The following is a 109,733-nucleotide window of genomic DNA, read 5'->3' on the forward strand; positions in this document are numbered from 1 at the left end:
CCGTGGCTGGATCCGAGGTTCCGGTACGGTCAGGGCCATGTCGGCAGTGGCCAGTTTCAGCTCCCTCAAGGCGACGGACGTCGCTGAGTTCACCCGCGACCCGGCGGCCGTGCTGGAGAAGCGCGGCACGCCCCTCGAGGTGTCCTTCGACTGGTCCGCCTACGTGATCCTGCCGGTCCTGGAGCTGCTCGGCGACCGCGGCATCACGCTGCACACGTCGCAGTACGACCGGCTGCTGGACGAGGTGCCCGAGGACGACGGGCAGTTCACGGTGCTGCTGACCCCGCAGCACCGTGAGTTCCTGCCGCGCCTGGACCCGGACACGTTCGGCGACGCCGAGTTCCGCGACCGGTTCGCCGAGGACCGCCTCGAGCTCGACGAGGCCGAGGCGGGCGCGGCGGGCCGGGACGTGATCGTCCTGCTGCACGACTGCGTCGCCGAGGTCGCCGACGACGAGGTCATCGTCATCAGGATCGGCTGACGGTCACGCCAGCTTCGGCAGGACCTTCTCGGCGGTGGCGCGCTCGACCTTGAGGTTGCCGCTGTCCGTGCTCGCCGACGTGGCGTACACGTCGACGACCTTGCCGGCGGCGTACACGTACAGGTGCCCGGCCAGCGAGTAGGCGGACTCGCCGATCCCGTCGACCTGGTCGGCGTCCTTGTTCTGCACGTCGAACTGCTCGCGCGTCTCGATGTTGACCGTCACGTCGAGCTGGCCGGCGCTGAGCTGCCACTGGCAGTAGCGGGCGCCGGAGCTGGCGCCGCCCTCGTTGCTCATGAGGGTCACCGTCTTGCCGGTGAGGGTCTTGACCTCGGCCTTCGCCAGCAGCGTGCAGATGTCGGGTAACCCGGCCGGGCCGGCGCTCTTCGTCGCGGCGGGAGCGCCGGCGGCACCGCCGGTGGTCGCGGCGGCTCCGGGGGTGGGGGTGTCGTCGGCACCCTTGAGCACGCCGCACCCGGCGAGGCTCAGTGCACCGGTCAGCAGTGCGGTGGCGGCAAGGACGGGGCGGCGCGGCATGACGGCTCCTCGGGGGCGATGTGACCTGGTGATCTCCACCTTGAAGGGTCAACGATCACTCCGCCCGCGCAGCGACGCCACCTGGCACATTTCCGGGATCGCCGGCGCGATAGGGGCTACACCGCCCGGACCGGCGGATGGACGGTGAAGTCGAACCCGACCGAGTCCTCCCCGGCGATCGTGACCCCGCCGGCGTCGAATGTGGCGATGTACGTCCGGGTGCACGGCTCGCCGGTGTGGCACACCCGCAGCTCGAACGTGCCCGGGTCGCGCCAGCCGCCGGTGGTGGCGATCGGGTGCGTCCCGCCGTCGGACATGGTCAGCGTCGCGCGGTGCCACCGGCCGGGTTCGCACCGGAACCGGTGCTCGCCGTGCTCGTCGTCCAGCTCGACGAGCCAGCCGTGCGCTGCCCGTACCACCGCGAAACCGAGAATCCGGGTGGGCTGGTCGATGGGTGGCCGGCCGCCACGCTGCGGCGGGGCAAGGGGGTCGGCGACCCGGAACCGGCGGCCGGGCAGCTCCGGGCCCGGTTCGGCGGTGTCGGTGAGCGCTGGCAGCCGCAGCCCCTCCAGGCGCGGCCGCGGCGCCGGCGCGGCGTCCAGCAGGTGCGTCCACACCGCGTCCAGGACGGCCTGCATGTCGGCGGTGCCGGCGGTGATCGCGAGCACCGACGCCTGGGCCGGCATGACGATGACGAACTGGCCGAACGCGCCGTCGCCGCGGTACGCACCGTGCCGGCACCGCCAGAACTGGAAGCCGTAGCCCTGCTGCCAGTCCGGTGACTCGTTCGTGTCCGCCGTCGGCACCTGGAAGGCGGTCGCCGCGTCGACCCAGTCCGCCGGCACCAGCTGCCGGCCCTGCCAGCGACCGCCGCACCGGTGCACCTCGCCGAACCGTGCCACGTCGGCGGTCCGCAGGCGCAGCCCCCAGCCACCGAGGTCGATCCCTCGCGGGCAGCTGTCCCACTCGGCCGGGCCGAACCCGAGCGGCTCGAACAGCCGCGGCCTCAGGTAGTCCAGCAGCGTCTCGCCGGTGCGCCGCTGCATGATGGCGGACAGCGCGTAGGTGGCGCCGCTGTTGTAGACGAACCGGGTGCCGGGCTCGTGCGCGACGGGCACGCCGAGGAACCCGCGGACCCAGTCGCCGTCCGGGTCCTGGGCCATCAGCGGGGCGGCGTCGGTGTCGTGGCCGGTGGTCATCGTCAGCAGGTGCCGCACCCGCATCCCGCGCAGGTCCTTTTGCTGATCGCCGACGGACAGGAGGTCAGCGACGTGATCGTCCACGGACAGCAGCCCGTCGGCGACGGCCAGCCCGACGGCGGTGGAGGTGAAGCTCTTGCTCAGCGAGTACAGGGTCTGCGGCTCGTCTGGCTCGTACGGATGCCAATGGCCTTCCGCGACCGTCTCGCCGTGGCGCAGCAGCACGAACCCGTGCACGCCCAGCTTCTCTGCCGCGGCTACGAACCCGTCCATCGTCGCACTCTACGATGACGCCGGTGCGAAGGGTGACCCTGCAACGGGACGACGTGACGATCTCGGCGCTCGCCGGCGGCTCCGGCCCACCGGTGGTGCTGCTGCACGGCCTGGCCGGCAGCGCGAACGAGCTCGTGCCGACCGCCACCGCCCTGCTCGACTCGCACACGGTCGTGGTCCCCGATCAGCGCGGACACGGGCGCTCCACCCGCCATCCCACTGACGTGTCGCGGCGCGCCTATGTCGACGACGTGATCGCCGTCCTGGACGCGTTCACCGCTGCGCCGGCGGTGCTGGTGGGCCAGTCGATGGGCGCGCACACCGCGATGCTCGTCGCCGCCCGGCATCCGTCGCGGGTGCGTGGCCTGGTCATGCTGGAGGGCGGGGTCGGCGGCGACGACGGTGACTACCCGAGCCGGCTCGAGGCGTGGTTCGCGTCGTGGCCGGTGCCGTTCCCGTCCCGGGAGGCCGCGGTCGAGTTCCTCGGCGGGCGGTCCCTGGCCCAGGCATGGGCCGCGGACCTGGAGGAGCGCGACGGCGGGCTGTGGCCCCGCTTCGACGGGACCGTGATGACGGCGGCGATCCGGGGCGTCGCGGACGTCGCGCGGTGGGACGACTGGGCCGCGGTGCGGGCGCCCACGCTGCTGGTCCGGGGCTCCGACGGCACCGGCCCCCCGGGTGAGGTGGAGCGGATGGTGGCGCTGCGGCCCGGCACCGCGCACGTGGTCGTGCCGGACGCGGGGCACGACGTGCACCTGGACCAGCCCGACGCCTGGCTGGCCGTGCTGCGGCGCTTTCTGGACGGCCGGAACCCGTAGGAACGTGGCAGGCGGGCCGCTGTCGCGGTCCCCGCGACACCCATAGCGTCGCGGCATGTCCATCTTGGGGCCCGTGCTCATCGGGCTGCTCTACGCGGCGCTCAACTCGTTCATCCCTTCGCGGCACCGCCGGCCGTTCAACGCGCTGATGGTGGCGGGCGCCGGCGCGGCGTACCTCAGCGGCGGCGCCTTCGGGCCGCTCGAGCTGGCGTTCACGAGCGTGATGACGGTCGTCGCGTTCCGGGGGCTGTCGTCGTGGCGGTGGATCGGCGTCGGCTGGCTGCTGCACACCGCCTGGGACGTGGCGCACCACCTGCGGGGCGAGCCGCTGCTGCCGTTCGCGCACGACTCGTCGTTCGGCTGCGCGATCTGCGACCCGGTCATCGCATTGTGGTGCTTCGCCGGCGGCCCGTCCGTGGCGGACGTCGCCCGCCGATGGTTCAGACGGGACGGCGCCGAGCGGATCCCCGAGCCGCGATGAACCCTGAGCCTACTGAGTCTGGAACCGCGGTCGACCGTTCGTCGCCAGGTTCGGGAGCGGCGATCACAGGGGCCTGGCGTGCACGGTGATGCGGGTGAACGAGCCGACATTGATGTGGTCGCCGTCGGCGAGCGGGACCGGCAGCTCGGGCTGGATGGGGTCGGCGGCGTCGTTGACGAACGTGCAGTTGGCGGAGCGGAGGTCGACCACCGCCCAGCCGCCGCCCGGCTGCGCGACGAGCAGCGCGTGCAGGTGCGACACGGCGATGTCCTCGGGCGGGCCGGCCAGGTCGATGTCGGGGTAGCTGCCGCGGGACCGGCTGCGCCGGCCGATGAGGACCTGCTCGCCGGTGAGCGCGAACCGGCGCTCGGGGCAGAACCGCGGGTAGGAGATCGTGGGGTCGGGACCGTTCCAGGCCTCGACCCGGTCGAAGTGGGCCCGGTCGGCGGAGACCACCACGTGCCAGCCCACGGCGGCGGCGGTGCCGTTCGTCGCGGTGCTGTTCGACCCGGTGGCGTCCAGCCCCCGCCCGGACGTGGCCGCGTCCGACGTGGCCGTCCCGGCGCCGCTCGGGGTGGCCGCGCGCACGGGCTCGGAGGCGAGGACGGCCTCCAGCGCGGCGTCGGGCGGGGCGGCCAGCGCGTCGAAGCCGTCGACCTCGCAGAACCGCCCGGTCATCGGCGTCGCGCACTCCGGGCACACGGTGATCCGGACCGACGCCGGCTGGACGGCCGGCGGCGCCTGCCCGGAGGGCGCCGCCGTCATGGCGGCGCCACAGACGTCGCAGTAGTCGGTGGTCTCCGACTCGTGGCCCTTCGGGCAGGCGGCCATCGGGCTCTCCTTCAGTTCGGGCGCACGCGCGTCGTCTTGCGGGAACCGAGCGCCGCGATCTCGGCGTCGATGTCGACGTCCTTGTTCTCGGAGCGGCGTTTGAGCTGCACGGTCCCGGTCCGGGCATCCTGCACCTCGACGACCCGGGCGAGCAGCTGCACGGTGTCGGACCGGCCGGCCTCGGTCGCGAGCTGCACGGCACGGCCCAGCCGGGCGGTCGCGGTGACGGTGTCGCCGGCCTCGCGGGCGGCGAGCCCCTCCTGGATCGCGGAGGCGAGCTCGGCGGCGCCGGTGTAGTGCGCGACCCGCTTGTTGAGCCGGGTCGACTTGGCCTCCTCGTCGGTCCACACGGCCCGCACGAGGCCCTTGGCGAGGACCTCCTCGCCGCGCACGACGCTGACCCGGGCGGCCAGCTTCTCCTCGCCGACGGCGCCGACGGTGTCCGGGTCGAGTTCGACGGCCAGGTGGTAGTCGCGGCTCTCGGCGCCCCAGGCGCCGGTCGGGTAGTCGCCGACGCGGGCGCTGACGTCGGTGCGCCGGTCGGTGAGGTCGAGGATCTCGGGATGGACCTGCTTCACGAAGCGGATCCGGGCACCGGCCGGGGTCCAGAGGCGCAGGGCGACACCGGCGACGGTCTTGCCCATCGCGGCCTCGATCATGGACCGGAAGTCCTCCTCGAGGCCGGCCGGGTCCTTCATGCCGTCGGCGGTGCCGAGCAGCGCGTCGGCGACCTTGATGAGCTCGGCGGCGCTCCAGTTCTGGCCGACGCCGCGGCTGTCGCAGACGAACACGCCGGTGCACTGGTCCAGCACGGCCTGGAAGGTGCGGGCGGACTCGCCGTTGCGCCCGTCGGTGAGCAGGATCGCGTGGCGGATCTCGGCCGGGTTGGCCAGGAACAGCTCGCGGGCGAGGGTGAGCCAGGTGCCGATCTGGGTGCCGCCGCCGGCCTTCAGGTGCCGGATCGCCTGCCGCGCGGCGTAGCGGGTGTCGTCGTTGGCGACCGCGAGGGTCTGCACGTCCGGATACACCATCTGGGCCCAGTCGGTGCCGGCGACGACCGCGAACGCGACGCCGTCGCGCAGGGTGTCGACGGCGACCGCCGCGGCCTTGCGGGCCTGGACGAGCCGCTCGCCGCTCATCGACCCGGAGCAGTCGATCATGATGACCTCGGCGGCGGGTGCCCCGGCCCGTGCGGTGCCGCCGGCGCCCGCCCCGGCGGTGATGGTGATGACCGCGTCGGCGACGGAGGCGCCCTCGGGCAGGTACTCGTTCTGGAAGACTTCCGCTACGACACCGCTGGACTCGTCGGTCATGGCTGCGGCGCTCCTTTCGATGGGTCGAACGGGACGGCCGCGACGGCGATGTTGTCGGCCCCGCCGGCGGCGCGGGCGAAGTTCGTCAGCCGCCGCACGAGCTCAGCCGCGTCGCCGGTGCCTTCGATGGCGTCGGTCCAGGTGGGGTACCGGGTGAGCCCGTCGCTGGTGAGCAGGAGCACCCCGGCGGTGGTGGGGCGCAGGGTGGTGAGGTGCGGGTCGCCGCCGGGTGCGTCGGCGCCGAGCCACCGGGTCAGCGCCGCCGCCTGCGCGGACAGCCGCAGCGCGTCGGCGTCGACCCCGGCCGCGGTCAGCTGCCCGGCCAGGGAGTCGTCGACGGTGAGGCAGCGGGCGCCGTCGCCGTCCAGCCAGTACGCCCGGCTGTCGCCGACCCACCCGACGGTGCACTGCCCGTCCTCGACGACCGCGGCGAGAAACGTGCAGGCCGGTGCGTCGTAGGCCGTGGCCGACCCGGCGAGCTTCGCGACCGCGGCCGACGCGGACCGGTACGCCCCGGTGATGTCGCCGCCGCCGACGAGCACCTCGATCGCCTCGACGGCGGCGGTGGTCGCGGCGGCGTCGGAGTCCGGTGCGCTGGACACGCCGTCGCAGACGACAACGGCGCGCCGCCCGCCGGTGACGCCGATCGCGTAGGCGTCCTCGTTGCGCCGCTTGCGCAGCCCCCGGTCGGTGACGGCGGCGACGCCGGGCAGGTCGTGCTCGGCGTGCTCGCAGCCGGCGTCGCGGCGCAGCCCGCAGCCGTCGCAGTACCCGTCGGCGCCGGCCGTCGCCCCGCACGCCCCGCACGGTCCGGGCGCCGCCTTCGACGAGCGCCACTCGCCCGTGGCCGAAGCGGCCGGCGTGGCCGGCTCGACGAACGCCTCGACCGGCGGGGAGAGCGGACCGGCGGACGGCTGCAGCGTGAACTGCTCGGCCGGGGCGGCCAGGTCGGCGCCGCAGGACTCGCAGTAGTGGTCACCGTCCACGGTGGACGCCGCGCAGGACGGGCAGGCGGCCGTCACAGCCAGGTCCTCGGCCGGACCCGGTTCGCCTCGTCGACCAGGTCGATGCGGGTCTGCCGGTCCGGTGCGACCTTCGCCAGGACCCGGAAGGCGCGTTCCAGGCCGGTCCGCAGGTCCCGCTCCGCCAGCCGGTGGGTCAGCACCGTCGCCGAGCCCGCGTTGCCCGCCCGGACCCAGTCCAGCGCGATGCGCAGCGTCTCGACGGTGAGCCGGGCCCGGCGTTCGGCGTCCAGGCCGAGGCGTTCGACCCGGCCGGAGACGTCGAGCAGGTCGGCCTCCGCGAGGCTGGCCGGCGGCGCGGCGAGCCGGGCCCGGACCGCGGCCACCTGCGCGGGGACGCTGTGGCTGGAGCTGTCGGGCACCGCGTCGAGGGTCGCGACCGCGCCGGGCAGGTCGTCGCGGGCGGCGAGGATCCGGGCGACGCCGAACGCGGCGCTGACGAACGACCGGTCGGTGCGCCAGACCGCCGAGTAGAGCCGCAGGGCGGTGTCGCTGTCGCCGGCCGCCTCCGCGGCGGCGGCGACGGCGAGCTGTGGGGCAAGCTCGCCGGGCAGCGCCCCGTAGACGGCCTCGAACGCCGCCCTGGCCTCGTCGGGCCGGCCGGCGGCGAGGGCGGCCATGCCGCGATACCAGTCGACGCGCCAGTCGGGTTCGGCGACCGCGGCCAGGTCGGCGGCGGCGCCGTCGAGGTCACCGGCGGCGATGCGGGCCCGGATGACCGCGAGGGCGACCTCGACGCCGTCCGCGCCGACGGAGCTCAGTGCCTGCTGCAGCACCGCCGGGTCGGCCGTCTGCATCGTCGCGAGCAGCGCCGCGCCCGGGTCGGCGGGGTCGACGGTCGGCACCGGCAGCGCCGCGACCACCTCGGCGCCGGCGGGGCGGGCCGGGCCGGCGATCGCCCGGGCGCCGTTGACCTTCCCGCTCTCGGCGGTGATGACGCCGGCCGTGGTGCCGAACGCGGTGCGTTCGCCGGTGAACTGGCTCGACACGCTCGGCCGGGGCTGGCCGTCGGCGGCGCTGAGGATCTGCCGGAGCACGCCGGTGAGCTGCTCGGCCATCTCGGCGGCGGAGACGAACCGGCGGGCCGGGTCGGGGTCGGTGGCACGCAGCAGCAGCCGGTGGTAGGACTCCTCGCGGGCCAGCAGCGGCACCGTCGAGGGGTCCGGGAGGTGGTCGACGAACGTGGTGGTGAACCCGCGGAAGTCGAAGCTGAGCACGGCCATCGACCGGGCCACGGTGTAGAGGTCCGAGGCGACGGACGGCCCGGCCGTGGCGACCTCCGGCGCCTGATAGCCGACGGTCCCCCACACGGCGCTGACGTCGTCGTCGACCCGCCGCACGGCGCCCAGGTCGACGAGCTTCACCCGCTGGTCGGTGTGCAGCGCGTTGTCGGGTTTGAAGTCGCAGTACAGCAGCTCCCGCTCGTGCAGGTAGCCCAGCGCCGGCAGGATCTCCAGGGCGTAGGCGATGACCTGCGGCAGCGGCAGCGACTGGCGGACCCCGCCGCTGACCGGCCGGGCGAGGAAGATGTCGCGCAGCGACAGGCCGCCGACGTACTCCATGACGATGTAACCGACCCGGTCGCCGCTGCGCGGGTCGGGGTGCGACACGAAGTCGTAGATCTTCACGATCGACGGGTGGTCGACCTCGACCAGGAACCGCCGTTCGGTGATCGCGGCGGCGGTGGCGTCGGCGTCACCGGAGTCGATGAGGCCCTTGAGGACGACCCAGCGGTCGCTGACCTCGTCGCCGACGTTGCGGTCGCGGGCCAGGTAGATCCAGCCGAGCCCGCCGTAGGCGATGGCGCCGAGGACCTCGTAGCGGCCGGCGACCACGGCGCCGGGCGGCAGCGACGGACGGAAGCTGTACTGGGTCCGGCAGTTCGTGCAGAATCCCTCGACCAGGCCGGGCCGGCCGTCGCGGGACCGGCCGACGGGCTGGTCGCATTTACCGCAGACCCGGCGGTGCTCCGGGACCTGCGGGTCGGGCAGGACCGCCCCCGCCGGGTCGCGGCGCGGCAGTGCCGGCAGCGCGACCAGCGGCGCGGCGCCCCTGCCCCGGCCGGTGGTGCGGGCGGAGGAAGAGGTGCGGCCGGACACCGACGGCGTCGAAGCCTCGGTGGCGGGCGGGGCTGCGGCGGCGCCGGCCTGCTTGTGGCCGCACTCGTCGCAGTACCCGTCCTCGTCGTACGTGCCCGGGCAGCCGGCACGCGTGCACTGACTCATGTCGCACTCCCTTCGACGGCGCCGGACAGCGCCTGCTGGTACGCGAAGACGGCCCTGGTCGCCGCCCGCAGGTCACACGGTGCCGCCCACAACAGGTCGCGGGCGGCACGGTACCGCTCGGTCAGGGCGGGCTCCTCGACGCGGTCGAGCCGGACCGCCTTCGCCCGGTACGCCTCCAGCCGGCCTCGCAGTTCCTCGCGCCGGTCCAGCAGGCCGGTGGCCGCCGCGACCCGGTCCTCGGCGGCCGTGACGGCGGCGGTGAGGTCGCGGTCGAGTGCGGTGATGCGCCGGTCGAGGGCCGGCCAGCCGGCGAGGTCGAGCGCGTCGGTGGCGCGGACCAGGTCGGCGACCGCGGCCTGCCAGCGGCCGTGGACGTCGGCGGTCTCGGGCAGGCCCGGGTCGGCGATCTTCGCGACGGCGGCGTCCCGGGCCCGGTGCGCCCGCTGCTCCGCGGCGGCCAGCGCGTCCAGGAGCAGGTCGAGGCGGGTGAGGCGGGCCGGGAGCGCGGTGCGCAGCGCGGCCAGCTCGGACAGCTGCCGCACCGTGCGGGTCAGCTCCTCGCGCAGCGCCGTCCAGGCCGTCTCGTCGACGGTGAGGGGATCGGGCACGGCTTGGGCGTACACCTGCTGCAGCCGCTGCTGGAGGGGTCCGGTGGTCGGCGTGTGGTCGGCGCCGAGGCGGTGGTGCGCGGCGACGGCGGCCTCCAGCGCGGTGTCCAGCTCGATGAGCCGCTCGGTGAGCGCCGCCCTGGCCGCCCCGATCCGGTCGAGGACGTCGACGGTCGCGGCGCACTGCCGCTCCAGCTCCGCGATGAACGCGGCCGGCGACAGGTCCGGCAGGCCGTCGACCGGGTCGGCCGGCACCCGCGCCGCGAGGATGCGGGCGGCGTCGGCGTCGCGGGTCCGGCCGGTGAGGTCGCGCAGCCGGTCCAGGACGTCGCGGGCGGCGACGAACCCGGCCCACAGCCGCCCGAGGTCGACGCCGGACCACAGCTGGGCCGTGGCGCCGCGCAGGTCGACACCGCGCAGCAGCGCCTGTGCCGGGTGGACGTCCACCGCGTACAGCGCCGCCGCGAGCCGGTCGTGCGCGGCCGCCAGGTCGGCGACCGCGCGGTCGGTGTCCGCTTTCATCAGCCGGTCAGTCCAGGTACTTCGCGGGCGGCGGCGGGGGGGCCGAGCCGAGCCATCTGCTATAGATCTCCGTCCACTTGCCGCTGGAGCGGACCCGTTCCAGGACGCCGTTGACGAACCGGACCAGGTCCTGCGCGTCGAGGCGCATCGCGACGGCGGAGGGCTCGTCACTGACGGGCTTGCCGACGACCTCGGTGGAGGGGTCCTGCGCGGCCAGGCCGATCAGCAGCACGTCCACCGTGGACACCGCGTCGACCTGCCCCTGCTGCAGCAGCACCAGGCAGTCCAGGGTGCTGTCGGTGGCGACCGGGACCGGCTTCGACGGCTGCTTCATGATCGTGACGATGCTGGTGCTGCCCCGGGTCGCGCACACCTTGCGACCGGCGAGGTCTTCGAAGTCGTCGATGCCGGAGCCCTTGTTGACCAGCAGCCGCTGAGCGGAGGTCAGGTACTCGGTGGAGAACGCGACCTGCTGGCGCCGCTCGCAGGTGGAGGTCATCGTGCGGATGACCATGTCGACCTCACCGCGCTCCAGGACCGGGATCCGGTCGGCGGTGGTGATCGCCCGCCACTGGATGGCGTCGGGGTTGCCCAGCAGCGCCCGGGCGATCTCCTTGGCGAGGTCGATCTCGAAGCCGACGACCTCGCCGGTCCTCGGGTCGCGGTAACTCGTCAGGTACGCGTTCTGGTCGATGCCGACGATGAGCCGACCCCGCTCGACGATCTTCGCCATGGTGGAACCGGCGGGCATCTTCCCGGGTGCGGGCAGCGTCGCCGGCGGCCGGAGGCTGGCGCGGACGTCGCACGCCGGCGGTGACGTCGACGGCGGGGCCGGCGACTGCGCGGGGTCCTGCACGTTGAGGGGGCGGGGCACCGCGGCGGCGGCCGTGCTGTCCACGGCCGGGGTCGCCGGGTCCTTCCCGCAGCCCGCCAGCACGAACACCACGGCGAGGGTGGCGACGATCTTTCTCATCGGTACTCCGCGATCCGCTGGTTCAGGCCGAACGCGGCGGCCGCCGCGACGGCAAGGGCGTGCAGCGCGACCGCGACGTCGGCGCCGGCACACCGGGCCCCGGCGCCGGCCGCGGCCCGGTCGAACCGCCGCCCGCCGCCGGCGATCCCCTCGGCCAGGGCCGCGTCGAGGCGGCCGGCGGCGCTCGCCGCGCTGGCGTCACCGTCGGTGGCGAGCTTGACCGCCTCGGCGTGCTGGCTGCCGTCGTCGAGGCCGCGGACCTTCTGGTGGACCGTCAGCCACTCCGCGGCGTGCTGCTGGGCCTGCTGCACGGCCGAGCGCGCCGCGTCGTCGGGTGCCTCATCGTGCGCCCGCTGCAGCAGCCCGCCCTTGCCGTCCTTGCCGGCGAGCCGCTCCATCATGACCTTGAAGTCGTCCTCGAACGCCTTGCCGTCGCCGCGGGCGATGAGCGTCAGCCCCTCGTCGGCGCGGGCCTGCAGGGCCGTGATCCGCGCCTCGGCGAGCAGCCCGACCTGCTCGGACCCGCCGTCGCGGCCGTCGCTGATGTGCCCGGCCGCGCCGCTGGCGGCGACCGCCAGCCAGCCGAACGCGACGAGCGCCGCGACGGTCGCCAGGACCATGCCCCGGTTGAGCCGCCGGTTCGTCAGCCGGATCAGGTACCGCTGGGTCAGCACCAGCACACCGAGCAGCGCCAGCCCGAGCAGGGTCACCGTCCACGGCCACCGGGCCACGGCCCGCTGCGCGTCGGACAGGCGGGTCGCCTCGGCCCGGAACAGCTCCTGCGCCGCCGGCAGGATCGTCTGGCGCATCAGCGCCGACGCCTCCCGCAGGTAGGCCCCGCCGAGCGGGATGCCCTGCCGGTTATAGGTGCGGGCCGACTCGACCAGGCCGGTGTAGACGGGGATCTGCCGGACGAGGACGCCGAGCGCCGCGGCGCTGCGCCCCTCCGCGCTGTGCAGCGCCACGGTCAGCGCGGACGAGGCCCTGGCGATGTCGTCCAGGTAGCGTTTCCGCAGCTGCGCGGGCTCGACGCCGTTGCCGAGGAAGGCGGTGGCCGCGGTCGCGTCGGCGTCGGACAGCGACCGGTAGATGTCCTGCGCCTGGAGGCTGAGCGGTCCGCTGCGGTCGGTCACGTCGCTGACCAGCCCGACGCTGGCCCGCATGGTGAGCACCCCGGCCAGACCGAAGGCGAGGCCGAGCACGACCACGACGGCCGTCAGCGTGGTGAGACGGCCCGGGCTCGTGGCGGCCCGGCGGATGAGTCGACGCCACGCGATAGCCAAGAAACATCTCCCCGTCTCGATGATGCCCCGAACATATCCGGCGGCGTCAACCATCTGACAGCCACGCCGTGCGAAGTCCCGGCTTCGTGCCAAAGACCACCGCGTGACGGAACCGGTGGCCTGGGATCTTGCCTGCTGTGTCCCATGTCACTTCGCCGCTTCCTCCTGGTCGTCGCGGCAGCGTCCGCCGTCACGGTGACCGGCTGCACGCCTACGCCGTCGCCTTCGTCCTCCAGCGCCACCCCCGTCTCCTCCGATGCGTCCACCGAGGCCGAGCCGCCCGTCGACCCGTCCGTCGATCCGTCCGAGGCCGAGGCCGCCGACCCCGCCGCCGCGCCGGCCCGCAAGGCCCTCACCGCGAACGCGGCCGACGTGCGCGCTACCGGCGAGGACCGGTTCACCTTCTACGGCAGCCGCGTCGACCCCACCGGCGGCGGCGCGCACGTGCGGTACACCCGCACCTACCGTGGGCTGCGCGTCTACGGCGGCGACATCGTCGTGCACACCGGGCCTGGCGGGGCGTACCGGGGCGCCTCCAACAGCCTCGTCACGCCGTTGCAGGTCGACATCGCGCCGAAGGTCTCCGCGACCGACGCCACGGCCGCAGCGAAAACGCACTTCACCGCGAAGGCCGGCAAGGTCGCCGGCGTCGGCGTCCCCCAGCTGATCGTCGACGCCTCCACCGGCGTCGGGAGGCTCGCCTGGGAGAACGTCGTCGAGGGTGTCGCCAGGGACGGGCAGACCCCGTCGCGGCTGCACGTGCTCACCGACGCGCACACCGGCGGGCTCATCGGCTCGTGGGACGAGGTCGAGACGGTCGCCGGCACCGGCAACAGCATGTACAGCGGCAAGGTCGCCGTCGACACCCAGAAGTTCGGCACGTCGTTCCGGCTGACGGACACCACGCACGGCCGCGGCACCGTCTGCGACATGCAGCACCGCGAGTCGGGCAGCTGCAAGACGTTCGCCGACGCCGACAACGTCTGGGGCGACGGCAAACCGGGCGACCCGGCGACGGCCGCCGTCGACGCGGCCTACGGCGCCGCGGTCACCTTCGACTACTTCGCAGGCGTCCACGGCCGGCGCGGCGTCAACGACAACGGTCGCGGCGTGACGTCCCGGGTGCACTTCGGCGAGGCGTACGAGAACGCGTTCTGGGACAAGGGCCAGATGACCTACGGCGACGGCCGGGACAACACCCACCCGCTCATCCAGCTCGACATCGCCGGCCACGAGATGAGCCACGGCATCACCGAGAAGAGCGTCTCCGGCGGCCTCACCTACGAGGGCGAGTCCGGCGGGCTCAACGAGGCGACCAGCGACATCTTCGGCACGATGGTCGAGTTCGCCGCGAACAACCCCGCCGACCCCGGCGACTACCAGCTCGGCGAGAAGGTGGACATCAACGGCAACGGCACGCCGCTGCGCTACATGTACAACCCCACCCTGGACGGCGAGTCGCACGGCTGCTGGTCGGCCACCACCGCCGGGATCGACGTGCACTACTCCTCGGGGGTGGGCAACCACTTCTTCTTCAACCTCGCCGAGGGCACCGGCAAGACCGCGTTCGGCACGTCACCGGTCTGCGGCAACGCCGCCGGCGTCGCCGGCATCGGCCGGGCCAGGGCGGAGAAGATCTGGTACCGGGCCCTGGACGTGTACTTCACCTCCAACACCACCTACGTCAACCCGGCCAACCTGGGCAACACCGCCCGGGCCTACACCCTGCGGGCGGCCGCCGACCTCTACGGCAGCTGCGGCGCGGAGTACAAGGCGGTCCAGCAGGCGTGGACGGCGGTGAACGTGGCCGGCACCGACGCCGCGTGCGCATAGGATCAGCTCTCGTACGTGCCGTCGAGCGCTGGAGGCTGGCTGATGGGTCCACTCGTAAGGGTCGAGGACGTCGGGGACGGCGTGATCCTGCTCGACGCGCGATGGACCCCTCAGCCGCCGACCGCGCTGGAGCGGTACCGGGTCGCGCACCTGCCCGGCGCCCGGTTCGTCGACCTCCACACCGACCTCGCCGCCCCACCCGGCGCCGGTGGGCGGCACCCGCTGCCGACCGCGGCGGCGTTCCAGGCCGCGATGCGCCGCCTCGGGGTCAGCGACGACTCGAGCGTGGTGGTGTACGACGACCGGGACGCCTCCGTCGCCGGCCGCCTGTGGTGGATGCTGCGGCACTGGGGGCACCGCGACGTGCGGGTCCTGGACGGCGGCATCGCCGCGTGGACCCGCGCCGGGCGGCCGGTCGAGGCCGGCGAGCCGGTGCCGGTGCCGGTGCCGCCCGGCGACTTCACCGCCGGCGAGCCCCGCGACGACCTGCTGACGGCCGCGGAGGTGCCGGCGTTCGTCGAGGGCGGGATCCTGCTCGACGCCCGGCTCGGGCCCCGCTTCCGCGGCGAGGTCGAGCCGCTCGACCCGGTCGCCGGGCACATCCCGGGCGCGGTGTCGGCGCCGACGTTCGACAACAGCGACGCCGACGGGCGGTTCCTGCCGCCGGCCCAGCTGCGGGAGCGGTTCGCCGCGCTCGGCGTCACCGCCGACCGGCCGGTCGCGGCCTACTGCGGCTCCGGGGTGACCGCCGTGCACGAGATCATCGCCCTGGAGCTGGCCGGCTTCACGCCGCGGCTGTACGCGGGATCCTGGAGCGACTGGATCACCGACCCGGACCGCCCGGTGGCCACCGGCCCCTGACCGGCCACCGCGTTCAGGCGTTGGACCGGCGTTCGCGCACGGCCGCCACGACCTTGGCGACCTGGGCGTCGAAAGCGTCCAGCTGCTCCGCCTCGGCGGCGCTCGCGACGAAGGCGCGCCGGTCGCAGGCGGTGCCCCCGCGCCAGATCCGCTGGATCGCGCGGGTCGCGGTGATGTCGGTCAACGGGTCGCCGGACACGAGGACCAGGTCCGCGCGGTGCCCGACCGCGATGCGTCCCCGGTCGGGGAGGCCGAACACGCGGGCCGGTTCGGTGGTGGCCGCGGCCAGCGCCTGCGCCGGGCTGATGCCGCACCGGACCAGGAGCTCCAGCTCCCGGTGCAGGCTGGCCCCGAACACGGTCCCCGGGTTCGGGGCGTCGGTGCCCGCCAGCAGCGTGACCCCGGCGGCGGCCAGGCGCCGCACGGTGTCCTCGGCCCGCGAGTACGGCGGCATCCTCCGGCCGCTCCAGCCCGGGGCGCCCGAGGTCAACCGGCGGATCCAGGCCTCCCCGAGCGCCTCGGCGAGCCGCGGGTCCGCTGCCACCGCCGCGCCACCCGGTTCACCGAGCGTGTTCTCGATGGTGGCAAGCGTCGGACCGACCGCGATGCCGGCCGCGGCCATGCGCTCGACCAGGGCCTGGTCCAGCTCGCCGGCCGCGGGGACGTGGGCCACCACGTCGACGCCGGCGGACACGACCTCCTCGACCCCGGCCGTCGAGCTCACGTGCGCGACGACGACCAGGCCACGGTCGTGCGCGGCGGTCACCAGTGCCGTGATGGTGCCGGGGTCCAGCGCCGGCCACAGGCCGCCGACCCCGGAAATGATCTTCAGATAGTCGGAGCCCTCCGCGATCCGGTCCGCGACGAACCGCTCGGCCTGGCCGGCGGCGGTCACCGTCGGGATCGGGGCGTACATCATCGACGGGTGCCCGCCGGGTGCGGTGGCGCCGACCCCCGAGGAACGCACGTCGGCCACGTCGGGGCGGGCGCCGGCCTCCTCCTTGGCCCGGGCCACCAGGTCGGGTTTGCTGAACATGTCGAGCACGGTGGTGACACCGAACGTCAGCGACTGCGCAAGGGCGCCGGGCACGAGGTGCACGTGCGCGTCGATCAGACCGGGAAGCACCGTCCCGCCACCCGCGTCGATCACCTCGTCGCCGTCCTGGGCGATCGGGGCCGCCGAGCACCCCGTGATCACCCCGTCGGCGAACCGGACCGAGGTCCAGTCCCGCGACGTGGTCCCGTCGAACACCTTCGCGTTCACGATCGTTGTTGCCATGGCCACGGTGTCCTCAGAGCTCACGAGTCGAAGCCCAGGCCGAGGCGGTCCAGGGTGCGCAGCCACAGGTTGCGGCGGCCCTCATCGCGGTCGGCGCGGGCGATCGACCAGCGGGTCAGCTGGATCACGCCGGAGCGCAACGGCTCCGGCGGGAACGGCACCGGCCTGGTGCGCACCATCCGCAGCCTGGTCAGCGGGGTCGGCTCGCCGGCCAGCAGGTCCAGCATCACCTGCGCGCCGAAGCGGGTCGCGCCGACGCCGAGGCCGGTGAACCCGGCGGTGTAGGCGAGGCGGCCGGCGTAACCCGTGCCGAAGAACGCGCAGAACCGGGAGCAGGTGTCCACCACCCCGCCCCACGCGTGGGTGAACCGGACGCCGTCCAGCTGCGGGAACGTCTCGAAGAAGTGCGCCGCGAGCTTGTCGAAGGTGGATGGGCGCTGGTCGTAGGTGGGGCGGATGCCGCCGCCGTTGTAGTACACCGCGTCGTAGCCACCCCACAGGATGCGGTTGTCGTCGGTGAGCCGGTAGTAGTGGAACTGGTTGGCGCTGTCGCCGATGCCCTGCCGGTTGACCCAGCCGATGTCGGCCCGTTGCGCCTCGGTGAGGGGCTCGGTCATGAGGGCGTAGTCGTACACCGGGACGATGAACGGCCGGACCCGGCGCAGCGGCGAGCGGAACGCGCCGGTGCCGAGCGCGACCCTGGCCGCGGTCACCGTGCCGTGCGGGGTGCGCAACCGCAGCCCGCCGCTGCTGTCCTTCACCACGCCGAGCACCCTGGTGCCCTCGTGGAAGCGCACGCCGAGTGCGGCGCACGCCTCGGCGAGGCCCCCGGCCAGGCGGGCCGGGTCGAGCATCGCGGTGCCGTCGCGGTCCCAGACGCCGGCCTCGTAGGTGGCGGCGCGCACCTCCGCCCGGATCGCGTCCCGGTCGAGGAACTCCACCCGCCGGCCCATCCGCCGTGAGGTTTCGAGGCCCTCGCGGAGCCCGTCGACCTGCCACGGTTCGGTCGCCACCGACAGCTCGCCGGTGCGTTCGAAGCCGCAGTCGATCCCGTGCCGCAGCAGCGTCGACTCGATCCCGTCGAGGTTGGCCCGGCCCAGCTCCTCCAGGGTCTCGATCTCGTCCGGGAACCGTTCGACGCCGTTGGCCAGGCCGTGGGTGAGGCTGGCCGCGCAGAAGCCGCCGTTGCGCCCGGTGGCCGCCCAGCCGATCCGCCGGCCCTCCAGGACGACGACGTCGAGCGCCGGGTCGCGCTCCTTCGCCAGCAGCGCCGTCCACAGCCCGCTGAACCCACCGCCGACCACCGCCAGTCCGCGGTCGTCGCCCCCCGCAGCGGCGGGTGCGGGTCGGGGAGCGCCCGGTCCAGCCAGAACGGGGTGCTCACGGCGTCGCGCAGCGCGGGATGACCCATTGCCGCACTCTACGGGTCACGCGCCCGGCCCCGGGCGTCGATACACTGAGCGCGTGGCCACGGACGACCTGCTGTTCGTCGTGCTCGACGGTGCCGGCGGCTGCCTCGTCGCCCTCGACGAGCCGACCCTGGCCGGGCCGGTGTCCCGGACCGGGCGCGGCGGCGTCATCCACCTCGTCCCCTCCGGGCGGCCGGTGCTGCGCCCCGACCCGCCGGGCAACGCCGGGCTGCGCGCGCTGACCGGCGCCGGGACCGTCGCCGTCGCCGGGGCGACCGTCGCGCTGTCCGCACTGCTGACGCCGTTCGTCGGTGCCCCGATCGGGGTGGCCGGCCTGGCGCTGTGCGGCGCCGGATACCGCAGCGGCCGGTCGGCGCTCGACCGGCGCTGGGGCGACCGGCACCGCATGCTGCGCCGGTCCGCCGAGGCGGAGGTGTTCGCCGGGGCGTTCAGCGCCGCGCAGACGATTCTCATGCTGTGGCCGCGGCTGCGGGACCTGGTCCAGGTGCCGACGCCGAGCCGGGAGCTGGCCGGGTCGCTGTGGACCCTGGCCGGCCTGCTGCACGACCGGGCCGACCTCGAGGAGCAGGTCGCCGAGCTGTCCCGGGCCGCGGCCCGGCTGCCGGTCGGCTCCCGGGCCGCAGCGCCGCTGCGCGACGAGCTGGCGGCGCGGCAGGCCCTGCTCCGGGCGTCCCTCACCGAGCTCGCCGGCGCGGTGGACGCCCGGGTGTCCGCGCTGGAGATCCTGGCCGGGGAGTGCGTCGACCTGGTCCGGGACGAGCGGGCGGTGGTGGCCGCGGTCGAGGCGATCCGCAGCGCGGACCGTTCGCTGGGCCTGGTCGTCCCGCCCGTCGTCACTCCCCCGGATGAGACCGGCGAGCTGGCGTCGCAGACCCGTTCGATCGTGGCGGCGTACCGGGAGCTGACGGGCCTCACCCGGCGCTGAGCGGTCCCTTCCGTGCAAGGGCCATCCGTCCACAATGGAGTGCGCCGTCCGCACGGTGTGGGGGCGGCCTTTCGGCGGTGCCGCGGGCGACGCTGCGTCGCCTAACCTTCACGCCGTGTCGCCCGACGAGGACTCGCCGCCGCCCACACCCCCGCCCGCCGATCCGCCGCCGCCCGCCGATCCGCCGCCGCCCGCCGATCCGCCGCCGGGTCCACCGGCGGATCCGCCCCCGGCAGCGCCTGTGGGTGGTGGGCGCACGGGTCGTGTCGCGCGGTGGACGGCGATCGCCAGCACGGCGGCGGTCGTGCTGGCCGGGCCCGCCGCGTGCGTGCAGGTCCTCGGGGTCAACGTGGCGCAGGTCGTCGGCTGGTTCGGCGGGCCGGTGCCGTCGCCGTCGGTCACCGGGCAGTCGGCGACCCCCGGGCCGGGGCCCGTCACCCCATCGCCGAGCGAGTCCGGCGCCTCTGCGTCACCGTCGCCCTCACCCTCCCTCTCGGTCGTGCCGACCGGCCCGCCGCCACCCCCGCCGCCGTCGCCGACACCGACGAGAAGCCCTTCGCCCGTCGCGTTCACCTTCGACGCGCGGAGCACCGTCGACCAGTGCGACAACCTCGCCGGGCACGGTGACGCGCCGAAGACCGGACGGGTGCTCATCTTCGTGCGGTACCAGCGCGACACAGTCTGGTTCTACGAGCAGCCCGTCATCTTCGGCCCGGACCACACCTGGACCAGCAGCCGGGTGGTGACCGGCGGCGACGACGACGGCGGCACCGAGTTCCGCTACGCCGCGGTCGCCGTCTCCGACCAGACCGCCGACACCCTGTCGAAGATCACCGGCTCGCCGTATCCGACGGCGTCCCTGCCGGGCACGATCATCCGCCAGAGCGAGGCGGTCGTACGTACCCGCGACAAGGGCATCTGTTAGGCGGGCACCGACTCGGCGACCTGCGGGCGGGTCCGGCGGGCCCAGGCGACGACCGGCGGGACGAGCGTGCCGAGGACCGCGAACACGGCGCCCAGCAGCAGCCAGCCCGGCGCGCCCCAGCCGACCGCCAGGCTGGTCACCACGAACGGCGCGAGCATCTGCCCCAGCTGCATGCCCATCGAGTAGGCGCCCTGATACTGACCGTGCGCGTCGGACGGGGCCAGCCCGAACGAGATGCCCCACCCGGCGGCGGAGTGCCACAGCTCGCCGGTGACGTGCGCGAGTGCGCCGAGGACCAGTAGCGCGACCGTCACCGGCATGCTGGTGCCACCGCTCACCGCGAACAGGGCGCAGCCGGCGAACAGCGCCAGCCCGGCCCGCCGCGAGGCCCGGGCGGCGCCGGACAGCGACTCCGTGCCGCGGGCGGCCCGGACCTGGAACAGCACCACCGCCGTGGTGTTGACCAGGAACAGCACCGCGATCAGCCAGCGCGGCGCGTCGGTGCGGTGCGCGATCCACAGCGGCAGCGCCACCTCGAACAGCCCGAAGTGCGTCGCCATCAGCCCGTCGAGGACCACGAACGCCAGGAACGGCCGGTCCCGCAGCGCGACCAGCCGGGGCCCCGCCTCCCGGGCAGGCGCGGCCGGCACCGGGGCCAGCCCGCGCAGCACCAGCGCCGCGGCCGCATAGGTGACCGCGTCGAGCAGGATCAGGGTGAGGTACGCCGGCCGCGTGTCGATCGCCAGCCCGACGCCCGCGACGGCGGAACCGGCGGCGATCCCGACGTTGGTGACGGAGCGCAGGTAGGCCCGGGTGTGCACGCGCCGGTCCGCCGGGACCGCGCCGGCGATGACGGCTCCCCTGGCCGCCCGCTGGGCCGCGTCGGCGATCGCCATCGGCACCCCGACGAGCAGGTAGGACCCGAACCCGTCGACGGTGACCAGTGCGACCGACCCCGCGGCCAGGACGAGGAGCCCGGCGACCAGGACGCCGCGCGGTCCGCGGCGGTCCGCGACGTAGCCCATCGGCGCGCTCGCGACCAGGCAGGCCAGCGCCGTCACCGTCAGCGCCAGGCCGGTCTCCCGCACGCTCAGCCCGACGGACCGGGTCAGGAACAGGGCGATCGACGTCATCGACACGCCGTTGCCGAACGTGTTGATCAGGGTCGCACCGGCGAGCAGCCGCAGTGGGCCGGGTTCTGGAAGCACGCCGCCATTAAACAATACGTACGTACGGTTTGCTAGCCAGTTCCGCGCGAATCCGGTCCAGGGTGGCCGCCATCGCCTGCGGCATCGCCTTGTCCCGGCCGCTGAGCCGCTCGAAGGCGAGCACGCCGCGGCCCGCGCTCAGGGCCATGGTCTGCACCAGCCGCGTCCCGCCCGGCACCGCGGTGAGCGCGAAGCGCCACGTGGTGCTGTCGGGGAAGCGGCCGCGGCGCAGGGTCCGGAACGCGAACTCCACGCCCGGCTCGGCGGCGAGCACCACGCACTCCCGGGTCCAGCGCACGCCGCCGCTGCGGCTCGACCCGCGGAAGCGCGCGCCGCGCACCGCGCCGGTCGCGGCGTCGTCCCACTCGCAGCGGTAGCACTCGGGGCTCCAGCGGCCCATGCGCGTGACGTCGGCGACGGCGGCGTACACCTCGGCGGGCGGCACCGGGATCACCACCTCCGCGCGGGCGGTCATCGAGACGACCGGCTCGGCGGGGGCGAGGTCGGCGTACGCGTCCTGCAGGCGCCTGGCGTACCGGCCGCGGGTGGTGGCCAGGATCAGCCGCAGCGGCAGCCCGCCGGTGCGCAGCACCCGCTCGGCCAGGGCGGCGTCGGCGGCCATCACCCACGGCACGACGAACCCCATCCGCACCGGCAGCGCCTTGCGCATCGCCTTCTCCATGGCGGCGTGCCGCTGCGGGGTGATCCGCTCGGCCACGATCGGCACGACAACGGCCTCCTCCTCGGCGAGGTGCTCGACCATGAGGTCCCGCAGCCGCACCGCCGCCGTTTTCAGGGCATCGAAGTCCCGGGTTTCCAACGCCGACCGGATGGCGTCCATGAGCGGGTCCAGCTCACCGTGGTCGCCGCTGAGCGCCTCGAGCTCGGCGTTCGGGCCGGTCGCCTCCAGCAGCATCGGCCACAGGAACCCGTCCTCGCCGGTGTGGTGATGATGAATCGCCTCGATCACGTCACCGACGTGGGCGCGCAGGGCGGCGAGCTGGCGCGGCCCCGGCCGGCGCTCCCCCGCGGCGAGGCCGACGGCGAGCTCGGCGAGCCGGTCGAGCTCCCCACGGATCGCGGCGTGCATCAACAAGTATCCGGACTGGTCTGTCATGGTCATCGCTCCTCGGTTATATTCGGTACAGCCACACTGTATTCGAGCCAGTGAGCATGGAGTCAATATCGTGGATACGACACCTCGGGCGTACCGGTCCCCCCGGCGGCAGGCCCAGGCCGAACAGACCAGGGCCGCGATCGTGCGCGCGGCCGCCCAGCTGTTCGCCGACCGGGGCTATGCGGGCACCACGATGCAGGCGATCGCCGACGAGGCCGGCGTCGCCGTCGAATCCGTCTACAAGGCCGGCAGCAAGGCCCAGCTGCTGCGCCGCGCCCACGACGAGGCGGTCGCCGGCGACGACCGGCCGGTCGCGCTGCTCGACCGGGACGAGCTGCGGGCGGCGCTCGCCGTCGACGACCAGCGCGCGCTGATCCGCGCGTTCGCGGGCGCGGTCGCCGACCGGGCCCGCACCCTGAGCCCGATCAGCCGCGCCTACGTCCAGGCCGCCGGCGCCGACCCGGCGATCAACGCGTCCTGGGAGGAGCTCGAGTCGCAGCGCCTCGCCGATCAGCGCCGGCTGGTCGAGGCGATCGCCGCACTGGGCCCGCTGCGGCCGGGCCTGACCGTGGATCGCGGCGCGACGCTGATCTGGACGCTGCACAACCATCAGTCGGGCTGGCTGGTCACCCACCACCTCGGCTGGGACGACGAGCAGGTCGCCGACTGGATCACGGACACCCTCACGGCCCTGCTGCTCCCCTCTCCATGATCCGGTAGACCTTGTGCACCCAGAGGTGTTCAAGGTCTACCGGATCATGAGACGCCGTCGAGGAACGAGGCGGCGCGGAACACCTCGAAGTCCGGGGCGGGCACCGGGCGGGAGAAGTGGAAGCCCTGGCCGACGGGGCAGCCCAGCCGGCGCAGCTCCTCCGCCTGCGCCGCGTGCTCGATGCCCTCGGCGACCACCTCCAGCCCGAGCGCCGCGGCCAGGTCGAGGATCGCCCGGGCCAGGGCGGAGCGCTCCGCGCCCTCGGCGACCCCGTCAACGAACGGCTTCGGGATCTTCAGGATGTCGATCGGGAAGTCGTGCAGCCGGGACAGCGACGAGTAGCCGGTGCCGAAGTCGTCGACGGCGAGCTGCACGCCGAGGGCCTTGAGCTCGCCGAGGCGGTGCTGGGCCACCTCCGCGTCCTCGTGCAGCAGCGATTCGGTGATCTCCAGGGTGAGCAGGTGCGGCGGGAGGCCGGACCGGGCGAGGGTCTGCTGGACGTACAGGACGACGGCGGGGTCCTGGACCTGGCGCGGCGACAGGTTCACGCTGATCTTCAGGCCGGGCCACGCCGCCGCCTGACGGCAGGCGGTGTCCAGCACCGCGTAGCCGAGCGGCAGGATCAGGCCGCTCTCCTCGGCGAGGGGGATGAACCGGTCGGGCGCGATGAGGCCCTTCGTCGGGTGCGGCCAGCGGACCAGGGCCTCGGCGCCCACGACCGTGCCGTCGGCGAGGTCGACGAACGGCTGGTAGTGCACGAGCAGCTCGTGCCGTTCGACGGCGCCGCGGAGGTCGTGGGCGAGGTCGAGCTTCTCCACCAGGCCCGCGTGCATGCTGGGGGCGAAGTACGCGAACCGGTTGCGCCCCTGCCGCTTCGCCATGTGCATCGCGACGTCGGCGTTGCGCAGCAGCTCGTCGGCGTCCGGGGGACGGTCCGGGTCGGGCAGGGCGATGCCGACGCTGGCCTGCGGCTGGATCTCCCGGCCGCCGATCGACAGCGGCTGGCGCAGCGTGGCCAGGACCCGTTCGGCGACGCGCGCGGCCTCGGCGGCGTCGTCGAGGTGCTCCAGCAGCATCGCGAACTCGTCGCCACCGAGGCGGGCGGCGGTGTCGGCGGAGCGCAGGCAGGTCCGGAGCCGGTCGGCGGTGGCGCGGAGCATCCCGTCGCCGACGGACCGGCCCAGCGAGTCGTTGATGGTCTTGAAGTCGTCGAGGTCCACGACGAGGACGGCGAGGTGCCGGTACGGGTTCCCGCGCCGCTCCAGTGCGTGGTGGACCCGGTCGGCGAGCAGGGCGCGGTTCGCCAGGCCGGTCAGCTCGTCGTGGAACGCCCGGTGGGTGAGCTGGTCCTCCAGCGCCTTGCGTTCGGTGACGTCCCGGGTGGTCATCAGGTAGCCGCTGACGTCGGCGTCGTCGACGACCCGCCCGACGGTCTCCGTCATGATGTACTGCCCGCTCGCGTGCCGCAGCCGGCACTCCAGCGGGCCGACCCGGTCGGCACCCTCGGAGGTGGCGCTGCCGAGCAGGGCCGTGACCCGGTCCCGGTCGTCGGGGTGCACCAGGTCCAGCAGGGACGTGCCGAGCAGGGCGTCGGGTGGTGGCCGAGCAGCGAGCGCACCGACGGCGTCACGTACTGCACGCTCGCGTCCCGGCCGCAGATCGACAGCACGTCGGTGACCTGCTCGGTGAGGCGCTGGAAGCGGCCCTCGGCGCGCTGCCGCTGCACCTCCCGCAGCACCGCCATCAGGTCCGCCATGCGGATCAGGATCAGGGCGAACAGGACACCCGACGCGGCGAGGAACACCGGGAGCTCGCCGACCGCCGTCGCGCGGACCGTGATGACGGCCGGGATGAGCAGCGCGGCGACCGCGAGCAGCACTGCGAACCGGCCGCTGGTCAGTCGCGCCGGAGCGGCCGGCACCGGCTCGGTGAGCCGGCGCATGTCCGGGTGCAGCGCGGCGCAGCCGGCCCCGATGTAGAACACCAGCCAGCCGAGGTCGACCCAGGTGCCGACGCGGAACTGGCCGTGCAGCGACTGCCACGTGAAGATCCCGTCGGTGGTCAGCAACGCGACCACGCTCGCCAGCAGCAGCCGGAACGACGTGCTGCGGGCGGTCCGGCCACTGCCGAGCCGGACCAGGACGGCCAGCACGAGCACGTCACCGAGCGGGTAGGCCACCGCCGTGACCCGCTCCAGGACGGAGTCACCGGCGCCGTCCAGGTGCGGCCGGATCACGAACACCCACATCAGCAGCGCAACGCCGACGGTGATGATCGACGCGTCGAGCAGCGCGGCCCGGTCCCCGCCCGGGTTCTGCCGGCGGACCAGCGTTGCCAGGGCCACCGCGAGCAGCGGATACATCGCCACGAAGAACACGTCGGCGAGCGACGGGCCGGCCGGCTGGTTGTGCACCAACTGCGGCCAGACGTACAGCGCCACGCCGACGGCGTACGACGCCAGGCCGGTGCCGGTCAGCACCCACGGCAGGGGCTGCGCCGGGGGGTGCCGTGCGACACCGACGGCGACCGCGACCGCCGGCGACGACGCGACCACCGTCCACAGGATCGAGCGCAGCGGCGAATCCGGCGTGAGGTAGTACACCGCGCTCAGCGCGACAGCGATGCACGCATACGCCCGGACCAGCACGGGCACCCCCTTTCCTACCGCTCAGATCGGCCGGTCCGGGGCCGGGTTTACGAAGTCGCACCAACGCGGCAACCCGCGACCCCGCGCGGCCCGTCCCACTGGAGTGAACATGTCGGACGAAGCGGAGTTCCGTGACTACGCCGGACCACGGATGGCGACCTGGCGACGCACCGCGTACCTGCTGTGCCGCGACTGGCATCTCGCCGATGACCTCGTGGCGACGGTCCTGGACAAGTTGTTCCGGCAGTGGCACCGGCGGGAGGCGATCCGCAGCCTCGACGCGTACGTCGGTGGCATGCTCGCCCGTGCCGTGGTCGACGAGCACCGCCGGCCGTGGCGGCGGGAACACCTCGACGACGGCGACCGCGATGTCGGGGTCGGCGGCGGGCTCGACGCGGCGGTGGAGCGGCTGACCCTCGACACCTACCTGGCCCAGCTCGGTCCGCGCCGGCGCGCGGTCCTGGTGCTGCGCTTCTACTGCGACCTCTCGGTCGAGGAGACCGCCGAGATCCTCGGCGTGTCCATCGGCACCGTGAAAAGCCAGACCGCCCGCGGTCTGGAGACCCTGCGCGCCCTCGCTGCGCCGACCACTTCGACCGTCAGGCAGGCATGATGAGCCATCAGCAGCTGTTCGAACCGATCCTCACCGGTGAGCCCCCGGCCCGGGACACCCTCGACGCGCTGGTGCGCCGGTCGCGCCGGCGCCAGCGGTACCGCCGGCTGACCGCGACGGGCGTGGGTCTCGTCGCCGCCGGGGTGGTGACGGTCCTGGCGCTGCCGTCCACGCCGCCGCTGGTGACCGGGGCGCCACCGACGACCGCCCCGTCCTCGCCGAGCCGGGCCGATCCCGTCCTGCTCGGCGAGGATCCGACCGAGCGACCGGAGGACGCGGTGCAGCGCCTCGCCGTCGCGGTCCCGTCCGCCGTCACCCAGGTCGTGCCGGCGGCGCGCACCGTCGTGCAGCCGACCGTGCGCCGGGAGGTGGTGATGACCTTGCCCGACAACGTGCCCCTCACGTCCGCCTACGTGGTCACCTCGGTCATCACCGTCAACGGCGTGCCCGGCACGCTGGTCGTCACCGTCCAGCGCCGCTACGTGGCCCTCGGCTGCGCCGCGGCGTTCCCGGCCGACGTGCTGCCGTCGACGCTGCGGACGCAGTGCGCACCCAACGCGGACGTGGGCCAGCCGTACACGATCGAGACCAAGCGCGACGAGCGCCCGGGCATGATCCGCAACGTCGTCTCGCTGGACCGGCTGGACGGCCTCACCGTGACCGTCTCGGTGAGCAACGAGCCCGCGCTGACCGGGGCGCCGCCGCTGACCGGGGAGCAGATCGTCGAGATCGCCCGCGACCCTCAGTTGACCCTGTATCCGTGATCAGGCGGTACGGCGGCCGGCGAGCGCGATGACGGTGCCGAGCACGACGACCAGCCCACCGATCGCGACCGGCAGTGACAGGACGCCGCCCAGGACGCCCAGCACTGCCGGTCCCGCGAGCAACCCCGCGTAGCCCGCGGCGCCGACCTGGGCGATCGCCGCCCCCGGGTCCGGCCGCACGCTTCCCGCCAGCGAGAAGACCAGCGGCAGGACCGGGCTCACGGCCACCCCGGTCAGGTACACGGCGGTGAGCACGACCGGCACCGCCGGCACCGCCACGAGCAGCGCGCAGACCACGGCCACGCCGGTGCCGCACCAGACGATGACGGTCGCGGCGCCGGCCCTGGCCCGGATCCGGTCCGCGCCGGCCCGCCCGGTCAGGATCCCGGCCTGCAGCAGCGGATGACCCAGCGCCGCGACCGCCGCCGACGCCCCGGCACCGTCCCGCAGGAGCAACCCGCCTCAGTCGGCGAGCACGCCCTCCACCATGAACGCGGCGAATGCCAGGACGCTCAGCAGGTGCACCCGCGGGCCACGCCTGTCCCGCGGCGTCGCTGTCGGGCGCGGCAGGTCCGGCGCCCGCAGCAGCGTCAGCGGCAGCACCAGCACCGCAATGCACGCCACGGTCATGGGGTACGGAACCGCGAGGCGGGTGCACGCCGCGACCAGCAGACCGGCGACGGCGGCGCCGACGGCCCAGGCGGCGTGCATGCCGCTGAGGAGCGGCCGGTCGTACGCCCGCTCCACCGCGGCGCCCTGCGCGTTGACGGCCGCCTCGATCGCGCCGAACGCGACGCCGAAGCCCGCCGCGGCGACGAACAGCGGTCCGTGGCCCGGGGCCGCCGCGACGGCCACGGCGCCGACCGCGCCCGCCGGCCCGGCGATCCGCAGCACCGTTGCCGCACCGGCGAGCGGCAGCACCAGCCGCAGCGACTGCATCGCCGCGAACGCCGCGACGCCCCAGGTGAACATGAACGCGCCGACCTGCCCGGCCGACAGGTCGAGGCGGTGCGCCAGCGCGGGTATCCCTGCCGCGATCACCCCGCACAGGACGCCGGCGACCGCGAACATCAGGGTCACCCGCGTCCGGGCCCGCCGCGGCGGCGCGACGACGACGGTCCGGACCGGCGTGAGCTGGACCGGGTGAGTGTCGTCCGTCGCCTGTCGCATGGCCCCGGCCCGTCTCTCCCGGCGCTGCGGTCTGTCCGGCTGTCCTGGGCAACGGCCGCCGTGCCGCCGTGGTTCGGGCCGGGGATGGCCGATACCCGACCGTCGCCGGGTCCGCCACTGATGACGGACCCGGTTCGGGGTCGGGGTCGTTCGGGTTCGGGTTCCTCCGGGTTCGGGTCAGGCGGTGAAGCCGCCGTCGACGTTGACGGTGGCGCCGGTGATGTACCTGCCGTCGGGGCCGGCCAGGAACGCGACGGCGGCCGCCACGTCCGACGGGTCGGCGTAGTGCCCGAGCGCGGTGAACCCGTTGATGGTGGCCGCGTTCGGGCCGTCGGCCGGGTTCAGCTCGGTGTCGGTGGCACCGGGGTGGACCAGGTTGACGGTGATGGCCCGCGGGCCGAGCTCCCGGCCGAGCGACTTCGTCAACCCGATGAGCGCGGTCTTGCTCATCGAGTACAGCGAAAACCCGGGAAACACGGCCCGCTCCGCGGCGTTGCTGCCGATGTTGATGATCCGGCCGCCGGCGCTCATGTGCCGCACCGCCGCCTGGGTGGCGACGAACGGCGCACGCACGTTGACCGCGACGGTCTGCTCGAACTCGGCCAGGCTCAGGTCCTGCAACGGCCCGAGCAGGAACGCCCCGGCGTTGTTGACCAGGATGTCGAGCCGGCCGAGCTCGGCGGCGGCGCGGTCGACCGCACCGGCCACGGCGGCCGGGTCGGCGCTGTCGGCCTGGATGACCAGCGCCCGGCGGCCGGTCGCGGTCACCTCGGCGGCGAGCTCCGTCGCGCGCTGCCGGTCGTGCTGAAACGTGAGCGCCACGTCGGCGCCCTGCGCGGCGAGCCGGCGGACCACGGCCGCACCAATCCCCCGCCCGCCCCCGGTCACCAGTGCAACTTTGCCCTCAAGGCTGTTCATGATCGTGTTCGTCGTCATGTGGATCAGCCTCGCCGCTGACCCCTACCCACGTCTGGCGGCGATCGGACCCGGCACTGCACCTACCCCGTGATCCGGAAGACCTTGTGTACCCAGGGGGTGCCCAAGGTCTTCCGGATCGTAGAGGTCAGTTGAGCGAGCAGAGCGCGACGCAGACCGTCACCGAGTCCTTCTGGGTGGAGCCGACGTACGAGCGGATCTGGAACTCGACCTTCTCGCCGCTGTAGTACCAGTACCCGGGCGTGGTCTTCACGGCGCCGCCGCTGAAGGTGTTCATGTGGGTCCAGGGGAGGCCGGCCGTGCCCCAGCCGTGGCGGGTGTAGACACGGGTGGACGTGGCACCGGTGGCCCCGTAGGTGAACGACACCCGCGAGTACGGGTCGCCCGGCTGCTTGTTCGTGCTGAAGTTGCTGATCGTGCCGGCCGGATCGGGTACGTCCGGTCCACAGACCGGTGGCGGATTCGGCACGTCGCACACCGGGATGGCGTGCGCGGCCGCTGGGCGCACGACCAGCGCGGCGGTCGCGACCATGGCGAGCACGGTGGCGCGTCGGAGCAAGGACATCTGATGACCTTTCGGTGGGTTCGGTGTCGCTTCCCATCTCCACGCCGACGCCTCGGCGGCGGTTCGAGCCCGCGCCTGCGCGAACCCGACAGACCAGCTGCGCCGAAGGCCAGGCGTATTGCCATCACCCGGCGTTGCGGTCCGAACACCGGCGCATGAAACCACAGTTGATCACCGAAAGTGGACCTAACGCCGGCTTAAGCGAACCTTTTAAATCGGGCCTCCGCTCACTTCGATGGTTATCAATGTCTATCGCGGCCTGACGCCCTGCATGTGCATCCTAGATGCGCGGAAATGACCGCACGATCGGCCTGATCTGGCCAAACCGGATCAAGCAAGTTCCTTAACGAACCCTCAAACCGTCATCGCTGATCAGCAGAAGTTGTTCGATGAAACTTAAATTGACCGGCTCCACTGGGCTGCCTACGTTGGATTCGTCGATCGGGGTGAAATCGTCACACAATGCATCGGCAGTGTTACGCAGATTGAGGATAAACGATGGTTCGACGGTATCCTCCAGCTCAGGGCGGGCAACCATCCGCCGTCAACGTCAGCCTGCTAGTGCTCGCCGGCCTGGTCCTGCTGGGCGTCATGACCGGGGGCGGGCGGCCGGTGCTCACCGGACTGGTGGGCTTCCTGCGCTTCTACGGCGGCGTGTTCACGCTCGTCGCGCTGACTCTCACCGTGATTGCCGGACTCGTCGCCACCGACCGCGTCCTGCTGCTGGCGCGGCACCGGCTGTGGGTCCAGTCCGTGCACCGCACCCTCGGCATCGTGGCGGTGTCGTGCCTGGCGCTGCACATCGGCACCGAGCTCGCCGCCAGCAGGGTCGGCGTGTTCGGCGCGCTGGTGCCGTTCACCTCGGCGCCGTTCGCAATCGGGCTGGGCAGCGTCGCGGCGTATCTCATGCTGACCGTGATGTGGAGCGGCATCGTGCGGGCCCGCTTCGCGCAGAGCGGACGGCCAGGGCTGTGGCGGCCGCTGCACGCCGTGGCCTACCTGTCCTGGCCGGTGGCGCTGATGCACGGGCTCAGCGCCGGGCGACCGCCGGCCGTCTGGGTCACCACCAGCTACCTCATCCTGCTGTTCCTCACGACCGTCGCGCTCGGCCTGCGGTTGTCGGCGGAGTACAACCGGCGCCGCCAGCAACTGGCCGCGGACCGGACCACGACGACGATCGCGCCGGTGGGACGGCCCGTGCCCGCTCCGTCCGCGCGGCGGGCCGCACCGCCGGGACGGACGGCGACCCGGTTCCGGTGGGACGCACCACCCGCGGAGCAGCTGTGGCTGGAGCGGGACCTGCACGATTGGCAGACGCCCCACCGCGATGAGCCCGCCACGGCCACGTACCGGGGCACGGCCGCTCCGCACCCGCCCACGAGCCAGACCGGCCGGCACGCGACAGCGGACGAGTCCCCCGGCCTGACCCTGCGCGACCGGTTCGAGGCGCGCCGCGCGAAGGTGCAGCAGGTGGAGCCCGAGGACCGCTACCCCGACGACGACACGCCGACCCTCGTCAACCTCGACGCACGCCGCGCGATGCGGCGCCGGCCGCGGAAGTCGCACGAGCTGGACGAGGACGACATCAAGTACTGGGCGCAGCTTCGGGGTGAGGCCAGGTGAGCAGCCCGCTGCCGGCCGTGCGCTCGATCGGACCGGCCCGGCTCACTGCCGGTCTTGAGCGCTCCGGACGGCTGAGGCACCACGCCCATCTGCAGGTCCACGGGCCACTCGGCCCGCTGTCCCAGCGCGCCCTGATCGCGCTCGCCGAGGACATCCGGCTGACTGGCCGCGGCGGCGCGGGCTTCCCGTTCGCGCGCAAGCTGCGAGCCGTCGCCGACGCGGTCGACCGGCGCACCCTCGCCCCGGTCGTGGTGGTCAACGCGACCGAAGGTGAGCCAGCGGCCTGGAAGGACAAGGTCCTGCTGACCCGCGTACCGCATCTCATCCTCGACGGCGCCGCGCTGGTCGCGTGGGCGTTGCGGGCGGAGGAGATCGTCGTCTGCGTCGCCGACGATGGTGTCGGTGAGCAGTCGATGCTCGCCGCGCTGGCCGAGCGTGAGCTTCCGGCGCCGGTACAGGCGATCCGGGTGCCGCACCGGTTCATCTCCGGCGAGGGCGGCGCGCTCGTGCAGGGCATCAACGGCCTGCCATTCATCCCGCCGGGGATCAAACGCCGCGCGAGCGACGGAGGTGTCGGCGGACATCCGACGCTGCTGTCCAACGCGGAAACCTTTGCACAGCTGGCGATCGCCGCCAGGATGGGCCCTCGACGCTACCGCGAGGCTGGCACCGACGAGCCCGGGACGGTCCTGCTGAGCGTGACCGGCAGCGCCGCGTCGCCGGCAGTGGTGGAGTGCCCGACCGGCACCCCGCTCGCCCAGGTGCTCGACGTGTGCCAGGTGCCCGCCGGTCCCGCCGTGCTGACCGGCGGCTTCCACGGGCGCTGGATCGACATGACGACCGCATACCGCGCGGAGGTCTCCCGGCACGGGCTCACCGCCGTCGGCGGGGCGCTCGGCGCCGGGATCGTGCTCCCGATCGGCGCGGACACCTGCCCGATCGGCGAGGTCGCCCGGGTCGTGCGCTACCTCGCGGCGGAGTCCGCCGGGCAGTGCGGACCGTGCCGGCTGGGCCTGCCGGACCTGGCCCGCGCGGTCGACGGGGTGGCATCCGGCGCCGGCGACCCGGGCCTGGTCCGGGCCGCCGCCACGGCGGTGAAAGGTCGTGGCGCGTGCGGACACCCCGACGGCACCGCCGCTTTCGCCTCCTCCGCGCTGGAGGTCTTCGCCGACGACCTGGCCCGGCACGCCCGCGCCGGCGACTGCGGGCGCCCCGTCGCCGGGATCCTGCCGGTGCCGGACCGCGACGAGGACGGCGTACTGCGCCTGGCCGTGGACTGGTCACGGTGCGACGGTCACGGGCTCTGCGCCGAGATCGCGCCGGACCTGATCCACCTGGACGGCAACGGATTCCCGGCGTTCCTCGACACTCCGGTGCCGACGCGCCTGGAACCGGTAGCGGCACAGGCGGTGGCGATGTGCCCGGCGCTCGCGCTGCGCATGGCGGCATCGAAGCGGTAGTGGCCGATGCATCAGACGTATCGCGGCGACCACATCGCACGCCGGGTCGGCGTCCACGACCGGGTCCGGTCCCGCCATGCCCGGCGCGACCCCGAGGACGAACTGCTCCGCGTGCTATACCAGGAACACGCGGAGGCGTTGCTTCGCTTCGTCGTGCGCATCACCGGCGGCGACCGGCAACGCGCCGAGGACATCGTGCAGGAGACCCTGCTACGCGCGTGGTGCAACGCGGACAAGCTCGACCCGCACGCCGAGGTCTCGTTGCGGCCGTGGCTGTTCACGGTCGCCCGCCGGATCGCCATCGACGAATACCGCAGCGCGAGCGCGCGCCCCCCCGAAGCCTACGACCAGGACGTGGAGGCGCTGTGGCTCGACGATGAAACCGACCGCGTGATCGCCAATCTCGTCGTCGCGGACGCCATGCGCAGCCTCAGTCCCGCGCACCGGGAGATCCTGGTCGAGACCTACCTGCGCGACCGCACCGTGAACGAGGTCGCCGAACTGCTCGGGCTGCCGATCGGCACGGCCAAGTCACGGGTGTACTACGCCCTGCGCGCACTGCGGGTCGCACTGGATGACCTTGGTGGTACGGGCGAAACCCGGCACTAGTTCAACGCTGCGCCGGAAATCGCTGTGAATTTGTCCACTGTGGAGCCGTTCAGTCCCCTCCCCCTCCCGTCGCGTACCCCTCAGCGGAACGAGCAACACGAACGCGAGCGACGGAAACGAGGAGGACGACGTGGCAGCACGGAGGTTCATCGTTACCCCGGCCGGCTGCGCTGTGGCGGCGGCCGCCCTGACAGGCCTGACAGCACTGACCGGATGCGCCCCGAAGGGCGGCTACGACACGGGACAGCAGCAGGCGCCGGCGCTGGCCAACGCCGAGGCAGGGCCGACTTCGGCGCCGCCCGCGTCGACGGCGCCGCCGCAGCCGCTCACCGAGTCCCTCAAGGCGGTCACCATCCCGAAGATGGGCAAGGTCGTCGTCGACCAGAAGGGCTGGGTGCTGTACCGCTTCGACAAGGACACCGCCAACCCCTCGAAGTCGGCGTGCGAAGCCAAGTGCGCCCAGGTGTGGCCGCCGGCCATCACCGACGGCAACCCGGATCTCGCCGGTGTCGACCCCGCGATCGTCGGTACCGTCATCCGGGGGGACGGCTCGCGGCAGATCACCCTGGCCGGCTGGCCCGTCTACCGGTACATCGGCGACCCCAAGCCGGGCGCCTGGAAGGGTCAGAACGTCGGCGGCACCTGGTTCGTCGTCGCCCCGACCGGCAAGAAGAACCTCACCTGCCTGCCGACGCCCGCACCCGCCGCGGTCACGCCACCTGCCGCCTCGCAAGCCGCAGGCCCGCCGGAGTCGACCAGCACCGGCAACGGATACGGGTACTGATGAGCTCCCTGCATCGCAGCGCCGCCGCCACGAACTGGCTGGCGCGTGGCTGGCGGTGGCCGTGGTGGGCGCTGCTCGCCGCGACCGTCGGTGCGGTGCTGCTCGTCCCGGCGCTGCGCGCCGGCGATAACGCCGCAACGAGTGCGCCCGAACACCACCACCACGATGTCGTCCCGGCCGCGGCCACCGTCACCGGATTCGTTGCCACTGAGCTGCCCGACGGCTGGACCATGACCAGTTTCGGAATGATCGGCCCCGCCGACCGGGAGTTTCTGGTGAAGGTTCGCCAGGCCGGCCTCTGGGAGGGCCCGGCCGGGCTGCTGGCCCGCGACCACGCCGCCGACAAGCGGGTCAAGGAGGTCGGCGCGCAGCTGGCCACCGATCATCACGGCCTCGACACGCAGGTGCGGCAGGTCGCCGCCCAGCTCGGCGTTCCCCTGCCGAACGAGGCCAGCGCCGAGCAGCAGGGCTGGGTCCGGGAACTGGACGGCAAGCGGGGCGACGAGTTCGACCGCACGTTCGCCAACCGGCTCCGCGCCGCGCACGGCAAGGTCTTCGCCCTCGTCGGGACGGTCCGCTCGGGCACCCGCAACGAACTGGTCCGGTCCTTCGCACAGACCGCCGTCAACGTCGTCATGAAGCACATGACCCTGCTGGAGAGCATCGGCAAGGTCGACTTCGAGGACCTCCCCACGCCGGCCGCCGCGGCGACCGGCAGCAACACAACCCCCGGCGAGGCGAGCTACCGCGAGACCCTCTGGGTCGTCGTCGCACTGGTCCTGGCCGGCGGGGGCACCGCCGCGTTCCGCGCACTCCGTGCATTCCGTGCGCGGCGCACCTTCTGACGAGAGGACGTGAGCACATTGCAACAACGAAGGAAACGCCCGATCCGGCGGTGGACCGCGCTCGCCGCCGCCATCGTGGTGATCGGCGCAATGCTGTCCGTCACCCACGCAGCCACCGCGGAGGAAGAACCGGACGCCCTCGCCCAGGCCGCAAAAATCCCCAACGACCAGGGGCCCGCACCGGAGTGCGCCGGGTCGACAGCGGGGCATGTGCACAACGTCCCCGACAAGTGCCACGCCGACATGGGCGGGCCGGCCAACGGCGACTTCATCGACATCCGCCAGGTCCGCCCGGCCGGCCGCGGGAGCCAGGCCGGTCGCCAGGCGTCCACCGGCACGTTCGTCTCGGTCTGCGGCACCAACGCCGAGGGGCACCACAACTCGGACAACTTCATCGTGGCGCCCGGCGTGACGAACGGTGCCCACCACACGCACGACTACGTCGGCAACGTCTCCGCCGACGGCAACTCCACCAACGACAGTCTGGCAGCCGCCGGCACCACCTGCGCGAAAGACGACAAGTCCACGTACTACTGGCCGGCGCTGCGTCGTACCGGCAAGCAGGGCTCCGATCAGAACTCCGACGGCGGCGGCAAGGACGGCAACGTCGGCATCATCCTGAAGCCCACGTCGGTGCGGCTGGAGTTCGGCGGCAACAGCCAGGCGAAGGTCCGCGCGATGCCGCAGTTCCTGCGGGTCATCACGGGCGACGCGAAGGCGCTCACCAACGGGCCCGCCAACGCCCGCGCCAAGTGGACGTGCAGCGGGCTCACGAACCGGACGACCACGAAGTATCCGCTGTGCCCGCGGGGCAGCCAGATCCAGCGGATCCTGGAGTTCCCGAGCTGCTGGGACGGCAAGAACGCCGACAGCGCCAACCACCGCGCGCACATCGTGTTCACGAACTCGTCCGGGCGCTGCCCCCGCGGCACAGTCGCGGTGCCGCGGCTGCGGATGGTCCTGTCGTACGAGCGGCAGAACGGCACCAACTTCGCACTGGACTCGTTCCCGGAGCAGTTGCACGCCCCGATCACCGACCACGGCGACTTCGTCAATGTCATGTCGGCGCAGCTGATGAACTTCGCCGTGCAGTGCATCAACAGCGGCCGCCGTTGCTAGGTTTCCGTGGACCCGCACTGCCTCAAGGTGGGTGGTGCGGTCCCACCCCTCCGGATGCTCAGGGCATCAGTGTCACCCTGCGTAGACACCGATCGCGATGTCGGACCAAACGTCGACGCGCGCTTCCAGCCGATGAGAGGGCATCGCCTACACCTCCGCTGCACCCCGAGCTCATCGCAGCGCCGCTGCGAGGTCGGCAGCGATCTCGAAGGTCGGTGCCGCTCTTCCGGTCTCGTCTGCGTTCAGCGCGATGTGCTCGACGCGGGCCAGCATTTCCGTTGCCGTTTCCCGATCATGGAGCGCCATCGCCAGTTCTGCGCGGTACACCAGAACCTCTACGTGTGTGACGGGGTCGTCGCCGGCCTGCGGGCGAGCCAACGCGCTGTCGAGGATGCGGACTGCCTGACCGACGTCACCCTTGGAGTCGGCCAGCACGATGGCGTTCGCCAGCACTTTGGCGAGTCGTCCGGCGGGTGCGGGTACTGGCGTGGGCATCGTGGCGGCATTCTGGAAGACGCGGATCCAGTTGCCGCCCGGGTCGATGACGCTGAATCCGCCCAGCCCGTCGGCGTTCTTTCGAGCCCGGGGCCGGGTCATCCGCGGCATTCCGGACACCAGGACCTTGCCGTATGCGGCCCGCATGCCGGCAGCGAAAGCCCGGTGCAGTTCCGCGATGTCCGAGGTGAGCACGATACAGGAGCCGTAGGACTGCACCGGGTCGAACCCGGCAATCTCGAAGAACTGCAGATGCAGGTCTTCACGTTGCAGTCCCACGCAGGGGTTGGGTTTGCGCTGCTTATACGTGGTGCTGAAGCCGAGAACCCCGTAGAAGGTGACGATGTCGTCAATCGACGCGCAGGGCAGCAGGGGAACGGTTACCTCGTTGGCCATGGCTCTTTCCTAGGCGTTGCGGAGGGTCCGTCGCACATGGAAATAGCCGATCATCACCTGCCCCCATCCGATCGGCCGGCTTGTGCTGTTCCCGGCCGCGGTGCTTCTCGTCCTCTGGGGCGCGATCCGCCCCGAGGAGCGGTTCCTCCGCAAGCGGTTCGGCGCGCAGTACGACGACTACACGCGGCGAGTACGCCGCTGGCTGTGACGGAACCCGGCCAGGCCGATTGTCACCGGACCGCCGGTCGGGTCGGCGCCGGCCACGAGGCTGAACGGGACGCGGAACACCCGGCCCGGCGCGGCCGGCCACGGCAGCCGGACCGAGCCGATCCGGCGTCCGTCCTGGACGGCCACGACGTGGGGCAGCGCCCGGAACTGCGACGTCCACAGCTGCAGCTGCCCTCGCACTGGCACAGGGCCGCCGGCACGGATCAGCTGCGGCGCGACCCAGCGCAGCGGCGCCTCGCAGTTCAGCTGCGGACCGGCGGTACAAGAGGCAGAGCCGTCGAGGTGGGCGAGGACCGTGGCCGCGACGTGCCGGCCGTCCAGGGCGGCCATGTCAGCGGTGTCGACGGGGTGCAGAAGGTTGCCGGCCGCGAACACCCCGGGCCGGCTCGTCGCCAGGCCCGTGTCGACGCGGGGGCCGCGGGTCCCCGCGTCCAGAACCAGCCCACCGGCGCGGGCCAGCTCGTGCTCGGGGATCCAGTCGGCGGTGAAGACGACGGTGTCGCACGGCACCCGCCGGCGCCGCCCTGTCCGCAGGTCCTCGACGTCGACGGACGTGACCCGCGAACGGCCGTTGACGGCGACGACCCGGGTGCGCGCCAGGACCGGCACGCCGAACGCGACCCTGCCGGTGAGCCGGAAGGGCGCGTAGGAGTCCGGGGTGGTCATGAGCACGGGCCGGCAGCCGGCGTGGCGCAGTGTGAGCACGGCGGACCAGCTGACGAGTTCCGCGCCGACAATGACCGCGCGTTTGCCGATGTCGCGGTGGTACAGGTGGACGAGCTGCTGCAGCTGCCCGGTGGTGTACACGCCGTCGGGCCGGTCGCCGGGGATGTGCCGCGCAGGGCGGGGCCGTTCGCGGGCGCCGGTCGCCAGCACGATCGCGTCGGCCTCGACGACCCTGCGCCCGTCCGGCGAGGTGACTTCCAATGCACGGTCGCCCGCCCAGCCGGTCACAGAGGCCGAGGTCTCCAACCGTGCGCCGGCGGCGCTGGCAGCCAACGTCAAACGGCGCGCATACGCCGGGCCGGAGACGAAGCGGCGCAGGTCGCGGAGGCCGTACCCGAGATGGTCGCTGTGCCGGGGAATCCCTCCGGTCCCCGTCTCCCGCTCCAGCACCAGGACCCCGTCGCCGAGCCGGCGCGCGAGAGCGGCGGCGGCGGTCAGCCCGGCCGGCCCGCCACCCACCACCGCGACCCGCACCCGCTCGATCACGAGAAGTCACCGGGCGAGCCGCTGAGCGCGGCCAGCTGAGCGCCGCAGTAGAAGCCCTGGCAGCGCCCGTTCATCGCCCTGGTACGGCGGCGCAACCCGTCGAGGTCGGCGGGCGGGATGGGTGAGCGGTACGCGTCGCGGATCTCGCCGCGGGTGACCCGCTCGCAGAAGCACACGATGCGGCCGTACTCCGGGTCCGCCTCGATCCGCGCCGCGTCCTGGTACGGGCGTACCCCCGCCTCACCGAGATTCGGCATCCGCGGCGGGTCGGGCAGGTACGGGCGTGGGGTCAGGTCGAGCGCTTCGCCGAGGAGGCCGCCGACGTGCTCGGCGATCGCCATCCCCGCGGTCAGCCCGGTGGAGCGGATCCCGCCGACAAGCACGTACCGATGAAGGGCATCCACGTCGATGAGGTAGTCGTCGCGGTCGATCGCGGCGCGCAGGCCGGCGTACGTCGCGGTCACCTCCTCCTCCAGCAGCTGCGGCATGAGTTCCCGGCCGCGGTCGAGCAGGAACGCGAGACCCCGCTCGGACGTGCCGGTCGCGGTGCGGTCCTCGAGGTCCTCGGCGGTCGGGCCGAGCATGACGTTGCCGTAGATGGTGGGGCTGATCAGGACCCCCTTGCCGGCCTTCGACGGCACGGGCAGCACGATGCACGGGGCGAGGGGCCGGGCCAGCTTGTCGAACACGAACAGCTCACCGCGGCGCGGCGTCACCGTGAACCGTGCGTGGCCGAACAACCCGTCGAGCACGTCGGCGCCGAGCCCCGCGGCGTTGACGACCCACCGGGCGGTGACGTCGCCGCCGGCACAGGTGAGGCGGGTGGCGTCCGGGCCGACCTCGACGCCCGTGACCCGGCGCCCGCGCAGCAGCGTCACACCGCGGTTGACCGCGTCGATCGCGAGGGCGAGGTTCGTCGTCCACGTGCAGGTGATCGACTCCCCGGGCACGGTCAGGCCGCCCAGCGCGCCGGGGCCGAGGGCGGGCACCCTGCGGTACACCTCGTCCGATTCGATCAGTTCGCAGCCGGTGTACCCGTTACGCTCCGCCTTGCCCCGCAACGCCGGCAGCGCCTGGAGTTGCTCGTCGGTCCACGCGACCAGCAGCGCGCCGGTCCGCTCGACGGGGATCCCGGTCGCCGCCGCATAGTCGCCGAGCATCGCGTACCCGCGAGCGACGAGACGCGACTCAAGGGTCCCGGGCGTCGCGTCGAACCCGGTGTGCAGGATCGCCGTGTTGGCCTTGCTGGTGCCGTCGCCGACGTCGTCGCGGGCCTCGATCAGCGCCACAGTGAGCGACGTGCCGCCGAGCAGCCGGGCGATCGCAGCGCCGACGATACCGGCGCCGACGACGGCGACGTCGAAGTCGGTGGTCATGGCGTCGACAGGGTGGCGGCGGCCGCGGCGTGCCAGCGGGCGAGATGGTCGGCGGCCCGGTCCGCGGACCATTCGGGCTCGTAGGTCGCCGACGGCCGCCACCCGCCGGTCACGTCCGCCGCGGTGAGCGCCGGGTCGAGCGCGAGGGCGGCGCAGGCGGCGGCGCCCAGCGGGGTCGCGTGCGGCGACGGGTAGACGTCCACCGGCAGCTGGGCAAGGTCGGCCTGGGCCTGCATCAGGACCCGCGACCGGGTCAGCCCGCCGTCGACCCGCAGCCTGTTCAGCGGCGTGCCGAGGTCGTCGCCGACCAGCGCGGTCAGCGCCGCGACCTGCGCCGCGACGCCTTCCAGGACGGCCCGGACGAGGTGGCCGCGGCCGGTGCTGAGCGTCATGCCGCTGAACGACGCGGTCGCGCCGGCGTCCCACCACGGGGCGGCGAGCCCGGCGAGGGCCGGCACGCAGAGCACGCCGGCGCCGTCCGCGGCGGCGACGACGTCGAGCTGGTCGGCGCCGGTGATGAGCCCGAGGTCGATGAGCCAGCGGACCGCGGACGCGGCGGTGTACACCTGCCCGTCGACGCAGTAGTCGACGGCGTCGCGCAGCCGCCAGGCGATGGACGTGGACAGCCCGGACCGGGACCGGGCGGCCGCGCCGCCGAGCTGGGCGAGCAGGAACGCGCCGGTGCCGTAGGTGCACTTCGCCGTCCCGGCCGTCAGGCACGACTCGGCCAGCAGCGCCGCCTGCTGATCGACGATGAGCCCGGTCACCGGCACGTCGCCGCCGAACGCGCCGGTGCTGCCGACGACCGCGTCGCTGGCCACGATGTCCGGCAGCGCCTCGGCGCCGAGCCCGAACACGTCCAGCAGCTCGCCGTGCCACCGGCCCGAGTCCAGGTCCAGCAGCAGCGATCGGCTGGCCGTCGACGCGTCGGTGACGAACGCGCCGCACAGCTGGTGGACGAGCCACGTGTCGGTGGTGGTGACGACCCCGCCGGTGGTGAGGTTGTCGCGGATCCAGCGCATCTTCGGCGCGGAGAAGTACGGGTCGAGGACCAGCCCGGTCAGCGCCGCCACCTTCCCGGCGGATTCGGCCCGCGCGGCGCAGATGGCCTCGGCCCGTCGGTCCTGCCAGACCAGGGCCGGGGTGAGCGGCGCTCCGGTGTCCCGGTCCCACGCGAGGACCGTTTCGCCCTGGTTGGCCAGGGCGACCGCGTCGAGGGGTACCCCGGCGGCGGCGCCCGCACGGCGCCCGGCGGTGAACACGGAGTCCAGCAGCGCGAGCGGGTCCTGCTCGACGGCGCCGCCGGCGAGGTAGCCGGGCCGCAGCGGCTCCTCAGCGATCGCGAGGACCGTCCCGTCCGCGCCGGTGACGATGGCCTTCGTGCCCGACGTACCCTGGTCGATCGCGAGAATGTGCATGTCCACGTCGCCTCCACGTCGGTGTATACCAGCTCCGCCGCGCAAGATCGACGGGACGCGACCAGCCGGGGCTCAGGCCCACGCCGCGTGACCGGTCGGTTGCCGGCCGCGCCGCCCGCCACCGCGAAGGTGAACAGCAGATGTTGCGGGCATGAACTCCGCCTTCGGAGCCTCGGCGCTCGGCCGGACGGGTCCTACCGTCGTGCCTATGACCACCATGGTGCGGCCTCGGGTCGGCGTCGCCGCGGCCCGGGATCTGGCCGAGTCGCTGCTCACCGACCTGCCGCTGCGGTGGGCACACACCGTCGGCGTGGCCCTCCGGGCCGCCGACCTGTGCGCCACGATGGACGCCGCCGACCGCGACCGAGTCGTGACCGCCGCCTGGCTGCACGACATCGGCTACGCCGAACCGGTCCTCGACACCGGCTTCCACCCCCTGGACGGCGCCCGGTTCCTGCGCCGCTCCGGCTGGACCGACCGGATCAGCGCCCTGGTCGCCCACCACTCCGGCGCCTGCTACGTCGCCGAGGTCCGCGGCCTGCACCACGAGCTCGCGGAGTTCCCGCGCGAGCTGTCACCGGTCGCGGACGCGCTCACCTACGCCGACCAGACCGTCGGCCCGGACGGCACCCGCGTCGACGTGCGCGCCCGCATGGCGGAGATGCTCGCCCGGCACGGCGCCAACTCGGACAACGCCCGCGTCCACCACCTGCGCGCCCCCGACATCCTCGCCGCCGCCGAACGCGTCGAGCACCGCCTCCGCGGCGCAGAACAGTTCACAACTGCCTGAACAGGCTGCGCTGGTCCGTCAGGGGCTCGGGATGGATCTCGGCAGGCCGAAGCGTGGGAGCACGCTGTTCTCGAAGCGGATCAGGGCGCAGATCCGGTCGTCGGCCAGGGTGAGGACGTACAGGCCGACCCCGTGGCTGATGCCGCCCGGGGACCGCAGGTACGCACCGAACGCGGGCTGTCCGTTGGCCCGCGTCGGGACGAGGTCGAACCGGCGGCCGGAGCGGAAGATGCCGGCGCTGAAGTGGGCGACGGCGGCCCGGCCGGCGTACTCGAACGGCATCGGCGGCATCGACATGAAGGCGTCGTCGGTCAGCAGGGTCACGAGGGCGTCGACGTCGGCGGATTCCCAGGCGCGGGCGAACGCCGCCACGATCGCCTCCTCGGCGGGCGAGCCGGCGGCGGGTGGTGGGGCCGGCGGCCGGCGGTATTCCAGGGTGGCCCGCGCCCGCTTGAGGGCGCTCTTCACCGACTCGACGCTCGAGTCGAGCATGCCGGCCACCTCGTCGGCGTGGAACCCGAGGACGTCGCGCAGGATGAGCACCGCGAGCTGGCGCGGTGGCAGGATCTGCAGGGCGGTCACGAAGGCCAGGGAGACGGCCTCGGCCTGCTCGTAGCGCGCCTCCGGGCCGAGCGGGCCGCCGGACAAGCCACCGGCCGGCCCGTCGAGCATCGTGTCGGGCATCGGCTCCAGCCAGACGACCTCGCCGAGGCGGGTCGATGCGGGCGGTTCGACATCCGGCACGTCCCATTCCTTGGCCCGGCGCCGGCCGGCCGACCGGCGCGCGTTGAGGCAGCGGTTGGTCGCGATGCGGTAGAGCCAGGTGCGCAGCGAGGACCGTCCCTCGAACCCGGCGAAACCCTGCCAGGCGGCCAGCAGCGTGTCCTGCAGGGCGTCCTCGGCGTCCTGCACCGATCCGAGCATCCGGTAGCAGTGCACCTGCAGCTCCCGGCGGTACGGCTCGGTCAGCTCCTGGAACGCCTCGGCGGTCGCTTCCTTCACGGTGCGGCTCACTCCTCCCCAGCCAGGTTCGCACGTTCACCGGGTACAGACACCGACCGGCGGCGAAAGGGGGCGCCACTTTTGCCGCGGTCGCGGTGTCTGCATCACCGGTCACAGTCAACCTCGGTAAGGAGACCCACGAGATGGGCAAGATCATCATCACCACGAACTCGTCGCTCGACGGCGTGGTTCAGGACCCGGACGGCAAGGAGGGCTTCCGGCTCGGCGGCTGGTTCCACCAGTACGGGGGCGCGGACCTCGAGGCGTGGGCCCAGGTCGAGCTCGACGAGGCGCTGAGCGCCGCGGCGCTGCTGGTGGGGCGGCGCAGCGACGAATGGTTCGCCGCGCGGTGGCTGTCCCGGGACGGCGCGTTCGCGGACCGGTTGAACGAGCTGCCGAAGTACGTCGTGTCGGCCACCCTGCAGCAGCCGCTCTGGAGCAACGCGACGGTCCTGGAGGGCGACCCGGTGCAGGCGGTCGCGGCGCTGCGGCGCACGGTGGACGGCGACATTATCGTCTACGCCAGCTACGAGCTGTGCCGGACGCTGATCGAGCACGACCTTGTCGACGAGCTGCGGCTGATGATCTTCCCGGTCGTCCTCGGCGACGGCGCGCGGCTCTTCGGCGAGACCAGCGGCGCGAAGCCCATGCGCCTGCTGCGGGCGCGCACCGTCGGGGCCGGTATCGCCTTCGTCAGCTACGAGTTCACCGGGGACGCCGGCACGGCGGGATAAACGAGCCTCCGCCCGGCCTGTTCGCGCAAAGGCCGGGCCGCGCTCCCCCGGGATTCCCGCACAGTGACTCCTCTGACGCCTGAAGGCGTCAGCTTCTCTGCGCGCTCAGGCGCGCAGAAGGGCCAGCCCGGCCCTGAGGACGTTCGTGGCGCCGACCACGTCCGCGTGCCCGGCAAAGCCGCAGGCAACACAGACGAACCCGGCTTGCGTAACGCGGTTGGCCTTCGCGCAGTGCCCGCAGGACGGGCAGGTGCGGGAGGTGTTGGCGGGGTTCACCGCAACGATCACACGGCCGGCGCTTTCAGCCTTACTCGCGAGCACGTTGAGGAACACCCCCCAACCCGCATCCAGGATGCTCCGGTTCAGACCAGACTTCTGAGCCACGCCGGTGCCGGGCGCCTCGACAGTGCCGGACGCGGAGCGGGTCATGTTGCCGATCCGCAGCCCTTCGTGGGCAATCACGTCGTGATGGCGGACCAGCCACAACGCGGTCTTGTGAGCATGATCGAGCCGCTGCCGGCGGACCTTGCCATGCAAGGCCGCGACCCGCTCCCGGGCCCTGCGGCGGCGGTTCGAGCCGCGCCGCTTGCGGGCAAGGTCACGTTGCGCCGCCGCGAGCCGGTCGGCGTTGCGGCGGCCGTGGCGTGGGTTGGGGAGCTGCACGCCGTCCGAGGTGGTCAGGAACGACGCCACGCCCATGTCGATACCGACCGCGCTATCTGTCTCCGGCAGGTGCAGCGCGGGTACCTCGTCGCAGGACAGCACCACGAACCAGCGCCGACCCTCACGCTTCACGCTGATCGTCTTGACGACACCGTCGACCTTCCGGTGCGCGTGCACCCGCACATGCCCGACGCCCTGCAGATAGACACGGACCTGCCCACCATCGGGCGTGGAATCCCACCGACAGCCGTCGCGGTCCTTCGGCCACTCGACCGTGTCGAACCACCCCACCCCCTTGAACCGCGGAAAACCCGGCGCCTTACCGGCCTTCACCCGCCGGAAAAACGCCTGCATGGCCTTGTCCAGACGCCGCAGCGTGGCCTGCTGCGACGAGAACGACCAACGGCCCTGCCCATCAGGATCGGCCCGGCGAATGTCCTTGAGCTGCGCGGACTGCGCACCGTAACGAACCGAGACCCTGCACTTGCGCCACGCCTCGCGGCGCTCTTCGAGCGCGGCGTTGTACAGACACCGATGATCGTTGATCACGGCGTTGAGTGCGGTGGCCTGCTTCGAGGTGGGGCGCAGCAGGAACTTGTACGCGCGTCTCACCGGTCACCGCCCTGACGCCACAATCGCTCATGCCGCGTGTCAATGTACCGGCGCATCGTCGGCTGCAGAGACAGCACCAACCGTGGCCGCGAAGTACGACCTCGACCACAGCGTCGGCAACCGGGACCGCAGCGACGCAAACTCCACGCGCAACACCCGCGCCGTGTATCCCTTGACCTGGTTCGCGACGTGCGCGGGCGAGTCGACAGACTGCGCCTTGACGAAACGGGTCCACGTGGTCGGGCATCGCCTCAAGCCCGACGACCTGCCAGCCACGTTCGCCGCACCACTGCCGGATCAGTTCGCCACACCGGGCCGCAACGGCACCGGCCAGCACAGGACGACGTGTACCTCGGGCACACCACGTGGTCTCCGAGGTCGTTCGCCGCTCCAGCGGAAACCTGCACCACGCAGGGCATGCCACAAAAATACGTGGCCGGTCCATCTACTCAGCCCATGACACGCCACTCGTGGGCTCCAATTCACCAGTCGCCTAAGGCGACAGTCCACATGGAGCAAGATAATGGCGACTACCCCGGTCAACGGCGAGCGGAGGCACGATGCCCGAAGATTCGTATGCGCGTGGCAGCACCGACGTGGCACTGCTCGGTGACACGATCGGCGCCAACCTGGACCGGACGGCGGCCCGGGTCGGTGATCACGAGGCACTGGTCGAGTGCGCCAGCGGGCGGCGGTGGACGTATCCGCAGCTGACCGCCGACGTCGACGCGTGCGCCCTGGGCCTGGACGCGCTCGGCGTGCGCAAGGGTGACCGGGTCGGCATCTGGTCGCCGAACTGCGCGGAGTGGGTGTTCGTGCAGTACGGGACCGCAAAGCTCGGCGCGATCCTGGTCAACATCAACCCCGCGTACCGCACCCATGAACTGGCCTACGTGCTGCGCCAGGCCGGTATCTCGGTGCTGGTCGCCGCGCCGCAGTTCAAGACCAGCGACTACCGGGCCATGGTCGCCGAGGTCCGCGGCGGCTGCCCCGACCTGCGCGACGTGATCTTCATCGGGGACCCGGAATGGGAGCGGCTGCTCGCGACCGGACGCGCCGCCGACTGTGGCCGGCTCGCCGAGCGGGCGGCGCAGCTGTCGGCCGACGACGCGATCAACATCCAGTACACCTCGGGCACCACCGGCTTCCCCAAGGGCGCCACGCTCAGCCACCACAATCTGCTCAACAACGGCTTCTTCGTCGGCGAGGGCTGCGGCTACACGGAGGCCGACCGGATCTGCATCCCGGTGCCCTACTACCACTGTTTCGGCATGGGCATGGGCAACCTCGGCGCCACCACCCACGGCGCCACCATGGTCATCCCGGCACCGGGGTTCGACCCGGCCGCCACCCTGCAAGCGGTGCAGGACGAGCGCTGCACCTCTCTGTACGGCGTCCCGACGATGTTCATCGCCGAGCTCGCGCTGCCCAACTTCGCCGACTACGACCTGTCCAGCCTGCGCACCGGCATCATGGCGGGCTCGCCCTGCCCGGTGGAGGTGATGAAACGGGTCGTCAGCGAACTGGGCATGACCCAGGTGACCATCTGCTACGGCATGACCGAGACGTCACCGGTCTCCACCCAGACCGGCGCCGACGACGACCTCGAGCGGCGCACCAGCACCGTCGGCCGGGTCCATCCTCACCTGGAGATCAAGGTCGCGGACCCGGCCACCGGCGAGACCGTGCCGCGCGGCGAGACCGGCGAGTTCCGCACCCGGGGCTACTCGGTCATGCGCGGCTACTGGAACGAGCCGGACAAGACCGCCGACGCCATCGACGCCGACGGCTGGATGCGCACCGCTGACCTCGCGGTCATGGACGACGCCGGCTACGTCAACATCGTCGGCCGGATCAAGGACATGGTGATCCGCGGCGGCGAGAACGTCTACCCGCGCGAGATCGAGGAGTTCCTGTACACCCACCCAGACATCACCGACGCCCAGGTGATCGGCGTACCGGACGAGCGTTACGGCGAGGAACTCATGGCCTGGGTGCAACTGCGTCCGGGCGCCCAGCCGCTGACTGCCGAGTCGCTGCGGCAGTTCTGCGCCGGCAAGCTCGCCCACTACAAGATCCCGCGGTACGTGAAGATTGTCGACGGCTTCCCGATGACCGTCACCGGCAAGGTCCGCAAGGTGGAGATGCGCGAGGTCGCGGTCGACGAACTCGGACTGCACGACGCCGCCGCGATCAGGAACGCATAGGGTGGGACCCGGATACCGGGCAGTGTCGTGGACGGAGGTAGGCATGGCCGAGATGGTGCTGTTCCATCACGCGCAGGGGTTGACGCCGGGGGTCGTCGCGTTCGCCGACGAGGTGCGCGAGGCCGGGCACACGGTCCACACGCCCGACCTCTTCGACGGCCGCACCTTTGGCAGCATCGAGGAGGGCATGGCATACGCCACGCAGCTCGGATTCCCCGGCGAGATCCTGCGGCGGGGCGCGGAGGCGGTGTCGGGGCTGCCGGCCGAGCTGGTGTATGCCGGCTTCTCCCTCGGCGTGCTGCCCGCCCAGCAGCTGGCGCAGACCCGGCCCGGGGCGCGCGGTGCGCTGCTGTGCTACTCGTGCGTGCCGGTCACCGAGTTCGGTGCCGCCTGGCCCGCCGACGTTCCGGTCCAGGTGCACGGGATGGACGCCGACCCGATCTTCGTCGGCGAGGGTGACATCGACGCCGCCCGGGACCTGGTCGCGCAGGCGAAGCACGCAGAGCTGTTCCTCTACCCCGGCGATCAGCACTATTTCGCCGACAGTTCACTGCCGACCTATGACCCCGAGGCGACCGCCCTGCTCCTGCAGCGGACGCTCGACCTGCTGCGGGCACCCTGACCGGACGGGACGCCGGCGCATGAAACCTGCGCCGATCGGGGATGAGTCTGTCAGAGCGATGCCGGAACATGCCAGGCGTCCGCTGACGGCCCCGGGAGGTCGGCATGGGTCGGGTTCGTGCGGCGGTGGGCGAGCTGCTGCTGGTCGCCGCGCTGTTCCTGGCGTACAAGGCGGGACGGATCGTGCTGCGCGGTGACGCCGATGCGGCGACGGCGCACGCGGCGTCGGTGTGGCACCTGGAGCGGCTGCTGCGGCTGCCGAGCGAGGCCGACCTGCAACAGGCGGTGATGAGCCAGCACTGGCTGGTCCTGGCCGCCAACGTGTACTACGCCCACGTGCACTTCCCGGCGACCGCCGCCTGCCTGATCTGGCTGTACCTGCGCCACGCGGAACTCTATCTGCGCACGCGCCGGGTCCTGACCGGCCTCACCGCCGCCGGCCTGGTGCTGCACGGCGGGTACGCGCTGGCCCCGCCGCGCCTCGTGGACGGCACCGGGCTGCTGGACACCGGCACCCTGTTCGGGCCGGCCGTCTACGGACCACCGGAGGACGACAGCCTCAGCAACCAGTACGCCGCCATGCCGTCCCTGCACGTCGGCTGGGCCGTCGTGGTCGCCGTCGCCGTCATCGCGGCGACCCGCGGCAGGCTGCGATGGCTGTGGCTGGCCCATCCCGTGATCACCCTGCTCGTCGTGGTGTCCACCGGCAACCACTACTGGCTGGACGCGATCGTCGCGCTCGGCCTGCTGCTCGTCGTGCACTCCGCCGTGCCCCGGACCGCCCGGCCACCCGCCGACGGAATGGCTGAGGACGTGGCTGCGGTACCGGCGGCGAACAGCGGCCGTTGACGGCCGGAAAAGGTCGTACCCCGACGGTAGGGTCCGGCTCGTGATCGCAGAGCCGGACATCCCGCAGGGTGTCGTGTCGGTGCTGGTGGAGCTCGGCCGGTTCGACCTGCTGCGCGCCGAGGCCGACCGGGGTGACTGGACCTGCGGCTCGGCGCTGGGCGCGGAGCTGCTCCGCCGCGGTGAGGTCGACGCCGCGCTGGAGCTGTATGGCGCATTCGTCCGGCCGGACGAGTGGAACGACGCGGCCGGAAGGATGGCCGCCGTCCTCGAGACCGCCCGCGGGGTGGAAGCGGCGATCGCGTTCGCGCGGCCCCACGCCGATGCCGGGCGGCGGTTCGCGGTGCGCTGCCTGGGTTCCCTGCTCGGGCGGCACGGCCGGGTGGACGAGCTGCTCGCGCTGCTTCGTCCGCACCTCACCGACTTCCTCGCCGCGCGGACGCTGGTCGAGGCGACCGCCGGTCAGGGCCGCGACGCGGACGTCATCGCCGAGCTGGAGACGCTGGTGGCCGACGTGGAGCGGCAGCCCGTGGTGTGGGAGGCAGTGCCGCACAACGCGGAGCAGCTGCTGGCGACGGTGCTGGAGCGGCACGGCCGGCTGGAGGACGCGATCGCCCTGCTGCGCACGGCCCGGCGCACGTCGAACTCCTCCCTGCAGCACGTGGCCGACCTGCTGGAAAATGCCGGGCGGGAGTCCGAGCTGATGGAGCTGCTGGCGGGCGCGGCACAGGACCAGGACCAGGACCAGGACAACATATGGGCCGTGTACCGGTTGAGCAGCCGGCTGGAGACACAGGGCCGGTTGACCGAAGCGGTGGATGTCGTGCGCGCCTTCGCGGACGCGACCGGCATCGACATGTCGCCCGGCCTGGCAAACCTGCTCTACCGGCACGGCCGCACCGACGAGGCCTTCGCCGTCGTCCCCGCGTGGGTGCTGCAGGAATGGGAATCAGCACAACACTCGAGGCTCTGGCTCTGGGCAGGCATGATCGCGAAGGGACGGCCCGAGGACGCGCTGCGGTATCTCGAGCGGCTGGATCACCGGCTGGACCCCGAGGAGACCCTCATGGAAAGGGTCATGCTGCTCGAGGCGTGCGGGCGGGCGGAGGAGGCCCTCGCGCTGGCGCGGGTGCAGGCGGACGCCGGCGACGAGCACTGGTTGCGGGCCCAGGCCGAGATCCTGGCGGGCCTGGGCCGGGGCGACGAGGCGGTCGCGGTGCTCAAGCCTCATGCCAGGTCGAACATCGCCGGGGGCTTCCTGGCCGAGATCCTGCTCCGGCGGGGTGCGGTCGACGAGGCCATGGCCGTGGTCCACGCGCTGGACCCGCCGAGCTACCGGTTACGTCCGGGGGCGCCGACGGAATGACCGGACCTGCGGCCGGTCATGACTTCGGCTTCGCCGCGCTCCACTTCATGCCCCAGTTGTACGCGGCGTCCAGTGGCGGGCCCCACGAGCCGCTCTCGTTCGAGATGATGTAGTTCGACTCGCGCCGGACCACCAGCTCGCCGTCGACGTTCTCGATGAGGAACAGCGCCACCGTCACCGACTTCACCGTGCACTCGTCGAGGCGCATCTCGATCGGGGCGCCGTGCTGCGGGAACATCGTCGTCGACGGAGATGCCGAAGTCGCGGGCCAGCCCGGCCAGCCCCGAGTCGTACCCCTGCCCGACAGCCCGGAACTTCCACACCCCGGCCCGCCGGTACAACTCACCGAAGATGAACGCCGTCTCCGTTGTCGCGCCGGGGCTGTCGAACCTCGCCACCTCCGCGCCCGACACCGCGTCGAGGAGGCGGATGTGCAGCTCCGGCACCGCCCCGAACGTCCCACCGTCCGCCGACGCGGCCAGGACGATCCGCTCCACCGCCGGCTCGACCCGGGCGAGATCCACCAACAGGGTGTCGGTCACCGGCCCGCCGGAACCGCCGGTCTTGCCCTCGTGCCGGACCGCACCACCAGGATGCTGCGGCTGGTTGTAGAACACGAAGTCGTCGTCATTGCGGACCTTGTTGTTCACCAGCAACAACGCCGACCCGTCCGCGTCCGGCACCCCGGCGCCACCGCGCCAGCCCAGCACCGCCCGGACCGAGGTCGCCAGCACCGGCAGGTTCGCACCCTTTTGCATCGACATGTGTTCACCCTCCCCGTCAGGGGACCACCATACGATGAGCAGCTGCTGCATGGCTCAGCCGAGGCGGGTGCGCACCACCAGGTCGTGCAGGGCGTCGACCGCCGCCGGGTCCGGATGGTCGGGCAGGTGCGACGCGCTCCGGGCCGCCTCCAACTCCGCGCGCAGCAGCGGCACGTCGGCAGCGAGCCGTTCGGCGGCGCCGGCCGGCAGCGGCCCGTGTTCGGCGTCGCGCTTGGCGGCGATGAGGTCCGGCACGTACGGCAGCCGCGCGCCGAGCACGCCGAGGTCGGCCACCATCGTGCCGGTGCGCATCAGGTGGATGCCGGTCAGCAGCACCCGCAGCGTGTACAGCGCAGGCTTCAGCTCGCCGGTCCTGGCGTGCAGCCGTTCCTGCGTGGCCGCGAACCCGAGGTAGTGGTGCGCATGGTTCCGGGTGATCAGCCCGGGAGCGATCGCCGCCAGCTCGGCGTGCACCGGCGTCGTCACCACCACCAGCGGCGACAGCAGCTGCTCCAGAACGTTGCCGTTGCGAAGGACCAGCATCCTGGCGAACGCCAGCAGATCGTGGCTGACGACGTCCAGCTCCACGCCGTCGCGCACCCCGCTGTGCTGCAACGTCTGCGGCCCGAGGCGCAACCCGACGACCTCCGTCGCCGGTAGCAGATGCACGGCCCGCAGATCGAGGTCGGAGTCGACGGAGGCGAACCCGTACAGGTGCGCGCCGCTGACGGTGGCGAACAGCAGCGGGCGGGGCAACGCGCCGGCGACCTCAGCCGCCCATGCAGGCACCTCGATCGTCACGACGGTCCCCGGCCGAGCCGGACGTTTGCCCCGAGCAGCACCACGACAACGATCATGCCAGCACGGCGCGAGCTCCCGCCCACCTGCACTCCATTGCGACACAGGCCGGGTTGCGTACCGTGTCGGGCATGGGGAGCCTGCTGGGCTGGTTCTTGGCCGGCGCCGCCGGTTCCATCGCGGTGGCGGTGGCGCTGCACGCCCTGGCCACCTACCGGACCCTGGCCGTGTCGGCGGTGGGCGCCGCGGCCGTGACGGCCGGCGTCGTGGTCGTGAGCGGCGGGACGGCCCGGGACAGGGTCGGGGTGGCGTTCGTCGCCGGGGCGCTCGCGGCGTTCGTATGGGCGCTCGGGCGGCGCCGGCGGCGGGTGCGCGCCGACCGCAGCGCCCGGGTCGCGGCCGTCGACGCGGGCGTGGCCCTGGCGGCGTTCGCGGCGGGAGGCGAGCGGCGGCGGCTCGCGGCGCATCTGCATGACGTCGTCGCGCACCGGCTGACCGGGGTCGCCGTGGCGTGCGCCGCGGCCAGGCGACTGCCCGACCCGCAGCGGTGGGCGGAGGCGCTCCGGCACGCCGTCGACGCCGGCGAACGCGCCGTGGCGGAACTCGACGCGGCCCTGCAACCGGCGGTGGCCGGACCCGTCGACGTCGACCGGCTCGTCGCGGAGCATGCCCGCACGTACGGACCCGTGCGGTACCACCGGGCGACGACCGACGTGCCCGACGCGGTCCTCGCCGTCGCGCACCGGGTGGTGCGTGAAGCGTTGACCAACGCCGTCCGGCACGCCGCCGGCGCCGCCGTCACCGTCCGCTTGACCATCCACGGTGGACACCTCGTGGTCCTGGTGGAGGACGGCGGTGGCGGCAGCGGGGCGGCGCTCGGCGCCGGGCACGGATTGGCGGGCTTGCGGGCGCTCGTCGAGGAGGCCGGTGGGCGGTTCCACGCCGGGCCCGGCGGCGCGGGCGGGTGGCGCGTCCGGGCCGAGCTGCCCGTCCCGCACCACGACCCGCCGCCGCGGTGGTCGCGGCACCGGACCGGGGCGGCCGCACGGGACCGTGCCCTCGCCGTGGTGGCGCTGGGGCTGTCGGCTGGGACCGTGCTGCTGCCCGGCGCGGACGATCCGGACCTCCTCGCGGCGCCCGGGCCGGCGGCGCTCCTGCTGGCGCTCCTCGCCGCGCACGCACTCCCCCTTGCCTGGCGGCGGGTGGCGCCCGGGGCGGCGCTCGCGGCCGCCGCCGTGGTCCAGGCGGCGCTCGTGAGCTGCGCCGCCGCCGGCTGGATCCGGCTCGACCCGGCCGAGGGCTACCTGTGGACGTGGTGGGTGGAGCTGGCCCTGGTGTACGCGCTCGCCGCCCACCGTGCCGCCACGATCGCGGTGCCGGCGGCACTCGCCGCGGCCGGTGGGGCCTCGCTCGCGGCCGGTGCCGGCATCGCCGGCTCCCGGGCCGGCGCCGCGCTCGTCCTGGCCGGGTTCATGGCGGTGCCGTTCGGTGGGTGCTGGCTGGCCGGGCGGCTGGCGGCCCGTGCCCGGCGGCGCCGACGTGCGGCCGAGACCGCGCGGCACGACGCCCGGCTCGCCGAGGCCGGCGCCGCGGCCGAGGCGGAACGCACGAGGCTCGCCGAAGGACTCCGCGACAACGCCCGCGCGCACACGACCGCGATGCTCGACGCCGCCCGCGCCGGCGACCTCGACATCGTGCACGCACAGGCCCGCGCCGGCCTCGGCGCGCTCCGCGACCTGCTGCAGACCACGAACCACGGCGACGAACCCGTTGCCCCGCCGGGCGTCGCCGGGATCCGGGCCGCCGCCGCGCGGTGGCACTCCACGGTCCGGGTCGCCGGCGCCGCGCGGGACCTGCCGGCGCCGCTCGAGGTCGCCGCGCAGCGGGCCGTGGAGGCACTGCTGTGCGACCGGGCGGAGGTCACCATCGTGTACCTGGCCGAGGGGCTGAGCGTGACGATCCGGTCCGTCCCGCCGCCGGCCGGTGCGGTGCGGCGGGCCAGGCACGCCGTCGACGCGGCCGGGGGTGCCGTCGACACCGGCGGCGGGAGCGGTACCGTCCGGCTGTGGCTGCCGGAACACCTGCGATGACCCGCGTGGTCGTCGCCGACGACCAGGCCGTGGTCCGGGCCGGGATCGCGGCGATCCTCGACGCCGAGCCGGACCTGACGGTCGTCGGGCAGGCCGCCGACGGGCCCGCCGCGCTCACGCTGATCGCGGCCGAGGCGCCGGACGTGGCGGTGCTGGACATCCGGATGCCGGGCGCCGACGGGCTCGCCGTCACCGCGCAGGTCGCGGCCCGGTTCCCGGCAACCCGGGTCGTCATCCTGACCACGTTCGGGCTGGACGAATACGTGTACGGGGCGTTGCGAGCCGGGGCCGCCGGGTTCCTGCTGAAGGACAGCGACGCGGACCGGGTCGTCGACGCGGTGCGGGTCGTGGCCGCCGGCGAGGCGCTGCTCGACCCGGGCGTGACCGGCCGGCTCATCGACCGGTTCGCCGCCGGCCCGGGACCCCTCGACGCCGGTCGGCTGGCGCGGCTGACCCCGCGGGAGACCGAGGTGCTCGGGCAGGTCGCCAGGGGGCTGTCCAACGCGGAGATCGCCGCAGTGCTCGCCATCTCCCCCGCGACCGTCAAGGACCACGTCGCGGTCCTGCTCGCCAAGCTCGGGGTGCGGGACCGGGTGCAGGCGACGATCGCCGCATACGAGACCGGGCTCATCCGCCCCGGATCCGTGGCACCCCCGCCGCACGGCGGGGTCGGACGTCCGTAGCCGGACGGGTTCGGCCGCCGGCAAGACGGGACCTGCGCACGACGTACCGCGGCAACCGCGCGACGATCGTGGACCGCATGCCCATCTGGTTGCGGCGCACCCTCGGCGCCATCCTCATCCCTGTCTCGGTGCTCGTCGCGCCCGCCGCCGCCGTCGCGGCCGCACTGCTGGTCGCCTCGGTGACCGCGGCCGTCGCCGTCTTCGTGGCCGCCGGCGCCGTCGTGCTGCTGGCGGGCTGCGTGGGCCTCGGCCGGTGCTGCGGGCGGCTGCTCGGAGTGCGGTGGGGCGCGAGGTCCGGGGCCGCCGTCGCCATCGCGTGGACGGTCCTCGCCGCGTTCACGGTGTTCCAGCCGGGCCCGCATCCCGGCGCCGGTCCCACGCCGGACGGCGTCCAATTCTGGCAGTTGCCGACCGGTTCCCGCATCGCGTACGTCCACTCGCCCGGCGGATCCCGCACGCCGGTGCTCTTCCTGCACGGTGGTCCCGGCACCCCCGGTGAGGGGCTGCCCGAGGCCGCCGCGTCGTTGTCCGCCGCCGGGCATCCGGTGTATGCCTACGACCAGCTCGGCGCCGGCCGCTCCGCCCGTCTCGCCGACGTCACCGGATACACGGTGGCCCGGCACGTCGCTGACCTGGAGGCGATCCGGGTCGTGCTCGGCGCCGACCGCATCGTCCTCATCGGACAGTCGTGGGGCGCTTCCCTTGCGGCGCAGTACCTCGCCGCGCATCCGCAGCGGGTCGCCGCGGTCGTGTTCACGTCGCCGGGTCCGATCTGGCCCGGTGCCCACCCGGACGGCGGCATCGGCGACCCGTGGCAGCGGATGACCCCGGCGCAGCGCGCCGCCCGCGACGCCCTCGTCGCCCGCCCGCGGGTCCTGGCGCAGGCGCTGCTGCAGCAGGTCAACCCGGACGCCGCGCACGCGTTCGTCGGCGACGACGAGGCCGACGAGCTGATGCACCGCATCGCCGCGCTGGGCAAGGACGGCACCGGCTGCCCGGACAGTCCACCGGCGGCGGTCCACGGCAACCATCAGGGCTTCTACGTCAACCAGCTGACGGTGGACGACTTCGCCCGCGTCGCCGACCCGCGACCGGCGCTGCGGGACGTGCGGGTGCCGGCGCTCATCGTCCGCGGTGACTGCGACTTCGTGCCGGCGGCGACGGCCGAGGAGTACCGGCGCACGCTGCCCGGCGCCATCCTGGTGAACGTGCCCGGCGCCGGCCACGCGGTCGCCCGCAACCAGCCGGACCGCTACCGCGACCTCGTCACCGGTTTTCTCGAGGAGACGCCATAAGTTGCCGGGCGGCCCGTGTGACGGTTACGGTTCCGGGGTGACTGCCGGGTCGGCCATGCGCCGTGCACAGATAAGGCGTCCGGCAGTTCGTTGAGCTGCCGGCGGGCCCGTGGCCCGCCCCTCCTTCCGCACCGCCCGCATCGAGCGGAGCCTGCCGAGGAAGGAGGTGATCGCATGTCCCGCTTCGAAAATCTGAGCATCGGCGACGTCGTCGACGGTGAGGTGTCCGGCGTGGTGCCGTTCGGCACGTTCGTTCGGTTCGCCGACGGTGTCGACGGCCTGTTGCACGGCGTGACCGGCCTGGAGGTCGGCGCCGCCGTCACGGTCCGCGTCCTGGACAAGGACGCCGAGCGCCGGCGCGCCAGCCTGGCACTGGCCTAACCCACAGCGGACACCCGGGGGACCTCCCGGGTGTCCGCCCGTGGGATCAGGGCGCGACGGGGCGCCACGCGGGCCACGAACAGTCCGGCGGACACCAGCAGCGAGCCGATCGCGAGGATGCCCATCGCGGTGCCCGGCGGCACGTACTGGGCGATGAGCCCGCCGAGGGTGGCGCCGACCGCCTGCATCGCGAGCAGTCCCGAGCCGAACAGCCCGAGCGCCTGGCCGTGCAACGGTTCCGGCGTCGTGGCCAGGAGCCGGTCCTGCAGCAGCAGGGTCGCGCCGTAGCCGATGGAGGCGACCCCGGCCAGCGCCGCCGCGACCGGCAGCGATGGTTCGAGGAAGAACAGCAGGTACGGCGCGGCGAGCAGCCACCGCAACGGTCCGCTGAGCCGGAACCGCAGCCGCGGCGGCACGAACCGGCCGGCGATCGCATCACCGAGCAGCATCCCGATGGCGGAGGTGACGAACAGGACGCTGGCCGCCCCGGGCGAGTACGGCACGAACAGCGCCTCGCAGCCGACGACGAGCCCGTTCGGCACCCACATCGCGATGTAGACGCCCGGCTGCCACACCTGCCGGTTGCCGCGCCACGTCGCCCGCACCGACGGCCGGTCGGTGGCGCGCGGCGGCCGCCGGGTCAGGCCGAACCGGGCCACCAGCGCCGACACCACCTGCAGGCCCGCCCCGACCAGGAGCGCGCCCCGTGGCGACACGGCGGCGACGAGCGCACCGCCGACCGCGAATCCGCCGATCTGCATCGCACCGACCGACATGTTCAGCAGCGAACGGCCCAGGATGTACCCCTCGGGCGGGAGGATCTCGGCGAGCAGCCCGTACCGGACGCCGCCGCCGACCGAATTGGCGAGTCCCTGCGCGAAGATGACGGCGAACAGGGCCACGATAGGCAGCCCCGGCACGGCGAGGACGGCGGTCGTCACCGCCGCGAACACGGCGAGCCCGGTCAGCGCGGCCCGCGGCGGCACCCGGTCCGCCCACGACAGCACCGTCGCCGCGCCGACGAGTTGGGCGAACGACGCGCCGAACATGCTCAGCGCCGACAGCAGCGGCGAGTCGGTGGCTGCGTAGACGAGGGTGCCCAGCCCGATCCCGGCCACCGTCCCCGCCGCGACCTGCCCCGACAGGGTCCCGAACAACGCGGTGAACTCCGGCGTGCCGAACAGTTGCCGATAGGTTCGCATGATCGTCATGCTGCGGCGGCGGTACGGGCACCCGGTACAGTTTCGTCTGGAGGCGAAACGTGGGGTTCTGGCAGATCGGCACCGACGTCCTGGCCCGCAGCCGGTTCGTCGTGTCGCCGCTCGCCGAGACGGTTGCCTGCCTGTCGGCGCTCGGCGGGCAGCACGCGACGAGCCCGCCGCAACGGGAGTGGCTCGCCGCGCACCGTGCCACGTTCGACGCGCGGTACGCCGGCGACCCGTTCGTGCGGCCGTTCCTGCGCAACGCGATCCGGCCCGGCTGGATCGCCGATTTCCTGGTCACCCCGCCGCATACGCCCGGCGAGACGTTCTCCACCGAGCTGGCCCGGCTGCGCCGCACCCCGGACGCCACCGCCCGCGCGCACCTGGGCCTCGACGGTGCCGTGCCGGACGTGCTGCGCGCTGACGGCCTCGCCGAGCGGGCCGCCGACCTGGTCGAGTGGGTCTGGTCCCAGCTCGTGCGCCCGGGCTGGCCGCGCCTGCGCCGCGTCTTCGAGGCCGACATCGTGTCCCGCAACGCCCGGCTCAGCACCGGCGGCTGGGCCGCGGTCCTGGACGGCATGCGGCCCGGCATGCGCTGGCTCGGCGACGGGCGGCTGCAGATCAACACGTACGACTACGCGCCGATGGACATCAGCGACGCGTCGTTGCTGTTCATCCCGACGACCGCGGCCCGGGGTTGGGTCGGCTGGGAGGAGCCGCCCAGGTCCTACTCGATCATCTATCCGTGCACGGGCTGGCTCGCCACGCCCATCGGCGCCGCTCCCCCCGACGCCCTGGCCCGCCTGCTCGGGCCACTGCGCGCCACCGTCCTGGCCCTGCTCGCGACGCCGCTGAGCACCACGCAGCTGGTCGCGGTGACCGGCGCCGGCCTCGGCTCGGTCGGCGGCCACCTGCGGGTCCTGCTCGACGCCGGTCTCGTCGCCAGGCGCCGCTCCGGCCGCTCGGTCCTCTACTACCAGACCCCGACCGGTGCGGCGGTGGCGGCCACCGACGCCGGCAACGCATAGGGGTGGACGCAGCAGACGAACCTCCTGGCGCTCAACGCGACGATCGAGGCGGCGCGGGCGGGCGAGGCCGGCAAGGGCTTCGCCGTCGTCGCGTCCGAGGTGAAGGACCTGGCCCAGGAGACGGCCCGGGCCACCGAGGACATCTCCCGCCGGGTCCAGGCGATCCAGGACGACACCACCGGCGCGGTCGCCGCGATCGAGCAGGTGTCGGCGGTCATCGCCCGCATCAGCGACTTCCAGACCACCATCGCCTCTGCCGTGGAGGAGCAGACCGCGACCACGTCGGAGATGAGCCGCAGCGTCATCGAGGCGGCCGCCGGCACCGGCGAGATCGCGCAGAACATCACCGGCGTCGCCGAGGCGGCCCGCCTCACCAGCGCCGGCGTCACCGAGTCCGAGCAGGCCACCAGCGAGCTCGCCCGCATGTCCGGCGAGCTGACCGACCTCGTCGGCACGTTCCGCTATTGAACTGCGTTGTAGTGGGCGACCCGCTCCTGGCCGGACAGCGTGGCGATGGCGTCCATGATCTCGTCGGTGGCGGCGCGCCGGTCGCGGGCGTCGCCGGCCAGCCCGGTGCAGTGCAGCGGCGCGCCGAACCGCACGGTGATCCTCGCCCGCCCGGGCAGCGCGCCGGTGCCCGTGAGCGCGACCGGGACCACCGGCACACCCGCGGTGAGCGCCAGCCAGGCGACGCCGGTGCGGCCGCGGTACAGGCGGCCGTCGCGCGACCTGGTGCCCTCCGGGTAGATGCCGAACGCGCGACCGCCGGCGAGCACGTCGAGGGCGGTGTCCAGGGCGCTCCTCGCGGCCGGGCCGTCGCCGCGGCGGACCGGCACGGCGCCGGTCGCGCGGAACCACCAGCGGCGCAGCCGGCCACGCTCGAAGTACTCCGCCTTGGCCAGGAACACCACCCGGCGCGGGACGACGAGCGGGAGGACCACGCTGTCATAGAACGACAGGTGGTTGCCGGCGATGATGACCGCCCCGCCGCGCGGCACGTGGTGCAGGCCCTCGACGCGTGGGCGGTACCAGAGGGAGAAGAGCAGACGCAGGAGAGGCATGTCGCGAATATAGCGTCCGAACGGTCGGACGCTATAGTGGCGTGATGAGTCCCCGTCGCACCGTCGCGGAGGCCCGCCAGACCCGGGCCGGCATCATCAGGCACGGCGTCGACGTCGCCTCCGTCGAGGGCCTCGACGGGCTCACCATCGGCCGGCTCGCCACGGACCTCGGGATGAGCAAGTCCGGTGTCCTGGGCCACTTCGGCGACAAGGAGACCCTCCAGCTCGCCGTCGTGGAGCGGGCCGGCGACGAGTTCTGGCGCGACGTCTGGGAGCCGGTCGCGGCCACCCCGGCCGGGCTGCCCCGGCTGCGGGCCGTCGCCGGGTCGTGGCTGCGGTATCTCACCTCGGACCGGCTGCCCGGCGGCTGCTTCTTCATGGCCGCCGGCCCGGAGTTCGACGACCGGCCGGGCCCGGTCCGCGACGCCGTCGCCGGCACCGCCGACCGCTGGCACCGCGAGCTGCTGCACCAGGCCCGGCTCGCCGCCGTCGACGATCCGGACCAGGTCGTGTTCGAGCTCGCCGGGGTGATGCTGGCCCTGCACACCACACACCGCCTGCGGCGCGACCCGGCCGCCGCGACCCGCGCCGCCCGGGCGGTCGCCCGTCTCCTCGGCGATTCCTGACCGCTACTGCAGCACCAGCAGGTCCATGGTGTCCACGACCGGGCCGGGCTCGGTGGCTTCCCGCAGCCGGACCAGGCCCGCGTCGTAGGCCTCGTCGCTGATCAGCTTCAGCGGGGTGTGCGCGTCGCGGCACAGCATCGCCGCGGCCTCGGCCACCGAACCCGCCGTGATCTGCGGGACCCGCTCCAGCGCCACGGTGCTGAACCCGGCCGCGGCGAACGCCGCCTCCACCGCCGCCACGCTCGGATAGGTGTCCAGCACCTCGGCCGCCTCGGGGAAGAACCGCACCAGGGCGAGCCCGTCGTGCCGCCCGGCGAACACCGACCGGATGAGCACCGGCGCGCCCGGCCGCACGACCCGGCGCAGCTCGCGCGCGGCCGCCGCGAGGTCCGGCACGTGGTGGATCACCGTCGAGATCCACACGCCGTCCACGACCCCGTCGCCCACCGGCACGTGCCCGGCATCCCCGGCCACGACCGGCAGGTACACCGACCGCGCCCGCATCGCCGCGGACGGCTCGACCGCCAGGACCTCCACGCCGTGGAACCAGGCCGTGAAGGCGCGGGCCCAGCTTCCGGTGCCGGAGCCCAGGTCCAGCAGCCGTTGCCCGGGATGTGGCTCGAGGTGCCGCCCGATCGCCTCCCGCCAGGCGTGCAGCCCCTCGTCGCTCAGGTGCCGGTTCGTCTCGAACGCCGCGGCGTCCCCCTCGTCGTACGCGATGCGCGCCATCCTCCGAGCCAACCGGCTGTGCGGAACCTGGACAAGGGTCGAGTGCGCCGCCTCACAGTCGCGGCGGCCTGTTAGCGTGCCCTGCATGCCGCCGAGCTTCATCGTGTTCGACCTGTTCCACACGCTGGTCGACGGCGCCGACGCCGAACGCGACCGGGTCGTCGGCGAGATGGCCGTGATGGTGGGTGTGGACCCGGACGCGCTGCTGCAGGCATACCGCGAGACCTGGGACGAGCGGCTCGTGCGCTGGAGCGTCGAGGAGACCATCCGGATCCTCGCCGGGCGCCTCGGCGTGCACCCGCCCGACGAGGCGGTGGCCCGCGCCGCCGCGCACCGGCGTGCCCTCGCCCGCCGCGTCCTGAACGCCGTGGACCCCGCGACGCTGACCGCCCTCGACGCGCTGCGGGCCGGCGGCGCCCGGCTCGCCCTGGTGAGCAACGCCACCGCGGAGGCCGCCGAGGAATGGCCTGCGTGCACGCTCGCGTCCCGGTTCGACGTCGCGGTCTTCTCCTGCGTCCTCGGCTTCGGCAAGCCCGACCCGCGCATCTACCTGGCCGCCGCCGACGCGCTCGGCGCCGCCCCGGCCGACTGCGTGTTCGTCGGCGACGGCGCCGACGGCGAACTGGCCGGTGCCGCCGCGGTCGGCATGCGGGTGGTGCGCACCGTCGAGCACAAGGACACCGACCCCGCCTGGCCCGGCCCCGTCATCCAGGCCCTGCGCGACCTCGAGGACTGCCCGGTCTGACGGTCAGTCGTTGATGAGGTGGCGTTCGACGGAGGCCACCTTCGCGTCGAGGGCGCCGGTCACGCCGTCGCGCCAGTCGACCTTGATGACGGTGGAGGTGCGCGGGGACTTGGCGTGGACGGCCTCGACCGCGGCCCGGACCACGGCCATCGCCTCGTCCCAGGTCTCACCCTCGACGGTAGTGAACATGGCATCGGTCCGGTTCGGCAGGCCTGATGCCCGCACGACCCGCACCGCCTCGGCGACGAGCGCGCCGACCTCCGGGCCCGCACCGAGCGGGGTGACACTGAACGCGACCAGAACCGACATGCGAGCCACCCTACCCAGCGGGCTTCAGCACATGCGCAGGAAGCGGTCCAGGACACGGGCGCCGAACAGCAGGCCGTCGACGGGGACCCGTTCGTCGATGCCGTGGAACAGGGCGGTGAAGTCGAGGTCCGGTGGCAGGCGCAGCGGGGCGAAGCCGAGGTGGCGGATGCCGAGGCGCTGGAAGGCCTTCGCGTCGGTGCCGGCCGACAGCATGTACGGCAACAGCCGCGCGTCCGGGTCCTCCGCGATGATGGCGGCCGTCATCGCGTCGACGAGGGTGCCGTCGAAGCTGGTGCTCACCGACGGCATGCTCTTCCACTCCCGCTCGACGCCGGGTCCGACGACGGCGTCGACCTCGCGCAGGAACGCCTCTTCCCGGTCCGGCAGCAGCCGGCAGTCGAAGATGGCGGAGGCGGTCGACGGGACCACGTTGTCCTTGTAGCCGGCGGAGAACATGGTGACGTTTGCGGTGTCGCGCAGGGTCGCGCCGATCATGCGGGCGACGGACCCGAGCCGGCCGAGGATCTTCGCCGGGTCGTCGCCCTCGTCGAACGGGACGCCGGTGAGGTCGCTCACGCCGGCCAGGAAGTCCCGCACGGGCGGGGTCAGCATGAGCGGGAACTCGTGCGCGTCGAGCCGGGTGACCGCCGCGGCGAGGCGGGCCACGGCGTTGTCGGTGTGCAGCAGGGAGCCGTGCCCGGGGGTGCCGCGGGTGTGCAGCCGGAGCCAGCCGACGCCCTTCTCGGCGGTCTCCACCAGGTACGCCCGGACACCGTCGCCGACCGTCAGCGAGAAGCCGCCGACCTCGCTGATCGCCTCGGTGACCCCGTCGAACAGCTCGGGGCGGTGCTGGACCAGCCAGCCGGCGCCGTTAACCCCGCCGGCCTCCTCGTCGGCGAGGTACGCGAACACCAGATCCCGCGGCGGGACGACACCGTCGCGGCGGAACCGGCGGGCGACGGCCAGACTCATCGCCGCCATGTGCTTCATGTCGACGGCGCCGCGGCCCCACACGTACCCGCCGGACACCTCGCCGGAGAACGGATGGACCGACCACTCCGACGGCTCGGCCGGCACGACGTCGAGGTGGCTGTGCACCAGCAGCGCGCCCCGGTCCCGGTCGGCGCCGGGCAGGCGGGCGATGACGTTGCCGCGGCCGGGGGCGCCGGACTCGACGTACGTGGTCTCGTAGCCGGCGTCCTCGAGGCGCTCCGCGACGTACTCGGCGGCGAGCCGCTCGCCCCGGGTGCCGGACGGCTCGCCGGTGTTGGTGGTGTCGATCCGGATCAGCGCACTGGCCAGCGCCACAACTTCGTCCACGTCCTGCACACTTTCCCGCACGCTGGCGACGGTATCGGTGCATCGGCAGGGCGCCGGCGCACTGAAGGACTTTCCCAGGAGTCGGTACGGCCGATGGACGCGGGTCCGGTGGACCGTGTCGGGTGACCGGGTGGATTGCCGCCGTGGAGAAGGCGTGGCAGGCGGGGATCGTCGTGGTCGCGGCCGTCGGCAACAACGGCAACAGCACCACGAAGCTCACCAACCCGGCGATGGACGAATGGATCCTCGCCGTCGGCGCGACCGCCACCAACGGCACCGCCGCGACCACCGACGACACCCTGGCGACGTTCACGAACCTGGCCGTCGGCGGCAACCAGGTCGACCTGCTCGCGCCGGGCACGTCGATCGCGTCGCTGCGCGACCCGGGGTCCAACATCGACAACACGTACGCGTCGGCGCGGGTCGGCACGACCCTGTTCAAGGGCAGCGGCACCTCCCAGGCGACCGCGGTCGTGTCCGCGGCGGCGGCGCTGGTGCTGCAGTCGAGCCGGCCGCGACCCCGGACCAGGTGAAGGAGTGGCTGATCAAGGGCGGCACGTTCCTGCCGAGCGGCAAGGCCGGCACGATGGGCCTGCTCGAGCTCAACGTCAACGGCGCGCTCGCCCGCACCGGGACCGCGGTGGCGAAGCCGACGTGGAACACCTCGAAGGGCACCGGCACGTTCGAACTGGCCCGGGGCACCAGCCACGTGATGCTCGACAACGCGCCGCTGTCCGGCGAGCGCACCGTCTGGGGCCCCATGGCGGCGCCGACGTGGGCGCCGAAGTCGGCCGCGCAGACGTCGTGGTCCGGTGGCACCTGGATCGGCTTCAGGATCGCCGGCGACGACTGGACCGGCACCTCGCGTGGGCGTCGAAGACCTGGGCGGCGGCGACGTGGACCGCGACGCCGTGGGTGAACGGCGCAACCTGGACCGACCCGGCGTGGACCGGCCGCACCTGGTCGGGGCGGACCTGGTCGTCGGGGACCTGGTCGGGCCGCGCCTGGTCCAGCGACGACTGGTCCGGCACCAGCTGGGCCTAACGTCGGCCGAGGGTGGCGTACTGGCTGAGCATCGCTCCGCCGCCGCACACCCAGAAGGCGACCTCCCACTGCTGGAACAGCGCCACCATCGCTGCAACGAATAGCAGAACGGGTAGCAACGCCAGGGCGCGGTCCACGGCTTTCGAGCCGCGGACCGCGCCACCGTCCCACCACCGTGTCATCCCCCTCAATCCTACTGGATTGGTAGGTTTACCGCTACACGGTCGGCTTGGCGGGCACCTCGAAGTCGTAGACGAACGTCTTCAGGTCGACCTTGACCAGCAGCGTGCCGGTCGGCGCGCCCCTGCCCACCTGCACGCAGGTGACGCTCACGTGCTGCACGGCGTTGGCCGGCAGGCCCGGCAGCGCGTGGGCGTCGGCCGAACCGTCGACCTGGTTGCAGGCGGCGACCTTGCCGTCCGGGCTGCGGAAGCCGTACTTCGCACCGGCCGGACCGACCACCTCGAACAGGGCAGTCTCCGGCGCCGACGCCGACGCCGTGAGCACCCGCACGGACCCCGGCCCGAACTCCGGCGCGTCCGCGCTCGGCTGCGGTGCCGCACTGGTTGCGGTGACCACCGGCACGGCGCTTTCCGAAGCCGCGGCGACCGGCGTTTCCGCTCCGCCGGTGCATCCGGTCAGGGTCGCCGGAAGCAGCACCGCGAACGCCCCCGCACGCAGCAGATATGACAGCTGGAAATTCGCCATGTGTACCCTTTCTCGCCTTACTTCAGGTCGTGATCTTAAGGGGATGGCAATGCATTGCATAGGCCCTGCACGATGCCATGGTGTGCGTTATCTTCCTCCTGCCATCGAGTCTGATGGCTCGCACGGGGCGAACTTGCTCCGGTTCCTGGGGAGGAAACGATGAGTTTCACAAGAAGGGTCGTGAACGCCTCACTGGCGGTCTCGATGGTCCCGATCTCGGTGGCCGGCGCCGCCCTGATCGGGGCGGCACCGGCGGCGGCGTCGGACACCGGCGTGCAGGCCTGCCCACCGGAGGGCGACACCACCAGGTACACGTTCACGAACATCTCGACGTCCTCGCGGCCGACGGATCTCTACAGCGCGTACATCACCGGGCTGGGCACCATCACGTTCACGGAGAACACCACCGCAACGGTGGGTTTCACGGCCTCGGCCTCAGTAACCGCCGAGGCCGGCGTCGTGTTCGCCAAGGCGAGCGCAACGATCGGCGTCAGCGTCACCGCACAGCGGTCGTGGACGTCGGGGTTCAGCTACGCACTACCGGTCCCGGACGGCCAGCGTCGCCGGATGCGGCTGTTCCAGGAGTCCCGCAGTTTCCTCGTCAAGAAGGAGAACTGGAGCTCCGGTCTGTGCACCTTCACGGTCGCATACAGCGGTCAGAGTGCCAACGCGCCACGCACCACGCGTGTCGATGAATGGAAGCTGGAAGCCTGATTTCAAAACCGGCCCCGGCGGATGCCGTCCGCCGGGGCCGGTCCCATTCCGAGGCGATTTCGAAAAGCGATCGGACTGCTATTCGACGCCGGTAGCAAGGTCGCGGACGTGGGGCTCGCAGTCGTCGGTGGCCTCGTCCAGATATTCCGCGGCGACGGCCGGTGCGGCGGCGCCGGTGAGCCCGGCGAGGTAGTCGGCGCGGGCGTAGGAGTGGGTCGTCTCGGCCCACAGGAACCGCAGCGTCGGCACGGCCTCCGCGACGCCGAGCCGACCGAGGCCGCGGGCCGGGGTCTCGGCGGCGCACCACTCCCCCGCCTCGGCCGCCGTGGTCAGCGCCGCGAGCAGCACGGGCACGTCGAGTTCGGTGCCGTGCGCGGCCAGGATGTCCACCGCATGGTCGATGAGCACGGGATCGTCGCCGCAGGCCCAGTCCCGGGCCCGGTCGAGCGCGGCGACGCCGAGCGCGCGCAGCGCCGGTGCGATACCGGGAAGCGCGCCGGACGCGTTGCGCGACGTTCTCGGCCAGGTCGAGCAGGACAGGGTCGCCGCGGCGGCCGAGCTGCCGCAGCGCTTCCATGCGGGCGGCGTCACGCTCCCGCTCGACGGTCGCGACGAGCTGCTCGGACGGCAGGCTCCGCAGCCGGACGGCCTTCTGCCCTGGATTCCGGCGCTGTTGCCGGGCTGTTCGCCTGGCCTCGAACACCGCCTGGATCCGTGGTTCGGTTTCCGCCCACCCCCCCCACGCGCCCCATTTGCTGTCGGCGTTCAGGGCCAGTTCCTCGTCGTCCGCCCGGGCCAGCACGACCGGCGCCAGGCCGTCACACAACGCGGAACCGCCGTGCGCCCACATGGCGCTCAGCGTCCACGCCCAGTACCGCCCCTCGGCGACGTATCGGCGGAGTCCCTCAGCGGCCCGGGTGTCCCCGTCGCGGGCCAGGGCCGCCAGCACGTCGACGGCCAGGCTGATCCGCCACTCGTCGTCATCGGCCGCCTCGACCGGGGCGAGCAGGTGCGCGACGATCGGCCCGCAGTCCAGGCGCAGCCCGGTGACGAGCCGCAGCAGGTACTCCATGCGGCTCTCGACCTGACGATCATCGCGCGGGTCGTCGATGAGGCAGCCGTACACCGCCTCGGCGGCCTCAGGGCCGGGATCGGCCAGGGCCCGGCGCAGGCCGAGACCCCGCCCGCGGCGGAGCTGCCCGGTCAGCGTCTGCGCGTCCATGCGGTGCATGGTGGCACGGGAGCCGATCCACGCCGGTAGAATTTCACGGGTGGCATCACTGGACACGCTGCCGAAGATCGGCGCACCGGCGACGCGCGCCTTGCACGATGCCGGCTACACCGCGTTGCGTGACCTCGCCGGGGTTCGGCGCGCGGAGCTGGCCGCGCTGCACGGCGTCGGGCCGAAGGCGTTGCGCATCCTGCAGGAGGCGCTGACCGAGCACGGCCTCACCCTCGCCTGAGCGCCGCCGGATCTCCCGAGTACTCGGGCGGCAGCACCGGCGTGGGCCAGCCGGCGTCGGGGACGAAGTCGCACCAGGTGCCGTCGAACGGGAAGGCCTACTGGAATAGTATGCAAGCAGGGAAGCGTCAACCGGCGGCGGCCTGCTCGCGAACCAGTGGCTCGCAGTCGTCGGCGGCCTCGTCGAGAACGTCGGCGGCGCCGGACCCGGCCGCGCCGACGAGCCCGGCGAGGTAGTCGCCGCGGGCATAGGAGTGGGTCGTCTCGGCCCACAGGAAGCGCAGGGTCGGCACCGCGGCGGCGACCCCGAGTCGGCCGAGGCCACGGGCCGGGGTCTCCGCGGCGCACCATTCCCGCTCCTCTGCCGCCCTGGTCAGCGCCGCCAGCAGCACGGGCACGTCGACCGCAGTCCCGTGCAGGGCAAGGATGCCCTCGGCAACGTAGACGAGCACCGGGTCGTCGCCGCCGGCCCAGCGGCGGGCACGGTCGAGCGCGGCCGCCCCGAGCGCGCGGATGGCCGCGCCAGTACCGGACGGCGGACCGTACCTATTTCGCAGGGAAACGTCCTCGGCCAGGTCGAGCACCACCGGGTCGCCGCGGCGGCCGAGCTCGGCCAGCGCGGCCCTGACGGCGGCCACACCGTCTCGTCCCACGGTCGCGGCGAGCTGGTCCGACGGCACCGCCAGCAGGGATGGCGATTCCCGCGGCGCACCGCGGGCCCGCCGCCGGGCGTCGAGGACCGCACGGATCCGTGGTTCATCCTCGGCCCACGCGGACCAGGGGCCCCAGTCCTCGGCGGCGGTCCGGGCCAGTTCCTCGTCGTCCGCCCGGGCGAGGGCGACCGCGCCCAGCCCGGCACACATCGTCGGGCCGCACTCCTCCCACATGGCGTTCAACGCCCACGCCCAGTACCGCCCCTCGGCGACATACCGGCGCAACCCGTCCGCGGCCCGGGCGTCCCCGTCACGGGCCAGCGCCGCCAGCACGTCGACCGCCAGGCTGATCCGCCACTCGTCGTCGTCGGCCTCCCGCACCGGGGTGAGCAGGTGCGCGACGATCGGCCCGCAGTCCAGGCGCAGCCCGGCGACCAGGCGGAGCAGGTACCAGTCGCGGCTTTCGCTTTGCTTGTCCTCGCGCGGGTCGTCGATGATGCAGCCATAGACCGCCGAGGCGGCCCCGGGTCCGGCGTCGGCCTGCGCCCGGCGCAGGCCGAGACCCCGCCCGCGGCGGAGCTGCCCGGTGAGCGTCGCTGCATCCATCCGGTGCATGCTGGCACCGACGACCCAGTGGCACACCCGGTTTATCGCGACGGACCGGCGTTCAGGGCCGCCTGAGCGACTGCGGATCGCCGGAGTACTCGGGCGGGAGCGCCGGGACGGGCCAGGATGCGTCCGGGACGAAGTCGCGCCAGGTGCCGTCGAACGGGAAGGCGCCCGCCTCCGCAGCGGCGATCACCCGCTCGCCCTCGGCGCGGATCGCGGCCGCCTCCCCGGCGTCCCAGAAGCCGGGGAGGCCGACGCCGGCGGTGAACTCGTCCTCGTCCTTCCAGCGCCAGGAGCGGTCCGGGGCCAGCACGACGTCGAGGTGATGGTCGACGACGTCGATGCCGCCGTCGCGGCGGTGCGCTGGGGACTCGAGGTTCACGTACCAGCCGGTGAACGCGCCGCCGGAGAAGAACCACCACACCGAGTGGGCCGCGCCGGGCGGGTGCAGCAGCAGCACGTCGGCACCGCGCCAGGTGCGCACCGACAGCGGCGCCGCGCCGTAGGCGTCGATCGTCGGCGAGGCGCGCAGGAAGCCGCCCTCGTCGTTGACGCGGCAGGCGAAGCCGGCGCCCTCCGGCAACCACAGCAGCAGCCCGCGCTCGTCGTCGGCGACGACCCGGGTCGCCTGTGCCCAGGTCAGGTGCGGTCCGCGGAAGTACCGCCGGACCAGGGTCGACTGGGAGCGCATCCATCGATCATATTCGGACCATCTACGATCCTGGCATGGCACGGGTACTGGTAACGGGTTCGACCGACGGCATCGGCCTGGAGACCGCGGCGCAGCTGCTGCGGCTGGGACACGACGTGGTCCTGCACGCGCGCAACGAGGCCCGGGCCGCCGCGGCCGGACTGCCCGGGGTGCCGGCCATCGTCGGCGACCTCGCGTCCCTCGCCGAGACGAAGGCGCTCGCAAAGGACGCCGGGGTCTACGACGTGGTCGTGCACAACGCGGGCATCGGCGGGCAGGACGAGCGGCAGGTGACCGGCGACGGCCTCGAGCGCACGTTCCAGGTCAACACGCTCGCGCCGTACGTGCTGACCGCCCTGATGCCACGGCCGGCCCGCCTCATCTACCTCACCTCCGGCCTCGAATCGGTCGGGGTCGCCGACCTCGCCGACCTGCAGTACGAACGCAAGCCCTGGCACGGCATGCAGGCCTACAGCGACTCGAAGCTGCACGACGTGGCACTCGCGTTCGCGGTCGCCCGGCTGTGGCCGCAGGTGCGCAGCAACGCCGTGGACCCGGGCTGGATCCGCACGAAGCTCGGCGGTCCCAGCGCCACCGACGGCCTGCCGGAAGGCGCCGAGACGCAGGTGTGGCTGGCGACCGCCGACGACCCGGCGGCGGCGGTCACCGGCCGCTACTTCAAGCGCCGCATGGATCTGAAGGCCAACCCCGCCGCGTACGACCGGGCCGTCCAGGACGGGCTGCTCGCCGCGTGCGAGGCGCTGTCGGGCGTGAAGCTCACCAGCTGACGGTGGTGCCGTCGCGGTAGCCGACCCGCCGCGGCGCGACCGCGGCCGGCCGGTCCACGAGCACGCACACGTCCTCGCCCGGCCACCACCAGCCGGCCGCGCGGGCGAGCGCGGACCACTCGTCGAGCTGCTCGGCGTCGCGTGGTTTGAAGGTCGCCAGGCCGAGCTTGCGGATCGCGTCGTGCAGGCCGATCCAGGTGGCGTCCTGCTGACCGTACCAGCAGACCGGCAGTGTCCCTTGTGGACCGAGGGAGGCCCGGACCGGCCAGGTGAGCCCGGCCGCGATCGGGATGTGCAGCGACTGGCGCAGCACCTCCCGCAGCGGCACGCCGGCCTCGATCGCGCGTTGCGGCGGGAGCACCGGCCAGGGCTTGTGCCGGTCCTCCTTCTCGGGCTTCTTCGCCGTCGCGGTCAGGTCCGGGTGGGTGGCCGCGTCGTCGAGGGCGCCGCGCAGCCGGGCGAGGGCGGTGGCGATGTCACCGGCGACCGGCGGTGTCCCTTGTGGACGCCTGGCGAGCACCCACGACTGCAGGTCGCGGTGCGTGGGCAAGCCGGTGAGCAGTGGCAACGCCTTGCGGGGCGAGTCGACCCAGCGGAACGCCGGCGCCCGCCGGTGCAGCCGGCGGTAGATGCCGGCGATGAGATGTTCGGTGGTTGCCCGGTCTGCGGGCCCGGTGGAGCGTCCCACCTCGAGCCACACGCCGAGGATGGGCTCCGCGCGATGCCACAGCTCGATGAGATGAGCCGGCGAGCGGGGAACGGAGCGAAATGCGGGGGCAGCGGCGACACGCCGCGCCGTGGCGGTCAACGCACGAGGGCGGACGCGCCCTTCCGGTGAGTGCTGATCATGTCGTCAATTGTGCGTGCAAGCGTCGCCGACCGCAACCCCGAGGCCCGGGTTCAGAAGTTGCTCAGCGAGGAACCTCGGCCGCTCAGGGCCGGAGGGATCGTGTCACGAGCCGGGATGTTGCTGGTTCTCGATGTACCCCTCGACCACGGCGAGGGTGCATCGCCGCACGATCCGGCGAAGTACGACAGTGACCACATATACCCATCCCACAGGTACTGGCGCAGGTGGGCGTCGTATTCCTGGCGTAGGTAACGCACCGACACGCCCTTGACGGATTTGACCAGCCTCGACAAGGCGACAGCCGGTGTGTAGTGCACGAGGAGTTATACGTGGTCGGCATCGCCGTTGAAGTCGCGCAACTCGGCGCCGACGTCGGCGCACACGGCCCGCATGGTCTCTTCGCAGCGGGTGAGCATCTGATCGGTGAGTGCTCCGCGTCGATACTTTGTGGTGAAGACCAAATGTGCGTGAAGGTTGTGAATGACACTACGACCACGCCGGATATCGGGTCTGGACGCCATCGGGTGACATAGACCAAACGCTACAGTGATGGGGTGAAGCTGGTCGTGCAGGTGAAGCTCCAGCCGACGCCCGAACATGCATCGGCACTGGAGTCGACTCTGCGCGCATGCAACACGGCCGCGTCTGAGGTTGCCGCGCTTGCTCGTGATGTCGGGGTCTACCGCAACTATGACCTGCGTAAGCACGTCTACGCGGGCATCAGGAACGACCACGGGCTGGGCGCGCAGGCCGCGCAGCACGTCATCAAAAAGGTTTGTGACGCCTATAAGACCTTGAGGGCCAACATCCGCGCCGGGAACCTCGGCAAGCCCGGCTCGAAACGGCGGCGCAGTGCCGAAACGAACCCGATCCGCTTTCGCTGGCAGGCCGCCCAGCCATACGACGCCCGGATGCTGTCGTGGCAACCCGACGCCCAGACGGTATCGATCTGGACCGTGGCCGGACGCCTGAAAGGTATCGCGTACACCGGGTCGCCGGACCAGCTCAAGGCCATCGCGGAACTCCCGATCGGTGAGTCCGATCTGGTGCACCGTGACGGCATGTGGCTGCTGTCCGCGAGCGTCGAGGTCGCCGAGGCCGAACCGATCGACCCACAGGGGTTCATTGGCGTTGACATGGGCATCGTGCACATCGCCACCGACTCCGACGGGCGCACCTACGCAGGCAAGGAACTCAACCGGTACCGGCGCCGCCAGATCCGCCTGCGGCAGCGGTTGCAGGCCAAGGGCACCAAAAGCGCGAAGCGACTGCTCGCCAGGCGCCGCCGCACCGAGGCGCGGCACGCCGCGAACGTCAATCATGTGATCTCGAAAAGCATTGTGGCCGAGGCTGAACGCACCTCGCGCGGTATCGCCGTCGAAGAGCTGACGGGGATACGCCAGAGGGTCCGGCTCCGCAAGCCCCAACGGGCCGCACTGCATTCCTGGAGCTTCGCCCAGTTGGGCCAGTTCCTGACGTACAAGGGCCGCCGGGCCGGCGTCCCGATGGTCCAGGTCGACCCCCGGTATACGTCGCGGACGTGTTCGAAGTGCGGTCACCGGGACAAGCGGAACCGACCCGATCAGGCCACGTTCATCTGCCGGTCATGCGGGGTCGTTGCCCACGCCGATCACAACGCTGCCGCCAACATCGCCCAACGCGGTGTCGACGGCTGGGGCGCAGTCAATCGCCCGTACGCGGCCTGACCTCTCACCCAGAGGGGAAGAGACCCGCAAGCCCGCCCCTTCGTGGGCGGGTAGTTGACAGCTTGACGAGTCCGGCGCCGGTCGAGGTGAAACCACATGACGACAGGTAGAAGCCGGCCAGATGATCCTCGAAGTCGACGTGCAGCCACTCGCACCCGCCGGCCCGCGCGCCCTCGACGGCGGCGGCGACCAGCGCGGTCCCGACGCCCCGCCGCCCTGACGCGCCGGCCACGACGGTGTCGAGCACGAACGCGTGACTCGCACCGTCCCAGGCGACGTTCACGAACCCGACGAGCGCACCGCCGTCGCGGGCGCACACCCAGCCGAGGCTGTGCCGGTTGACCCGGGCCCACCAGCCGCTCCCGGTCGGCGGATGCCCGAAGCCCTCCGCGTGCAGCGCTTCCACCTCGGCGTCGGCGAACGCGCCGCGCCACGAATAGCTGATCGTCCCCGTCACCGACATGGACGGCACCCTACCTGTCAGTGACCGGCAGCGGGCTACGCTGCATGGATGTCCTTCCGCCAGGGCACGGGCCGGCTGTGCCTGGACTTCGTCCACACGCTGCGCGACCGTGGCACCGGCCGGCCCGTTGACGACCTCTGCGACGGCCCGGCGCTCGCCGCCTGGGTCCGGCAGTTCGGCCCGGTCGCGCCGGCACCGGGCAGCAGCGTGCCAGGGGTGATCCTCACCGGCGCCCAGCGCCTCCGCGAGGCGGTCCGCACGCTGGTCATCTCGGACACCCCGAAAGCCGATGCACGGGACGCGGTCAACGACGCGGCGGCCCGCTCGGTGCCGGTGCCGTTCCTCGACCCCGGCGGCGCGCTGCGCTGGCAGGCCGCGGACCCGGTCACCGCCACCCTCGCGCTGGTCGCCCGGGACGCCCTCGACCTGGTCACGTCGCCGGCCGCGGCCCGGGTCCGGGCCTGCGCCGACCCGGCGTGCCAGGCGCTGTTCCTGGACGCCTCGCACACCGGCACCCGCCGCTGGTGCTCCGCCGACCCGTGCGGCAACCGGGCCCGCAAACGCCAGGTCCGCGGCGCCCTCAGCGGCGCACCGCCAGCCGGATGAAACTGCACCGTCAGCGGTGCACCGCCAGCCTGGTGAACTCCTCCAGCGTGCCGTCGAACAGCACGTCGGACACCTGGGTCAGCAGCACCCGGACGGTGCCGGTGGCCGGGCTGTTGCTCCAGGTCGTGCCGTAGCCGCCCTCCCAGCCGTACGTGCCGTCGGCGTGCACCGACATGCCGTAGCCCCAGCCTCGGCCGCCGAGCAGCATCCCGCCGCCCTCGATCTGCGCCGGTGTCAGGTGGTTGGTGGTCATCGCCTTGACCACCGGCGAAGGCAGCAGCGACCGTCCACCGTGGAGCATGAACCGGCCGAACGCCAGCACGTCGTCCACAGTGGACGCCAGCCCGGCCGCGCCGTCCGGGAACACCGGCTCCCGGGTCCAGTCCGAAGCGGTCGCCACGTCCGTCTGCTGCTCGCCGCCGAAGTACTCCGCCGGCAGTTCCTCGGCCCGGTCCGCCGGCAGCGTGAAACCGGTCGACGTCATGCCGAGCGGCTCGAACAGCCGCTCCCGCAGCAGGTCGCCGAGCGGCATCCGGGCCGCCCGCGCCGCCAGGACGCCCAGGACGAGGCCGCAGGAGTTGTACGCCCAGCGCTCCCCCGGCTGGAACAGCAGCGGCAGCGTCCCGAACCGCCGCATCCACTCGTCGACGCCGTGCGGGGTCCTCGGGTCGGGCCGGCCCAGGGTCAGGTGCAGGTCCTCGGCGGCCCGCACCACCGGGTACGGCGGGTTGATCGGCGGGTCGGCGGCCGGGTCGAGCAGCAGCCCGTGCCCCATCCGGTAGGTGAACACGTCCTCGACGGTGATCGCCCGCCGCGCCGGCACCGTGTCGTCGACGTCGGCGTCCAGGCACCGCAGCACCCGCGGGCCGGCCAGCTCCGGCAGCAGCCGGTCGACGGGCTCGTCGAGGGCCAGGAGCCCGTCCTCGACCAGCATCATCGCGGCAACGGCCACCATCGGTTTCGTCACCGACGTGAGGCGGAACGGCGTGTCGCGGCGCATCGCAGGGGCGTCCCCGCCGAACGCCGTCGAGCCGAGGACCTCGACCCGGGCCGGCCCGTCCGTGCCCGCGACGCCCGCGACCAGACCCGGCACGGCGCCACGGTCGACCAGTCCCTGCATGTTCCGGTACAACTCGTCCATAGGTTCACCTTATGGTGGTCCCCGTGGAGACGTCCCTGACCGCAGCGGTCGACGCGTTGCGCCGGTCCGGCCTGGAGCCGGTCATCCGCCAGGCACCGCGCCAGTGGTCGGCGAGCCCGGTGGAGCCCGGCGCGTGGGTGCGGATGCCGGGCGACGAGGCGTATGCGGTCGTGACCGTCGCCGACATCCGCCCCGGCGAGCAGGTCGGCGACTGGGAGCCGGTGCGGACGCTGCCGGACCCCACGGCGGTCCTCGGTTTCACCGCCGCGTTCTACGAGCGCCGCCCCGACGCCGACACCCAGCCGCTGGAGCACGGCGATCCGGTCGCGGTGCCGTCCGGGCAGATCCACTCGGTGTTCCCCGAGGACGTCGTGGCCGCCGTCGAGGACTGGACGCAGTGGGAGGCGACGTGGTCGGTCATCCCCGCGGGCGAGCCCGCGGCGCGGCGCCGGGCCCGGCTGCAGCGCCTCGCCAGGTCGAAGGTGGCCGGCGCCGACATCCCCGTCGACGTCGCCCTGGACCCGATGCTGCTGTCGATGCTGTCCGACCAGCAGGCCGAGGACCTCGACGAGACCATCGCCGGGCTGTTCCTGCCCGGGATCCGCTGGTGGTTCCCCCGGGACCGGACCGGCGGGCGCCTCGCCGGGCGGACGCAGGTGCTGCTGCGTGAGGTCGTGCCCCCGGCGAACCCGGCGGGCAAGGGCATCTGGCTGGTCGTGGGCACCGCCCCCGGTGGTGGGCTGCGGGCCGGCCTGGCCAGGTTCGTCGGCAAGTCGACCTATCACCGCTGGGACCGGATGCCGCAGTACTGGCACGCCCCGGCCACCGACGTCGAGGAGCTGTGGGGCGTCGACGGGCGGCACCCGGCCGGCCTGGTCGCCGCCGCCGTCGACGCGCTGCTCACCGGCCGGGCCCTGGACGCCCTGCACCTGTGCGGCGTCACCACGGACCGGGCCACCGCCCGGGTCCTGCAGGGGCTGCCGGAGAGCTTCCGGCTGCGGGAGTGGACCGACAAGTGGACCACCAACGCGACCAGCCTGATGACGAACGCGGCCCCGTGGCGCTGGTCCGCGTCGCTGGTGCGCGGCCAGCGTCCCCGCCGCCTGGAGACGCTCGGCGGCTTCGGCGCCAGCCGCCGGCCCGGGCTGTTCCTCGGCTCCGCCGGTGGAGCCCCACACCTGACGTTTGCGCAGAGCGGCAGCCCGCTGGTCGCCCCGCGCGCCGAATGGGAGCGTGACCTGGACTACGACCTGGTCAGCCTCGGCCTCATCACCCCCGACCAGATCCCGCTGCGACGGCGGTGACATACGCTGCGGGGCATGTCGCTGCATGAGGTCGTGCCCGGGGTGCACGCGTGGATCCAGCCGGACGGCACGTGGTGGGTCAACAACGCCGGTGCCGTCACCGACGGCGGGCAGGTCCTGATCGTCGACACCTGCGCGACCGAGACCCGGACCCGGCGGTTCCTGGCCGCGGTGGACGAGGCCACCGGCGGCAGCCCGGCCCGGCTCGCGGTCAACACCCACCAGCACGGCGACCACACCTACGGCAACAGCCTCCTGCCGGCCACGACCGTCGTCGTCGGCCACGAGCACATGCGGGAAGGCCTGCGCGTCGACCCGGTCATCGACGGTTGCCCGCCGCTGTGGGAGCCCGTCCCCGACTGGGGCGCGGTCACCCGCCGGCTGCCCGACGTCACCGTCCGCGACCGGCTCACCCTCCACATCGGACAGCGGCAGGTCGACGTCGTGCATCCCGGTGGCCCCGCGCACACCACCGGCGACCTCGTCGCGTGGCTGCCGCGGGAGCGCGTGCTCTTCGCCGGTGACCTGGTCTTCAACGGCCTCACCCCGCTGGTGTTCATGGGCTCCGTCACCGGTGCGCTGGCGGCGCTGGACTGGCTCGCCGCGTTCGAGCCGGCGCACCTGGTCCCGGGGCACGGCCCGCTGCTCACCGCCGCCGACATCGCCCCGGTGTTCGACCGGATCCGGCGGTACTACCAGCTGGTGCTGGACACCGCCGGGGAAGGCGTGCGGGCCGGGTTGACGCCCCTGGAGGCCGCCCGCGCGTGCGACCTCGGCGAGTTCGCCGGCTGGGCGGACGCGGAGCGGATCGTGCCCAACCTGCACCGGGCGTATGCCGACGCGCTCGGCACCGAACTCGACGTGGTCGCCGCCCTCACCGACGCCGTCACCTGGCGCGGCTCCCTGATGCCGACCAAGGTCTGAACGGTGCGGCCCGGCTGGACCAACCTGACGGTCCGCGCCGGCGACACCGTCGTCAAGCGATACCTCGGCGCCGACGCACCGGCCCGGCACGCCGCGGAGGTCTCGGCGCTCACCCGGCTGCCGGCCGCGATCCCGACGCCGGCGCTGCTGCGCACCACCACGGACACGGTCGCCACCCGGCACGTCGGCGGGGTGCCCGGCCAGGACCTCGTTGCCGGCGGGCACGCCGAGGCCGTCCTGCACGCCTGCGGTGTGCTGCTGCGGCGGCTGCGGGCCGTCCCGGTCGCGGCACCCGGCCGGGTCTTCGTGCACGGCGACTTCGGCCCGCACAACCTGCTGTTCGACCCGTCGACGTTCGCCGTCGCGGCGGTCGTGGACTGGGAGTGGGCGCACGAGGGCGCGCCCGTCGAGGACCTCGCCTGGTGCGAGTGGATCATCCGGGCGCACCACCCGGCGGCCGCGGGCGCGATCGGGGCGCTGTTCGACGGCTACGGCGCCCGCCCGCCGTGGCCGCTGCGGCAGGCCGCCGCGGTCGCGAAGTGCCGCGCGATGGCCGCCCGCCCGGGCGTGAACACGGGCCGGTGGCAGCGCCACGTCGCGGCCACCCTGGGCCTTCCCGACCTGCCGTTGCGATGATCCGCCGGTAGGATCGTTGCGATGACCGACTGGATCTTCGACGTCATCGACCAGCTGGGGCCCATCGGGGTGGGGATGCTCATCGCCCTGGAGACCCTCGTGCCGCCGATCCCGTCGGAGCTGATCCTGCCGCTCGCCGGGTTCCGGGCCCGGGCCGGTGCCATGCACCCGGTGCTCGTCTGGGTGTCCGCGACGGTCGGTGCCGTCGCCGGGTCGCTGGTGCTGTACTGGGTGGGCGCCCAGCTCGGGTACGAACGCCTGCACCGGCTGGCCGGCAAGCGCTGGTTCCTGCTGACCGGCCAGCGTGACCTGGAGCGCGGCCGGCGGCTCTTCCAGCGGCACGGCTCGTGGTTCGTCGCGCTGTCGCGGTGCGTGCCCATCCTGCGCAGCCTCGTGTCCATCCCGGCCGGGATCGAGCGGATGCGGCTGCCGAAGTTCGTGCTGCTGACGACGGCCGGCTCCGGGGTGTGGAACGCGCTGTTCATCGGCGCCGGCTGGCTGCTCGCCGAGCGGTGGCAGCAGGTCGAGCGGTTCAGCGCGCCGGCCGGCACTGCCGTCGGGGTGCTGCTGTGCGCCGGCCTCGCCGTCCTCGTGGCCCGCAAGCTCCGCCCGTCGTCATGACGGGGAATTTCCCGGGTACGCCAGTTGTCGACAGGAAGTAGCGACGACTCGAGGAGCAACAGGTGGCGAGCAACATCGTGGCGTGCCCGCAGTGCGGCAAGCGCAACCGGGTCCCTGGCGCGGCGAAGGGGACGCCCGCGTGCGGAAGTTGCGGCGCCCGGGTGCCGTGGATCGTCGACGCCGGCGACGACACGTTCGCCGAGGTCGCCGAGCGGTCCTCGACCCCGGTCCTGGTCGACCTGTGGGCCCAGTGGTGCCAGCCGTGCCGGGCGGTGAGCCCCGCCCTCGAACAGGTCGCCACCGAGCTCGCCGGCACGGTCAAGCTGGTCAAGGTCGACGTCGACGTGGCACCGGCGTTGTCGCAGCGCTTCGAGGTGCGGGCGGTGCCGACGCTGATGATCATCAAGGACGGCAAGGTCGTCGCCCGCCAGTCCGGCGGCGCACCGGCCTCGACCCTGCGCCGGTGGGTCGAACAGAGCCTGAGCGCCGCAACCTGACGCTACCGCTCCGCACCTTCGCGCAACTCACCTGTCGGGTGATCGGTCCGATGTTGCTGAACGTCGGAGGTCGGCAGGCGCACGGGCGAAGGGGAACATGATGGCGAAGGACGAGAAGGACAAGGCGACCGAGGAAGCCCCCAAGAAGGGCGGCAAGAAGAAGCTCATCATGATCCTCGCGATCGTCCTGGTCGCGCTCGCCGGCGGTGGCTACGGCGGCTACCTCATGTTCGCGCCGAAGCCGGCCGCGGCGGAGGAGAAGCTCGTCGCGGGCATCGTCGTGCCGCTGGACGCGGTCACGATCAACCTGGCCGACGGGCACTACCTGAAGCTGAAGATGACGCTGCAGGCGACCGACAAGGCGGCCGAGGCCCCGGACGGCAGCAAGGCGCTCGACGCCGCGATCTCCCTGTTCAGCAACATGGACTCCAAGGAGCTGCTGACCAACGAGGGCCGCGAGAAGTACAAGACGCAGCTCAAGGAGAAGGTCATCGTGGCCTACACCGTCGAGAAGGAGAAGGAGATCATGGACGTCTACTACACGACGTTCGTGATCCAGTAGGACGTAGCCGCCGCTCCGACGTGGTGGCAGTGACACCGGTGGGGTCCGTGAGGTTCACGGGCCCCACCTTCGTCGTGTGGTCAGCCGGTGCGCCGCCGCAGCAGGCGCTCCGCGACGACCGTGGTCCCGGGCGCGTCCCGGCCGCCGGGGCCGGGCAGGACCGTGACGTTGTCCAGGTGCAGCTCACCGCCGCACTGGTCGCAGGTGACGCGCGGGTTCGCCGGCTGGCCGCACTCCTCGTGCCGCAGGCGCATCGGCGGCCCCTCGGGTGCCTCGTGCCGGTCGCCCCAGGCCATGACGGTCAGCGCGACCGTGAACAGGTCCCGCCCCCGCGGCGTGAGCAGGAACTCGTCGCGTGGCGGGCGCTGCTCGTACCGGCGGCGAACGACCAGACCGTCGGTGACCAGGCGTTCCAGTCGGTCGGCCAGCATGTTGGTGGCGATGCCCAGGTCGCGGCGCAGCTCCTCGTAGCGGTTGATGCCCAGGAACAGGTCCCGCAGGACGAGCAGCGTCCACGGGTCGCCGACGATGCCGCCGGTGCGGGCGATCGAGCAGTGCATCGCGGCGAAACGGTCCCGGTCCACACCCCCGAGCCTAGTGCATTGCAAGTTGCAAGCGACTAGGCTGTGCGGCATGTACCACGCGATCACCCGGGCCAGGGTCCGGGCACTGTGGCGGCGGATCGGCACGGGCGAGTATCAGGTGGCGGTCGCGACCGCCGCGCCGGACCTGGAGTTCCACTTCGCCGGGCCACCCCCGATCGGGGTGCACCTGCGCGGGCGGGACGCGTTCGCGGACTGGTTCCGCGGCGTGTTCGAGCTGTTCCCCGGCCTGCGGATCACGCTGACGGACGTGGTCGTCACCGGCTGGCCGTGGCGCACGACGGCGGTGGTCAAACTGCGCCTCACCGCCCGCCTGGCCGACGGCAGCACCTACGAGAACCAGGCGATGCAGTGGGTGCGGCTGCGTTGGGGCCGGATGGTCTACGACGAGGTCATCGAGGACACCCACGCCCTCGCGGCGGCCCGGGCGGTGCAGCTGGGGCTCACCGGGCCAGCCGCAGCGTGAGGTAGGGGACCGCGCCCGGCTCCGGCTCGTAGCGGTCCACCTCGACGAAGCCGCGCGCCTCGGCGAACCGGACACCGCCGGCGTTCGCCGCCCAGACCACCGTCTCGACGGCGGGTGCGGCGTGCTGCGCGGCCTGCCGCATGGCCCGCTCGTACAGCGCGGTGCCGATCCCCCGGCCGCGGTGACCCGGCAGCACCCGGACGATCACCGTGGCCGCCGCGCCGTCCTCCCCGGGTGGGCGGACCGTGGTGCAGCCGACCAGGTCGTCGCCGTCGTAGGCGATCTCGAGGAGGTACCTGCCGACCCGCTCGCGCGCCTCGTCGAGGGACATCGCAGCGTCCGGCACGACCGTGTTGTGCACGTGCCGCCAGTCCTCCAGAAGGGCCTCGTCCGACGGTGTCTCGATGCGCAGATTCGTCACGTCGCGGACGTTACTGCCCCGGACACGGAAAAGGCGCCCGGCTGGGCGCCTTTTCGTAGTTCGTCGGGGCTTGTCGGGGTTACAGAGCCCGGCGGCCGCGCCCGGAGACGCCGACCACGAGGGCCACACCCACGGCGGCGAGCAGGACCTGGACGAGCAGCTCGCCCCAGTCGACGCCCGGCGTGTCGGTCGCGATGCCGATCGCGTTGGCCAGGACGGTGCCCAGCAGCGCCGCGACGACACCGATGACCATGGTCAGCCAGATCGGGATGCCCTGCCGGCCCGGGACCACGAGCCGCCCGAGCGCGCCCACGATCAGACCGACGATCAGCGCGGTGATGATCCCAGTGACGGTCATTGCTCCTCCTCCATCGAGACGTTGACGTCTGATGCAGTGATGCCCGTCCGCAGGGAGATCGAAACGCGTTCACGACCTGAGGGCGATGAGCGTGCACCGGTTCGTCGGCGCCTCCAGCCCGGGCAGCGGGGACCGGTCGACCCTGGCGTGCGGCGCCCACCCGGCCGCCGCTAGCTCGGCGGAGATCTCCGCCGGGTCGAGGAACCGGAAGTCCAGGTCGACCTCGTGGCCCCACCACTCGCTCAGATGCATGACCGGGCCGGGGTGCTCCAGGTGTCCGGTGTGGAACGACACCATGACCGGGCCGCCCGGGCGCACGACCCGGTGCAGCTCCGCGAACGCCCGGCCGCGCGCCCCCGGTTCGAGGTGGATGATGGCGTACGCCACCAGCGCGCCGCCGAACACCGCGTCGCCGAACGGCAACCGGCACAGATCGCCGGCGGCGAAGGCGAGGTCGGGCCGGCGGGCCCGCGCGACGGCCACCATCCCCGCCGAGAGGTCCACCCCGACGACGCGGGCGCCGAGCCCGGCCAGGTGCGCGGTGACGTGCCCGGGACCGCAGCCGAGGTCGGCGACCGGCCCGTCCCCGGCCATCGCCACCAGCGCGCCGAGCAGCGCCCGGTCCAGCGGCTTGCCGTCCAGCTCGTCGCCGATCTGGGCGGCGTACCGCCCGGCGACCGCGTCGTAACTTCTCGCGATCTTGTCCACCCGACCATCATTCCCGACCGGTTGCGGATATTGTTGGCGGTCTATCCGTATCGGGGGTTCTCCATGCGAGCCATCGCTGCCGTCGCGGCCGGGGTCACTGTCGCCGCGACATTGCTCACCGCCACCAGCGCGTCCGCCGCCGCGGCGCCGACCACCCTGCCGGCCGGACAGTTCACGCTGTCGTCGAACTACCACCAGTTCGACACCGTGAACACGGCCCTGGTGTCCACGCTGGGCACCGCAGCCGTGCACACCGTCATGGACAACGCCAACCATGACCGGAGCGGGATCACCGACTCGCTCGGGATCACCTACGAGACGGGCTTCCAGTTCGACTCCGGTGACGACGGCGACTGCACCAACTTCCCGCAGGGCATCACCACCAGCCGGGACGCGGTCGGCACCGCCAACAGCGGCAACTACGACGGCCACCAGCTGGTCCTGGTCAGCTGGTACACCAAGGACGGCTGCGACGGCGCCTCGTCGCGCAGCCGGATCACGCTGGTGGACTGGGACGCCACCTACCCGAACAAGTACCGCAAGGTCCTGCTGGTCGAGCCGACCGGCACGGCGGCGGCGCCGAACTTCAAGGACATCAAGGTGCACGCCGGCGGCGTCTCCTGGTTCGGTGACTACCTGTACGTCGCCGACACCGGGCGCGGCATGCGGGTGTTCGACATGCGCAAGATCCTGAAGACGAACACCGGCGGGACCGCGGACCAGATCGGCCGGCAGAACGCGACCACGTACTACGCGCACAACTACGCCTACGTGCTGCCGCAGATCGGCACGGTCACCGCGGCGACCACGTCGGGCACGAACCTGGCCTGGTCGTCGATCTCGCTGGACCGGGTCAGCCGGTCGATCGTGATGACCGAGTACACCTGCTCGTCCGGCTGCACGGACTACCCCAACCGGGCGCCACGGGCGGTCCGGTTCCCGTTCGCCGCCGGTGCGGCCACGTTCGCCGCGAGCACCACGGCGACGCAGGCGCTGCAACTGCCGTGGTACAAGCTCAACGGCGTCGCGTCCCACAACAACCGCTGGTGGTTCAACTCGTCCGGGTCCAAACAGCTCTACTACTGGACGCCGTCGGCGGGGTCGCACACATACGCGTGGGTCAGCGGCGGCGAGAGCATCAGCTACTGGGAGGACGCGGCCGAGGCGGACCTGCTGTGGTCGCTGCAGGAGCAGGTCGGCCATCGCAACGTGTTCGCGGTGAAGCAGGCCAACTTCGACGGCTGACAGGACCCGCTGCCCGCCGGCAATTCGGTCGACGGCGGGCAGCGGCCGTCCCTACCCTGATCTGATCATGTCGACGACCAAACGGCCCGACCCGCGCCTGATCCGCACCGACGACTCCTGGCTCACCCTGCCCAACCCGCACGGCGTGCCGGTCGAGATCTGCGCCGGGCCGGACGTGCCGATCGAGTCCGCGGCCGTCGACGAGCTGCTCACCGTGCTGGAGACCGAGGCGACGCTGCGCACCCTCGCGGCCGCCACGCCGGGCCTCACCGAAGCGCCCCGCATCGACCGGGTCGTGTGCACGCCCGACTTCCACAAGGGCGCCGGCATCCCGATCGGCACCGTCATCCGCACCAGCGGCGCGCTGATCCCGCAGGCGGTCGGCAACGACATCAACTGCGGCATGCGGGTCGAGGCGACGTCGCTGACCGTGGACCGGGTCCGGCCGCACCTCGACGCCCTCGAACGGCACCTGCGGCACCTGTTCTTCGAGGGCGGCCGGCAGATCGGCCTCACCCCGGCGCACCGCGAGGGCCTGCTCCGCGACGGCCTGCCCGGTCTGTTCTCCGCCGGCGGGCCTGGGCACCGCCTCCACCCGCAGGTCCGCGAAGAGGATCTCGACGGCCTTCTGCACACCGCCGCGTACCCGGTCGCTTCGGCGGAGGGATTCCGGGACTGGATCACCAGCGGTGGCGGCACCAGCTTCGACAGCATCATCGGCAGCGTCGGCGGCGGTAACCATTTCGCCGAGCTGCAGTACGTGTCGCAGGTGCACGACGGCGCGGCCGCCTACGCCTGGGGCCTCGCGCCCGGGCGGGTGGTGCTCATGGTGCACAGCGGGTCGCTGTCACTGGGGCACCAGGCCAACGCCACCGGCCAGGACCAGGCGCGGGCGCTGTGGCCGAAGGGCGTGCCGGCGCCCCGCAACCGGATCCTGCCGATGCTGCTCGACGAGGCCGGCGCGGCCCGCCGCGAGCGGTACCTGACCGCGTTCGCCAACGCGGCGAACTTCGCCATCGGCAACCGGTTCTTCCTGGCGCTGATGATGCGGGCGGGTCTCGCCGCCGTCGCCGGTGACGTCGGGGCCAGACTGGTGTACGACGCGCCGCACAACCTGCTGTGGCCGGCCGCCGACGGCACCGTCGTGCACCGCAAGGGCGCCACCCCGGCGGGCGGCGCCACCAGCGAGGCACAGCCCTGGGGCGAGCCGGTCATCGTGCCCGGTTCGATGGGCGCGCCGAGCCACCTCCTGCGCGGCCTCGGCAACACCCGCGCGCTCACCAGCGCCTGCCACGGCGCCGGCCGCAGCATCCCGCGGGGTTCGGCGGCACGCGGCAGCGACGCCGAACTCGACGCGTTCCTGGCGGAGTTCCGGGTCGTCACCCCGCTCAACCACCGCGACCCCGCCGTGGCGGGCCGGCGCGACATCATCGAGGCGTGGCGGCGTGACCTCAAGCAGGAGGCGCCGTGGGCGTACAAGGAGGTCGGGGCGGTCGTGGACAGCCTCGGGAGCGCCGGGGTGGCGATGCCGGTCGCCGAGCTGCGCCCGCTGCTCACCGTGAAGGGCTGACGTCGCACACCGGGTGCGACGGCACCACCGGCCGGCACGTGACACTGCGCGTTCGAAGTGCCGGCGTTGGAGGCAGCGGTGGACACGAAGAGCGGCATCAGCATGCCCGGAACCGCGGGTGAGCATCTGTTGCAGCAACGGTTCGGGACCGTCGAGGAGGCGTACATCCATTGCGCCAAACACATCCCGCGACTGCGGAAGGTCACCGCCGAGGAACGCGCCTGGGGCACCGACGACGTGCAGCGCAAGGGCGGTGACTTCTTCAAGGCCGCGGCCACGCAGGACCGCTAGAGTCGCCGCGTGCGCCCGTACGCGGTCTTCCTCGCCATCAGTGCAGTGACCGCGTTCGGCACCGCGTGCGCGTACACCCTGAACCTCGTGTACCAGATCCGCACCGCCGGGCTCGGGCCGCTGCAGCTGGTCCTCGTCGGCACGGTCCTGGAGGCCGTGTACCTGCTGGCGCAGCTGCCGTCCGGACGCCTCGCGGACCTGCGGGGGCGGCGGCCGGCGGTGCTGCTCGGCGTGTGGCTGACCGGCGCCGGCACCGTGCTGCAGGGCGTGGCGCCCACGTTTGCCGCGATCCTCGCCGGGACCGCCCTGTGGGGCGTCGGCGCGGCCTGCTTCGACGGCGCGTTCGAGGCGTGGGCCGCCGACGAGTTCGGCGAGGACCGCGTCGGCGCGGTGCTGACCCGCGGCGCGCAGACCGGTCAGGCCAGCACGGTGCTCGGCATGCTCGCCGGCATCGGGCTGGCGACGCAGGCGTTGTGGCTGCCGGTCGTCGTGGGCGGCGCCGCGTGGCTGGCCCTCGCGGTGTTCCTGTCCCTGGCGATGCGGGAGCTGCACTTCCGGCCCACGCCGCCGGAGCAGGGCGACCTCACCGGCCTGCGCACGGCGCGGCGTAGCCCCGTGCTGCTCGCCCTGGCCGGGGCGACCCTGTTCGTCGCGTTGGGCCGGGAAGGGTACGACCGGCTCAGCCAGAACCACCTGCTGGACGCCGCTCCCCCGGCCGGGTCCGCGGTGGTGTGGCTGGGCGCGCTCGCCGTCGCCGGCACCCTGGCCGCGATCCCGCTGACCGAGGTCCTGCGCCGGCGCACGGCCGGGCAGCCGCTGCCGAGGCTCGGCCGGCTGCTGGTCTGGCTGCAGGCGGTGCAGGTGGCGGCGACGGCCGGCTTCGCGCTCACCGGCCAGTTCGCCACGGCGGCGGCCGCGTTCCTGCTCGTCGGGGTGCTCAGGTCCGCCGCCGATCCACTGTGGACGACGTGGCTGATCAAGCAGACGTCGCCGGCCAGCCGCGCCACGGTGCTCTCGGCGGTCGGGACGGTCGGCGCGCTCGGCGAGATCGCGGGCGGCCCGCCGGTCGGCTGGATCGGGCAGCGGTTCTCCGTCGCCCGCGCCCTGCTGACGTGCGCGCTGCTGGCGGTGCCGGCGGTGGCCCTGCTGTCCGCGGCCGTGACCCGGCAGGACGCCGACGAGCGCAAGGTGCAGGTGTGAGGCGCCGCCGTCACGTGCGGGGTGTGCCGGCGATGCCGTCCAGGACGGTGGTCAGGTTGCGCTCGAAGGTCTCCTCGGCGTCGAGGTGGGCACCCTCGATGACGAGCCGGGCGACGGTGGGATACCTGCCGGTGTTCAACATGCGGGTGAGGTAGGGGCCGAGGCCGGCCTGGAAGGCGGCCTCGTCGGTGCCGGTGGAGCGCGCGGTGCGCCGCTCGGTGACCTCCCGGCGGACCGCCCCGACGATGAAGGCGTTGAGGGCGCCCAACGCGCGCTGGAGCTCGTCGATGCCGTGCACGCCGGGGGCCTGGCTCAGCGCCGCCGCGGTCGCCTCGCCCACGGCGAGCGCGTGCGGTCCCAGGTGCGGCCGGCCGCCGTGCAGGTCGGCAAACCACTCGTGCTCGAGGGCTGCGGCGCGGGTCGCGCGGGCGACGGCCAGCACCGTGGCACGCCACTCGGAGCGCTGACCGGCCTCGGCGATCCGGGCATAGACGGTGTCGACCATCAGATCGAGCAGTTCGGACCGGTTGAGCACGTAGTCGTAGAGCCGCATCGGACCGACGCCGAGCTCCTTGGCGATCTTTCGCACCGACAGCCCGTCGAGGCCGTGTTCGTCGGCGACCCGGATCGCCGTGGCGGCGATCTTCGCACGGCTCAGCGGCACCGGCGCCGCCCGCGGCTGGGGCTCGGGCCGTTCCCAAACCGGCATCGGCACGCTACCGTACGGTGTATCCATAAGGTACATCGTACGGTAACGGGGGATGATGATGCGAATCGCGATCGCCGGAGGTGGCCTCGGCGGCCTGACGCTGGCCCGGATCCTGCACCGGCACGGCATCGACACGGTGGTGTACGAACGCGAGGCAGACCGATCCGCCCGGGCCCAGGGCGGGATGCTCGACCTGCACCCGGAGTCCGGGCAGCAGGCGCTGGCCGACGCGGGCCTCACCGCCCGGTTCCGGTCCGAGGCCCGGCCGGAGGGCGAGGAACATCGCATCCTCGACCCCGCCGGACGCGTCCTCGTGCACCACCGGCCGCAACCGGGCTCGTTCTCCGGGCGCCCCGAGATCGACCGCGGCGCACTGCGTGACCTGCTGCTCGACTCGCTCCCCCGCGACGCGGTGGCCTGGCAGCGCCGGCTGGTCGCGGCGACGCCACGACCCGGCGGAGGCTTCGGGCTGACGTTCGACGGCGGCCACAGCGCCGACTGCGACGTCCTCATCGGCGCGGACGGCGCCCGCTCGGTCGCCCGGTCACTGCTGACCGACGCGCCGCTGTCCCCCGTGGCCACCGCGGTCGAGCTGAGCATCAGCGACGCCGAACGCCGCCACCCGGACCTCGCCGAGCTGGTCGGCCCCGGCAACCTCTGGTGCATCGGCGTGCGCCGGATCCTGTCCGCGCAACGCCTCAGCGACGGCGGCATCCGGGTCGGGATCTCCCTCCCCGCGGACGACCGCTGGGACAGCTACCGCAGCAAACGCGCGCTGCTGGACGGGTTGGACGGCTGGGACCCCGCCCTCACCGCGCTCATCGAAGCCGGCGATGGCCCACCGATCCCACGCCTGATCGAGGTGATGCCCACCGGCACCCGCTGGGACCACCGGCCGGGCATCACCCTCATCGGCGACGCCGCGCACCTCATGCCGCCGGTCGGCGAGGGCGCCAACCAGGCCATGCTGGACGCCGCCGAGCTCGCCGCCGCATTCGCGGCCGACCCCACCGACCCCGACCAGGCGATCCGGGCGTACGAGGAGGCGATGTTCACCAGGATCCACCCGATCGCCGAGATGTGCGCCCGGGTCCAGGCGATGATGCTGTCCCCGACCGCGGCGCAGGACATCGTCCGCTTCTTCACGCCCCGGCCCGCCGAGCCGGCGCCCGTGGACTGAGCGCGCCGCGGTCCTTACGTGGCGGCCGGCGGCTCGGGCACGGCCACCGGGAGGCCGGCATCCCCGGCGCCGGGCGGGTCGACCGCGGCGGCCTGGATCGACGCCAGGTCGACGGTCGCGGTCCGGGACCGGCCGGTGCCGAGGTCGGTGACCGACACGCCGAGGATGCCGTTGGCATCGATGTCGAAGAGGACCTCGAGGCGGGGCACCCCGGCCGGGGCCGGCGGGATGCCGGTGAGGTCGACGGTGAGCAGCCGCCGGTTGTCCGCCGCGGCGGCGTGCTCGCCCTCCAGGACCCGGACCCGGACCGCCGGCTGGTCGGCCACGCCGGTGGTGAACCGGTGCCGTTGCAGGGTCGGGATGGTGGTGTTGCGCTCGATGAGGAGGTGCGTGCCGCCGCCGGCGATCTCGACGCCCAGGGACATCGGCGCCACATCGAGCAGCAGCAGGTCCCGGACCTTACCGGTGAGCACGCCGGCGTGCACGGCCGCACCGGCCACGGCGCTGGACGGGTCGAGCCGGCGGCACGGGACGGTCGCACCGGTCGCCTCGCGCAGCAGCCGTTCGACGGCCGGCATGCGGGTGCCGCCGCCCACGAGGAGGACCTGGTCGAGGGCGCCGGCGTCGACGGCCGCGTCGGCCAGGACCCGGGCGATCGGCCCGCGGCAGCGCTCCAGCAGTCCGCGGGTCATCGACTCGAACTCGGCCCGGGTCACGGTCTCCTGCAGGTGCACCGGCCCGTCGGTGGTGGTGGCGAGGTACGGCAGCCATACCTCCGCGCTCGTCGCCGACGACAGCTGCACCTTGGCGGCCTCGGCCGCAGCGGTCAGCCGCTGCAGCGCCGCGGGATCGAAGCCGACGTCGACGCCGTACCGGTGCAGCAACCGCCGTCGCAGGTCGTCGGCCAGGATCGCGTCCCAGTCGTCGCCGCCGAGGTGCAGGTCGCCGGCGGTGGCCTTGACCTCGACGACGGCGCCGTCCATGACCTCGACCAGGGTCACGTCGACGGAGCCGCCGCCGAGGTCGAACAGCAGCGCGAGCGAGTCGTCCTGCCGGCCGCGCGCATGTGTGCAGGACGCCGCGGTAGGTCCGCTGATCACGCGGAGCACGGGCAGCCCGGCGCGCTGGGCGGCCGCCGCGAGGGCCGCGCGCTGGGCCCGGTCGAAGCTCGCCGGCACGGTGAACACCGCCGCCTTGACGTGGCCGCCCAGGTGAGCCTCGGCGTCGGCGTGCAGGCGAGCCAGCAGCAGCGCGGTGAGGTCCTCGGCCGTGCGGCGCACCCCTGCACGGGTGACCGCCCAGTCTTCGCCGAGCCTGCGGTGCAGCTGTTGGACGGTGTACCGGGGGTTCACGGCCGCCTGCCGTTGCGCTGCCGCACCTACCAGGGTCGCACCGTCGGCGGTGATGGCCACGACGCTCGGTGTGAGCAGCGCACCCTCGGAGTTCGGCACGAGCACCACGTCGCCCTGCCCGTCGACGACGGCGACGCTGCAGTTGCTGGTGCCGAAGTCGACCCCGATGACGGTGCCACTGGAGTCGAACATCCAGGCGGCGACCCCAACCGGTTCGACGGGCTCGGGCTCGGTCGGCGCCGCCGGCTCGGGAGGTCCGGCGGGCTCGGGCGGTCCGGCGGAATCGGGCGGTCCGGCGGAATCGGGCGGTCCGGCGGGCCGGGGCGAGCGCGGGGCGGGGTGCGCGGGCGGGGCGAAGGCGGTCGGGGGCGGGGCCGTGGTCGCGATGTGCAGCGCCCCCTCGGCGACCACGAGCTCCGGGTGGTCGAGCGTGAACGGGGCCACCCGCAGCGCCCGGTGCAGCAGCGTCGCCGCCAGGGGTACCCGCGAAGCACCGCCGACGAGGAACACCCCGGCGACCTCGTCGGCGGGCACGCCGGTGCTGCGCAGCATGGCCACCGTGAGGTCCGTGGCGCGCTCCAGCATCGGTCGGGCCAGCCGCTCGAACTCCTCCCGCCCCAGCCGCACCTCACCGTCGACCAGTGGCACGTGCAGGTCGGCGGCCGGCCGGCGGGACAGCTGCTCCTTGACTCCTCTGGCGCCCTGGAACAGCTGGTGCCGGGCCCGCCGGTCGGCCGGCGTCACCGGGTTGTCGAGCCGCGCCCACGCCGTGCCGCCGTTCGTGCCGCCGCCGCTCGCGGCCCGGGCGTGCGCGATCACGGCCGCGTCGAGGTACAGGCCGCCGGCGTCGAGCAGGCCGTCACCGGCAAGGACGGTGAACCCGTCGCCGGTGCGGCGGACCACACTGGCGTCGAAGGTGCCGGCGCCCAGGTCGTACACGACGAGGCAGTGCCCGTCGGGAAGCCGCTCACCCAGGACGGTGACGAAGTACGCCGCCGCGGCGACCGGCTCGGCGACCAGCCGCACCCCGGCGAGCCCGGCCCGCTCGGCGGCGTCGACCAGGATGCCGCAGCGCACGTTGCCCCAAGCGCTCGGGTGCGTCAGCACCACCGCACCCGGCGGCCCGCCGGCGACCCGGGCCGCCTCGTCCGCGACGGTCCGCAGCACCGCGGCGATCAGGTCGGCGACGGGCACCGAGCGCTCCGCCAGCCACACCGTGCCGTGGTCGACGCACTGCTTCGGGTTCGGCTCCCACCCGGCGGGCGCCGACACCGCCGCGTGCTCGCCGTCGACGCCGGTCAGCAGGCCGCCGTCGGCCGCGGCGAACACCCCGGAGCTGAGCAGCGGTGACACCCCGAACAGCAGTGGCCGGACCCGCCCGTCCGGCCCGGCCAGCATCGCCACGGTGTTGGACGTGCCGAAGTCGATCCCGAGCTGGTAACCGGCCGAGCGCACGTCCAGCACTGTAGGCACCCCGGCCGGCCGTGTCCCGCCGCCCCGCCGCCCCGTCGTTCAGCCGGCCCGCGCGGTGCGCCGGAACTCGCCGACCCAGCGGCGCACGGGCGGCACCTCCTGATCGAGGATCTCGGCGACGTCGACCTCCTGCACCCCGTGCGCGGCGAACGCAGCCATTTCCGCACGGGTCAGCGGCCACGGCATGCTGCCGGGGTCGTCGGCCTCGTCGCGGGCCCGGGCGATCACCACCAGCGTCCCACCGGGTGCCACCAGGGCGGCGCACTGCTCGACGGCCGTGCGCCGCGCGGCGTCCCGCAGCACCTGGACCGTGTAGATCTCGACGACCAGGTCGAACGCCGCGGTCCACGCGGGCGGCGGGCGCAGCAGGTCGGCGGTCACGTACCCGACCGGAGACGCCGGGAACCGCTCGGTCGCGGCGGCCACGGCGGTGGGCGCGACGTCGAACGCGGTGACCGTGAACCCGCGGGCCGCCAGGAACTCGGCGTCGTCGCCGTAGCCGCACCCGATCACCGCCGCCCGCCCGGGTCCGGCGAGGTCGTTGCCCTCGGCCCAGGCGACCAGCTGCGGGTTGGGCGCCAGGTCGGCCCACGGGACGGTCGCCTCGCCGCGGGCCGCACCCGCGTAGAGCTGCTCGAACCACGCAGTCGGCTGCCCTGCCGCCACGGATGCCGCCGCCAGGCTCCGCGCATGGGCCCGAGGATCATTCATGCCAGACCTCACCATCCAAACAGTACGTGCGTACTGTGAAGATACCCCTCTCGCCGGACGGGCACGTGCGGCCTGCTCCAGCGCCGGTGCCGCCACCGCCCGTGATCGAAGTCGCGTGCCGGCTGCGCGGACGGACGGCACACGACTTCGATCACGGCGGTTCAGGCGACGCGGCACGCTCAGGCGGCGCGACGCGCTCAGGCGGCGCGGGCGGATCGGAGGCGCTGGGCGGCGAGGTCGTGGGCGGCGGCGAGCGGCGTGACGCCCGCCCGCGCCGACGCGTCCAGGAGGCTACGCACGGTCCCGCCGATCCCCTCGACCCGGGCGGTGGCCTGGGCCGGGGTCTCGCCGTGCAGTTCGACGGCGGCGGCGTAGGCGACGCCGCCGGCGCTGACCACGTGGTCCGGGACCCAGACGATGCCGCGGGCGTGCAACAGGTCGGCGGTGGCGTCGGCGTCGAGCTGGTTGTTGGCGGGGCCGGCGATCGCCCGGCAGCGCAGCAGCGGCACCGAGCCGGGGGTGAGCACGCCGCCGAGCGCGGCGGGGACCAGCACGTCGACGTCGGCGGCGAGCGCGTCCCCGGGTGCCACCAGCGCCGCGCCGAGCGCGTCCGCGACGTGACGGCGGGCGGGGTCGACGTCGCTGAGGACGAGCGTGGCGCCGGCCGCGGCCAGGCGACGGGCGACGTCGGCGCCGACCCGGCCGAGACCGACCACCGCGAACCGGCGACCGGCGAGATCGGGCGAGCCGAACACCGCCGCGCACAGGGCGTGCAGCGCGGCGACCACACCGGCGGCGGTCTGGGTGGAGGAGTCGCCGCTGCCGCCGGCCGAGGTGGGGCGGCAGGCGACGTGGCGGGTGCGCTCGCCGATGACCAGCATGTCGTCGGTGCCGGTGCCGACGTCAGGGCCGGTGCCGTAGCGGCCGCCGAGGTCCTCGATGGCGTCGCCGACGTCGAGCAGCACGGCCCGCCGGTCGAACGGCCCGGCGGGCAGCGGCACGACGGTCTTGCCGCCGCCATTGGGCAGGCCGGCCACGGCGCACTTGCCGGTCATGGCGGCGGACAGTCGCAACGCGTCGGTCAGCCCGTCCGTCCAGTGTGGATAGACGGCGAGCCGGCACCCGCCGAGCGCCGGGCCGAGGGCGGTGGAGTGCAGCGCGATGATGACGGGCCGCCCGCTGCGGGCACCCGTGCGGATGACAACCTGCTCATGTTCGAACATGGTGGCGGACGGTAGTACACCTGACGATGGAGAAACCGTCGAGCCGAACGAAGTTCGAACGCTGCGGCAGAATGGCGACCGTGGACGAACTTGATTCGGCGATTGTGGCGTTGTTGCAGCACGATGCGCGGCAGACCAACCGGGACCTCGCGGCGGCGGTCGGGATCGCGCCGTCGACGTGCCTTGAGCGGGTGCGGGCGCTGCGGGAGCGCGGCGTCATCACCGGATTTCACGCGGAGGTGAGCCTGCCGGCGCTCAACCGGCACGTGCAGGCGTTCCTCCACGTGCAGATCCGGCCGCTGAGCCGGCAGGTCATCGAGGGCTTCAAGGCCTACGTGACCACGCTGCCCGAGGTGCTGTCGGTGTTCGTGGTCGCCGGCGGCGACGACTTCCTCGTGCACGTGGCGGTGCCCAGCGTCGACGCCCTGCACGCGCTGCTGATGGACAAGTTCACGAAACGCCGGGAGATCGTCGGGTTCCGCAGCTCGATCATCTACCAGCACGCCCGCAACCAGGTCGTGCAACCCCTGGATCAATGACTACTGGTATGACTCCGGCAAGCGACTGCAAGGGTGGGCCCACGCGACCACGTTGGACAGGCCCTGCTTGTCGAAGAACGCGACGATCTCCGGGTCGGAGTGGCGCAGGCTGAAGTGGGTCAGCACGAACGTCGTCGCCGGGTTGGCCTCGACGATCGGGCGCAGCTCGCTCCACACGGTGTGCCCGATGCGGCGGGCCCGGTCCAGCTGGTCGTCGTCGAGGAACGTGCATTCCGTGACGACGACGGGATAGTCCAGCAGCCACGGCGAGCGGGCGAAGACGTCGGGGCGGGTGTCGCCCAGGAACGCGAACAGCGGCGTGACCACCTCGTGGTCGATCTCGACCCCCTCGCGGCGCTTCGCGGCCAGGAGCCGGCCGTCGGCCTTCAACGCCTCGAACTCGGGTTTGATCGCGCGCTTCACCGAGGAGAACGCGAAGCCGACGCACGGGACCTTGTGCTCGCAGTCGACGACCCGGACCCGGTGCGCGCCGCGCTTGCCGACGGCGAACTCGTCGCCGCCACGGACCCCGTGCAACCGGGCCGCCGGCGCCAGCGAGGCGTCGTAGGGCGCGTTGTGGTTCAGGGAGCTCGTTGCCTGGATGTACCCTTCCGCGAACGGCACCGCGGCCGCCGGCAGGTAGATGTCGACGCCGGACTCCTTGACCGCGACGTAGTCGAGGTCCTTGCTGTGGTCCATGTGCGTGTGGGTCAGGAACACCGTGTCGGGCTGCCAGCCCTCCACGAGCCCGCAGTCGATACCGGCGCGCAGCTCGGGCAGGTGGAAGAAGGTCTTGTCGTTGGACCGCGAGTAGCCGCTCATCGTGACCCCGGTGCCGGGAATCGCCCACGATTTCCACTGGCGGAACGGATGCCCGCGTTCGAGCAGGTCAGCGTGCACCATGACAGTCCTCCGGTTCGGCGTCCAATGTCGACGGTACCGGCGGCGGCAACTCGATTAGTCTGTGCCGATGGCAGACCTTCCGGAGCGGGTGGACCCCCGGCACCTGCGCGCCTCCGACGCCGACCGCGAGCGGGTCGCGGAGGTGCTGCGCACCAGCGCCGCGGAGGGGCGGCTCGACCTCGACGAACTCGACGAGCGCCTGCGCGCCGTCTACGCCGCCCGCACCTATGCGGAGCTGGAGCCGATCCTGGTGGACCTGCCGAAGCCGTCGACCGCACCGGTCGGCCTCGACGGCGTGCCGCCGCGGCCCGGTGAGGTCGCCGAGCGGCAGCGCGCGGTCGCGGTCATGAGCGGCTTCCACCGCCGGGGCGCCTGGATCCCGCCGCGGCTGCTCTCCTGCCTGGCGTTCTGGGGCGGCGGCACGATCGACCTGCGCGACGCCCGGTTCCTCTACGGCGACCTGAAGATCCGGGCGGTTGCGGTGATGGGCGGCGTCGAGGTGATCGTCCCCGACGACGCCGAGGTCGACGTCACCGGCATCGGGCTGATGGGCGGATTCGACCATGGCGCCACCGCCCCGGGCCGGCACGGCGCGCCCCGCATCGTCGTCACCGGCTTCGCGTTCTGGGGCGGCGTCACCGTGCGCCGCAAGTCCCGCAAACACAAGGACTGACGGGCTGGGCCTGTTTCACAAGGGATGGCCGGGCTGCGGCGGGTCCAGGCGACGCCGCACACCGACCCCCTCACGAAACAGCCCTAGGGGCTGTATCGAAGTGGATGGCCGGGCTGCGGCGGACTCAGACACCGCCTGGAACCACGCCGGTCACACCTGGATACAGCCCCTAGGACGTCCTGGCGCGCAGCATCCGGCGGACCACGTCGATGCGCTCGGTCATGTACTTGCCGACGACGGGCGCCGCGTCCACGGCCACCATCTCGGCGCGCCCAAGGTAGGTCTCGTCGACGGCGTAGATGGGGAACAGCCGGTTGGCGAACACCATCGCCGGGGTCATCCCGCCGCGGTGCAGCTGCGGGGCGAGGTCCAGGTAGCGCTCCGCGAACGGGGCGAGCAACGCATCCTGCCCGGGCCGCCAGAACGTCGCCGTCACCCGCTTCACGTCACCGATCGGCACCGAACGATCCACCACCACGGTGTGCCACGCCGCCTCCTTCGCCGCCGGGTCGGGGGCCGCGGCCCGCACCGTGGTGGCCCGGACCCACGCCTCCGGGTCCGGGTCGCGGTCCAGCAGCGCGTCGATCTCGGCGTCGACGGCACCGCCGAGCTCCGACTTGCGTGCCAGCGCCCGCCACCGCAGGTCGAGGTCGTCGCCGGCCTGCGCCTGCAGCCACCCGACCTCATCCAGGTCGACGGCGGTGCGGGCGAGCGTGCGCAGCGCCGCCTGCCGGCGCCCCGGGTCCGACGCCAGCTCACGGGCGGTCGCGGCGACCGCGGCGATCAGCGCCGGGCGGTCCGCGTCCGGCGACCACAGCTCCGCGGCGTCGGCGGCGAGGGTGAGGTACGGCTCGATCACGGACCCCGACGTCTCCACCCCGAGGACGCCGGTCAGGCACCGCACCGCCTCCGCCGCGGTCGCCTCACCGGTGAGCAGCATGTCCCAGGCGGTCGCCACGGCGACGCCCCGGGCGATCGGGGTCGGCAACGCCCCCGCCGTCGCGAACAGCGTGTCGCGGTCCTCAGGGCGGGTCGTGGCGAACGTGAGATCCTCGTCGTTGACCAGGTACAGGTCGGCGTCCGGCAGGTCCACCGGGGTCGTCGGCCCGCTCACCTCGACCCGGGCCAGGTCGACCCGGCGCAGCAGGTCGCCGTCGCGGGCGTACGCGCCGACGGAGAGGACCTGCGGGCGCGGCGGGCCCTGCGGTCCCCGCGCGTCCAGGACCAGGCCGTGCCCGGCCCGGCGCAGCGTGAGCCGGTCGGTGCCGGCGGTCTCCAGCCACCCGGTCCGCCACCCGTCGAGGTCCCGGCCGCTGCTCTCGGCGAGCACGTCGATCAGGTCCTGCAGCGTCGTGCTGCCCCACGCGAACCGCTCGAAGTAGGCGGCCATGCCGGCGGCGAAGGCCGGCTCGCCGACGTAGTGCATCAGCTGGTGCAGCACCGACGCGCCCTTGGGATACGTGATCGCGTCGAAGATCGACATGGCCTGGGCGACGTCGCGGATCGGCTGGCGGATCGGATGCGTGGCCGGGCCCTGGTCGGCGAGGTACGCGGCGAGCTTGCCGTCGGCGAGGTGCGCCGCCCACGCGTCGGTGAACTCCGTGACCCGCCCCGCGGCCCAGTTGGCCGCGAACTCGGCGAAGGCCTCGTTCAGCCACAGGTCGTCCCACCAGCGCATCGTGACGATGTTGCCGAACCACATGTGCGCCAGCTCGTGCAGCAGGATCTTCGCGCGGTAGCCCCGCTCCGCCTCGGTCGGTGCGGACCGGAACAGGATGGCGTCGTCCCAGGTGACACAGCCGTAGTTCTCCATCGCGCCGCCGTATTCGGGGACGAAGGCCTGGTCGTACCGCCGCTGCGGGAACGGCATCCGGAACACCTCGGCGAAGAACGCCAGCCCCTGCCGGGTCAGGGTGAACAGCTCGTCGGCGTCGCGCTCCAGCACCTGCGCGAGGGACCGGCGGGCCAGCAGCCCCAGGTCGTAGCCGTCGGCCTCGCGGCGGATCTGGTGGAACGGCCCGGCGTTGACGACCGTGTTGTAGACCGACAGCGGCGGCGTCGCGGGGAACGTCCACCGCCGGGCGTCGCCGACCACGTCGACGACCACGCCCCCGCTGTTGCTCACCACCGTCCAGTGCGCGGGAGCGAGCACCGTGAACGCGTGCGGGGCCTTCAGGTCCGGCTGGTCGAAGCACGCCCACACGTGGTGCGCCTCGTCGGGCTCGAACGACGTCCACACGTACACCTCGCCGTCGCCGGCGTCGACGGCCTTGTGCACACCCTGACCCTCGCGGGTCTCCGCCTGCACGCTCACCACCCGCAGCTCGTTGACGGCCCGCAGGCCTGGCAACGGGATCCGGCCGTCCCGCGCGGGCGGCAGGTCGGCACCGTTGAGCACGGCGCTGACGACCTCGGCAGCGCAGTCGACGAAGCTGTCCGCACCGACCTCGCGGCAGGTGAACCGCACCGTCGACACGCACCGCACCAGCGGCCCGGTCGGCAGGTCGGTGAAGTCGATCTCGACGTCGTAGCGCTCGACGGCCAGCAGCGCGGCCCGCTCCTCGGCTTCGACCTGCGTCAGGCTCCGGTTGCTCATCAGGCGATGGTAGACGCGGACAGCGCAACGGAATGACCGTCGGCGCCGGTTAGATCCAGCCTCTGGTGCGGGCGATGCGGGCGGCCTCGTGGCGGTTGGCGGCGCCGGTCTTGCCGACGGCCGAGGAGAGGTAGTTGCGCACGGTGCCCGGTGACAGGGCGGCCCGGCGGGCGATCTCGTCGACGGGGGCGCCCTCGGCGGCGAGGGTGAGCACGTCGGCCTCGCGGGCGGTGAGGGGGCTGTCGCCGGCGCTGATGGCCTCGGCGGCGAGTTGCGGGTCCACGTAGCGGCCGCCGGCGTGGACGGTGCGCACGACGGTGGCGAGGACCTCGGCGGAGACGGTCTTGGCGAGGAAGCCGCGGACGCCGCCGGTGAGGGCGCGTTTCAGGTGGCCGGGCAGGCCGTGGCTGGTGACGATCATCGTGCGGCAGGTCGGCAGTTCGGCGTGCAGGGTGGTGGCGACGGCGACGCCGTCGAGGTCGGGCAGTTGCAGGTCGAGGACGGCGACGTCGGGGCGCAGGGCGCGGGCGAGGCGGAGGGCCTCGGCGCCGGTCGCGGCCTGGCCGACGACCTGCATGTCGTCCTCGAGCCCGAGCAGCGCGGCGATGGCACCCCGGATCAGGTGCTCGTCGTCCGCCAGCAGGATGCGGATCACGCGGCGACCGCCCCGACCGGCAGTGGCAGCTCGACGCACAGTTCGAAGCCGTCGGGTGGGCGCCGGGCGGCGCTGACGGCACCACCGAGGGCGGTGATGCGTTCGGTCAGCCCGATGAGGCCGCCGCCGAACACCACCTTGTCGAAGACGGCAACGCCGTTGTTGGTCATGGTGAGCGTCACCGTCGACGGCGACGACCGGAGGGTGACGACGCAGGAGCGGGCCTCGCTGTGGCGCAGCAGGTTGGTGATGCCTTCACGGACGGCCCAGCCGAGCGTGTTCTGCAGCGCGGCGGGAAGGTCACCACCGTCGCCGATGACCCGGCACTCGATACCGGCCGAGGCGAGCAGCGCCCGGGCGCCGGCGAGCTCGACGTCGAGGTCGGCGGCGCGGTACCCGCCGACGACGGCGCGCAGCTCGGTCAGGGAGTCCTGGGCGATGCGGCGCACCTCGAGCATCTCGGCGACCGCCTCCTCCCGGCCGCGGCGGGCCAGCTGCGCGGCGAGCTCGGCCTTCAACGCGACGACGGACAGCGTGCGGCCCACGACGTCGTGCAGGTCCCGGGCGAAGCGCAGGCGTTCCTCGGCGACGGCGAGACCTGCCTGGACGTGCCGCGCCCGCTCCAGCTCGCGGACCACCCCGAGCATCCACAGCAGCACCCGGTACGCGCCGACGACGGAGCCGAGCAGGAACACGAGCGCGAGCGCGGCCGGGCCGTTGGAGATGAGGCCGATGCCGGTGCCGCAGGCGAGCACGGCGGCGAGGCTGATCCTGGGCCGGACCGCGGCGCACAGCGCGGACACGTACGTGAGGGCGAGCATGATGAGGATGGCGGCGGCCGGCCCGTCGGGCTGCCCGGGGGTGGGGTGCGGGTAGGCCGCGACCGCGGCGGCGGCACCGGCGGCGGTCAGCCCGCCGCCGGTGAGGATCAGGGCCGTCGGGCGTGGTCGCAGCCCCAGGTAGGCGTCGATGCCCGCCCGGACCAGCAGCAGGCACACGGCGGTGAGCGCGACGAACCCGGCCACCACGGCGGTGAGCGCGAGGCGGGTCACCTCCAGCTGGACGAGGAACCCGACGAGCAGTGGCGACAGCGCGATCTGGCTGTAGAACGAGCCACGGACGTACCACTCGAACCGCGTCGCCTGCCCGCGCCGCCGCCACCAGCCCATCACCGCGCACATCCTCCAGACACCGGTGCCCGCCTCACCGGCGTGGCTCCCAGCGGAACCAGCGTCGCACGGCGAGCCAGCCGAGGACCGTCCACGCCACGAGCAGCCCCGCCGGCGCGGCCGCCTCGCCGAGGACGCCGAGCGCGTCCTGGCCGGGGCTGCCGAGCCAGCCGAGCCGCACCAGTTCGAGGGTCGGTCCCAGCGGCAGCAACCGTAGCGTCTGCGCGACCGCGGGCGGCAGGGCGTCCGCCGGCAGCGCGAAGTCGGCGCCGGCGAAGCTGACGAGCAGGACGGGCAGCGTGGTGATCTGGGCCAGTTCCACCGTGCGGGTGAAGGCCGCACTGGCCGCGGCGAGCAGCACGAACACGGCCGCGCCGCCGAGGACGCCGACGAGCAGGACGGCGGCGTTCGCGGGCACCGGCAAGCCGGCGAACGTGGCGCCGGCGGCGACGAACAGCGTCATCTGCCCGAGGGCGACGGCGGTGGCGGGGCCGGCGGTGCCGATGAGGATCTCGGGGTCGGTGAGGACACCGACGCGCAGCCGCTTGAGGACCAGGTCCTCGCGGCGGGCGACGTAGGTGCTGACGAGCGTGTAGTAGAGGACGCCGAGCAGCACGAACCCGAGCAGGCCGGTGACCAGCCGGGCGGTGGCGTCCGGGTCGCCGGTGTCGCCGCCGCCGGCGAGGAGCCCGATGACCAGCAGGGGCAGCAGGAACGCGTTGAACATCGCCATCCGGTTGCGCACCAGGAGGAGCAGCTCGGCGGCCGCGAGGTGCCTCATGCGGCACCGCCCGCGATCGACAGGAACGCCTCGTCGAGGGTCGCGGACCTGGCGTCCAGGCCGTCGAGGGCGACGTCGTGCGCGGCGGCCCAGCCGAGCAGGGTGGTGAGCGCCGCCTGCAGGGCCGTGGTGTGCAGGGTGACCCGCCCGCCGGCCTCGCTGTACGCGCCGACGACGTCCGGCAGCCCGTCCAGGGTCAGGCCGGGCGGCAGGTCGAAGGCGATCCTGGCCGGGAACCCGGCGACGACCTCGGCGACGGAACCGGCCGCGACGACCGCACCCTCGTGCAGGATCGCGACGCGGTCCGCGAGCTCCTGCGCCTCCTGCAGGTAGTGGGTGCTGAGCAGGATGGTGACGCCGTCGCCGAGCAGCGCGCGCAGCAACCGCCAGGTGTCGTGCCGGCTCTGCGGGTCCAGGCCGGTGGTCGGCTCGTCGAGGATGAGCAGCTCGGGCCGGCCGATGGCGGCGGCGGCGAGGTCGAGGCGGCGCCGTTCGCCGCCGGACAGCTGCCGGATCCGCACGCCGGCCCGGTGGGTCAGGTCGACCAGGTCGAGGGCCTCGGCGACCGGGCGGGCGGCGGGCAGCGGGCCGGCCCACATCCGCAGCGCCTCGGCCGGGGTCAGGTCCGGTGGGAAGCCGCCCTCCTGGAGCATGACGCCGGTGCGGGGACGCACGTGTGCCCGGTCGCGGACCGGGTCCCGGCCGAGGACCCGGACGGTGCCGGCGGTCGGCCGGTCCAGCCCTTCGACCAGTTCGAGGGTCGAGGTCTTCCCGGCGCCGTTCGTGCCGAGCAGCGCGAACAGCTCACCGCGCTCGACGTCGAACGAGACGCCGCGGACCGCCTCGAACGTGCCGTAGCGGCGGCGCAGTCCGTGCACCTGGATCGCGGCCGTCACGGGAGGAACCGCATCTCGGGGAAGACCGGCGAGGGACCGTCGAGCAGCGCACCGCGGCGGCCGCTCACGAACCGGTCGGCGAACGCGAGCAGGTAGGCGCGCTGCACCTGGACCGACCGGGGGCCGTCGATCGTGCCGAAGGCGTCGGTGAGGTCCTCCGGCGGGATACCGGCCTGCGGCAGCAGCACCTGGTAGTCGGTGAACGACATGTGCCCGGAGCGGCGCAACTGCAGTTCGAGGCGCGGCCCGCGCAGCACGGACCAGATCGCGGCCCACGTGTCGTCGCCGGCGCGGTCGTGCCCCTCGGAGCCGACGAGCAGGAACGGCCGGTCGAGCCCGGCGGTGAGCACGCTGCCGGACATGGCGCCGTCGAGGTTCGCGCCCGCCGTGACCCGCCGGTCCTCGAGCATGGTCTGCGCCGCGGTGGCGCCGCCGAGGGAGTGCCCGATCATGCCGATCCGGCGCAGGTCCATCGCGTGCCACAAACCGCCCGGCAGGGCCCGTTGCGGGCGGCCCAGCCAGTTCAGGACGAACCGGGTGTCGGCGACCCGGGCGGCGAGGGCCTTGGCGATGAGCCGCTCCTCCTCCCCCGGTTCCCCGGTCGGCGGTGGCACCGCGCTCGTCGCGACCCGGCCGTCGGGGAACTCCACCAGGGGCGAGTCGTGCGTGTGGTCGATGGTGACGACGATGTACCCGTGGCTGGCGAGTTCCTCCACGACGGCGGTGCCCGCGGTGCGTTCGACGCCGAAGCCGGGCGAGTACAGCACGACCGGCCGGTGCCCGGGCAGGGCGGGCGCGCCGGTCCGGGCGTGCGTCAGGGGCAGTTCGTAGCCGGAGCCGGGCGGGTTGATCAGCGCGCCGAACGCCGGCGACACCCACGGCGCCCACGGCAGCCGGCGCGCGTCGCGGGCCGGGTACCACACCTGCACCATCAGCTCCCGGACGGTTTCCGCGGGGACCCACGGGTCGGGCCGGGACCGGTCGACGAGGTGCAGGGAAACGGTGCCGATGCGGTGCGGGCCGGTCGGGTCCGGCAGCACCAGCCGCCTGACCGCCGTGCCGCGTCCCGCGGGAAGGCGCGGTCCGCGTCCCGCGGACAGGCGCGGGCCGCGGACGTCGGCGGCGAAGGCCGGGGCGGGGACGGTGGCGACGGCGGCCGACGCGGCCGCCAGCAGCACGAGTCTGCGTCTCATATGGACAGTCTTCGGGCTCCCGGACGGCACCCGTAGTGTCACGGCGCACCGGTTCGGGTGCGCGGTTCACGCCCGGTGGATGACAAATGTCAGACCGCGGTTCTCCCGCACTGCTCCCGTTCCGCACCCGGGGCCCGGGCGGATCGGCTCAGGAAGGTCCGGGCGGCACCGATCAACGGACCATGTCGGTGAACGCGCTGGAACAGCACGAGGGCGAGTACCGTGCCCGCCAGATCAGGCTGGGCACGTGGATCGCCGTCGGGGTGATCCTCATCGGCGCGGTCCGGGTCCAGCTGGACTGGCAGGGCGGGCCGCTGCTGGTCGCGCTGATCGGGTGCGCCGCCGTGGTGCAGGGCGTGCTGGCGCTGCTGCCGTGGCCCCGGCTGGTGTTCAAGCCGTGGCTGCCGCGGGCGCTCGTCGCGTGGTGGCTGGCGAACCTGGCGGTGCTGCTGGGGTTCACCGCCTACGACGTCGCCGCGCTCGCCATCTACCCGGCCGGGGTGACCCTGATCCTGGCCTCCACGTCGGCGCTCGCCTCCGAACGGGCCGTCATCGGCATCGGTGCGGTCTCCCTCGCCGGGTACATGTCGCTGGTGCTCACCCGCGACCGGCCGGTCACCGGTACCCTCGCCGCGCTGACCCTGGCACTGATGGCCGGGGTCATGTGGTTCTGCGCGCGGACCGCCAGCAACCGCCGGCGGCTGGACACGGCCCGGCTCAGCGCCGAACGGCGGATCGAGGCGTTGCTGGAGAACTCCTCCGACGCGGTCATCGCGGTGCTGCCCGGCGGCGGCGTCACCTACGTGAGCCCGTCGGTGCGCTCGGTGCTCGGCTACGAGCAGGCGTTCGTCACCAGCGACCTGCTGATGGACATCACCCACCCGGACTTCCTGCCGACGGTGATGGAGTGGTGGTTGAGCGTCGCCAACGGCGCTCCCGGCTCCTCCGCCCGGGTCGAGTCCCGGGTCCGCCGCGCCGACGGTGCCTGGATCTACGCCGACGTGATCGGCACCAACCGGCTCGACGACCCGTCGCTGGAGGCGGCGGTCATCAGCATCAGGGACATCACCGAACGCAAGGAGCTGGAGGAGGAGCTGACCCGGCAGGCGTTCGCGGACTCGCTGACGGGCATGCCGAACCGGGCGCTGTTCCGGGATCGGCTGGAGCACGCGATCGCCCGTAACCGCCGCGGCGGCGGGCGGATCACGCTGCTGCTGGTGGACCTCGACGACTTCAAACTCGTCAACGACAGCCTCGGGCACAACGCCGGTGACCAGCTCATCGCCACGACGGCGCTGCGGCTGCACCAGCAGCTGCGGGCCGCGGACACCCTGGCCCGCCTCGGCGGCGACGAGTTCGCGATCCTCGTCGAGGACGTGAGCGAGATCGAGGCGATGGACCTCGGCGACCGGCTCCTGGCCGCGATCCGCCGGCCGCTGCGGCTCGGCAACCGTGAGGTGGTCTGCTCGGCGAGCATCGGCGTGGCGACCGCGAAGGCCGGCGACGGCGAGGACGGTCCGGACCCGGGTGAGCTGCTGCGCAACGCGGACCTGGCGATGTACGCGGCGAAGGCGGCCGGCCGGGACCGCTACGCGCTGTTCGACCCGGGCATGTACGCCGACATCCTGCGGGAGGCCGACGACCGCGCCGAGCTGGAGCAGGCCCTGGCCAACGACGAGTTCGCCGTGCACTACCAGCCGATCGTGGACCTGCCGACCAGCCGGCTGATCGGCGTCGAGGCCCTCGTCCGCTGGGAGCACCCGGTGCGCGGGCTCGTCGGGCCCAACGCGTTCATCCCCCTCGCCGAGTCGACCGGGCTCATCGTGCCGCTGGGCCGGTGGGTGCTGCGGCAGGCCTGCGAGCAGCTGGCGCAGTGGTGCGCCGAGTTCCCCAACGCGGAGCGGATCCGCATGAACGTGAACCTGTCGGCGCGGCAGTTCCAGCACGAGGGCCTGGTCGAGGAGGTCGGGCAGATCATCGCGGAGACCGGCATCAACCCGCACCAGGTGGTCCTGGAGATCACCGAGTCGCTGCTGATGCACGACACCGACTCGACCATCGAGACCCTCGGGCGGCTCAAGCGGCTGGGTGTCCGCCTCGCCATCGACGACTTCGGGACGGGCTACTCGTCGCTGTCGTACCTCAAGCGGTTCCCGGTCGACATCCTGAAGATCGACCGGTCGTTCGTGGACGGCATCGACACCGAGCACGGCGACGCGACCCTGGCCGAGGCGGTCGTGCAGCTGGGGCGGGCCCTGCAGCTGCAGACCGTCGCCGAGGGCATCGAGACCCAGGAGCAGTGGTCGACGCTGCAGGGCCTCGGCTGCGAGTTCGGGCAGGGCTACCTGTTCGCGAAACCGGGCGCCGCCGAGGCGATCTCAACGATCCTCGGCGACGCCCGTCCCGATTAGGCGGGAATGTTGAACGGGTCGCCGTAGACTTTCCAGCTCAGCGGCGGGTTGAGGTCGAAGTTGCGGTTGTTGAGGAAGACCCGCTGGGCCGTGTCGACCCGGCTGGTGTCGCTGTGCGCCTCCTCGGTCTTCATCGCCGCGACCCGGGCGTCGAGGAAGGCGTTGAGGTAGGTGAACTCGTCGCCGCCCTGTGCGGGGGTGCGGGCCTTCGCCATCGCGGCCCGGCGGATGCCGCCGAAGCTGACCGCGCTGTCGCCGGGGCCGTGCATGACGATCGCGTCGTAGTAGGCGAACTGGCCCAGGGCCCGCAGCCCGTCGGCCTTCGCCTGGTTCACGGACGGGTTGAAGTAGACCCGGTCGCGTTCGTCGTTCTGCGCGGTCTGGAACGCCGGGTCGGCGGCCGCGGTCTTCCAGTCCCTGGTGAAGTTCGGGTCGAGCCCGGCGTGGGAGTCGCTGCCGTCGACGTTGCGCAGGGCGGGCAGGTACTTGGCCAGGACGTTGCCCGGGACCCGCTGGGTGTACAGCTCGACGAGCTCGAGCATGTCGCCGGTGCCGGAGCAGAAGCCGATGATCCCGGCGGTGTAGCCGCGGCCGTCGCCGATGTCCTCGATGTACTTGTACTGCGCCTTCCAGTCCAGCGACGAGTTCTCCGCGCTGGACACCAGCTGCATGGCGATGTCCTTCTTGCGCGGGTCGGTGAGGTCCTTGCCCGCGCTGGGGCTGGAGCTCGGGCTGCTGCTCTTCGTGGGTGAAGCGCTCGGGCTCTTTGACGGCGACGCCGAAGCGCTGGGGGACGGCGTCGTGCCGTCGCTGCCGTACACCTTGAACTCCCACAGCGAATAGCCATAGGTCGTGCCGCGGGCGGTGCCGAGGACCCGGACGTAGCGTCCGGTGCCGTTGAGGCCGGTGAGGTCGTCGGTGGCCCCGTTGCCGGTCGTGGTGCTGTAGATGTTCGTCCAGGTGCTGCCGTCGGGCGAGGTCTGGATCTGGTACGACTTGCCGTACGCCGCCTCCCAGTTGAGGTTGACGTGCGTGATCGTCTTCGGGGCGCCGAGGTCGACCCGGATCCACTGCGGGTCGACGCCCTCCGCGCTGGCCCAGCGGGTGCCGGTGTTGCCGTCCACGGCGTTACCGGGGCCGAGCGAGGACAGCTCGTTGGACGACGACGTGGCCGGTTTCCCCTGCGAGAGCAGGGTCTCCGCGGCCGCCTCGGCGCCGTAGGTCGTGACGGCGACCGTCACCCCACCGACGAGCACGGCTGCGGCACCGATGCCGACCAGCCTGCCGGGAATCTTCACGGGGCGCCTCCAGGGGGCGATTAGATAGGTAAGTTACCTGACAGATATTGCGATTCGAATCCTTCGATGTCAAGCCACCTAAGCCAGACTTCAGACTCGCTTAGGCGGCCCATCGTGTAACCCATGGGTTACACTTTCGGCGTGGACGACGTGGCCGAGGCGATCGCGGATCCGGTGCGCCGGGCGATCCTGACGCTGCTGCACACCGGCGGTCCCGTGCCGGCGGGCCAGGTGGCTTCGGCCATCGGCGCCCGGTTCGAGATCAGCCGGCCGGCCGTGAGCCGGCACCTGCGCGTGCTGCGCGAGTGCGGGCTGGTCCGCGACACCCTCGTGGGTCGCCGCCGGCTGTATGCGCTGGACGCCTCCCGGCTCGGCGAGCTGACCGCCTGGCTGGCGCAGTTCGCGGCGCCGTCGATCTGGCAGCAGCGCATGGACGCCCTGGAGACCGAGGTGCACCGCACCCGCCGCGAGCACCGCCTCGCACCGCAACCATCGCAGCTCGATCAGGAGGAACGCACAGCATGAGAGGTCCGGAGCGCAGCGGAGGAACCGCGAATCAGGGGCGCAGGTTTAGCTCAGGCCGGCGCCGGAGCGCAGCGGAGGTGACGGCATGAGAGGTCCGGAGCGCAGCGGAGGAACCGCGAATCAGGGGCGCAGGTTTAGCTCAGGCCGGCGCCGGAGCGCAGCGGAGGTGACGGCATGAGCCCGACCCCGACCGGCCGCTGGACACCCACCCCCACCGGCGGCGAACTGATCGTGTCCCGCACCTTCCGCGCTCCGATCGAGGACGTGTGGGCCAGCGTCACCGAGTCCGACCGCACCGCCCGCTGGTTCGGCCCGTGGAAGGGCGACGGCCGCCCGGGCGGCACGATCCAGTATCAGATGGTGCAGGAGGAAGGCGCCCCCTGGTCCGAGGCCGTCATCGAGGCGTGCGAGCCGCCCCGGCGCCTGGCGCTGACCAACCCGATGGCATACCTGGAGCTGCGGCTGTCCACCGTCGACGCCGGCACCCAGCTGGAACTGGTCCACCACATGCCCGGCCCCGACGGCATCGGCGACTTCGGCCCCGGCTGGGAGTTCTACCTCGACGCGCTCGTCGCCTCCCGCGACGGCACCCCGATGCCCGACTTCAACGACTACTATCCGTCGATGCGCGACTACTTCACCGCCCTGGCGCCTGCGCAAGGGTGACGGTGTCGCTGGGGCGCATGAGGCGCTCCCAGCCCACGTCGGCGGAGTTGCCGTGGGTGCGCAGCGCCGCGATCGGGTCGGGCTCGAGCGCGGCGCCCGCCGTCGGCAGCGTCACCCGGAACCTGGTGCCGCCACCGGGGTTGTCCTCGACCGCGATCGACCCGCCGTGCCGCTCCACGATCCGCCGGCAGATCGCCAGGCCGAGCCCGGTGCCGCCGTAGTCGACCGGACGGGCCCGGTAGAACGACTCGAACACGCGGCCCTTCTCGCTGTCGGGGATGCCGATGCGACGGTCGGCGACGACGAGGTGCACCCCGTCGGCGTCGGCGTGCGCGGTGACCTCGACGTGTGGCGTGCGGCCCGCCGGGGTGTACTTGATGGCGTTGCCGACCAGGTTGTCCACGACCAGGCGCAGCAGCCCCGGATCCGCCCTGATCTGCGGCAGGTCGCCGATGTGGACCGTCGGCGTGGGTGGGCGGCCGGCCGACGACGCCATGCTCAGGTGCACGGGCGGGGCCGGTGCGGTGCGCTCGGCGACGACCGACTCGACGATCGCGCGCAAGTCGACATCGGTGAGGTTGAGCGGAGCATCCCGGGCGGTGGTGTACGCCAGCAGGTCGTCGATGATCGACCGCATGCGGATCGCGCCCAGCCGGACCCGTTCGACCGCCGCCCGTGCGGTGTCGGCCCGGGTCATCCCGCCCGGCCGCACCGGATCACCGGCCGGCAGGGCGGACACGGCGTCGGCGGCGACCGCGGCGAACCCGTGCACCGCGGTCAACGGGCTCTTCAGGTCGTGCGCGACGACGGCGGCGAACTGGGCGAGCTCGGTCTCGTAGCGGCGCAGCGCCGTGATGTCGTGCAGCACCGCGACCGCGCCGCGGGGTGCGCCGGCGGAGCGGTCCAGCGGGCGGGCGCTGACGCTGACCAGGATGCCGTCGGGGTGGGCCGGGTTTCGGATGACCATCTCGACCCGGTCGACGGAGACACCCCGCAACGCCTTCACCATCGGCAGTTCGACGGCCGGGAACGGGGTCACCCGGTCCGGCAGGTACGCGCCGTAGTGCGCCGGCCAGTCCTGCAGGTCGTCGGCGTCGTCGGCGGTGCCGAGCAGCTGCCGGGCGGCGGGGTTGTGCAGCAGGACCCGCCCGTCGGCGCCGACGACCGTGACCCCCTCGCCGAGGCTGGTCAGGATCGCCTGCTGCAGCGCGGCCTGCTCGCGCGCCTCACGTTCGGCGGCGCGCAGCTCCCGGGTCGCCTCGTGGACCAGGATCATCGCCTTCGCGCGGCGGGTCGACAGCAGGTACACCAGCAGCGTCAGCAACACGGTCAGCAGCGCGCCGGCGACGGCGGTGACGAGGGGCCGGTCGGTGTAGGCCCCGGGCAGCTCACGCGGGTCGGCGCTGACCTCCAGGTGCCAGCGCCGCTGCGCGATGTCGAGGTCCTGGTGGCGGTGCAGGGCGTCGCCGGGTGTGGCGAGCCGGTGCACGGTCGCGATCGTCAGCAGTCCCCCGCCGGTCTGCGTCGCCGACAGGGTCGCGGTGACCCGCCGGTGCAGCACCTCGCCCAGGGCTCCGCCGAAGAACCCCTCACCGCGCAGCCCGAGCACCACCCAGCCACGCAGCACGCCGCCCGGCCCGAGGACCGGCGTGGCGAGGCTGAGCGTGCGGCGCTGCTCGTCCGCGGGGCGTGCGGCGTCGCGGGCCAGCAGTGCCGCGTTGGACACCGCGGACCCGCCGACGCGCCGCGCCTCCCGCATGACGTCGGCGAGGTCGAGGTTGGCACCGAGGTCGGTGCCGCCCTCGAGCCGGGCCAGGCCGTCGAGCTGCCGCGCGTACACGCCGAAGTAGTGCTCCCCGGCACCGGGGATGGGCCGCAGCGTGAGGTCACCGGCGCCGGCCGCCCGCCACTCGGCCGGGCCGGCGGGAACGACGAACACGAGCGCGGTGGCGCCCGCGAGGGCCTCCCCTGGCACCCGCGAGGTGGCCCGGTCGAACTCGTCGGGGCTCAGCACGTCGTGCGAACCGAGGGCGGCGGCGACGTTGTCGATGGTGTCGAGATACCGGCGGACCTCCGCGGCGACCGTGGCGGCGGCGAGGTCCGACTGGCGCTGGATCACCTGCTGCGCCGAGCGCCGCTCCTTGCCGGTGATGACGACCGTGACGCCGAGCGTCGCGAAGACCCCGAGGATGAGCACGGCCGCGGCGAGCGCCATCGATCCATACCAGCGGTGTGCGGTCATCGCGGCGGCCTCCAGACGGCGGGGAACGTCCGGAACCACCATAGTTGAGCCGTTTTGTTCGTATACTCAGATCGAGAGCTTCCAGGGAGTTGATAGGCATGTCGACGGTGCTGGTGGCCGAGGACGACCTCGCGATCCGCGAACTGCTCACGTTTCTGCTCGACACGTCCGGCCATCAGGTGATCGCCTGCGCCGACGGCGGCACCGCCCTGGACACCGCCCGCCGCGAGCACCCGGACCTGGCGATCCTGGACGTCAGCATGCCCGGCATCAACGGCATCGAGGTCTGCCGCGCCCTGCGCGAGACCGCCGACACCGAGCTGATGCCGGTGCTGATCCTCACCTCGCACGGCCAGTGGCTGGACGTCAGCACCGGCTTCGACGCCGGCGCCGACGACTACCTGGTCAAACCGTTCGAACCGAGCATCCTGCTGGAGCGCATCGAGACCCTGCTGTCCGACACCCCTGACTGACCGGCCGTCAGGAAAGATGGCCGGCATGGGGAAATGGACCGGTCGCGCGGCGGCCTACGCCGACAGTTATGCCCACCTGTGCACGCACACCGCGCCCGCGCTCCTGGCCGCGGCCGGGATGGCGCCCGGGGTCCGGCTGCTCGACGTCGGCACCGGCACGGGCACCGTCGCGGCGCTCGCCGTGGCGGGCGGCGGCCGGGTCACCGCGGTGGACGCGGAGCCGGGCATGGTCGACCT

At 73.2% G+C, this 109,733-nt stretch carries 116 protein-coding genes and 2 pseudogenes (2 of these 118 running past the window's edge); 60 read left to right on the plus strand and 58 right to left on the minus strand.

What is annotated here, in order from left to right; all coding sequences use genetic code 11:
• Positions 1-87 carry the final stretch of an EI24 domain-containing protein gene (locus ACFPIJ_RS39265; RefSeq protein WP_380123180.1) on the plus strand. 1,089 nt of this gene lie to the left of the window's left edge, so only the last 87 of its 1,176 coding nucleotides appear in the window; its start codon lies off the left edge, out of view; its stop codon occupies positions 85-87.
• Positions 38-481 (plus strand): hypothetical protein, encoded by a 444-nt coding sequence (locus ACFPIJ_RS39270; protein WP_380123182.1) that lies wholly within the window; start codon positions 38-40, stop codon positions 479-481. The genes ACFPIJ_RS39265 and ACFPIJ_RS39270 overlap by 50 nt, the downstream gene beginning before the upstream one ends.
• A 3-nt stretch (positions 482-484) precedes the next feature.
• Here ACFPIJ_RS39270 and ACFPIJ_RS39275 read toward each other — a convergent pair whose 3' ends face one another.
• A complete protein-coding gene (locus ACFPIJ_RS39275) occupies positions 485-1,018 on the minus strand; it encodes a hypothetical protein (protein WP_380123184.1) in 534 nt (177 codons plus the stop codon).
• Between the two features lie 116 nt (positions 1,019-1,134).
• Positions 1,135-2,490, minus strand: a complete 1,356-nt coding sequence (locus ACFPIJ_RS39280) for a serine hydrolase domain-containing protein (RefSeq protein WP_380123185.1) — start codon at positions 2,488-2,490, stop codon at positions 1,135-1,137.
• Between the two features lie 23 nt (positions 2,491-2,513).
• Between ACFPIJ_RS39280 and ACFPIJ_RS39285 the strand changes: the two genes are divergently transcribed.
• Together ACFPIJ_RS39285 and ACFPIJ_RS39290 are read left to right on the plus strand one after the other, a co-directional pair.
• Positions 2,514-3,308, plus strand: coding sequence for an alpha/beta fold hydrolase (locus ACFPIJ_RS39285; protein WP_380123187.1), 795 nt, complete (start codon positions 2,514-2,516; stop codon positions 3,306-3,308).
• A gap of 55 nt (positions 3,309-3,363) precedes the next feature.
• Positions 3,364-3,789: a DUF6010 family protein gene (locus tag ACFPIJ_RS39290; protein ID WP_380123189.1), complete on the plus strand. Its 426-nt coding sequence runs from the start codon at positions 3,364-3,366 to the stop codon at positions 3,787-3,789.
• A 63-nt stretch (positions 3,790-3,852) separates the two neighbouring features.
• Here the strand turns inward: ACFPIJ_RS39290 and ACFPIJ_RS39295 are convergent, their stop codons facing one another.
• From ACFPIJ_RS39295 to ACFPIJ_RS39325, 7 genes are read right to left on the minus strand one after another with little or no spacing between them, the layout of a single operon-like run.
• Positions 3,853-4,620, minus strand: coding sequence for an FHA domain-containing protein (locus ACFPIJ_RS39295; RefSeq protein ID WP_380123191.1), 768 nt, complete (start codon positions 4,618-4,620; stop codon positions 3,853-3,855).
• Positions 4,621-4,631: 11 nt separating this feature from the next.
• Positions 4,632-5,933 carry a VWA domain-containing protein gene (locus tag ACFPIJ_RS39300; RefSeq protein WP_380123193.1) on the minus strand — a complete coding sequence of 434 codons (1,302 nt, stop codon included), beginning with the start codon at positions 5,931-5,933 and terminating at the stop codon, positions 4,632-4,634.
• Positions 5,930-6,955 (minus strand): PP2C family protein-serine/threonine phosphatase, encoded by a 1,026-nt coding sequence (locus tag ACFPIJ_RS39305; protein WP_380123195.1) that lies wholly within the window; start codon positions 6,953-6,955, stop codon positions 5,930-5,932. The genes ACFPIJ_RS39300 and ACFPIJ_RS39305 overlap by 4 nt, the downstream gene beginning before the upstream one ends.
• A complete protein-coding gene (locus tag ACFPIJ_RS39310; protein WP_380123197.1) occupies positions 6,952-9,180 on the minus strand; it encodes a tetratricopeptide repeat protein in 2,229 nt (742 codons plus the stop codon). Before ACFPIJ_RS39310 ends, ACFPIJ_RS39305 begins: the two co-directional genes overlap by 4 nt.
• Positions 9,177-10,310 (minus strand): hypothetical protein, encoded by a 1,134-nt coding sequence (locus tag ACFPIJ_RS39315; RefSeq protein WP_380123199.1) that lies wholly within the window; start codon positions 10,308-10,310, stop codon positions 9,177-9,179. Before ACFPIJ_RS39315 ends, ACFPIJ_RS39310 begins: the two co-directional genes overlap by 4 nt.
• A 7-nt stretch (positions 10,311-10,317) precedes the next feature.
• Complete coding sequence (locus ACFPIJ_RS39320) at positions 10,318-11,283, minus strand: glutamate ABC transporter substrate-binding protein (protein ID WP_380123201.1); 966 nt, start codon at positions 11,281-11,283, stop codon at positions 10,318-10,320.
• A complete protein-coding gene (locus ACFPIJ_RS39325) occupies positions 11,280-12,566 on the minus strand; it encodes a hypothetical protein (protein ID WP_380123203.1) in 1,287 nt (428 codons plus the stop codon). Before ACFPIJ_RS39325 ends, ACFPIJ_RS39320 begins: the two co-directional genes overlap by 4 nt.
• A gap of 144 nt (positions 12,567-12,710) precedes the next feature.
• Between ACFPIJ_RS39325 and ACFPIJ_RS39330 the strand changes: the two genes are divergently transcribed.
• Positions 12,711-14,399 carry a M4 family metallopeptidase gene (locus ACFPIJ_RS39330; RefSeq protein WP_380123205.1) on the plus strand — a complete coding sequence of 563 codons (1,689 nt, stop codon included), beginning with the start codon at positions 12,711-12,713 and terminating at the stop codon, positions 14,397-14,399.
• 42 nt (positions 14,400-14,441) lie between these two features.
• A complete protein-coding gene (locus ACFPIJ_RS39335; protein ID WP_380123207.1) occupies positions 14,442-15,260 on the plus strand; it encodes a sulfurtransferase in 819 nt (272 codons plus the stop codon).
• Positions 15,261-15,273: 13 nt separating this feature from the next.
• Here the strand turns inward: ACFPIJ_RS39335 and ACFPIJ_RS39340 are convergent, their stop codons facing one another.
• Positions 15,274-16,563, minus strand: coding sequence for an amidohydrolase family protein (locus ACFPIJ_RS39340; protein ID WP_380123209.1), 1,290 nt, complete (start codon positions 16,561-16,563; stop codon positions 15,274-15,276).
• On the minus strand, positions 16,560-17,843 hold the full coding sequence (locus ACFPIJ_RS39345; RefSeq protein WP_380123211.1) for an NAD(P)/FAD-dependent oxidoreductase: 1,284 nt from the start codon (positions 17,841-17,843) through the stop codon (positions 16,560-16,562). The genes ACFPIJ_RS39340 and ACFPIJ_RS39345 overlap by 4 nt, the downstream gene beginning before the upstream one ends.
• Positions 17,844-18,003: 160 nt before the next feature.
• Between ACFPIJ_RS39345 and ACFPIJ_RS39350 the strand changes: the two genes are divergently transcribed.
• Together ACFPIJ_RS39350 and ACFPIJ_RS39355 are read left to right on the plus strand one after the other, a co-directional pair.
• Positions 18,004-18,894 (plus strand): hypothetical protein, encoded by an 891-nt coding sequence (locus ACFPIJ_RS39350; RefSeq protein WP_380123213.1) that lies wholly within the window; start codon positions 18,004-18,006, stop codon positions 18,892-18,894.
• Between the two features lie 115 nt (positions 18,895-19,009).
• Positions 19,010-19,819: a hypothetical protein gene (locus ACFPIJ_RS39355; protein ID WP_380123215.1), complete on the plus strand. Its 810-nt coding sequence runs from the start codon at positions 19,010-19,012 to the stop codon at positions 19,817-19,819.
• Here the strand turns inward: ACFPIJ_RS39355 and ACFPIJ_RS39360 are convergent.
• Complete coding sequence (locus ACFPIJ_RS39360; RefSeq protein ID WP_380123217.1) at positions 19,816-21,027, minus strand: MFS transporter; 1,212 nt, start codon at positions 21,025-21,027, stop codon at positions 19,816-19,818. The genes ACFPIJ_RS39355 and ACFPIJ_RS39360 overlap by 4 nt on opposite strands.
• A 7-nt stretch (positions 21,028-21,034) precedes the next feature.
• Entirely contained in the window at positions 21,035-22,144 is a 1,110-nt protein-coding gene (locus ACFPIJ_RS39365; RefSeq protein ID WP_380123219.1) for an SRPBCC family protein, read from the minus strand.
• A 70-nt stretch (positions 22,145-22,214) separates the two neighbouring features.
• Here ACFPIJ_RS39365 and ACFPIJ_RS39370 point away from each other — a divergent pair, with 70 nt between their 5' ends.
• Positions 22,215-22,856, plus strand: a complete 642-nt coding sequence (locus ACFPIJ_RS39370) for a TetR/AcrR family transcriptional regulator (RefSeq protein WP_380123221.1) — start codon at positions 22,215-22,217, stop codon at positions 22,854-22,856.
• Between the two features lie 44 nt (positions 22,857-22,900).
• Here the strand turns inward: ACFPIJ_RS39370 and ACFPIJ_RS39375 are convergent, their stop codons facing one another.
• Positions 22,901-24,898, minus strand: a complete 1,998-nt coding sequence (locus ACFPIJ_RS39375) for a putative bifunctional diguanylate cyclase/phosphodiesterase (RefSeq protein ID WP_380123223.1) — start codon at positions 24,896-24,898, stop codon at positions 22,901-22,903.
• 714 nt (positions 24,899-25,612) lie between these two features.
• On the opposite strand from ACFPIJ_RS39375, the gene ACFPIJ_RS39380 reads away from it, so the two are divergent.
• Both ACFPIJ_RS39380 and ACFPIJ_RS39385 read left to right on the plus strand, forming a co-directional pair.
• Positions 25,613-26,116, plus strand: coding sequence for a sigma-70 family RNA polymerase sigma factor (locus tag ACFPIJ_RS39380; RefSeq protein ID WP_380123225.1), 504 nt, complete (start codon positions 25,613-25,615; stop codon positions 26,114-26,116).
• Entirely contained in the window at positions 26,116-26,880 is a 765-nt protein-coding gene (locus tag ACFPIJ_RS39385) for a hypothetical protein (RefSeq protein WP_380123226.1), read from the plus strand. Before ACFPIJ_RS39380 ends, ACFPIJ_RS39385 begins: the two co-directional genes overlap by 1 nt.
• On the opposite strand, the gene ACFPIJ_RS39390 is transcribed toward ACFPIJ_RS39385, so the two are convergent.
• The 4 genes from ACFPIJ_RS39390 to ACFPIJ_RS39405 form a co-directional block, all read right to left on the minus strand.
• Positions 26,881-27,336: an MFS transporter gene (locus tag ACFPIJ_RS39390; protein ID WP_380123228.1), complete on the minus strand. Its 456-nt coding sequence runs from the start codon at positions 27,334-27,336 to the stop codon at positions 26,881-26,883.
• Between the two features lie 6 nt (positions 27,337-27,342).
• Positions 27,343-28,050 (minus strand): MFS transporter, encoded by a 708-nt coding sequence (locus ACFPIJ_RS39395; protein ID WP_380123230.1) that lies wholly within the window; start codon positions 28,048-28,050, stop codon positions 27,343-27,345.
• A 177-nt stretch (positions 28,051-28,227) separates the two neighbouring features.
• Positions 28,228-28,986, minus strand: coding sequence for an SDR family NAD(P)-dependent oxidoreductase (locus ACFPIJ_RS39400; protein WP_380123232.1), 759 nt, complete (start codon positions 28,984-28,986; stop codon positions 28,228-28,230).
• Positions 28,987-29,113: 127 nt separating this feature from the next.
• Positions 29,114-29,551, minus strand: a complete 438-nt coding sequence (locus tag ACFPIJ_RS39405) for a hypothetical protein (RefSeq protein WP_380123233.1) — start codon at positions 29,549-29,551, stop codon at positions 29,114-29,116.
• 498 nt (positions 29,552-30,049) lie between these two features.
• On the opposite strand from ACFPIJ_RS39405, the gene ACFPIJ_RS39410 reads away from it, so the two are divergent.
• The 6 genes from ACFPIJ_RS39410 to ACFPIJ_RS39435 all read left to right on the plus strand — a co-directional run bounded on the left by ACFPIJ_RS39410 (position 30,050) and on the right by ACFPIJ_RS39435 (position 35,991).
• On the plus strand, positions 30,050-31,174 hold the full coding sequence (locus ACFPIJ_RS39410) for a hypothetical protein (protein ID WP_380123235.1): 1,125 nt from the start codon (positions 30,050-30,052) through the stop codon (positions 31,172-31,174).
• Complete coding sequence (locus ACFPIJ_RS39415; protein ID WP_380123237.1) at positions 31,171-32,634, plus strand: NADH-ubiquinone oxidoreductase-F iron-sulfur binding region domain-containing protein; 1,464 nt, start codon at positions 31,171-31,173, stop codon at positions 32,632-32,634. Before ACFPIJ_RS39410 ends, ACFPIJ_RS39415 begins: the two co-directional genes overlap by 4 nt.
• Positions 32,635-32,640: 6 nt before the next feature.
• On the plus strand, positions 32,641-33,243 hold the full coding sequence (locus ACFPIJ_RS39420; RefSeq protein ID WP_380123239.1) for a sigma-70 family RNA polymerase sigma factor: 603 nt from the start codon (positions 32,641-32,643) through the stop codon (positions 33,241-33,243).
• Positions 33,244-33,373: 130 nt separating this feature from the next.
• On the plus strand, positions 33,374-34,027 hold the full coding sequence (locus tag ACFPIJ_RS39425; RefSeq protein ID WP_380123241.1) for a hypothetical protein: 654 nt from the start codon (positions 33,374-33,376) through the stop codon (positions 34,025-34,027).
• Positions 34,027-34,872, plus strand: a complete 846-nt coding sequence (locus ACFPIJ_RS39430; protein WP_380123242.1) for a DUF4142 domain-containing protein — start codon at positions 34,027-34,029, stop codon at positions 34,870-34,872. The genes ACFPIJ_RS39425 and ACFPIJ_RS39430 overlap by 1 nt, the downstream gene beginning before the upstream one ends.
• 9 nt (positions 34,873-34,881) lie before the next feature.
• On the plus strand, positions 34,882-35,991 hold the full coding sequence (locus ACFPIJ_RS39435; protein WP_380123244.1) for a DUF1996 domain-containing protein: 1,110 nt from the start codon (positions 34,882-34,884) through the stop codon (positions 35,989-35,991).
• A gap of 171 nt (positions 35,992-36,162) precedes the next feature.
• Here the strand turns inward: ACFPIJ_RS39435 and ACFPIJ_RS39440 are convergent, their stop codons facing one another.
• The gene (locus ACFPIJ_RS39440; RefSeq protein ID WP_380123246.1) at positions 36,163-36,882 is read right to left on the minus strand and encodes a VOC family protein; all 720 of its coding nucleotides are present in this window, start codon (positions 36,880-36,882) and stop codon (positions 36,163-36,165) included.
• 82 nt (positions 36,883-36,964) lie between these two features.
• Here ACFPIJ_RS39440 and ACFPIJ_RS39445 point away from each other — a divergent pair, with 82 nt between their 5' ends.
• Positions 36,965-37,090 (plus strand): methyltransferase family protein, encoded by a 126-nt coding sequence (locus ACFPIJ_RS39445; RefSeq protein ID WP_380123247.1) that lies wholly within the window; start codon positions 36,965-36,967, stop codon positions 37,088-37,090.
• Here the strand turns inward: ACFPIJ_RS39445 and ACFPIJ_RS39450 are convergent.
• From ACFPIJ_RS39450 to ACFPIJ_RS39460, 3 genes are read right to left on the minus strand one after another with little or no spacing between them, the layout of a single operon-like run.
• Positions 37,060-38,322: an NAD(P)/FAD-dependent oxidoreductase gene (locus tag ACFPIJ_RS39450; RefSeq protein WP_380123249.1), complete on the minus strand. Its 1,263-nt coding sequence runs from the start codon at positions 38,320-38,322 to the stop codon at positions 37,060-37,062. The two genes, ACFPIJ_RS39445 and ACFPIJ_RS39450, sit on opposite strands and share 31 nt — an antisense overlap.
• Positions 38,319-39,698 (minus strand): NAD(P)/FAD-dependent oxidoreductase, encoded by a 1,380-nt coding sequence (locus ACFPIJ_RS39455; protein ID WP_380123251.1) that lies wholly within the window; start codon positions 39,696-39,698, stop codon positions 38,319-38,321. Before ACFPIJ_RS39455 ends, ACFPIJ_RS39450 begins: the two co-directional genes overlap by 4 nt.
• A complete protein-coding gene (locus tag ACFPIJ_RS39460; RefSeq protein ID WP_380123720.1) occupies positions 39,695-41,116 on the minus strand; it encodes an FGGY family carbohydrate kinase in 1,422 nt (473 codons plus the stop codon). Before ACFPIJ_RS39460 ends, ACFPIJ_RS39455 begins: the two co-directional genes overlap by 4 nt.
• A 208-nt stretch (positions 41,117-41,324) precedes the next feature.
• Between ACFPIJ_RS39460 and ACFPIJ_RS39465 the strand changes: the two genes are divergently transcribed.
• The gene (locus ACFPIJ_RS39465) at positions 41,325-41,906 is read left to right on the plus strand and encodes an HD domain-containing protein (RefSeq protein WP_380123252.1); all 582 of its coding nucleotides are present in this window, start codon (positions 41,325-41,327) and stop codon (positions 41,904-41,906) included.
• Positions 41,907-41,924: 18 nt separating this feature from the next.
• Here ACFPIJ_RS39465 and ACFPIJ_RS39470 read toward each other — a convergent pair whose 3' ends face one another.
• On the minus strand, positions 41,925-42,908 hold the full coding sequence (locus ACFPIJ_RS39470; protein WP_380123254.1) for an RNA polymerase subunit sigma-70: 984 nt from the start codon (positions 42,906-42,908) through the stop codon (positions 41,925-41,927).
• Between the two features lie 143 nt (positions 42,909-43,051).
• Here ACFPIJ_RS39470 and ACFPIJ_RS39475 point away from each other — a divergent pair, with 143 nt between their 5' ends.
• Entirely contained in the window at positions 43,052-43,642 is a 591-nt protein-coding gene (locus ACFPIJ_RS39475) for a dihydrofolate reductase family protein (protein ID WP_380123256.1), read from the plus strand.
• A gap of 105 nt (positions 43,643-43,747) precedes the next feature.
• Here the strand turns inward: ACFPIJ_RS39475 and ACFPIJ_RS39480 are convergent, their stop codons facing one another.
• The gene (locus ACFPIJ_RS39480) at positions 43,748-44,917 is read right to left on the minus strand and encodes an RNA-guided endonuclease InsQ/TnpB family protein (RefSeq protein ID WP_380123258.1); all 1,170 of its coding nucleotides are present in this window, start codon (positions 44,915-44,917) and stop codon (positions 43,748-43,750) included.
• A gap of 39 nt (positions 44,918-44,956) precedes the next feature.
• Positions 44,957-45,193, minus strand: a complete 237-nt coding sequence (locus ACFPIJ_RS39485) for a transposase (RefSeq protein ID WP_380123260.1) — start codon at positions 45,191-45,193, stop codon at positions 44,957-44,959.
• Positions 45,194-45,477: 284 nt separating this feature from the next.
• Between ACFPIJ_RS39485 and ACFPIJ_RS39490 the strand changes: the two genes are divergently transcribed.
• The 4 genes from ACFPIJ_RS39490 (at position 45,478) to ACFPIJ_RS39505 (ending at position 49,957) form a co-directional block, all read left to right on the plus strand.
• On the plus strand, positions 45,478-47,124 hold the full coding sequence (locus ACFPIJ_RS39490; RefSeq protein ID WP_380123262.1) for an AMP-binding protein: 1,647 nt from the start codon (positions 45,478-45,480) through the stop codon (positions 47,122-47,124).
• Between the two features lie 43 nt (positions 47,125-47,167).
• Positions 47,168-47,746 carry a dienelactone hydrolase family protein gene (locus ACFPIJ_RS39495; protein WP_380123264.1) on the plus strand — a complete coding sequence of 193 codons (579 nt, stop codon included), beginning with the start codon at positions 47,168-47,170 and terminating at the stop codon, positions 47,744-47,746.
• Positions 47,747-47,850: 104 nt separating this feature from the next.
• The gene (locus ACFPIJ_RS39500; RefSeq protein WP_380123266.1) at positions 47,851-48,594 is read left to right on the plus strand and encodes a phosphatase PAP2 family protein; all 744 of its coding nucleotides are present in this window, start codon (positions 47,851-47,853) and stop codon (positions 48,592-48,594) included.
• A 40-nt stretch (positions 48,595-48,634) separates the two neighbouring features.
• Positions 48,635-49,957: a tetratricopeptide repeat protein gene (locus tag ACFPIJ_RS39505; RefSeq protein WP_380123268.1), complete on the plus strand. Its 1,323-nt coding sequence runs from the start codon at positions 48,635-48,637 to the stop codon at positions 49,955-49,957.
• On the opposite strand, the gene ACFPIJ_RS39510 is transcribed toward ACFPIJ_RS39505, so the two are convergent.
• Both ACFPIJ_RS39510 and ACFPIJ_RS39515 read right to left on the minus strand, forming a co-directional pair.
• Entirely contained in the window at positions 49,924-50,721 is a 798-nt protein-coding gene (locus ACFPIJ_RS39510; protein ID WP_380123270.1) for a TerD family protein, read from the minus strand. The two genes, ACFPIJ_RS39505 and ACFPIJ_RS39510, sit on opposite strands and share 34 nt — an antisense overlap.
• A gap of 54 nt (positions 50,722-50,775) precedes the next feature.
• The gene (locus ACFPIJ_RS39515; protein ID WP_380123272.1) at positions 50,776-51,522 is read right to left on the minus strand and encodes a nucleotidyltransferase domain-containing protein; all 747 of its coding nucleotides are present in this window, start codon (positions 51,520-51,522) and stop codon (positions 50,776-50,778) included.
• A gap of 128 nt (positions 51,523-51,650) precedes the next feature.
• Between ACFPIJ_RS39515 and ACFPIJ_RS39520 the strand changes: the two genes are divergently transcribed.
• From ACFPIJ_RS39520 to ACFPIJ_RS39535, 4 genes are all read left to right on the plus strand, one after another.
• Positions 51,651-53,609, plus strand: coding sequence for an ATP-binding protein (locus tag ACFPIJ_RS39520; protein WP_380123274.1), 1,959 nt, complete (start codon positions 51,651-51,653; stop codon positions 53,607-53,609).
• A complete protein-coding gene (locus ACFPIJ_RS39525) occupies positions 53,585-54,292 on the plus strand; it encodes a response regulator (protein ID WP_465252343.1) in 708 nt (235 codons plus the stop codon). Before ACFPIJ_RS39520 ends, ACFPIJ_RS39525 begins: the two co-directional genes overlap by 25 nt.
• Positions 54,293-54,369: 77 nt before the next feature.
• On the plus strand, positions 54,370-55,587 hold the full coding sequence (locus tag ACFPIJ_RS39530; RefSeq protein ID WP_380123276.1) for an alpha/beta fold hydrolase: 1,218 nt from the start codon (positions 54,370-54,372) through the stop codon (positions 55,585-55,587).
• 174 nt (positions 55,588-55,761) lie between these two features.
• A complete protein-coding gene (locus ACFPIJ_RS39535) occupies positions 55,762-55,968 on the plus strand; it encodes a S1 RNA-binding domain-containing protein (RefSeq protein ID WP_380123278.1) in 207 nt (68 codons plus the stop codon).
• On the opposite strand, the gene ACFPIJ_RS39540 is transcribed toward ACFPIJ_RS39535, so the two are convergent.
• Entirely contained in the window at positions 55,965-57,170 is a 1,206-nt protein-coding gene (locus tag ACFPIJ_RS39540) for an MFS transporter (RefSeq protein WP_380123280.1), read from the minus strand. The two genes, ACFPIJ_RS39535 and ACFPIJ_RS39540, sit on opposite strands and share 4 nt — an antisense overlap.
• Before the next feature lie 59 nt (positions 57,171-57,229).
• Here ACFPIJ_RS39540 and ACFPIJ_RS39545 point away from each other — a divergent pair, with 59 nt between their 5' ends.
• Together ACFPIJ_RS39545 and ACFPIJ_RS39550 are read left to right on the plus strand one after the other, a co-directional pair.
• Positions 57,230-58,198 (plus strand): ArsR/SmtB family transcription factor, encoded by a 969-nt coding sequence (locus tag ACFPIJ_RS39545; protein WP_380123282.1) that lies wholly within the window; start codon positions 57,230-57,232, stop codon positions 58,196-58,198.
• A 12-nt stretch (positions 58,199-58,210) separates the two neighbouring features.
• Positions 58,211-58,666, plus strand: a pseudogene (locus ACFPIJ_RS39550) (methyl-accepting chemotaxis protein); the annotation flags it as partial.
• Here the strand turns inward: ACFPIJ_RS39550 and ACFPIJ_RS39555 are convergent.
• Positions 58,660-59,259, minus strand: coding sequence for a lysophospholipid acyltransferase family protein (locus tag ACFPIJ_RS39555; RefSeq protein WP_380123283.1), 600 nt, complete (start codon positions 59,257-59,259; stop codon positions 58,660-58,662). The pseudogene ACFPIJ_RS39550 and the gene ACFPIJ_RS39555 overlap by 7 nt on opposite strands.
• Positions 59,260-59,303: 44 nt before the next feature.
• On the opposite strand from ACFPIJ_RS39555, the gene ACFPIJ_RS39560 reads away from it, so the two are divergent.
• Complete coding sequence (locus ACFPIJ_RS39560) at positions 59,304-59,885, plus strand: TetR/AcrR family transcriptional regulator (RefSeq protein ID WP_380123285.1); 582 nt, start codon at positions 59,304-59,306, stop codon at positions 59,883-59,885.
• Positions 59,886-59,888: 3 nt separating this feature from the next.
• Here the strand turns inward: ACFPIJ_RS39560 and ACFPIJ_RS39565 are convergent, their stop codons facing one another.
• Positions 59,889-60,614 (minus strand): class I SAM-dependent methyltransferase, encoded by a 726-nt coding sequence (locus tag ACFPIJ_RS39565; protein WP_380123287.1) that lies wholly within the window; start codon positions 60,612-60,614, stop codon positions 59,889-59,891.
• Between the two features lie 85 nt (positions 60,615-60,699).
• On the opposite strand from ACFPIJ_RS39565, the gene ACFPIJ_RS39570 reads away from it, so the two are divergent.
• Complete coding sequence (locus tag ACFPIJ_RS39570; RefSeq protein WP_380123289.1) at positions 60,700-61,359, plus strand: HAD family hydrolase; 660 nt, start codon at positions 60,700-60,702, stop codon at positions 61,357-61,359.
• A 3-nt stretch (positions 61,360-61,362) separates the two neighbouring features.
• On the opposite strand, the gene ACFPIJ_RS39575 is transcribed toward ACFPIJ_RS39570, so the two are convergent.
• Positions 61,363-61,668, minus strand: coding sequence for an MTH1187 family thiamine-binding protein (locus tag ACFPIJ_RS39575; RefSeq protein ID WP_380123291.1), 306 nt, complete (start codon positions 61,666-61,668; stop codon positions 61,363-61,365).
• A 24-nt stretch (positions 61,669-61,692) separates the two neighbouring features.
• Positions 61,693-63,009, minus strand: coding sequence for a M20/M25/M40 family metallo-hydrolase (locus ACFPIJ_RS39580; protein WP_380123292.1), 1,317 nt, complete (start codon positions 63,007-63,009; stop codon positions 61,693-61,695).
• Positions 63,010-63,110: 101 nt separating this feature from the next.
• Between ACFPIJ_RS39580 and ACFPIJ_RS39585 the strand changes: the two genes are divergently transcribed.
• The 3 genes from ACFPIJ_RS39585 to ACFPIJ_RS39595 are packed head-to-tail and all read left to right on the plus strand — an operon-like array spanning position 63,111 to position 64,032.
• Positions 63,111-63,521, plus strand: a complete 411-nt coding sequence (locus ACFPIJ_RS39585) for a S8 family serine peptidase (RefSeq protein ID WP_380123294.1) — start codon at positions 63,111-63,113, stop codon at positions 63,519-63,521.
• Positions 63,518-63,907, plus strand: coding sequence for a hypothetical protein (locus tag ACFPIJ_RS39590; protein WP_380123296.1), 390 nt, complete (start codon positions 63,518-63,520; stop codon positions 63,905-63,907). Before ACFPIJ_RS39585 ends, ACFPIJ_RS39590 begins: the two co-directional genes overlap by 4 nt.
• Positions 63,904-64,032, plus strand: coding sequence for a hypothetical protein (locus ACFPIJ_RS39595; protein ID WP_380123298.1), 129 nt, complete (start codon positions 63,904-63,906; stop codon positions 64,030-64,032). The genes ACFPIJ_RS39590 and ACFPIJ_RS39595 overlap by 4 nt, the downstream gene beginning before the upstream one ends.
• Here the strand turns inward: ACFPIJ_RS39595 and ACFPIJ_RS39600 are convergent.
• Entirely contained in the window at positions 64,029-64,214 is a 186-nt protein-coding gene (locus ACFPIJ_RS39600) for a hypothetical protein (protein WP_380123299.1), read from the minus strand. The genes ACFPIJ_RS39595 and ACFPIJ_RS39600 overlap by 4 nt on opposite strands.
• A gap of 34 nt (positions 64,215-64,248) precedes the next feature.
• Positions 64,249-64,740 carry a hypothetical protein gene (locus tag ACFPIJ_RS39605; protein ID WP_380123301.1) on the minus strand — a complete coding sequence of 164 codons (492 nt, stop codon included), beginning with the start codon at positions 64,738-64,740 and terminating at the stop codon, positions 64,249-64,251.
• A 180-nt stretch (positions 64,741-64,920) separates the two neighbouring features.
• Here ACFPIJ_RS39605 and ACFPIJ_RS39610 point away from each other — a divergent pair, with 180 nt between their 5' ends.
• Positions 64,921-65,454: a hypothetical protein gene (locus tag ACFPIJ_RS39610; protein ID WP_380123303.1), complete on the plus strand. Its 534-nt coding sequence runs from the start codon at positions 64,921-64,923 to the stop codon at positions 65,452-65,454.
• A 78-nt stretch (positions 65,455-65,532) separates the two neighbouring features.
• Here the strand turns inward: ACFPIJ_RS39610 and ACFPIJ_RS39615 are convergent, their stop codons facing one another.
• Positions 65,533-65,862 (minus strand): hypothetical protein, encoded by a 330-nt coding sequence (locus tag ACFPIJ_RS39615; RefSeq protein ID WP_380123305.1) that lies wholly within the window; start codon positions 65,860-65,862, stop codon positions 65,533-65,535.
• Between ACFPIJ_RS39615 and ACFPIJ_RS39620 the strand changes: the two genes are divergently transcribed.
• Positions 65,855-66,715, plus strand: coding sequence for a hypothetical protein (locus ACFPIJ_RS39620; RefSeq protein ID WP_380123306.1), 861 nt, complete (start codon positions 65,855-65,857; stop codon positions 66,713-66,715). The two genes, ACFPIJ_RS39615 and ACFPIJ_RS39620, sit on opposite strands and share 8 nt — an antisense overlap.
• A 10-nt stretch (positions 66,716-66,725) precedes the next feature.
• The gene (locus tag ACFPIJ_RS39625; RefSeq protein ID WP_380123308.1) at positions 66,726-66,917 is read left to right on the plus strand and encodes a helix-hairpin-helix domain-containing protein; all 192 of its coding nucleotides are present in this window, start codon (positions 66,726-66,728) and stop codon (positions 66,915-66,917) included.
• A gap of 127 nt (positions 66,918-67,044) precedes the next feature.
• Here the strand turns inward: ACFPIJ_RS39625 and ACFPIJ_RS39630 are convergent, their stop codons facing one another.
• Both ACFPIJ_RS39630 and ACFPIJ_RS39635 read right to left on the minus strand, forming a co-directional pair.
• Positions 67,045-68,175, minus strand: a complete 1,131-nt coding sequence (locus ACFPIJ_RS39630) for a hypothetical protein (RefSeq protein ID WP_380123310.1) — start codon at positions 68,173-68,175, stop codon at positions 67,045-67,047.
• 61 nt (positions 68,176-68,236) lie between these two features.
• The gene (locus tag ACFPIJ_RS39635) at positions 68,237-68,869 is read right to left on the minus strand and encodes a ribonuclease FAU-1 family protein (RefSeq protein ID WP_380123312.1); all 633 of its coding nucleotides are present in this window, start codon (positions 68,867-68,869) and stop codon (positions 68,237-68,239) included.
• 35 nt (positions 68,870-68,904) lie between these two features.
• Between ACFPIJ_RS39635 and ACFPIJ_RS39640 the strand changes: the two genes are divergently transcribed.
• Positions 68,905-69,657: an SDR family NAD(P)-dependent oxidoreductase gene (locus tag ACFPIJ_RS39640; protein WP_380123314.1), complete on the plus strand. Its 753-nt coding sequence runs from the start codon at positions 68,905-68,907 to the stop codon at positions 69,655-69,657.
• On the opposite strand, the gene ACFPIJ_RS39645 is transcribed toward ACFPIJ_RS39640, so the two are convergent.
• The gene (locus ACFPIJ_RS39645; RefSeq protein ID WP_380123316.1) at positions 69,647-70,357 is read right to left on the minus strand and encodes a DUF6745 domain-containing protein; all 711 of its coding nucleotides are present in this window, start codon (positions 70,355-70,357) and stop codon (positions 69,647-69,649) included. The genes ACFPIJ_RS39640 and ACFPIJ_RS39645 overlap by 11 nt on opposite strands.
• Positions 70,358-70,609: 252 nt before the next feature.
• A pseudogene (gene tnpA / locus ACFPIJ_RS39650) lies at positions 70,610-71,028 on the minus strand (IS200/IS605 family transposase).
• Between the two features lie 33 nt (positions 71,029-71,061).
• Here tnpA and ACFPIJ_RS39655 point away from each other — a divergent pair.
• Positions 71,062-72,213 (plus strand): RNA-guided endonuclease InsQ/TnpB family protein, encoded by a 1,152-nt coding sequence (locus tag ACFPIJ_RS39655; protein ID WP_380123318.1) that lies wholly within the window; start codon positions 71,062-71,064, stop codon positions 72,211-72,213.
• A gap of 4 nt (positions 72,214-72,217) precedes the next feature.
• Here the strand turns inward: ACFPIJ_RS39655 and ACFPIJ_RS39660 are convergent, their stop codons facing one another.
• Positions 72,218-72,676 (minus strand): GNAT family N-acetyltransferase, encoded by a 459-nt coding sequence (locus ACFPIJ_RS39660; RefSeq protein ID WP_380123320.1) that lies wholly within the window; start codon positions 72,674-72,676, stop codon positions 72,218-72,220.
• A 48-nt stretch (positions 72,677-72,724) separates the two neighbouring features.
• Here ACFPIJ_RS39660 and ACFPIJ_RS39665 point away from each other — a divergent pair, with 48 nt between their 5' ends.
• Complete coding sequence (locus ACFPIJ_RS39665) at positions 72,725-73,282, plus strand: CGNR zinc finger domain-containing protein (RefSeq protein ID WP_380123322.1); 558 nt, start codon at positions 72,725-72,727, stop codon at positions 73,280-73,282.
• A 10-nt stretch (positions 73,283-73,292) separates the two neighbouring features.
• On the opposite strand, the gene ACFPIJ_RS39670 is transcribed toward ACFPIJ_RS39665, so the two are convergent.
• Positions 73,293-74,423, minus strand: a complete 1,131-nt coding sequence (locus tag ACFPIJ_RS39670) for a serine hydrolase domain-containing protein (RefSeq protein WP_380123324.1) — start codon at positions 74,421-74,423, stop codon at positions 73,293-73,295.
• 23 nt (positions 74,424-74,446) lie between these two features.
• On the opposite strand from ACFPIJ_RS39670, the gene ACFPIJ_RS39675 reads away from it, so the two are divergent.
• The 6 genes from ACFPIJ_RS39675 to ACFPIJ_RS39700 all read left to right on the plus strand — a co-directional run bounded on the left by ACFPIJ_RS39675 (position 74,447) and on the right by ACFPIJ_RS39700 (position 78,967).
• Entirely contained in the window at positions 74,447-75,727 is a 1,281-nt protein-coding gene (locus ACFPIJ_RS39675; RefSeq protein WP_380123326.1) for a hypothetical protein, read from the plus strand.
• 15 nt (positions 75,728-75,742) lie between these two features.
• On the plus strand, positions 75,743-76,651 hold the full coding sequence (locus ACFPIJ_RS39680) for an MBL fold metallo-hydrolase (protein ID WP_380123328.1): 909 nt from the start codon (positions 75,743-75,745) through the stop codon (positions 76,649-76,651).
• A gap of 3 nt (positions 76,652-76,654) precedes the next feature.
• The gene (locus ACFPIJ_RS39685; RefSeq protein ID WP_380123330.1) at positions 76,655-77,287 is read left to right on the plus strand and encodes a phosphotransferase family protein; all 633 of its coding nucleotides are present in this window, start codon (positions 76,655-76,657) and stop codon (positions 77,285-77,287) included.
• Positions 77,288-77,308: 21 nt separating this feature from the next.
• Positions 77,309-77,908 (plus strand): DedA family protein, encoded by a 600-nt coding sequence (locus ACFPIJ_RS39690; protein ID WP_380123332.1) that lies wholly within the window; start codon positions 77,309-77,311, stop codon positions 77,906-77,908.
• Between the two features lie 62 nt (positions 77,909-77,970).
• Complete coding sequence (gene trxA / locus ACFPIJ_RS39695) at positions 77,971-78,405, plus strand: thioredoxin (protein WP_380123334.1); 435 nt, start codon at positions 77,971-77,973, stop codon at positions 78,403-78,405.
• A gap of 100 nt (positions 78,406-78,505) precedes the next feature.
• Entirely contained in the window at positions 78,506-78,967 is a 462-nt protein-coding gene (locus ACFPIJ_RS39700; RefSeq protein WP_380123336.1) for a flagellar basal body-associated FliL family protein, read from the plus strand.
• A gap of 80 nt (positions 78,968-79,047) precedes the next feature.
• Here ACFPIJ_RS39700 and ACFPIJ_RS39705 read toward each other — a convergent pair whose 3' ends face one another.
• Complete coding sequence (locus ACFPIJ_RS39705) at positions 79,048-79,551, minus strand: winged helix-turn-helix transcriptional regulator (RefSeq protein WP_380123338.1); 504 nt, start codon at positions 79,549-79,551, stop codon at positions 79,048-79,050.
• Between the two features lie 49 nt (positions 79,552-79,600).
• On the opposite strand from ACFPIJ_RS39705, the gene ACFPIJ_RS39710 reads away from it, so the two are divergent.
• Positions 79,601-80,035, plus strand: a complete 435-nt coding sequence (locus ACFPIJ_RS39710) for a nuclear transport factor 2 family protein (protein ID WP_203854627.1) — start codon at positions 79,601-79,603, stop codon at positions 80,033-80,035.
• On the opposite strand, the gene ACFPIJ_RS39715 is transcribed toward ACFPIJ_RS39710, so the two are convergent.
• The 3 genes from ACFPIJ_RS39715 to ACFPIJ_RS39725 form a co-directional block, all read right to left on the minus strand.
• Entirely contained in the window at positions 80,013-80,456 is a 444-nt protein-coding gene (locus tag ACFPIJ_RS39715; RefSeq protein WP_380123340.1) for a GNAT family N-acetyltransferase, read from the minus strand. The two genes, ACFPIJ_RS39710 and ACFPIJ_RS39715, sit on opposite strands and share 23 nt — an antisense overlap.
• A gap of 79 nt (positions 80,457-80,535) precedes the next feature.
• A complete protein-coding gene (locus ACFPIJ_RS39720; protein ID WP_380123342.1) occupies positions 80,536-80,814 on the minus strand; it encodes a GlsB/YeaQ/YmgE family stress response membrane protein in 279 nt (92 codons plus the stop codon).
• Positions 80,815-80,883: 69 nt separating this feature from the next.
• Positions 80,884-81,522 (minus strand): class I SAM-dependent methyltransferase, encoded by a 639-nt coding sequence (locus tag ACFPIJ_RS39725; RefSeq protein ID WP_380123344.1) that lies wholly within the window; start codon positions 81,520-81,522, stop codon positions 80,884-80,886.
• Positions 81,523-81,585: 63 nt separating this feature from the next.
• On the opposite strand from ACFPIJ_RS39725, the gene ACFPIJ_RS39730 reads away from it, so the two are divergent.
• The 4 genes from ACFPIJ_RS39730 to ACFPIJ_RS39745 all read left to right on the plus strand — a co-directional run bounded on the left by ACFPIJ_RS39730 (position 81,586) and on the right by ACFPIJ_RS39745 (position 85,828).
• Positions 81,586-82,767 carry a hypothetical protein gene (locus tag ACFPIJ_RS39730; protein ID WP_380123346.1) on the plus strand — a complete coding sequence of 394 codons (1,182 nt, stop codon included), beginning with the start codon at positions 81,586-81,588 and terminating at the stop codon, positions 82,765-82,767.
• 67 nt (positions 82,768-82,834) lie between these two features.
• Positions 82,835-84,337 (plus strand): RtcB family protein, encoded by a 1,503-nt coding sequence (locus tag ACFPIJ_RS39735; RefSeq protein WP_380123348.1) that lies wholly within the window; start codon positions 82,835-82,837, stop codon positions 84,335-84,337.
• A gap of 78 nt (positions 84,338-84,415) precedes the next feature.
• Positions 84,416-84,628 carry a hypothetical protein gene (locus ACFPIJ_RS39740; protein WP_380123350.1) on the plus strand — a complete coding sequence of 71 codons (213 nt, stop codon included), beginning with the start codon at positions 84,416-84,418 and terminating at the stop codon, positions 84,626-84,628.
• 9 nt (positions 84,629-84,637) lie between these two features.
• Complete coding sequence (locus ACFPIJ_RS39745; protein ID WP_380123352.1) at positions 84,638-85,828, plus strand: MFS transporter; 1,191 nt, start codon at positions 84,638-84,640, stop codon at positions 85,826-85,828.
• 10 nt (positions 85,829-85,838) lie between these two features.
• Here ACFPIJ_RS39745 and ACFPIJ_RS39750 read toward each other — a convergent pair whose 3' ends face one another.
• Positions 85,839-86,564 (minus strand): TetR/AcrR family transcriptional regulator, encoded by a 726-nt coding sequence (locus tag ACFPIJ_RS39750; RefSeq protein WP_380123354.1) that lies wholly within the window; start codon positions 86,562-86,564, stop codon positions 85,839-85,841.
• A gap of 25 nt (positions 86,565-86,589) precedes the next feature.
• Here ACFPIJ_RS39750 and ACFPIJ_RS39755 point away from each other — a divergent pair, with 25 nt between their 5' ends.
• The gene (locus tag ACFPIJ_RS39755; RefSeq protein ID WP_380123356.1) at positions 86,590-87,717 is read left to right on the plus strand and encodes an FAD-dependent oxidoreductase; all 1,128 of its coding nucleotides are present in this window, start codon (positions 86,590-86,592) and stop codon (positions 87,715-87,717) included.
• A 14-nt stretch (positions 87,718-87,731) separates the two neighbouring features.
• Here the strand turns inward: ACFPIJ_RS39755 and ACFPIJ_RS39760 are convergent, their stop codons facing one another.
• From ACFPIJ_RS39760 to ACFPIJ_RS39770, 3 genes are all read right to left on the minus strand, one after another.
• Positions 87,732-90,524 carry an Hsp70 family protein gene (locus tag ACFPIJ_RS39760; protein WP_380123358.1) on the minus strand — a complete coding sequence of 931 codons (2,793 nt, stop codon included), beginning with the start codon at positions 90,522-90,524 and terminating at the stop codon, positions 87,732-87,734.
• Positions 90,525-90,581: 57 nt separating this feature from the next.
• On the minus strand, positions 90,582-91,253 hold the full coding sequence (locus ACFPIJ_RS39765) for a class I SAM-dependent methyltransferase (RefSeq protein WP_380123360.1): 672 nt from the start codon (positions 91,251-91,253) through the stop codon (positions 90,582-90,584).
• A gap of 197 nt (positions 91,254-91,450) precedes the next feature.
• Positions 91,451-92,476 carry a Glu/Leu/Phe/Val dehydrogenase dimerization domain-containing protein gene (locus ACFPIJ_RS39770; RefSeq protein ID WP_380123362.1) on the minus strand — a complete coding sequence of 342 codons (1,026 nt, stop codon included), beginning with the start codon at positions 92,474-92,476 and terminating at the stop codon, positions 91,451-91,453.
• A gap of 71 nt (positions 92,477-92,547) precedes the next feature.
• Between ACFPIJ_RS39770 and ACFPIJ_RS39775 the strand changes: the two genes are divergently transcribed.
• Complete coding sequence (locus tag ACFPIJ_RS39775; protein ID WP_380123364.1) at positions 92,548-93,015, plus strand: Lrp/AsnC family transcriptional regulator; 468 nt, start codon at positions 92,548-92,550, stop codon at positions 93,013-93,015.
• On the opposite strand, the gene ACFPIJ_RS39780 is transcribed toward ACFPIJ_RS39775, so the two are convergent.
• Positions 93,016-93,918, minus strand: a complete 903-nt coding sequence (locus ACFPIJ_RS39780) for an MBL fold metallo-hydrolase (protein WP_380123366.1) — start codon at positions 93,916-93,918, stop codon at positions 93,016-93,018.
• Between the two features lie 67 nt (positions 93,919-93,985).
• On the opposite strand from ACFPIJ_RS39780, the gene ACFPIJ_RS39785 reads away from it, so the two are divergent.
• A complete protein-coding gene (locus ACFPIJ_RS39785) occupies positions 93,986-94,591 on the plus strand; it encodes a DUF1707 SHOCT-like domain-containing protein (protein WP_380123367.1) in 606 nt (201 codons plus the stop codon).
• A gap of 169 nt (positions 94,592-94,760) precedes the next feature.
• On the opposite strand, the gene pepN is transcribed toward ACFPIJ_RS39785, so the two are convergent.
• Genes pepN through ACFPIJ_RS39815 form a run of 6 tightly spaced genes read right to left on the minus strand, consistent with a single transcriptional unit; the run spans position 94,761 to position 101,881 of the window.
• On the minus strand, positions 94,761-97,187 hold the full coding sequence (pepN, locus tag ACFPIJ_RS39790; RefSeq protein WP_380123369.1) for an aminopeptidase N: 2,427 nt from the start codon (positions 97,185-97,187) through the stop codon (positions 94,761-94,763).
• A 49-nt stretch (positions 97,188-97,236) separates the two neighbouring features.
• Positions 97,237-97,842, minus strand: coding sequence for a response regulator transcription factor (locus tag ACFPIJ_RS39795; RefSeq protein WP_380123371.1), 606 nt, complete (start codon positions 97,840-97,842; stop codon positions 97,237-97,239).
• Complete coding sequence (locus ACFPIJ_RS39800; protein WP_380123724.1) at positions 97,839-99,011, minus strand: sensor histidine kinase; 1,173 nt, start codon at positions 99,009-99,011, stop codon at positions 97,839-97,841. Before ACFPIJ_RS39800 ends, ACFPIJ_RS39795 begins: the two co-directional genes overlap by 4 nt.
• A gap of 34 nt (positions 99,012-99,045) precedes the next feature.
• The gene (locus ACFPIJ_RS39805) at positions 99,046-99,792 is read right to left on the minus strand and encodes an ABC transporter permease (RefSeq protein ID WP_380123373.1); all 747 of its coding nucleotides are present in this window, start codon (positions 99,790-99,792) and stop codon (positions 99,046-99,048) included.
• Complete coding sequence (locus ACFPIJ_RS39810; protein WP_380123375.1) at positions 99,789-100,688, minus strand: ABC transporter ATP-binding protein; 900 nt, start codon at positions 100,686-100,688, stop codon at positions 99,789-99,791. Before ACFPIJ_RS39810 ends, ACFPIJ_RS39805 begins: the two co-directional genes overlap by 4 nt.
• A complete protein-coding gene (locus ACFPIJ_RS39815; protein ID WP_380123377.1) occupies positions 100,685-101,881 on the minus strand; it encodes an alpha/beta hydrolase family protein in 1,197 nt (398 codons plus the stop codon). Before ACFPIJ_RS39815 ends, ACFPIJ_RS39810 begins: the two co-directional genes overlap by 4 nt.
• 188 nt (positions 101,882-102,069) lie before the next feature.
• Between ACFPIJ_RS39815 and ACFPIJ_RS39820 the strand changes: the two genes are divergently transcribed.
• Positions 102,070-104,292 (plus strand): putative bifunctional diguanylate cyclase/phosphodiesterase, encoded by a 2,223-nt coding sequence (locus ACFPIJ_RS39820; protein ID WP_380123379.1) that lies wholly within the window; start codon positions 102,070-102,072, stop codon positions 104,290-104,292.
• Here the strand turns inward: ACFPIJ_RS39820 and ACFPIJ_RS39825 are convergent.
• Positions 104,289-105,590 (minus strand): chitosanase, encoded by a 1,302-nt coding sequence (locus ACFPIJ_RS39825; protein WP_380123381.1) that lies wholly within the window; start codon positions 105,588-105,590, stop codon positions 104,289-104,291. The genes ACFPIJ_RS39820 and ACFPIJ_RS39825 overlap by 4 nt on opposite strands.
• A 123-nt stretch (positions 105,591-105,713) precedes the next feature.
• Here ACFPIJ_RS39825 and ACFPIJ_RS39830 point away from each other — a divergent pair, with 123 nt between their 5' ends.
• Complete coding sequence (locus ACFPIJ_RS39830) at positions 105,714-106,115, plus strand: ArsR/SmtB family transcription factor (protein WP_380123383.1); 402 nt, start codon at positions 105,714-105,716, stop codon at positions 106,113-106,115.
• A gap of 174 nt (positions 106,116-106,289) precedes the next feature.
• Entirely contained in the window at positions 106,290-106,781 is a 492-nt protein-coding gene (locus ACFPIJ_RS39835) for an SRPBCC family protein (RefSeq protein ID WP_380123385.1), read from the plus strand.
• Here ACFPIJ_RS39835 and ACFPIJ_RS39840 read toward each other — a convergent pair.
• Complete coding sequence (locus tag ACFPIJ_RS39840) at positions 106,753-109,065, minus strand: sensor histidine kinase (protein ID WP_380123387.1); 2,313 nt, start codon at positions 109,063-109,065, stop codon at positions 106,753-106,755. The genes ACFPIJ_RS39835 and ACFPIJ_RS39840 overlap by 29 nt on opposite strands.
• Before the next feature lie 56 nt (positions 109,066-109,121).
• On the opposite strand from ACFPIJ_RS39840, the gene ACFPIJ_RS39845 reads away from it, so the two are divergent.
• A complete protein-coding gene (locus ACFPIJ_RS39845) occupies positions 109,122-109,496 on the plus strand; it encodes a response regulator transcription factor (protein WP_380123389.1) in 375 nt (124 codons plus the stop codon).
• Between the two features lie 25 nt (positions 109,497-109,521).
• Positions 109,522-109,733, plus strand: the 5' portion of a protein-coding gene (locus tag ACFPIJ_RS39850) for a class I SAM-dependent methyltransferase (RefSeq protein ID WP_380123391.1). It continues 568 nt past the right edge of the window; only the first 212 of its 780 coding nucleotides appear in the window; its start codon is at positions 109,522-109,524; its stop codon lies beyond the right edge, outside the window.

The sequence above is a fragment of the Dactylosporangium cerinum genome, from assembly GCF_042653625.1.
GTDB lineage: Bacteria > Actinomycetota > Actinomycetes > Mycobacteriales > Micromonosporaceae > Dactylosporangium > Dactylosporangium cerinum.

What these genes read in the sequence shown, in the direction of transcription:
- ACFPIJ_RS39270 (WP_380123182.1), top strand. Translation starts at nt 38, where the DNA reads ATGTCGGCAGTGGCCAGTTTCAGCTCCCTCAAGGCGACGGACGTCGCT.
- ACFPIJ_RS39275 (WP_380123184.1), bottom strand. Translation starts at nt 1,018, where the DNA reads ATGCCGCGCCGCCCCGTCCTTGCCGCCACCGCACTGCTGACCGGTGCA.
- ACFPIJ_RS39280 (WP_380123185.1), bottom strand. Translation starts at nt 2,490, where the DNA reads ATGGACGGGTTCGTAGCCGCGGCAGAGAAGCTGGGCGTGCACGGGTTC.
- ACFPIJ_RS39290 (WP_380123189.1), top strand. Translation starts at nt 3,364, where the DNA reads ATGTCCATCTTGGGGCCCGTGCTCATCGGGCTGCTCTACGCGGCGCTC.
- ACFPIJ_RS39295 (WP_380123191.1), bottom strand. Translation starts at nt 4,620, where the DNA reads ATGGCCGCCTGCCCGAAGGGCCACGAGTCGGAGACCACCGACTACTGC.
- ACFPIJ_RS39300 (WP_380123193.1), bottom strand. Translation starts at nt 5,933, where the DNA reads ATGACCGACGAGTCCAGCGGTGTCGTAGCGGAAGTCTTCCAGAACGAG.
- ACFPIJ_RS39310 (WP_380123197.1), bottom strand. Translation starts at nt 9,180, where the DNA reads ATGAGTCAGTGCACGCGTGCCGGCTGCCCGGGCACGTACGACGAGGAC.
- ACFPIJ_RS39315 (WP_380123199.1), bottom strand. Translation starts at nt 10,310, where the DNA reads ATGAAAGCGGACACCGACCGCGCGGTCGCCGACCTGGCGGCCGCGCAC.
- ACFPIJ_RS39320 (WP_380123201.1), bottom strand. Translation starts at nt 11,283, where the DNA reads ATGAGAAAGATCGTCGCCACCCTCGCCGTGGTGTTCGTGCTGGCGGGC.
- ACFPIJ_RS39330 (WP_380123205.1), top strand. Translation starts at nt 12,711, where the DNA reads ATGTCACTTCGCCGCTTCCTCCTGGTCGTCGCGGCAGCGTCCGCCGTC.
- ACFPIJ_RS39335 (WP_380123207.1), top strand. Translation starts at nt 14,442, where the DNA reads ATGGGTCCACTCGTAAGGGTCGAGGACGTCGGGGACGGCGTGATCCTG.
- ACFPIJ_RS39365 (WP_380123219.1), bottom strand. Translation starts at nt 22,144, where the DNA reads ATGACAGACCAGTCCGGATACTTGTTGATGCACGCCGCGATCCGTGGG.
- ACFPIJ_RS39380 (WP_380123225.1), top strand. Translation starts at nt 25,613, where the DNA reads ATGTCGGACGAAGCGGAGTTCCGTGACTACGCCGGACCACGGATGGCG.
- ACFPIJ_RS39385 (WP_380123226.1), top strand. Translation starts at nt 26,116, where the DNA reads ATGAGCCATCAGCAGCTGTTCGAACCGATCCTCACCGGTGAGCCCCCG.
- ACFPIJ_RS39395 (WP_380123230.1), bottom strand. Translation starts at nt 28,050, where the DNA reads ATGCGACAGGCGACGGACGACACTCACCCGGTCCAGCTCACGCCGGTC.
- ACFPIJ_RS39400 (WP_380123232.1), bottom strand. Translation starts at nt 28,986, where the DNA reads ATGACGACGAACACGATCATGAACAGCCTTGAGGGCAAAGTTGCACTG.
- ACFPIJ_RS39405 (WP_380123233.1), bottom strand. Translation starts at nt 29,551, where the DNA reads ATGTCCTTGCTCCGACGCGCCACCGTGCTCGCCATGGTCGCGACCGCC.
- ACFPIJ_RS39410 (WP_380123235.1), top strand. Translation starts at nt 30,050, where the DNA reads ATGGTTCGACGGTATCCTCCAGCTCAGGGCGGGCAACCATCCGCCGTC.
- ACFPIJ_RS39420 (WP_380123239.1), top strand. Translation starts at nt 32,641, where the DNA reads ATGCATCAGACGTATCGCGGCGACCACATCGCACGCCGGGTCGGCGTC.
- ACFPIJ_RS39430 (WP_380123242.1), top strand. Translation starts at nt 34,027, where the DNA reads ATGAGCTCCCTGCATCGCAGCGCCGCCGCCACGAACTGGCTGGCGCGT.
- ACFPIJ_RS39440 (WP_380123246.1), bottom strand. Translation starts at nt 36,882, where the DNA reads ATGGCCAACGAGGTAACCGTTCCCCTGCTGCCCTGCGCGTCGATTGAC.
- ACFPIJ_RS39455 (WP_380123251.1), bottom strand. Translation starts at nt 39,698, where the DNA reads ATGACCACCGACTTCGACGTCGCCGTCGTCGGCGCCGGTATCGTCGGC.
- ACFPIJ_RS39460 (WP_380123720.1), bottom strand. Translation starts at nt 41,116, where the DNA reads ATGCACATTCTCGCGATCGACCAGGGTACGTCGGGCACGAAGGCCATC.
- ACFPIJ_RS39465 (WP_380123252.1), top strand. Translation starts at nt 41,325, where the DNA reads ATGACCACCATGGTGCGGCCTCGGGTCGGCGTCGCCGCGGCCCGGGAT.
- ACFPIJ_RS39475 (WP_380123256.1), top strand. Translation starts at nt 43,052, where the DNA reads ATGGGCAAGATCATCATCACCACGAACTCGTCGCTCGACGGCGTGGTT.
- ACFPIJ_RS39490 (WP_380123262.1), top strand. Translation starts at nt 45,478, where the DNA reads ATGCCCGAAGATTCGTATGCGCGTGGCAGCACCGACGTGGCACTGCTC.
- ACFPIJ_RS39495 (WP_380123264.1), top strand. Translation starts at nt 47,168, where the DNA reads ATGGCCGAGATGGTGCTGTTCCATCACGCGCAGGGGTTGACGCCGGGG.
- ACFPIJ_RS39500 (WP_380123266.1), top strand. Translation starts at nt 47,851, where the DNA reads ATGGGTCGGGTTCGTGCGGCGGTGGGCGAGCTGCTGCTGGTCGCCGCG.
- ACFPIJ_RS39510 (WP_380123270.1), bottom strand. Translation starts at nt 50,721, where the DNA reads ATGTCGATGCAAAAGGGTGCGAACCTGCCGGTGCTGGCGACCTCGGTC.
- ACFPIJ_RS39520 (WP_380123274.1), top strand. Translation starts at nt 51,651, where the DNA reads ATGGGGAGCCTGCTGGGCTGGTTCTTGGCCGGCGCCGCCGGTTCCATC.
- ACFPIJ_RS39530 (WP_380123276.1), top strand. Translation starts at nt 54,370, where the DNA reads ATGCCCATCTGGTTGCGGCGCACCCTCGGCGCCATCCTCATCCCTGTC.
- ACFPIJ_RS39535 (WP_380123278.1), top strand. Translation starts at nt 55,762, where the DNA reads ATGTCCCGCTTCGAAAATCTGAGCATCGGCGACGTCGTCGACGGTGAG.
- ACFPIJ_RS39540 (WP_380123280.1), bottom strand. Translation starts at nt 57,170, where the DNA reads ATGCGAACCTATCGGCAACTGTTCGGCACGCCGGAGTTCACCGCGTTG.
- ACFPIJ_RS39555 (WP_380123283.1), bottom strand. Translation starts at nt 59,259, where the DNA reads ATGCCTCTCCTGCGTCTGCTCTTCTCCCTCTGGTACCGCCCACGCGTC.
- ACFPIJ_RS39560 (WP_380123285.1), top strand. Translation starts at nt 59,304, where the DNA reads ATGAGTCCCCGTCGCACCGTCGCGGAGGCCCGCCAGACCCGGGCCGGC.
- ACFPIJ_RS39565 (WP_380123287.1), bottom strand. Translation starts at nt 60,614, where the DNA reads ATGGCGCGCATCGCGTACGACGAGGGGGACGCCGCGGCGTTCGAGACG.
- ACFPIJ_RS39570 (WP_380123289.1), top strand. Translation starts at nt 60,700, where the DNA reads ATGCCGCCGAGCTTCATCGTGTTCGACCTGTTCCACACGCTGGTCGAC.
- ACFPIJ_RS39575 (WP_380123291.1), bottom strand. Translation starts at nt 61,668, where the DNA reads ATGTCGGTTCTGGTCGCGTTCAGTGTCACCCCGCTCGGTGCGGGCCCG.
- ACFPIJ_RS39600 (WP_380123299.1), bottom strand. Translation starts at nt 64,214, where the DNA reads ATGACACGGTGGTGGGACGGTGGCGCGGTCCGCGGCTCGAAAGCCGTG.
- ACFPIJ_RS39605 (WP_380123301.1), bottom strand. Translation starts at nt 64,740, where the DNA reads ATGGCGAATTTCCAGCTGTCATATCTGCTGCGTGCGGGGGCGTTCGCG.
- ACFPIJ_RS39620 (WP_380123306.1), top strand. Translation starts at nt 65,855, where the DNA reads ATGAGCACGGGATCGTCGCCGCAGGCCCAGTCCCGGGCCCGGTCGAGC.
- ACFPIJ_RS39630 (WP_380123310.1), bottom strand. Translation starts at nt 68,175, where the DNA reads ATGGATGCAGCGACGCTCACCGGGCAGCTCCGCCGCGGGCGGGGTCTC.
- ACFPIJ_RS39635 (WP_380123312.1), bottom strand. Translation starts at nt 68,869, where the DNA reads ATGCGCTCCCAGTCGACCCTGGTCCGGCGGTACTTCCGCGGACCGCAC.
- ACFPIJ_RS39640 (WP_380123314.1), top strand. Translation starts at nt 68,905, where the DNA reads ATGGCACGGGTACTGGTAACGGGTTCGACCGACGGCATCGGCCTGGAG.
- ACFPIJ_RS39660 (WP_380123320.1), bottom strand. Translation starts at nt 72,676, where the DNA reads ATGTCGGTGACGGGGACGATCAGCTATTCGTGGCGCGGCGCGTTCGCC.
- ACFPIJ_RS39665 (WP_380123322.1), top strand. Translation starts at nt 72,725, where the DNA reads ATGTCCTTCCGCCAGGGCACGGGCCGGCTGTGCCTGGACTTCGTCCAC.
- ACFPIJ_RS39670 (WP_380123324.1), bottom strand. Translation starts at nt 74,423, where the DNA reads ATGGACGAGTTGTACCGGAACATGCAGGGACTGGTCGACCGTGGCGCC.
- ACFPIJ_RS39680 (WP_380123328.1), top strand. Translation starts at nt 75,743, where the DNA reads ATGTCGCTGCATGAGGTCGTGCCCGGGGTGCACGCGTGGATCCAGCCG.
- ACFPIJ_RS39690 (WP_380123332.1), top strand. Translation starts at nt 77,309, where the DNA reads ATGACCGACTGGATCTTCGACGTCATCGACCAGCTGGGGCCCATCGGG.
- ACFPIJ_RS39700 (WP_380123336.1), top strand. Translation starts at nt 78,506, where the DNA reads ATGGCGAAGGACGAGAAGGACAAGGCGACCGAGGAAGCCCCCAAGAAG.
- ACFPIJ_RS39710 (WP_203854627.1), top strand. Translation starts at nt 79,601, where the DNA reads ATGTACCACGCGATCACCCGGGCCAGGGTCCGGGCACTGTGGCGGCGG.
- ACFPIJ_RS39720 (WP_380123342.1), bottom strand. Translation starts at nt 80,814, where the DNA reads ATGACCGTCACTGGGATCATCACCGCGCTGATCGTCGGTCTGATCGTG.
- ACFPIJ_RS39730 (WP_380123346.1), top strand. Translation starts at nt 81,586, where the DNA reads ATGCGAGCCATCGCTGCCGTCGCGGCCGGGGTCACTGTCGCCGCGACA.
- ACFPIJ_RS39735 (WP_380123348.1), top strand. Translation starts at nt 82,835, where the DNA reads ATGTCGACGACCAAACGGCCCGACCCGCGCCTGATCCGCACCGACGAC.
- ACFPIJ_RS39750 (WP_380123354.1), bottom strand. Translation starts at nt 86,564, where the DNA reads ATGGATACACCGTACGGTAGCGTGCCGATGCCGGTTTGGGAACGGCCC.
- ACFPIJ_RS39755 (WP_380123356.1), top strand. Translation starts at nt 86,590, where the DNA reads ATGATGATGCGAATCGCGATCGCCGGAGGTGGCCTCGGCGGCCTGACG.
- ACFPIJ_RS39765 (WP_380123360.1), bottom strand. Translation starts at nt 91,253, where the DNA reads ATGAATGATCCTCGGGCCCATGCGCGGAGCCTGGCGGCGGCATCCGTG.
- ACFPIJ_RS39770 (WP_380123362.1), bottom strand. Translation starts at nt 92,476, where the DNA reads ATGTTCGAACATGAGCAGGTTGTCATCCGCACGGGTGCCCGCAGCGGG.
- ACFPIJ_RS39775 (WP_380123364.1), top strand. Translation starts at nt 92,548, where the DNA reads ATGGCGACCGTGGACGAACTTGATTCGGCGATTGTGGCGTTGTTGCAG.
- ACFPIJ_RS39780 (WP_380123366.1), bottom strand. Translation starts at nt 93,918, where the DNA reads ATGGTGCACGCTGACCTGCTCGAACGCGGGCATCCGTTCCGCCAGTGG.
- ACFPIJ_RS39785 (WP_380123367.1), top strand. Translation starts at nt 93,986, where the DNA reads ATGGCAGACCTTCCGGAGCGGGTGGACCCCCGGCACCTGCGCGCCTCC.
- pepN (WP_380123369.1), bottom strand. Translation starts at nt 97,187, where the DNA reads ATGAGCAACCGGAGCCTGACGCAGGTCGAAGCCGAGGAGCGGGCCGCG.
- ACFPIJ_RS39800 (WP_380123724.1), bottom strand. Translation starts at nt 99,011, where the DNA reads ATGGGCTGGTGGCGGCGGCGCGGGCAGGCGACGCGGTTCGAGTGGTAC.
- ACFPIJ_RS39805 (WP_380123373.1), bottom strand. Translation starts at nt 99,792, where the DNA reads ATGAGGCACCTCGCGGCCGCCGAGCTGCTCCTCCTGGTGCGCAACCGG.
- ACFPIJ_RS39815 (WP_380123377.1), bottom strand. Translation starts at nt 101,881, where the DNA reads ATGAGACGCAGACTCGTGCTGCTGGCGGCCGCGTCGGCCGCCGTCGCC.
- ACFPIJ_RS39830 (WP_380123383.1), top strand. Translation starts at nt 105,714, where the DNA reads ATGGGTTACACTTTCGGCGTGGACGACGTGGCCGAGGCGATCGCGGAT.
- ACFPIJ_RS39835 (WP_380123385.1), top strand. Translation starts at nt 106,290, where the DNA reads ATGAGCCCGACCCCGACCGGCCGCTGGACACCCACCCCCACCGGCGGC.
- ACFPIJ_RS39840 (WP_380123387.1), bottom strand. Translation starts at nt 109,065, where the DNA reads ATGGTGGTTCCGGACGTTCCCCGCCGTCTGGAGGCCGCCGCGATGACC.
- ACFPIJ_RS39845 (WP_380123389.1), top strand. Translation starts at nt 109,122, where the DNA reads ATGTCGACGGTGCTGGTGGCCGAGGACGACCTCGCGATCCGCGAACTG.